Annotated in this window: 84 protein-coding genes, 5 tRNA genes and 2 pseudogenes; 35 read left to right on the top strand and 56 right to left on the bottom strand. The window is 66.5% G+C overall.

All coding sequences use genetic code 11. The features are described 5' to 3' along the window. Window positions 1-384: 384 nt before the first annotated feature. The 15 genes from H0X95_RS26905 to H0X95_RS26975 form a co-directional block, all read right to left on the bottom strand. Window positions 385-1,689 carry an MFS family transporter gene (locus H0X95_RS26905; RefSeq protein ID WP_006483959.1) on the bottom strand — a complete coding sequence of 435 codons (1,305 nt, stop codon included), beginning with the start codon at window positions 1,687-1,689 and terminating at the stop codon, window positions 385-387. Between the two features lie 232 nt (window positions 1,690-1,921). Next, the gene (locus H0X95_RS26910) at window positions 1,922-3,601 is read right to left on the bottom strand and encodes a SpoVR family protein (RefSeq protein ID WP_006483958.1); all 1,680 of its coding nucleotides are present in this window, start codon (window positions 3,599-3,601) and stop codon (window positions 1,922-1,924) included. Beyond that, the gene (locus H0X95_RS26915; RefSeq protein ID WP_006483957.1) at window positions 3,598-4,866 is read right to left on the bottom strand and encodes a YeaH/YhbH family protein; all 1,269 of its coding nucleotides are present in this window, start codon (window positions 4,864-4,866) and stop codon (window positions 3,598-3,600) included. The genes H0X95_RS26910 and H0X95_RS26915 overlap by 4 nt, the downstream gene beginning before the upstream one ends. A 125-nt stretch (window positions 4,867-4,991) precedes the next feature. Continuing rightward, on the bottom strand, window positions 4,992-6,914 hold the full coding sequence (locus tag H0X95_RS26920; RefSeq protein WP_006483964.1) for a PrkA family serine protein kinase: 1,923 nt from the start codon (window positions 6,912-6,914) through the stop codon (window positions 4,992-4,994). A gap of 551 nt (window positions 6,915-7,465) precedes the next feature. Next, complete coding sequence (locus H0X95_RS26925; RefSeq protein ID WP_060211580.1) at window positions 7,466-9,229, bottom strand: methyl-accepting chemotaxis protein; 1,764 nt, start codon at window positions 9,227-9,229, stop codon at window positions 7,466-7,468. A gap of 291 nt (window positions 9,230-9,520) precedes the next feature. Beyond that, window positions 9,521-10,450, bottom strand: a complete 930-nt coding sequence (gene rbsK / locus H0X95_RS26930) for a ribokinase (protein WP_034201811.1) — start codon at window positions 10,448-10,450, stop codon at window positions 9,521-9,523. Continuing rightward, window positions 10,447-11,478, bottom strand: coding sequence for a LacI family DNA-binding transcriptional regulator (locus H0X95_RS26935; RefSeq protein ID WP_006484167.1), 1,032 nt, complete (start codon window positions 11,476-11,478; stop codon window positions 10,447-10,449). The genes rbsK and H0X95_RS26935 overlap by 4 nt, the downstream gene beginning before the upstream one ends. 34 nt (window positions 11,479-11,512) lie before the next feature. Next, entirely contained in the window at window positions 11,513-12,532 is a 1,020-nt protein-coding gene (locus H0X95_RS26940) for an ABC transporter permease (RefSeq protein WP_059723590.1), read from the bottom strand. Next, window positions 12,529-14,142: a sugar ABC transporter ATP-binding protein gene (locus H0X95_RS26945; RefSeq protein WP_196446290.1), complete on the bottom strand. Its 1,614-nt coding sequence runs from the start codon at window positions 14,140-14,142 to the stop codon at window positions 12,529-12,531. The genes H0X95_RS26940 and H0X95_RS26945 overlap by 4 nt, the downstream gene beginning before the upstream one ends. A gap of 145 nt (window positions 14,143-14,287) precedes the next feature. Then, window positions 14,288-15,238: a sugar ABC transporter substrate-binding protein gene (locus H0X95_RS26950; RefSeq protein ID WP_006484190.1), complete on the bottom strand. Its 951-nt coding sequence runs from the start codon at window positions 15,236-15,238 to the stop codon at window positions 14,288-14,290. 737 nt (window positions 15,239-15,975) lie between these two features. Further along, window positions 15,976-16,902: a CysB family HTH-type transcriptional regulator gene (locus tag H0X95_RS26955; RefSeq protein ID WP_006484201.1), complete on the bottom strand. Its 927-nt coding sequence runs from the start codon at window positions 16,900-16,902 to the stop codon at window positions 15,976-15,978. A 75-nt stretch (window positions 16,903-16,977) separates the two neighbouring features. Further along, window positions 16,978-18,036, bottom strand: coding sequence for a sulfate/molybdate ABC transporter ATP-binding protein (locus tag H0X95_RS26960; RefSeq protein ID WP_006484184.1), 1,059 nt, complete (start codon window positions 18,034-18,036; stop codon window positions 16,978-16,980). Window positions 18,037-18,049: 13 nt separating this feature from the next. Then, the gene (cysW, locus tag H0X95_RS26965; RefSeq protein WP_006484215.1) at window positions 18,050-18,994 is read right to left on the bottom strand and encodes a sulfate ABC transporter permease subunit CysW; all 945 of its coding nucleotides are present in this window, start codon (window positions 18,992-18,994) and stop codon (window positions 18,050-18,052) included. Continuing rightward, the gene (cysT, locus tag H0X95_RS26970) at window positions 18,991-19,884 is read right to left on the bottom strand and encodes a sulfate ABC transporter permease subunit CysT (RefSeq protein WP_006495215.1); all 894 of its coding nucleotides are present in this window, start codon (window positions 19,882-19,884) and stop codon (window positions 18,991-18,993) included. Before cysT ends, cysW begins: the two co-directional genes overlap by 4 nt. Window positions 19,885-20,007: 123 nt before the next feature. Further along, window positions 20,008-21,045: a sulfate ABC transporter substrate-binding protein gene (locus tag H0X95_RS26975; RefSeq protein ID WP_048986575.1), complete on the bottom strand. Its 1,038-nt coding sequence runs from the start codon at window positions 21,043-21,045 to the stop codon at window positions 20,008-20,010. Window positions 21,046-21,309: 264 nt separating this feature from the next. Here H0X95_RS26975 and lexA point away from each other — a divergent pair, with 264 nt between their 5' ends. Genes lexA through H0X95_RS26990 form a run of 3 tightly spaced genes read left to right on the top strand, consistent with a single transcriptional unit; the run spans window position 21,310 to window position 23,086 of the window. After that, complete coding sequence (gene lexA / locus H0X95_RS26980) at window positions 21,310-21,957, top strand: transcriptional repressor LexA (RefSeq protein WP_006484226.1); 648 nt, start codon at window positions 21,310-21,312, stop codon at window positions 21,955-21,957. Between the two features lie 26 nt (window positions 21,958-21,983). Further along, complete coding sequence (locus H0X95_RS26985; protein ID WP_006484149.1) at window positions 21,984-22,319, top strand: hypothetical protein; 336 nt, start codon at window positions 21,984-21,986, stop codon at window positions 22,317-22,319. 29 nt (window positions 22,320-22,348) lie between these two features. Further along, window positions 22,349-23,086 carry a DUF2939 domain-containing protein gene (locus H0X95_RS26990; RefSeq protein WP_196446291.1) on the top strand — a complete coding sequence of 246 codons (738 nt, stop codon included), beginning with the start codon at window positions 22,349-22,351 and terminating at the stop codon, window positions 23,084-23,086. 87 nt (window positions 23,087-23,173) lie between these two features. Here H0X95_RS26990 and H0X95_RS26995 read toward each other — a convergent pair whose 3' ends face one another. Next, entirely contained in the window at window positions 23,174-23,671 is a 498-nt protein-coding gene (locus H0X95_RS26995; RefSeq protein ID WP_006484144.1) for a universal stress protein, read from the bottom strand. A 330-nt stretch (window positions 23,672-24,001) separates the two neighbouring features. Between H0X95_RS26995 and nodI the strand changes: the two genes are divergently transcribed. Next, window positions 24,002-24,916 carry a nodulation factor ABC transporter ATP-binding protein NodI gene (gene nodI / locus H0X95_RS27000; protein ID WP_048986578.1) on the top strand — a complete coding sequence of 305 codons (915 nt, stop codon included), beginning with the start codon at window positions 24,002-24,004 and terminating at the stop codon, window positions 24,914-24,916. Between the two features lie 6 nt (window positions 24,917-24,922). After that, entirely contained in the window at window positions 24,923-25,756 is an 834-nt protein-coding gene (locus tag H0X95_RS27005; RefSeq protein WP_196446292.1) for an ABC transporter permease, read from the top strand. 37 nt (window positions 25,757-25,793) lie between these two features. On the opposite strand, the gene H0X95_RS27010 is transcribed toward H0X95_RS27005, so the two are convergent. The 4 genes from H0X95_RS27010 to H0X95_RS27025 all read right to left on the bottom strand — a co-directional run bounded on the left by H0X95_RS27010 (window position 25,794) and on the right by H0X95_RS27025 (window position 29,521). After that, window positions 25,794-26,216: a hypothetical protein gene (locus H0X95_RS27010; RefSeq protein ID WP_196446293.1), complete on the bottom strand. Its 423-nt coding sequence runs from the start codon at window positions 26,214-26,216 to the stop codon at window positions 25,794-25,796. Window positions 26,217-26,317: 101 nt separating this feature from the next. After that, window positions 26,318-27,376: a permease gene (locus H0X95_RS27015; protein ID WP_006484180.1), complete on the bottom strand. Its 1,059-nt coding sequence runs from the start codon at window positions 27,374-27,376 to the stop codon at window positions 26,318-26,320. Further along, on the bottom strand, window positions 27,373-28,503 hold the full coding sequence (mnmH, locus tag H0X95_RS27020; RefSeq protein WP_034201819.1) for a tRNA 2-selenouridine(34) synthase MnmH: 1,131 nt from the start codon (window positions 28,501-28,503) through the stop codon (window positions 27,373-27,375). The genes H0X95_RS27015 and mnmH overlap by 4 nt, the downstream gene beginning before the upstream one ends. A gap of 64 nt (window positions 28,504-28,567) precedes the next feature. Then, on the bottom strand, window positions 28,568-29,521 hold the full coding sequence (locus tag H0X95_RS27025) for a LysR substrate-binding domain-containing protein (RefSeq protein ID WP_060211538.1): 954 nt from the start codon (window positions 29,519-29,521) through the stop codon (window positions 28,568-28,570). 162 nt (window positions 29,522-29,683) lie between these two features. On the opposite strand from H0X95_RS27025, the gene H0X95_RS27030 reads away from it, so the two are divergent. Together H0X95_RS27030 and H0X95_RS27035 are read left to right on the top strand one after the other, a co-directional pair. Next, window positions 29,684-31,105 (top strand): M20 family metallopeptidase, encoded by a 1,422-nt coding sequence (locus H0X95_RS27030; protein ID WP_048986580.1) that lies wholly within the window; start codon window positions 29,684-29,686, stop codon window positions 31,103-31,105. A gap of 35 nt (window positions 31,106-31,140) precedes the next feature. Then, on the top strand, window positions 31,141-32,427 hold the full coding sequence (locus H0X95_RS27035) for an MFS transporter (RefSeq protein WP_059723599.1): 1,287 nt from the start codon (window positions 31,141-31,143) through the stop codon (window positions 32,425-32,427). Between the two features lie 77 nt (window positions 32,428-32,504). On the opposite strand, the gene H0X95_RS27040 is transcribed toward H0X95_RS27035, so the two are convergent. Both H0X95_RS27040 and H0X95_RS27045 read right to left on the bottom strand, forming a co-directional pair. Next, window positions 32,505-33,557, bottom strand: a complete 1,053-nt coding sequence (locus H0X95_RS27040) for an NADP(H)-dependent aldo-keto reductase (protein ID WP_006495225.1) — start codon at window positions 33,555-33,557, stop codon at window positions 32,505-32,507. Window positions 33,558-33,705: 148 nt separating this feature from the next. Next, on the bottom strand, window positions 33,706-34,143 hold the full coding sequence (locus H0X95_RS27045; protein WP_006484216.1) for a PaaI family thioesterase: 438 nt from the start codon (window positions 34,141-34,143) through the stop codon (window positions 33,706-33,708). Window positions 34,144-34,330: 187 nt separating this feature from the next. Here H0X95_RS27045 and H0X95_RS27050 point away from each other — a divergent pair, with 187 nt between their 5' ends. Both H0X95_RS27050 and H0X95_RS27055 read left to right on the top strand, forming a co-directional pair. Then, window positions 34,331-34,819, top strand: a complete 489-nt coding sequence (locus H0X95_RS27050) for a winged helix-turn-helix transcriptional regulator (protein WP_058901421.1) — start codon at window positions 34,331-34,333, stop codon at window positions 34,817-34,819. A 343-nt stretch (window positions 34,820-35,162) separates the two neighbouring features. Next, window positions 35,163-35,786 carry a phospholipase D family nuclease gene (locus tag H0X95_RS27055; RefSeq protein WP_034201824.1) on the top strand — a complete coding sequence of 208 codons (624 nt, stop codon included), beginning with the start codon at window positions 35,163-35,165 and terminating at the stop codon, window positions 35,784-35,786. A gap of 160 nt (window positions 35,787-35,946) precedes the next feature. Here H0X95_RS27055 and H0X95_RS27060 read toward each other — a convergent pair whose 3' ends face one another. Beyond that, on the bottom strand, window positions 35,947-36,165 hold the full coding sequence (locus H0X95_RS27060; RefSeq protein ID WP_048986581.1) for a hypothetical protein: 219 nt from the start codon (window positions 36,163-36,165) through the stop codon (window positions 35,947-35,949). Between the two features lie 264 nt (window positions 36,166-36,429). Here H0X95_RS27060 and H0X95_RS27065 point away from each other — a divergent pair, with 264 nt between their 5' ends. After that, window positions 36,430-37,401: a GGDEF domain-containing protein gene (locus tag H0X95_RS27065; RefSeq protein WP_006484192.1), complete on the top strand. Its 972-nt coding sequence runs from the start codon at window positions 36,430-36,432 to the stop codon at window positions 37,399-37,401. Between the two features lie 77 nt (window positions 37,402-37,478). On the opposite strand, the gene H0X95_RS27070 is transcribed toward H0X95_RS27065, so the two are convergent. The 4 genes and pseudogenes from H0X95_RS27070 to H0X95_RS27080 form a co-directional block, all read right to left on the bottom strand. Further along, window positions 37,479-37,952 (bottom strand): VOC family protein, encoded by a 474-nt coding sequence (locus H0X95_RS27070; RefSeq protein WP_006484195.1) that lies wholly within the window; start codon window positions 37,950-37,952, stop codon window positions 37,479-37,481. A 160-nt stretch (window positions 37,953-38,112) separates the two neighbouring features. Then, window positions 38,113-38,338, bottom strand: a pseudogene (locus H0X95_RS27075) (hypothetical protein); the annotation flags it as partial. Window positions 38,339-38,350: 12 nt separating this feature from the next. After that, window positions 38,351-38,599 carry a hypothetical protein gene (locus tag H0X95_RS36325; protein WP_006484170.1) on the bottom strand — a complete coding sequence of 83 codons (249 nt, stop codon included), beginning with the start codon at window positions 38,597-38,599 and terminating at the stop codon, window positions 38,351-38,353. A 40-nt stretch (window positions 38,600-38,639) separates the two neighbouring features. Continuing rightward, entirely contained in the window at window positions 38,640-38,948 is a 309-nt protein-coding gene (locus H0X95_RS27080) for a hypothetical protein (protein WP_006484174.1), read from the bottom strand. A 183-nt stretch (window positions 38,949-39,131) separates the two neighbouring features. Here H0X95_RS27080 and H0X95_RS27085 point away from each other — a divergent pair, with 183 nt between their 5' ends. Continuing rightward, window positions 39,132-39,875, top strand: a complete 744-nt coding sequence (locus H0X95_RS27085) for a DUF695 domain-containing protein (RefSeq protein WP_043204865.1) — start codon at window positions 39,132-39,134, stop codon at window positions 39,873-39,875. A 404-nt stretch (window positions 39,876-40,279) separates the two neighbouring features. After that, entirely contained in the window at window positions 40,280-40,630 is a 351-nt protein-coding gene (locus tag H0X95_RS27090; protein WP_006484222.1) for a hypothetical protein, read from the top strand. Between the two features lie 28 nt (window positions 40,631-40,658). Here H0X95_RS27090 and H0X95_RS27095 read toward each other — a convergent pair whose 3' ends face one another. Then, window positions 40,659-41,054, bottom strand: coding sequence for a hypothetical protein (locus H0X95_RS27095; protein WP_006484118.1), 396 nt, complete (start codon window positions 41,052-41,054; stop codon window positions 40,659-40,661). Window positions 41,055-41,355: 301 nt separating this feature from the next. Between H0X95_RS27095 and H0X95_RS27100 the strand changes: the two genes are divergently transcribed. After that, a complete protein-coding gene (locus tag H0X95_RS27100; RefSeq protein ID WP_006484172.1) occupies window positions 41,356-41,820 on the top strand; it encodes a plasmid fertility inhibition factor family protein in 465 nt (154 codons plus the stop codon). 85 nt (window positions 41,821-41,905) lie between these two features. Here the strand turns inward: H0X95_RS27100 and H0X95_RS27105 are convergent, their stop codons facing one another. The 10 genes from H0X95_RS27105 to ssuD all read right to left on the bottom strand — a co-directional run bounded on the left by H0X95_RS27105 (window position 41,906) and on the right by ssuD (window position 48,519). Continuing rightward, window positions 41,906-42,421: a GNAT family N-acetyltransferase gene (locus tag H0X95_RS27105; RefSeq protein ID WP_196446294.1), complete on the bottom strand. Its 516-nt coding sequence runs from the start codon at window positions 42,419-42,421 to the stop codon at window positions 41,906-41,908. 522 nt (window positions 42,422-42,943) lie between these two features. After that, window positions 42,944-43,192, bottom strand: coding sequence for a DUF6566 family protein (locus tag H0X95_RS36330; protein ID WP_062910674.1), 249 nt, complete (start codon window positions 43,190-43,192; stop codon window positions 42,944-42,946). 219 nt (window positions 43,193-43,411) lie between these two features. Beyond that, window positions 43,412-43,487: transfer RNA gene (locus H0X95_RS27115), tRNA-His, on the bottom strand. A 54-nt stretch (window positions 43,488-43,541) separates the two neighbouring features. Then, on the bottom strand, window positions 43,542-44,528 hold the full coding sequence (gene dusA, locus H0X95_RS27120; protein WP_006491499.1) for a tRNA dihydrouridine(20/20a) synthase DusA: 987 nt from the start codon (window positions 44,526-44,528) through the stop codon (window positions 43,542-43,544). A 129-nt stretch (window positions 44,529-44,657) separates the two neighbouring features. Next, window positions 44,658-44,903: a hypothetical protein gene (locus H0X95_RS27125; RefSeq protein ID WP_006495306.1), complete on the bottom strand. Its 246-nt coding sequence runs from the start codon at window positions 44,901-44,903 to the stop codon at window positions 44,658-44,660. A 55-nt stretch (window positions 44,904-44,958) separates the two neighbouring features. Then, the gene (locus H0X95_RS27130) at window positions 44,959-45,156 is read right to left on the bottom strand and encodes a hypothetical protein (RefSeq protein ID WP_006484168.1); all 198 of its coding nucleotides are present in this window, start codon (window positions 45,154-45,156) and stop codon (window positions 44,959-44,961) included. A 144-nt stretch (window positions 45,157-45,300) separates the two neighbouring features. Then, window positions 45,301-45,516 carry a TOBE domain-containing protein gene (locus tag H0X95_RS27135; RefSeq protein WP_006476104.1) on the bottom strand — a complete coding sequence of 72 codons (216 nt, stop codon included), beginning with the start codon at window positions 45,514-45,516 and terminating at the stop codon, window positions 45,301-45,303. A 57-nt stretch (window positions 45,517-45,573) separates the two neighbouring features. After that, window positions 45,574-46,536, bottom strand: coding sequence for an ATP-binding cassette domain-containing protein (locus tag H0X95_RS27140; RefSeq protein WP_196446295.1), 963 nt, complete (start codon window positions 46,534-46,536; stop codon window positions 45,574-45,576). Beyond that, window positions 46,533-47,345 (bottom strand): aliphatic sulfonate ABC transporter permease SsuC, encoded by an 813-nt coding sequence (gene ssuC, locus H0X95_RS27145; protein WP_006484131.1) that lies wholly within the window; start codon window positions 47,343-47,345, stop codon window positions 46,533-46,535. The genes H0X95_RS27140 and ssuC overlap by 4 nt, the downstream gene beginning before the upstream one ends. A 16-nt stretch (window positions 47,346-47,361) precedes the next feature. After that, window positions 47,362-48,519, bottom strand: coding sequence for an FMNH2-dependent alkanesulfonate monooxygenase (gene ssuD, locus H0X95_RS27150; RefSeq protein WP_006495307.1), 1,158 nt, complete (start codon window positions 48,517-48,519; stop codon window positions 47,362-47,364). Between the two features lie 341 nt (window positions 48,520-48,860). Between ssuD and H0X95_RS27155 the strand changes: the two genes are divergently transcribed. Continuing rightward, window positions 48,861-49,289, top strand: coding sequence for a hypothetical protein (locus tag H0X95_RS27155; protein ID WP_006484223.1), 429 nt, complete (start codon window positions 48,861-48,863; stop codon window positions 49,287-49,289). Window positions 49,290-49,421: 132 nt separating this feature from the next. Here the strand turns inward: H0X95_RS27155 and H0X95_RS27160 are convergent, their stop codons facing one another. From H0X95_RS27160 to H0X95_RS27170, 3 genes are read right to left on the bottom strand one after another with little or no spacing between them, the layout of a single operon-like run. Beyond that, a complete protein-coding gene (locus H0X95_RS27160) occupies window positions 49,422-50,576 on the bottom strand; it encodes an enoyl-CoA hydratase/isomerase family protein (protein WP_048986584.1) in 1,155 nt (384 codons plus the stop codon). 31 nt (window positions 50,577-50,607) lie between these two features. After that, a complete protein-coding gene (locus tag H0X95_RS27165; RefSeq protein ID WP_369718844.1) occupies window positions 50,608-50,940 on the bottom strand; it encodes a DMT family transporter in 333 nt (110 codons plus the stop codon). 9 nt (window positions 50,941-50,949) lie between these two features. Continuing rightward, the gene (locus H0X95_RS27170) at window positions 50,950-51,447 is read right to left on the bottom strand and encodes a heme-degrading domain-containing protein (protein WP_006484123.1); all 498 of its coding nucleotides are present in this window, start codon (window positions 51,445-51,447) and stop codon (window positions 50,950-50,952) included. A gap of 197 nt (window positions 51,448-51,644) precedes the next feature. Here H0X95_RS27170 and H0X95_RS27175 point away from each other — a divergent pair. The 7 genes from H0X95_RS27175 (at window position 51,645) to H0X95_RS27205 (ending at window position 56,925) form a co-directional block, all read left to right on the top strand. After that, window positions 51,645-51,721: transfer RNA gene (locus H0X95_RS27175), tRNA-Met, on the top strand. Window positions 51,722-51,895: 174 nt separating this feature from the next. Beyond that, window positions 51,896-52,441: an NUDIX hydrolase gene (locus H0X95_RS27180; protein WP_006484214.1), complete on the top strand. Its 546-nt coding sequence runs from the start codon at window positions 51,896-51,898 to the stop codon at window positions 52,439-52,441. A gap of 11 nt (window positions 52,442-52,452) precedes the next feature. Further along, window positions 52,453-53,217, top strand: coding sequence for a leucyl/phenylalanyl-tRNA--protein transferase (gene aat, locus H0X95_RS27185; RefSeq protein WP_006495309.1), 765 nt, complete (start codon window positions 52,453-52,455; stop codon window positions 53,215-53,217). Window positions 53,218-53,250: 33 nt separating this feature from the next. After that, window positions 53,251-54,081, top strand: coding sequence for an arginyltransferase (locus H0X95_RS27190; RefSeq protein WP_006484143.1), 831 nt, complete (start codon window positions 53,251-53,253; stop codon window positions 54,079-54,081). 98 nt (window positions 54,082-54,179) lie between these two features. After that, window positions 54,180-55,217: a quinone-dependent dihydroorotate dehydrogenase gene (locus H0X95_RS27195; protein WP_012492588.1), complete on the top strand. Its 1,038-nt coding sequence runs from the start codon at window positions 54,180-54,182 to the stop codon at window positions 55,215-55,217. Window positions 55,218-55,315: 98 nt separating this feature from the next. Next, on the top strand, window positions 55,316-56,110 hold the full coding sequence (locus H0X95_RS27200; protein WP_006476115.1) for a cystine ABC transporter substrate-binding protein: 795 nt from the start codon (window positions 55,316-55,318) through the stop codon (window positions 56,108-56,110). A gap of 122 nt (window positions 56,111-56,232) precedes the next feature. Beyond that, a complete protein-coding gene (locus H0X95_RS27205) occupies window positions 56,233-56,925 on the top strand; it encodes an amino acid ABC transporter permease (protein WP_006484207.1) in 693 nt (230 codons plus the stop codon). Between the two features lie 51 nt (window positions 56,926-56,976). On the opposite strand, the gene H0X95_RS27210 is transcribed toward H0X95_RS27205, so the two are convergent. From H0X95_RS27210 to rnr, 6 genes are all read right to left on the bottom strand, one after another. Beyond that, complete coding sequence (locus tag H0X95_RS27210) at window positions 56,977-57,963, bottom strand: Gfo/Idh/MocA family protein (protein WP_125333190.1); 987 nt, start codon at window positions 57,961-57,963, stop codon at window positions 56,977-56,979. 104 nt (window positions 57,964-58,067) lie between these two features. Continuing rightward, window positions 58,068-58,784 (bottom strand): FadR/GntR family transcriptional regulator, encoded by a 717-nt coding sequence (locus H0X95_RS27215; RefSeq protein ID WP_006484155.1) that lies wholly within the window; start codon window positions 58,782-58,784, stop codon window positions 58,068-58,070. 282 nt (window positions 58,785-59,066) lie between these two features. After that, entirely contained in the window at window positions 59,067-59,762 is a 696-nt protein-coding gene (rpiA, locus tag H0X95_RS27220; protein WP_048986587.1) for a ribose-5-phosphate isomerase RpiA, read from the bottom strand. A 92-nt stretch (window positions 59,763-59,854) separates the two neighbouring features. Further along, entirely contained in the window at window positions 59,855-60,727 is an 873-nt protein-coding gene (locus H0X95_RS27225; protein ID WP_058901412.1) for an N-acetylmuramoyl-L-alanine amidase, read from the bottom strand. Between the two features lie 109 nt (window positions 60,728-60,836). Further along, window positions 60,837-61,580, bottom strand: a complete 744-nt coding sequence (rlmB, locus tag H0X95_RS27230) for a 23S rRNA (guanosine(2251)-2'-O)-methyltransferase RlmB (RefSeq protein ID WP_006484150.1) — start codon at window positions 61,578-61,580, stop codon at window positions 60,837-60,839. 148 nt (window positions 61,581-61,728) lie between these two features. After that, window positions 61,729-64,203, bottom strand: a complete 2,475-nt coding sequence (rnr, locus tag H0X95_RS27235; RefSeq protein ID WP_006484152.1) for a ribonuclease R — start codon at window positions 64,201-64,203, stop codon at window positions 61,729-61,731. Window positions 64,204-64,452: 249 nt separating this feature from the next. Between rnr and H0X95_RS27240 the strand changes: the two genes are divergently transcribed. The 9 genes from H0X95_RS27240 to H0X95_RS27280 all read left to right on the top strand — a co-directional run bounded on the left by H0X95_RS27240 (window position 64,453) and on the right by H0X95_RS27280 (window position 72,518). Further along, a tRNA-Leu gene (locus H0X95_RS27240) sits at window positions 64,453-64,539 on the top strand. A 187-nt stretch (window positions 64,540-64,726) separates the two neighbouring features. After that, window positions 64,727-65,716 carry an aliphatic sulfonate ABC transporter substrate-binding protein gene (locus H0X95_RS27245; protein ID WP_034201835.1) on the top strand — a complete coding sequence of 330 codons (990 nt, stop codon included), beginning with the start codon at window positions 64,727-64,729 and terminating at the stop codon, window positions 65,714-65,716. A gap of 110 nt (window positions 65,717-65,826) precedes the next feature. Continuing rightward, a tRNA-Leu gene (locus tag H0X95_RS27250) sits at window positions 65,827-65,913 on the top strand. A 244-nt stretch (window positions 65,914-66,157) separates the two neighbouring features. Further along, a tRNA-Leu gene (locus tag H0X95_RS27255) sits at window positions 66,158-66,244 on the top strand. Window positions 66,245-66,535: 291 nt separating this feature from the next. Continuing rightward, entirely contained in the window at window positions 66,536-67,783 is a 1,248-nt protein-coding gene (locus H0X95_RS27260) for an ROK family protein (RefSeq protein ID WP_006491498.1), read from the top strand. Continuing rightward, on the top strand, window positions 67,770-69,323 hold the full coding sequence (locus H0X95_RS27265; protein WP_060210822.1) for a sugar ABC transporter ATP-binding protein: 1,554 nt from the start codon (window positions 67,770-67,772) through the stop codon (window positions 69,321-69,323). The genes H0X95_RS27260 and H0X95_RS27265 overlap by 14 nt, the downstream gene beginning before the upstream one ends. Window positions 69,324-69,365: 42 nt before the next feature. Continuing rightward, entirely contained in the window at window positions 69,366-70,403 is a 1,038-nt protein-coding gene (locus H0X95_RS27270; protein ID WP_006485281.1) for an ABC transporter permease subunit, read from the top strand. A gap of 100 nt (window positions 70,404-70,503) precedes the next feature. Continuing rightward, window positions 70,504-71,448 (top strand): ABC transporter substrate-binding protein, encoded by a 945-nt coding sequence (locus H0X95_RS27275; protein ID WP_006485275.1) that lies wholly within the window; start codon window positions 70,504-70,506, stop codon window positions 71,446-71,448. A gap of 134 nt (window positions 71,449-71,582) precedes the next feature. Further along, window positions 71,583-72,518: a carbohydrate kinase family protein gene (locus H0X95_RS27280; protein WP_034200642.1), complete on the top strand. Its 936-nt coding sequence runs from the start codon at window positions 71,583-71,585 to the stop codon at window positions 72,516-72,518. A gap of 33 nt (window positions 72,519-72,551) precedes the next feature. Here the strand turns inward: H0X95_RS27280 and H0X95_RS27285 are convergent, their stop codons facing one another. The 3 genes from H0X95_RS27285 to H0X95_RS27295 form a co-directional block, all read right to left on the bottom strand. Further along, window positions 72,552-74,282 (bottom strand): SulP family inorganic anion transporter, encoded by a 1,731-nt coding sequence (locus tag H0X95_RS27285; protein ID WP_059723718.1) that lies wholly within the window; start codon window positions 74,280-74,282, stop codon window positions 72,552-72,554. A gap of 24 nt (window positions 74,283-74,306) precedes the next feature. Continuing rightward, entirely contained in the window at window positions 74,307-74,933 is a 627-nt protein-coding gene (locus H0X95_RS27290; protein WP_196446296.1) for a ParB-like protein, read from the bottom strand. Window positions 74,934-75,058: 125 nt separating this feature from the next. Continuing rightward, complete coding sequence (locus tag H0X95_RS27295; protein ID WP_006495318.1) at window positions 75,059-75,601, bottom strand: GNAT family N-acetyltransferase; 543 nt, start codon at window positions 75,599-75,601, stop codon at window positions 75,059-75,061. Window positions 75,602-75,882: 281 nt separating this feature from the next. Here H0X95_RS27295 and H0X95_RS27300 point away from each other — a divergent pair, with 281 nt between their 5' ends. From H0X95_RS27300 to H0X95_RS27315, 4 genes are all read left to right on the top strand, one after another. Next, window positions 75,883-77,103: an MFS transporter gene (locus H0X95_RS27300; RefSeq protein WP_006495319.1), complete on the top strand. Its 1,221-nt coding sequence runs from the start codon at window positions 75,883-75,885 to the stop codon at window positions 77,101-77,103. Between the two features lie 215 nt (window positions 77,104-77,318). Then, on the top strand, window positions 77,319-78,140 hold the full coding sequence (locus H0X95_RS27305; RefSeq protein ID WP_006485289.1) for a TetR/AcrR family transcriptional regulator: 822 nt from the start codon (window positions 77,319-77,321) through the stop codon (window positions 78,138-78,140). Between the two features lie 157 nt (window positions 78,141-78,297). Then, window positions 78,298-80,052, top strand: a complete 1,755-nt coding sequence (locus H0X95_RS27310) for an AMP-binding protein (RefSeq protein ID WP_006495321.1) — start codon at window positions 78,298-78,300, stop codon at window positions 80,050-80,052. Window positions 80,053-80,081: 29 nt separating this feature from the next. Further along, complete coding sequence (locus tag H0X95_RS27315) at window positions 80,082-80,999, top strand: DUF1571 domain-containing protein (RefSeq protein ID WP_196446297.1); 918 nt, start codon at window positions 80,082-80,084, stop codon at window positions 80,997-80,999. 27 nt (window positions 81,000-81,026) lie between these two features. Here the strand turns inward: H0X95_RS27315 and H0X95_RS27320 are convergent, their stop codons facing one another. Further along, window positions 81,027-81,311 (bottom strand): hypothetical protein, encoded by a 285-nt coding sequence (locus H0X95_RS27320; RefSeq protein WP_012492571.1) that lies wholly within the window; start codon window positions 81,309-81,311, stop codon window positions 81,027-81,029. A gap of 295 nt (window positions 81,312-81,606) precedes the next feature. On the opposite strand from H0X95_RS27320, the gene hfq reads away from it, so the two are divergent. Beyond that, window positions 81,607-82,176 carry an RNA chaperone Hfq gene (gene hfq, locus H0X95_RS27325; RefSeq protein WP_006495323.1) on the top strand — a complete coding sequence of 190 codons (570 nt, stop codon included), beginning with the start codon at window positions 81,607-81,609 and terminating at the stop codon, window positions 82,174-82,176. 80 nt (window positions 82,177-82,256) lie between these two features. On the opposite strand, the gene H0X95_RS27330 is transcribed toward hfq, so the two are convergent. From H0X95_RS27330 to H0X95_RS27350, 5 genes and pseudogenes are all read right to left on the bottom strand, one after another. Beyond that, window positions 82,257-82,964, bottom strand: a complete 708-nt coding sequence (locus H0X95_RS27330; RefSeq protein ID WP_060268012.1) for a DUF2968 domain-containing protein — start codon at window positions 82,962-82,964, stop codon at window positions 82,257-82,259. Between the two features lie 54 nt (window positions 82,965-83,018). Further along, window positions 83,019-84,410: a sigma 54-interacting transcriptional regulator gene (locus H0X95_RS27335; protein ID WP_059723723.1), complete on the bottom strand. Its 1,392-nt coding sequence runs from the start codon at window positions 84,408-84,410 to the stop codon at window positions 83,019-83,021. A gap of 108 nt (window positions 84,411-84,518) precedes the next feature. After that, complete coding sequence (locus H0X95_RS27340) at window positions 84,519-86,555, bottom strand: pilus assembly protein TadG-related protein (protein ID WP_306172214.1); 2,037 nt, start codon at window positions 86,553-86,555, stop codon at window positions 84,519-84,521. 5 nt (window positions 86,556-86,560) lie between these two features. Next, window positions 86,561-86,890: a DUF3613 domain-containing protein gene (locus H0X95_RS27345; protein ID WP_062884776.1), complete on the bottom strand. Its 330-nt coding sequence runs from the start codon at window positions 86,888-86,890 to the stop codon at window positions 86,561-86,563. Window positions 86,891-86,910: 20 nt separating this feature from the next. Further along, a pseudogene (locus tag H0X95_RS27350) lies at window positions 86,911-87,678 on the bottom strand (tetratricopeptide repeat protein); the annotation flags it as partial. Between the last annotated feature and the right edge of the window lie 126 nt (window positions 87,679-87,804).

The following is an 87,804-nucleotide window of genomic DNA, read 5'->3' on the forward strand; positions in this document are numbered from 1 at the left end:
GCTTTGCTACACGCTTCCTTCAGACCCCGCCTCGCGACGACGCCCTTGCGTTTCGCTAGTCCTTCGCCCCATCAGGCTGGACAGGGGACTTGCACCCCCAAGCTGTTGCGCATGCTCGGCGCACAAAAAAGACGCCCGCTGCACGCAGCGGGCGCGAATCCCAGTCAAGGAGGTGTCACACGAACTACGCAGTCAGATTAAGGAAATCGGCCGCCACGGACAACGAATCGATTTCCATATCGATATGACGCGGCGCGTTCATGCCGGCACCTGGCCTGTCGAACCGCGGGTGCCGTCACATGCGCGATTGCACGTCGCAAAAAAAACGTCCCGCCAATCGGCGGGACGTTCGTCATGATGCGAGTACGCGCGACGCGCGGCCGATCACGGCTCGTGACGCAGATACCCTTCCTTGCTCGGATCGCGCATCCGCCACGACACGATCAGCGAGATCGCGCACAGCGCGGTCACGTACCAGTAGAACGTTTCCTCGCTGCCGATCGACTTGAACCACAGCGCGACGTACTCGGCCGAGCCGCCGAAGATCGCGTTCGCCACCGCGTACGACAGGCCGACGCCCATCGCGCGCACCTCCGGCGGGAACATCTCGGCCTTGATCAGGCCGCTGATCGACGTGTAGAAGCTGACGATCGCCAGCGCCACCGTGATCAGCACGAACGCGGCCACCGGGCTCGTCACACCCTTCAGCGCATGCATCAGCGGCACCGTGCCGATCACCGCGAACGCACCGAACAGGATCATCGACGTGCGGCGGCCGATCTTGTCCGACAGCGCACCGAACACCGGCTGCATCAGCATGTAGACGAGCAGCGCGACGGTCATCACGTTGCTGGCCGTCTTCGCGTGCATGCCGGCCGTGTTCACGAGGTACTTCTGCATGTACGTCGTGAACGTGTAGAAGATCAGCGAGCCGCCGGCCGTGAAGCCGACCACCGTGAAGAACGCCCCCTTGTGCTGCCACACGCCGCGGATCGTGCCCGCGTCCTTCTTGTCGCGCGATGCGCTCGTCGACGTCTCGTCGAGCGACTTGCGCAGGTACAGCGAGATCAGCGCGGCCGCCGCGCCGACCACGAACGGAATGCGCCAGCCCCACGCTTTCAGCTCGCCGGCCGACAGCGTCTGCTGCAGGATCACGAGCACCAGCAGCGCGCACAGCTGGCCGCCGATCAGCGTCACGTACTGGAACGACGCGAAGAAGCCGCGACGGCCCTTCAGCGCCACTTCACTCATATAGGTCGCGCTCGTCCCGTACTCGCCGCCCACCGACAGGCCCTGGAACAGGCGCGCGACCAGCAGCAGCGCCGGCGCGAGCGCGCCGATCTGCGCATAGGTCGGCAGCACCGCGATCACGAGCGACCCGCCGCACATCATCAGCACCGAGATCATCATCGCCGCGCGACGGCCATGACGGTCGGCGATGCGGCCGAACAGCCAGCCGCCGATCGGACGCATCAGGAAGCCGGCCGCGAACACGCCGGCGGTGTTCAGCAGCTGCGTCGTCGTGTTGCCGCTCGGGAAGAACGCCGGCGCGAAGTACAGCGCGCAGAACGAGTAGATGTAGAAGTCGAACCATTCGACGAGGTTGCCCGATGAGGCGCCGACGATGGCGAACACGCGTCGCCGGGTGTCATGCGCGGACAGCGCAGCTTGGTCGGTCTGGACGTCCATGGGTTGGTCTGTTCCTTTTAGTGCTTTCTGGGCGAGACGGCCGGGGCCGCCGCGTGCGGTCGCACGTGGCACCGGTTCCGGCGCACGGCGCTACGGGATTTTAGCGAAATGTAAAGTAACAAGCGCTCCGGGTTCGTCCGGATGTAGAAAATTTTTCTCCTGCCACGCGTTCGTCATATGAAAACGCCAGCCCGCAGGCTGGCGTCCGATGCAAACATTGTCGACGCGACGATCACACGCGCACTTCCGGCGGCACGTAGCGGCACTCGTAGCGCTTGCGCACGGTGCCGGCCTCGTCGACGCTCTCCAGGTACACGTCGAACTGCCAGAGCCGCGCCATGTGCTTGAGCACTTCGTCGCTGTCGTTCGACAGATGGCGGTTGTCGGTCATGAAGTGGCGCAGCGTGAGGCTGCGGTCGCCGCGCGTGTTGACGGCCCACACCTGGATGTTCGGCTCGCGGTGATGGATGTCGTACTGCCGAGACAACGCCTGCCGCACGTACTGGTAGCCGGAATCGTCGTGGATCGCCGATACCTCGAGCGAATCGCGCATGTCGTCGTCGAGCACCGAGAAGAGCCGCATCTCGCGGATCAGGTTCGGCGACAGGTACTGCGCGATGAAGCTCTCGTCCTTGAAGTTGCGCATCGCGTAGTGCATCGCCGGCAGCCACGGCGTGCCCGCGATCTCCGGAAACCACTTGTAGTCTTCCTCCGTCGGCGCTTCGCAGATCCGGCGGATGTCGCTCATCATCGAGAAACCGAGCGCATACGGGTTGATCCCGCTGTAGTACGGCTTCGTGACGGGCGGCTGGTAGACCACGTTGCTGTGCGAGTGCAGGAACTCCATCATGAAGCCGTCTTCCAGCTTCCCCTGGTTGTACAGCGTATTGAGCAGCGTGTAGTGCCAGAACGTCGCCCAGCCTTCGTTCATCACCTGCGTCTGTCGTTGCGGATAGAAATACTGGCCGATCTTGCGCACGATGCGGATCACTTCCCGCTCCCACGGTTCGAGCAGCGGCGCATTCTTCTCCGCGAAATACAGCAGGTTCTCCTGCGGCTCGGGCGGATAGCGGTCCTCCTGCTCCTCCGTGAGCTCGGGCTTCTTGCCCGGCAGCGTGCGCCACAGTTCGTTCACCTGCGACTGCAGGTACGCCTCGCGCTCGCGCCGCAGCGCCGCTTCCTTCGACAGCGACGGTTTCTGCGGCCGCTTGTAGCGGTCGACGCCGTAATTCATCAGCGCATGGCACGAGTCGAGCAGTTCCTCGACGCGATCGAGGCCGTAGCGCTCCTCGCATTCCGCGACGTAGTTCTTCGCATACACGAGGTAGTCGATGATCGCGTGCGCGTCGGTCCACAGGCGGAACAGGTAATTGCCCTTGAAGAACGAGTTGTGCCCGTACGCCGCGTGCGCGATGACGAGCGCCTGCATCGTCATCGTGTTCTCTTCCATCAGATACGCGATGCACGGGTTCGAATTGATGACGATTTCGTAGGCGAGGCCCATCTGGCCCCGACGATAGCTCTTCTCGGTCGCGAGAAAGTGCTTGCCGAACGACCAGTGACGGTAGTTGACGGGCATCCCGACCGACGCATACGCATCCATCATCTGCTCGGCGCTGATCAGTTCGAGCTGGATCGGGTAGATGTCGAGCTCGTATTGTTCGGCGACCTGCGAGATGTGCGTGTCGTATTCCTCGAGCAATTCGAACGTCCAGTCGGACGGGCACGGCAGCGGCTTGCGTTCGGCAACGTTCATACGCGCTTCCTTTTGCCCGGAACCGGGCAAGTCGGCGGCCGGCGGCGATGGTTCGGCCTGCCCGTGTTGCTGCGGTGCGGCAGGACCGGCCGTGTCGTCGCCGGAAGGGCGCGGCTCGTAGCCGCGCGACTCGTTGTGCAGATGGCGGGTCGTCATGACATTTCCACCTGCTTTTCGAACAATTCGCGAAACACCGGGTAAATGTCCGCAGCCGATTCCACTTTTTTCATCGCGAGATGCGGTTGCGACAGGGCCAGTTGCGCGTATTCCAGCCACAGATTCTGCTCTTCCGGCGCGACCTGGATATACGCGAAGTAACGCGTCTGAGTGAGGATATCCTCTTCCAGGATTTTGCGACACTTGGGCGAATCGTCAGTCCAGTTGTCGCCGTCGGACGCCTGCGCGCCGTAGATGTTCCACTCGGTCGGCGAGTAGCGCTCGCTCATCACCTTGCGCATCAGTTCGAGCGCGCTCGACACGACGGTGCCGCCGCTTTCGGTCGAATGGAAGAAGGTGTCCTCGTCGACTTCCTCGGCGCGCGTGTGGTGGCGAATGAACACCACCTCGATGCGCTCGTAGTTGCGCTTGAGGAACAGGTACAGCAGAATGAAGAAGCGCTTCGCGAGATCCTTGCGCTGCTCGTCCATCGAGCCGGATACGTCCATCAGGCAGAACATCACGGCCTGGCTCGACGGTTGCGGCTGCTTCACGCGATTGATGTAGCGCAGGTCGAACGGATCGATGAACGGAATCCGCCAGATGCGCCCTTTCAGATGATGGATCTCGGCCTCGAGCGTCGCGATTTCGGCGCGGCGGTCTTCGGGGTCGTTCTTCAGCGCTTCGAGCTGCGCCTCGAGCTCGCGCAGCTCGTTGACGAGCGGCGAGCCGAGCGCGATGCGCCGGCCGAGCGCGCTGCGCAGCGAACGCACGACGTCGATGTTGTTCGGCGTGCCTTCCGCCGACCAGCCCGCGCGCACGTTCTTCCAGCTCGGCACCGTCAGCAGGTGCGTCTTCACGAGGCGCGGCAGTTCGAGGTCGTCGAAGAAGTACTGCATGAACTCGTCGCGCGACAGCTCGAACACGAAGTCGTCCTGCCCTTCGCCCTCGTTGCTCGCCTGACTGCCTCCGCCGCCCGAGCCGCCCTGCGGACGCGGGATCTTGTCGCCGCGCACGTAGTCCTCGTTGCCGGGGTGCACGTACTCGCGACGCCCGCCCGGCGCGTGCCGGAAATTCGGCTCCGCGATGTCCTTGCGCGGGATCGTGATGCTCTGCGTGCTCTGGATATCCTTGATGCTACGGTCGCGCACCGCGTCGGACACGGCACGACGAATGTAGTTCTTGACGCGACGCAGAAAGCGTTCGCGATTGGCGATGCTCTTGTTCTTGCCGGCCAGCCTGCGGTCGATGATTTGATGAAGCACTCCCGGTCTCCCGCTCGAAAGTCGATACGCCGGGACGCTCGCCGCACATGCCGTCTGCCGTCATGCGGGCGGCGTCTCTGAAAGCGCCCGTACGGACTCGCCGTACGGGCACGGTACCGCGCGCGTCATGACGACTTGCGCACGCGCAGGTACCAGTCGCAAAGCAGCCTCACCTGCTTCGGCGTATAGCCCTTCGCGACCATCCGGTTCACAAAGTCCTCATGCTTGCGCTGCTCCTCCGCCGAACCCTTGGCGTTGAATGAAATCACCGGCAACAGTTCCTCGGTGTTCGAGAACATCTTCTTCTCGATCACGACGCGCAACTTTTCGTAGCTCGTCCACACGGGGTTCTTGCCGGCGTTCGCCGCCCGCGCGCGCAACACGAAGTTCACGATCTCGTTGCGGAAATCCTTCGGATTGCTGATCCCGGCCGGCTTCTCGATCTTCTCCAGCTCCGCGTTCAGCGCGGCGCGGTCGAAGCTCTCGCCGGTATCGTGATCGCGGAATTCCTGATCCTGGATCCAGAAGTCCGCATACGTGACGTAGCGATCGAAGATGTTCTGGCCGTATTCCGAATACGACTCGAGATACGCGGTCTGGATCTCCTTGCCGATGAACTCCGCGTAGCGCGACGCGAGCACGTCCTTCACGAACGACAGGTACTTCTGCTCCGTTTCCGGCGGGAACTGCTCGCGCTCGATCTGCTGTTCGAGCACGTACATCAGGTGCACCGGGTTCGCCGCGACCTCACTCGTATCGAAGTTGAACACGCGCGACAGGATCTTGAACGCGAAGCGGGTCGACACGCCGGTCATCCCTTCGTCCACGCCCGCGTAGTCGCGATACTCCTGGTACGACTTCGCCTTCGGATCGGTGTCCTTCAGGTTTTCGCCGTCGTACACCTGCATCTTCGAGAACAGGCTCGAATTCTCCGGCTCGTGCAGCCGCGACAGCACCGAGAACTGCGACATCATCTTCAGCGTGCCCGGTGCGCACACGGCCTCGGCCAGCGACGAGTTGCGGATCAGCTTCTCGTAGATCTTGATCTCTTCCGACACGCGCAGGCAGTACGGCACCTTCACGACGAAGATCCGGTCGAGCAGCGCCTCGTTGTTGCGGTTGTTGCGGAACGCCTTCCATTCCGACTCGTTCGAGTGCGCGAGAATCACGCCGTCGAACGGAATCGCGCCGAAACCTTCGGTACCCTTGAAGTTGCCTTCCTGCGTGGCGGTCAGCAGCGGGTGCAGCACCTTGATCGGCGCCTTGAACATTTCGACGAATTCGAGCAGGCCCTGGTTCGCGAGACACAGGCCGCCCGAGTAGCTGTAGGCGTCGGCATCGTCCTGCGCATACTGTTCGAGCTTGCGGATATCGACCTTGCCGACCAGCGACGAGATGTCCTGATTGTTCTCGTCGCCCGGCTCGGTCTTCGCGATGCCGACCTGCCGCAGGATCGACGGATAGCGGCGCACCACGCGGAACTGGCGGATGTCGCCGTTGTATTCGTGCAGGCGCTTGACGGCCCACGGACTCAGGATGCTTTTCAGGTAGCGGCGCGGAATGCCGTACTGTTCCTCGAGGATCGGACCATCCTCGTCGTAGTCGAACAGCCCGAGCGGCGATTCGTTGACGGGCGAGCCCTTCAGCGAATAGAACGGCACGCGCTCCATCAGTTGCTTCAGGCGCTCGGCGATCGACGACTTGCCGCCGCCCACCGGGCCCAGCAGATAGAGGATCTGCTTCTTCTCTTCAAGGCCTTGCGCAGCGTGGCGGAAATACGCGACCACCTGCTCGATCACCTCCTCCATTCCGTAGAACTCACGGAATGCCGGATACACCTTGATGACCTTGTTCGCGAAGATCCGCGACAAGCGCGGGTCGTTGCGGGTGTCGATCTGTTCAGGTTCCCCGATTGCTTCCAGCATGCGTTCACCAGCCGTCGCGTACGCGGATGGATCGTTCTTGCAGAGCGCGAGATACTCCTCCAGCGAGAGCTCTTCCTCTCGCGTTTTTTCGAAGCGGTTCGCGAAGCTGCTGTAAATATCCATGCTACCTCCCTCGCCTGAGTCTGAAGACGTGCCTGCCTTCGTATGACTGCGCAGAAGCAAGCGCGTTCGAATTCATCCTAAACCCTTTCTTATTTTTTTTCACGAACTCTTCGTATGAAGTTCGTCATTCTCGACAACACCGCTTGGACAACGCATTTCGCCGTTTTACAATTGATCTCCCGAGCCGCAGAAACTGCATCCGCCGCGTCTCGTCGAACATCGAAACGTCTCGTGCGTTGGACACCGCCGACGTCGCCACTTCTGCCCTTCATCCCTATACGTTCGAGCAGTCGCGTGCGATGACACGCCGCGCGCACCGTTACAAATTTTTTTCGCAGTCCCTTACGGACATACCCGTACGACGAGCGCGGGAACATGACGTGCACGCAGCGCGTTCCTGCGTCTCCGTCGACCGGCGACGCGCACTGCACGCGACGACGCACGATCGATCGTCCGCGCTGTCACATTTCGTCCGTTGCGGAAACGACGACGCCCGCTGATCGCGGGCGTCGTTCGTCACCAAATGGGGATAGATACACGGCGCGCGCCGATCAGAACGTCTCCCAGTCGTCGCCGCCGGCGGTCGCGGCAGCCTGTGCGGGCGCGGGCGCGGCCGATGCGGCGACAGGCTGGCGCGCCGGCATCGCGGCAGGCGCGCGTTTCGGCGCGGCGTCGCGTTCGACGCGCGCGGCAGCCGGTGCAGGCGCCGCGACCGGCGCGCGCGGCGCATGACGCGCCGCAACCGCGACGGCGGTGCCCGCGCGCGCCGTTTCGTCGTCGAGCTGGAATACCGCCGCCGTTTCGCGCAGGCGCGCCGCCTGTTCGTCGAGCGATTGCGCGGCAGCCGCGGCTTCCTCGACGAGCGCAGCGTTCTGCTGCGTGACCTCGTCCATTTGCGCGACCGCACGCGCCACCTGGTCGATCCCGCCGCTCTGCTCCTCGGACGCCGCCGCGATCTCGCCCATGATATCCGTCACGCGCTGGACCGCGCCGATCACGTCGCTCATCGTGCGCCCGGCTTCGTCGACCAGCGTCGAGCCGGTCCGGATACGTTCCACCGACGCGTCGATCAGCGCCTTGATTTCCTTCGCCGCACTCGACGAACGCTGCGCGAGGCTGCGCACTTCGCCCGCGACGACCGCGAAGCCGCGGCCTTCCTCGCCCGCCCGCGCGGCTTCGACGGCCGCATTCAGCGCAAGAATGTTGGTCTGGAACGCGATTCCCTCGATGATCGCGATGATGTCCGCGATTTTCGCCGAGCTGTCGTTGATTTCGCCCATCGTGCCGACCACCTGGCCGACCACCGTATTGCCCTTGTTTGCAATCTCGGACGCGTTCGCGGCCAGCGAGCTTGCCTGGCGCGCATTGTCCGCATTCTGCTTCACGGTGCCGGTCAGCTGCTCCATGCTCGACGCGGTTTCCTGCAGCGCCGCCGCCTGCTCCTCGGTACGCGACGACAGGTCGATGTTGCCGGCCGCGATCTGGCGGGCCGCGGTCGCGATCGACTCGCTGCCGCCGCGCACGGTGCGCACCGTGTCGACGAGCCCGCGCTGCATCCGCGCGAGGCCTTCCAGCAACTGGCCCATCTCGTCGCGCCGGTCGACGACGATCGGCCGGCGCAGGTCGCCCGCGGAGATCGCGTCGAAATGCGCCAGCGCGTCGGCGATCGGGCGTCCGATCGCGCGGCTCAGCGTCAGCCACGACAGCACCGCGGCGCCGATGCCGGCCAGCAGCACGACGATCGACAGCACGCGCATCGTCTCGAATACCGATTCCGCCCGGTCGAAGCGCGCCTGCGCATCGGTGAACTGGAAGGTGCGCAGCGCTTCGCCGGCCACGGCCAGCTCGTTATAGCGCGCCTGGAGCTGCTTCGCGCCCTCGCCGATCCGGTCGTGATCGCCGGCCGCGACCGCACTCCCGAACGCGTCGCAGCTGTCCTGCAGCACCTTGCGCCGGGCGGCGACCTCCTGGGCGAGCCGGTCCTCGTCCGCGCCGCGCGGCAGCGCCAGGTATTTCTGCCACCACGCGTCGGACTGCACGCGCATCGCGCGGCTGCGCTCGACGGCCGCCGCCGAGTCGGGCGTGCCGGCCAGCAGCGCCGCCCGGTCGAGTGCGAGACGCTCGCGCGCGGCGAACATTTCCGAGACCGCCACGTTGACCGCGCTCGGCATCTGGTTCGTGAAAATTTCGCGCGTCGAATCGTTCGAACGCGTCATCCCGTACAGACCGAGCACGCCGGTGATACCCAGCAGTACCGCCAGAAACGCCATCGTCAAACCGATGCGCGCACGAATCGTCAGGTTCCTGAACACCATCATCCATCCTGTGTTGCGTCGTCATGAACGGGCCAGGCCCGTTGGCTCGAAGCATTGCTTCACTCGGTGCATTTACGACCGTGCGGCGCATAACTTGATGGTTTTCGCGTCATTATTTCGAATTATTCGTCTGTTTATTACAGACGACTGAATAATTGACGCAATTCGGGGCGGGATGGTGAAGCGGGCAGGAAAGGCGCGCCGGTACGCGAACGCGTTGCCGGCGGCGCGAGCGGCCGTCTCGTGCGGCGAACCGGCCGCGTGTCGGAATTTTGAACCGCGGATCCGACCCTAGTCGGCCAGTTCGGCGCGGGTCGGAATCGACGGCTGCGCGCCCGCGCGCGTGACCGACAGCGCCGCCGCGCGTTGCGCGAAGCGGATGGCCGCGTCGACGTCCGCGCCGGCCGCGAGCCGCGCGGAAAAGCCGCCGATGAAGGTGTCGCCGGCCGCCGTCGTGTCGACGGCCTGCACGACCGGCGCCGGATAATGCCGCGCGGCGCCGTCGGCCGTCAGCGCGAGCACGCCGCGCGCGCCGAGTGTGACCAGCACGTTGCGCGCGCCGCCGGCTTGCAGCGCCCGCGCGGCGGCCTCGGCCTCCGCCGGATCGCGCACCGGCAGCCCGGTCAGCGCGGCCGCCTCGACCTCGTTCGGGATCAGGTAGTCGACGAGCGGCAGCCAGCCCTCCGGCAGCGGTGCGACGGCCGGAGCCGGATTGAGCACCACCGTGCGGCCAAGCCGGCGCCCGGCCGACAGTGCCGCGAACACCGCGTCCGGCGGCGTCTCGAGCTGGCAGATCAGCACGTCGGCCGCCGCCAGCGCGGCTTCGTGCCGCGCGATCGTGTCGGTCGTGACCTCGCCGTTGCCGCCCGCGACGATCACGATCGCGTTCTGGCTCGCATCGTCGACGACGATCAGCGCGACGCCGGTCGACGCCGACGCGCTGGTCGCGAGCCCCGTGCAGTCGATTCCCTCGGCCTCCAGGCCCGCGCGCAGTGCCGCGCCGTGCGCATCCGCGCCGACGCAGCCGATCATCGTGACCTGCGCGCCCAGCCGGGCCGCGGCGACGGCCTGGTTGCCGCCCTTGCCGCCCGCCGCCTGCGCGAACGCATGCCCGGCGAGCGTTTCGCCCGGCAGCGGCAGCCGCGGCGCCCGCACGACGAGATCCATGTTGAGGCTGCCGACCACCGTCACGCGGCCGGCGCCCGGTGCGTTCGCCGTCATGCGCGACCGCCCGGTGCGGCCGGCTCGCGGTAGACCGCCGTCGATTCGCGCAGCACGAGGCGCGGCGACACGACGCGACGGCGGCTCGGCACGGCGGTCGAACCGCCGCCGATCCGTTCGATCAGCGTCTGCGCGGCCATTTCGCCGAGCGCGCGCACCGACTGGCCGACCGTCGACAGCGCCGGATACGTGTAGCGGGAAAATTCGATGTCGTCGAACCCGATGATCGAACAGTCGTCGGGCACGCGCATCCCGCGCTCGGCCGCCGCGCGCAGCGCGCCGACGCCCATCAGGTCGTTGCCCGCGAAGATCGCGCTCGGCCGCACCGATTCGAACAGCCGCGATGCCGCGTGATAGCCGCCCAGGCACGAGAAATCGCTTTCGGCGATCGCGCCCGGCACGATGTCGACCCCGCGCTCGGCCATCGCGCGGATGAAGCCGTGCACGCGCATCGCGCTGACGGCGGTGTCGGTCGGCCCGGTGATGCAGCCGATCTTCGCGTGCCCGAGTTCGAGCAGGTGGCGCGTGGCCAGGTACGCGCCGCGTTCGTGGTCGATCTGCACGAGATCGGCCGCGAGCCCCTCGATGTTGCGGTCGACGACGACGAGCGGCGCGTGCGTGTCGGCGAGCGTCTGCGCGAGCACCGCGTCCTCGCCCGCCGACGCGACGATCAGCCCGTCGATGCGCTTTTCCTGCAGCACGCGCAGGTAGTTGCGCTGCTTCACGGGATCGTCGTCCGAATTGCAGAAGAACACGCAATAGCCGTTGGCCGCGCACTGATCCTCGATACCGCGCGCAAGCTCGGCGAAGTACGGATTCGTGCTGTTCGGCACGACGAGGCCGATCGTCGCCGTCGCCCGCGCCTTCAGCGAGCGCGCCACGGCCGACGGCACGTAATTCAGCTCGCGGATCGCGCCCTCGACCTTCGCACGCACATCCGCGGACACCGGCCGCGAATTGTTCACCACGTGCGAGACGGTCGTAAACGACACGCCCGCCATGGCCGCCACATCCTTGATCGTCGCCATTTCCCGTTTCTCTCTGGTCTGTTCTGTCTGTCTTCTACCGCACGCGTGCGCGCCGGCTGCGATACGTATCGAGCACGACCGCCACCACGATCACCGCGCCCGTGATGATCCGTTTGGTCGGCTCGTTCGCACCGATCTGCGCCAGCCCAGCGGCCAGCACGGAGATGATCAACACGCCGAAGAACGTGCTGATCACCGAGCCGCGCCCGCCCATCAGGCTCGTGCCGCCGATCACGACGGCGGCGATCACCTGCAGCTCGAGGCCCGCGCCCGCGTTCGGATCGGCCGCCTCGAGCCGCGAAATCTGGAACAGCGACGCGAGCCCCGCGAGCGCGCCCATCAGTGCGAATACGAGAATTTTATACGGCCGCGGGTTAACCCCCGCAAGTCGCACCGCTTCCTCGTTCGTGCCGATCCCGACCAGATAGCGTCCGAACACGGTGCGCGTGAGCACGAACTGGGCCGCGATCATCACCGCGACCGCGATCAGGAATGCCGGCGAAATGCCCAGCGCGATCGGGTTCGACAGGAAATCGAACGCATCGCCGATATACGCGGTGCGCGAATTCGTCAGCTGGTACGCGAGGCCGCGCGCGGCCTCCAGCACGCCGAGCGACACGATGAACGACGGAATCCGCCAGCCGACCGTGACCGCGCCGGTCAGCGCGCCCGTCGCGGTCGCGACCGCGATCCCGATCAACGCGGCCGGCAGCGGCCCCCACTGCCATTTCAGCGCGGCGACGCTGACCATCGACGCGGCCAGCGCGAGCACCGAGCCGACCGACAGGTCGATCCCGGCGATGATCAGCACGAAGGTCATTCCGACCGACATCACGACGAGATCGGGAATCTGGTTCGCGATCGTGCTGAACGTGTCGTAGGTCAGGAAATGCGAGCTCAGCACCGAGAACAGCGCGATCATCGCAGCCAGCGCGCCGGCCAGCCCGAGATAGTTCGACAGGCCGAACCGCGTGCCGGACAGCGTGCGCGCGCGGCGCCCCGTCACGTCCTGCTGCGCGCCTGCGTCGGTCGGGGATACGGGAGGCTGGGTCATTGCTGTGGTCCTGTCGTCGAAGTGCCCGGAGCGGCGCCGTGCGCCTGCCCCGCGTCCGGATGCTGCATGGCCGCCGCCGGCGTCTCGCGGCCGAAGCCGGCGAACGCCGCGGCCAGCAGCGCATCCTGGGTCCAGTTGCCGCGCTCGAACACGGCGGTCATGCGGCCGGCCGACATCACGCCGATCCGGTCGCAGATCAGCATCAGCTCGCGCAGGTCGCTCGATACGACCACGAGCGCGCGGCCTTCGCGCGCGAGCGCGCCCATCAAAGTGTAGATCTCGAATTTGGCGCCGACGTCGATCCCGCGGGTCGGCTCGTCGAACAGCAGCACGCCCATGTCGCGCGCGAGCCAGCGGCCGATCACGACCTTCTGCTGGTTGCCGCCCGACAGCTCGCCGACCGGCTGCGCCGCCCCGTGCGTGCGGATTCGCAGCGCGTCGATCTGCTGCTCGGCCAGCGCCGTTTCGCGCCCCGAATCGACGATGCCGCCACGCGCGAGCCGGTCGAGCTGGCCGAGCGACACGTTCGCGGTGATCGACTGCGACAGCAGCAGCCCTTCGCCCTTGCGATCCTCGGTGATCAGCGCGATGCCGTGCTTCACCGCGTCGACGGGCGACGCGATCCGCGCCGGCTTCAGCGGCTGGCCGACGGCGATCGTGCCGGCATCCGGCGTATCGGCGCCGTAGATCAGTCGCAGCAGCTCGGTGCGCCCCGCGCCGATCAGCCCCGAGATGCCGAAGATCTCGCCCGCGCGCACCTCGAGCGACACGTCGCGCACGGCCGTCCCGCGCGTGAGGCCCGATACGGCGAGCCGCGGCGCGCCGAAACGACGTTCGCCGAGATCGATGTGTTCGCCGATCTCGCGCCCGACCATCAGCGTGACGAGCCCGTCGGACGTCGTCGCCGCCATGTCGCCCGCATGCACGAGCCGGCCGTCGCGCAACACCGCGACGCGCTCGGCCACGCGCGCGAGCTCTTCGAGCCGGTGCGAGATGTAGACGATCGCGACGCCGCGCGCCTTCAGCCGGTCGATCTGCTCGAACAGCAGCTCGACTTCGCGCGCGGTCAGCATCGCGGTCGGCTCGTCGAGGATCAGCACGCGACAGTCGCCGATCAGGTTGCGCGCAATCTCGACCATCTGCTGGTGGCCGATGCCGAGCGCGCCGACCGGCGTATCGGGATCGACCGCGTCGAGCCCGACCTGCGCCATCGCGGCGCGGGCGTCGTCGCGCAGCCGCGCGCGGTCGATGATCCCGAAGCGCCGCGGCAGGCGGTTCAGGAACAGGTTTTCGGCGACGGTCAGCGTCGGCAGCAGGTTCAGCTCCTGCATCACCATGCGCACGCCGAGCGCCTCGGCCTGCGTGCGGCTCGCCGGCGCATAGGCCTCGCCGCCGAGTTGCATCGTGCCGGTGGTCGGGTCGACGAGCCCGCCGATGATCTTCGACAGCGTGCTCTTGCCGGCGCCGTTCTCGCCCGTCAGCGCGAGCGCCTGGCCCGCGTCGAGCGTCAGCGTGACGTCGGCGAGCACGGGTTCGGCATAGGTTTTGCCGATGCCGGATACGGACAGCACGGGATGGGCTGAACGGGGGGGGTGGAAGGTCGGTTCCATCGCGATCCTGGTTGCGGCCGCGCGCACGGGGCGCGCGGGTATGACGCTCACAAGTGCATGTGCATGCAGTGGCCGTGATCGCGCTCACACCGGATAACGGCCGCCGCGCCGGATTCTTGAGGGCAGCGGCCGCACCGGGGCGGCGTTACTTCGTCACGAGATCCACCGGCGTCTCGACCACGCCGGACATGTCGGCCTGCTTGCGATGCTCGGCGATCGCCTTGAGCGCCGTGTCGATGCCGAACACGGCCTGCTTCGCCGCGTACTGGTCGGCGGTCGCGAGCACGCGGCCGTCCTTCAGCATCGGCTTGATCGCGTTGATGTTGTCGTAGCCGACCACGAGCACCTTGCCCTGCTTGCCGGCCGCGCGCACGGCCGACACGGCGCCGATCGCCATGTTGTCGTTACCGCACAGCAGCGCCTTCAGGTTCGGGTATTCGTTGAGCATCGCGGCGGCCACCGCATTGCCCTTGTCGATCTCCCATTCGCCCGACTGCACCGACACGACCTTCATCCCGCCCGCCTTCATCGCGTCCTGGAAGCCGGCCGTGCGCTGCTGCGCGTTGGTCGTCGTCGACACGCCTTCGACGATGCCGACCTGGTCGCCCGCCTTCAGCCGCTTCGCGAGGTAGTCGCCGATCTTGCGCGCGCCCTTGCGGTTGTCCGGGCCGACGAACGGCACGTTCAGGTTCTTCGACTTCAGCACGTCGGGGTCGAGCCGGTTGTCGATGTTCACGACGATGATGCCCGCGTCGACGGCCTTCTTCACGACCGGCACGAGCGCCTTCGAATCGGCGGGTGCGATCACGATCGCGTCGACCTTCGAGACGATCATCTGCTCGACGATGCGGATCTGGTTCGCGGTGTCGGTTTCGTCCTTGATGCCGTTGGTGATCAGGTCGAACTGGTTCGCGTTGTGTTTCTGGTATTCCTTCGCGCCCGTTTCCATGGTCAGGAAGAACTCGTTGGCGAGCGACTTCATCACGAGCGCGACCTTCGGCTTGCCCGCCGATTGCGCGTGGACGGCCGGTGCGGCGGCCACCGCGACGGCGGCGAGCGCGGCGGTCAGGAAGCGACGGCGAAAGCGGACATTCATACACATCTCCTGGCGACTGGCCCGAAGGGCCGGATTGTTGTTTGACTGTTGTTTTAATGTGAGCAAACGTTTGCGCCACACTACCCGGGCAATGGCCATCGATGCTGCTGTCGGTACCACGGAATGGAAGCGAGGCAGACGGCCGACTGCCTGGCGCGTGCTGTCGTTGACGCGCCACCGCCGGCGGGAGGCCGGCGGAGTGAAGGCTATGCTGTACCGATTCGCTTCGGCGCGCAACCTGTCTGATCAATATTTAAGGGTTTATTCGGAGCGCGCGAGCGCGCTTCACGACGCGCAAATACGACACTCGCGATGCCGACGGCGGCTCGCCGGAGCGCTTCGCAGGCGGCTGGCCAGCGAGGAAGTGGATCGTTCCGGACAACGCGCTCGCGTCGACCGTCGGCACGAAGCTCGGCCGCATTCGCTGTCGCGACATGTCGTCGACCGTGACGGAACCGCGCGGCGATTCGCACGCGCGGCCTTGTGAATGAGGACGACTGCCGATCGTGCGTTCCGCGCCAAGGCCCGGCGTTGCAGGTCGTTCTTGTTTTTCTGTTGGTCGGCAACATGGGGCGATCGTCGCCTGGCGCGACGCACGGCGCGGTATCGCTCGGCGGGTGCTTGAGCCGTGATGGCGGCCATCGCCTGTCGCGCCCGGCGCCGTATGCGGCACCGCACGCGGGGTGCAAGTCGCGCCATCCGCGGCAACGGCCCGGACGGCGCGCGACGTGCACCGGTCAAACGGCTTCGCGCAACAGCCCGGCGATTTCCGCTTCGTTCAGGTGCGGGGCGAACATTTCGATCAGCCGGTACGCGTACGCACGCAGGAACGCGCCCTTGCGCAGCCCGACCCGCGTCGTGCTCGCCTCGAACAGGTGCTGCGTATCGAGCGCGACGAGCCCCGTGTCGCGCTGCGGATCGTAGGCCATCGCCGCGACCACGCCGATCCCCATCCCGAGTTCGACGTAGGTCTTGATCACGTCCGCATCGATCGCGGTCAGCACCACGTCGGGCACGGCGCCCGCCTGCGTGAACGCCTGGTCGATGTGCGAGCGGCCCGTGAAGTCCTGGTCGTACGTGATGATCGGGTATTCGGCGATCTCCTCGAGCGTCAGGTTCTCGCGGCCGACGAGCGGGTGGCCCTTCGGCACGACGACCGTGTGGTGCCACGAATAGCACGGGAACGTGACGATGTCCGGATAGCGGTCGAGCGCCTCGGTCGAGATGCCGAGATCGGCCTCGCCGTTCAGGATCATCTGCGCGATCTGCTGCGGGCTGCCCTGGCGCAGCGCGAGATGCACCTTCGGGAACACGTCGGTGAACTGCCGGATCACCTTCGGCAGTGCGTAACGCGCCTGCGTGTGCGTCGTCGCGACGACGAGGTGGCCGCTGTCCTGATCGGCAAACTGGCGCGCGACGCGGCGCAGGTTCTCGGCGTCGAGCAGCATCCGCTCGATCAGCTGGTGCACGGCCTTGCCGGGCTCCGTCAGCCCCGTCAGCCGCTTGCCGCGCCGGATGAAGATGTCGACGCCCAGCTCGTCCTCGAGATCCTTGATCTGCTTCGACACGCCCGACTGCGACGTGTACAGCACGTTCGCGACTTCCGTCAGGTTCATGTTCTGGCGCACCGCTTCGCGCACGAACCGCAATTGCTGAAAATTCATGGGTATGCCTCTTAGGCTGTCGTTGTTTGATTGTCGAATCGGAGCGATGCCCGCCCTCTGCCCTGCATTGTCTCGTCAACGCGCGGGAAATACCCGCACGGCGCGCGGCACGGCCGTCGCACCGTCGCCGACCTGCAGCGACAGCGCCCGCCATGCGTCGCGGTCGAGTTCCGCCTCGAGCGCGCCGCCCGCGCGCGCCTCGAGCTCCACGCGCACCGAACCGCCGAGCGGAATCACGCGCCGCACGTCCACCGCGATGCCGTCGCGGTGCCCTTCGCCCGCCGGCCACAGCTGCAGATCGTGCGGCCGCACGTACGCGTGCGCGGGGCCCGCGAAATCGGCGTCGACCTCGATCGGCGCGGCCGCGCCTTCCGCGACGAAGCCGCGCCCGGCAACCGTGCCCGGCAGCCGGTTCGCCGCGCCGAGGAACTCGTACACGAACGCGCTTTGCGGATGATCGTAGACGTCCTGCGGGCTGCCGACCTGCTCGACGTGGCCGCGATTCAGCACGACGATGCGATCGGCCACTTCGAGCGCCTCTTCCTGGTCGTGCGTGACGAAGATCGTCGAGATGTGCAGGTCGTCGTGCAGGCGACGCAGCCAGCCGCGCAGCTCCTTGCGGACCTTCGCGTCGAGCGCGCCGAACGGTTCGTCGAGCAGCAGCACCTTCGGCTCGACCGCGAGCGCGCGGGCGAGCGCGATACGCTGGCGCTGCCCGCCCGACAGCTCGGACGGATAGCGCTGCGCGAGCCAGTCGAGCTGCACGAGCTTGAGCAGCTCGTGCACCTTCTCGCGAATCGCGGCTTCCGACGGCCGCTCGCGGCGCGGCTTCACGCGCAGCCCGAACGCGACGTTCTCGAACACCGTCATGTGGCGGAACAGCGCGTAATGCTGGAACACGAAGCCGACCTGGCGGTCGCGCGCGCCGACCGACGCGACGTCGAGCCCCTGCAGCACGACCTGGCCGGCGTCCGCGTGCTCGAGGCCCGCGATCACGCGCAGCAGCGTGGTCTTGCCGCAGCCGGACGGGCCGAGCAGCGCGACCAGTTCGCCGGGCGGAAAGTCGAGCGACACGTTGTCGAGCGCCGTGAAATCGCCGAAGCGCTTCTGAAGGTTACGGACGGTGATACCCATTCTGGTTGCCTCTTTACGATTTCGACGAAACGGCGGCGACAGGGCCGGCATGTGCGGGAACGGCGTCGTGCGTGTCGGCCAGTTCGGCGGCGAGGTGACGCTCGGCGAGCAGCTTCAGCGCGAGCGTGACGAGCGCGAGCAGCGCCAGCACCGACGCCACCGCGAACGCCGCCGCGAAGTTGTATTCGTTGTACAGGATTTCGACGTGCAGCGGCATCGTGTCCGTCACGCCGCGGATGTGGCCCGACACGACCGACACCGCGCCGAACTCGCCCATCGCGCGCGCATTGCACAGGATCACGCCGTACAGCAGGCCCCACTTCACGTTCGGCAGCGTCACGCGGCGAAAGATCTGCCAGCCCGACGCGCCGAGCACGCGCGCGGCCTCTTCCTCGTCGGTGCCTTGCGCCTGCATCAGCGGAATCAGCTCGCGCGCGACGAACGGGAACGTGACGAAGATCGTCGCGAGCACGATGCCCGGCACCGCGAAGATGATCTGCACGTCGTGCCCCTGCAGCCACGGCCCGAGCCAGCCCTGCGCGCCGAACAGCAGCACGTACACGAGGCCCGAGATCACCGGCGACACCGAGAACGGCAGGTCGATCAGCGTCGTCAGCAGCGCCTTGCCGCGGAATTCGAACTTCGCGATCGCCCACGATGCGCACACGCCGAACACGAGGTTCAGCGGCACCGCGATCACGGCGACGGTCAGCGTCAGTTTGATCGCCGACCATGCATCGGGATCGGCCAGCGATTCGAAATAGAAGCCGACGCCCTTGCGCAGCGCCTCGACGAACACCGCGGCGAGCGGCACGACGAGGAAGAACGCGAGGAACGCCAGCGCGATGCCCGTGAGCAGCCAGCGCACGACGCGCGACTCGCTGACGGGATCGAGCCGCTTCGCGGCACGCGCGGCGGGCGACGGGGTTTTCAGCACGACGGTGGCCTCCTGGCTCATTGCTGGCCTCCTGCTGCGACGGCGGCGACAGCGGCGGGCGCCGGGCCGCTCGCGCCCTTGCTCGTCCGGCGCTGCAGATACCACTGCAGCGTGTTGATCAGCAGCAGCATCAGGAACGACACGACCAGCATCACGACCGCCAGCGCGGTCGCGCCCGCGTAGTCGTACTGCTCGAGCTTCGTGATGATCAGCAGCGACGTGATCTCGGATTTCATCGGCACGTTGCCGGCGATGAAGATCACCGAGCCGTATTCGCCCAGCGCACGCGCGAACGCGAGCGCGAAACCGGTGAGCAGCGCCGGCAGCACGGCCGGCAGCACGACGCGGCGGAACGTCAGCCAGCGCGACGCACCGAGGCACGCGGCGGCCTCTTCCTGCTCGCGCTCGAAATCCTCGAGCACCGGCTGCACGGTGCGCACGACGAACGGCAGCCCGATGAAGGTCAGCGCGACCAGCACGCCGGCCGGCGTGAACGCGATCTTGATGCCGAGCGGCGCCAGATACTGGCCGACCCAGCCGTTGGTCGCGTAGACGGCCGCGAGCGAGATGCCGGCCACCGAGGTCGGCAGCGCGAACGGCAGGTCGACGATCGCGTCGACGAGGCGCTTGAACGGGAACGTGTAGCGCACCAGCACCCACGCGACGAGGAAGCCGAACACGGCGTTGATCAGCGCGCCGCCGAGCGCGGCCGAGAACGTCAGCCGGTACGACGCGAGCACGCGCGGCGACGTGACGGCGGTGACGAACTGGTCCCACGACAGCGTCGCGGTCTTCAGGAACGTGGCGGCGAGCGGAATCAGCACCACGAGGCTCAAATAGGCCACCGTGATGCCGAGTGTCACGCCGAAACCGGGCAGCGCGCTCGGCTTGCGAAAGGTGTACGTCGTCATCGGATGCTCTTGCTGGGTCGATGCTGCTCACGGGTCCGACGCAAACGCCGGCGCAGTGAATCGCGCCGGCGGGCCGTCGGGGATGCGGCGCGCTGTCGTGGCGCGCCGCTTGTCGTTATGGCGTTACTGCGGCTTGTAGATCGAGTCGAACACGCCGCCGTCCGCGAAATGCGTCTTCTGCGCATTCGTCCAGCCGCCGAACGTGTCGTCGACCGTGTACAGCTTCAGCTTCGGAAACTGCTTGGTCAGCTCCGCCGACACGTTCTTCGAACGCGGCCGGTAGTAGTTGCGCGCGGCGATTTCCTGGCCCTGCGGGCTGTACAGGAAATTCAGGTAGGCCTCGGCCAGCTTGCGCGTGCCTTTCTTGTCGACCACCTTGTCGACCACCGCGACGGGCGGCTCGGCCAGGATGCTCACCGACGGCACGACGATCTCGAACTTGTCGGTGCCGAATTCCTTGACCGACAGGAACGCCTCGTTTTCCCATGCGATCAGCACGTCGCCGATCCCGCGCTGCACGAAGCTCGTCGTCGCGCCCCGCGCGCCCGAATCGAGCACGCCTGCGTTCTTGTAGAGCTTCGTGACGAATTCCTTCGCCGTCTGCTCGTTGCCGCCCGGCTTGTGCAGCGCGTATGCCCACGCGGCCAGGTAGTTCCAGCGCGCGCCGCCCGACGTCTTCGGGTTCGGCGTGACGATCGAGATGCCCGGCTTGGTCAGGTCGTCCCAGTCCTTGATCCCCTTCGGATTACCCTTGCGCACCAGGAACACGATCGTCGACGTGTACGGCGACGCGTTGTCGGGCAGGCGCTTCTGCCAATCTTTGGCCACGAGCCCCTTGTTCGCGAGCGCGTCGATGTCGTAGGCGAGCGCCAGCGTGACGACGTCGGCCTGCAGGCCATCGAGCACCGAGCGCGCCTGCGCGCCCGACCCGCCGTGCGACTGCTTGAAATTGACCGTTTCGCCCGTCTTCGCCTTCCACTCCTTGCCGAACGCCTGGTTGAAATCTTGATACAGCTCGCGCGTCGGGTCGTACGACACGTTCAGGAAAGTCGTATCGGCCTGGGCATGCGTCACGACGCCCAGCGCCGCCGCCGCGCCCAGCGCGAGTGTTGCGATCAGGCGGCCCACTCCGCCCACCAGCCCCGTGTTGCGCTTCGCCATCCTTGGTTCTCCAGTGTTGTCGGTATTGCGATGTCGGGCCAGTCTATCGAACGGGTTACATGATTAAAAATAATCGTTCCTCATTTTTTAATACTCAAAAGTGCTAACGCAGACGGGATGGACGGTTGCGGCGGATAAACCGGCGTCCGGGCGTCGCGAAATCGCGCCGGAACCGGCGCGATCGCGTCGAACCTCAAGTAACACTTGAAATTCACCAAGTACTGTATAAAAATACAGCTCACTGTCTATCCATACAGTTAAGCCATGACCAAACTCACCGCCCGTCAGCAGCAAGTGTTCGACTTGATCCGTCGCGCGATCGAGCGCTCCGGATTCCCGCCCACCCGCGCCGAGATCGCGGCCGAACTGGGCTTCAGCTCGCCGAACGCGGCCGAGGAGCACCTGCGCGCGCTGGCGCGCAAGGGCGTGATCGAGCTGGCCGCCGGTGCGTCGCGCGGCATCCGGCTGCTCGGCGTCGACGACGCCCCGCACCAGTTCACGCTGCCGCACGCCGCGCTGATGCAACTGTCGCTGCCGCTCGTCGGCCGCGTCGCGGCCGGTAGCCCGATCCTCGCGCAGGAGCACATCTCGCAGCACTACGCGTGCGATCCCGCGCTGTTCACCAGCAAGCCCGACTACCTGCTGAAGGTGCGCGGCCTGTCGATGCGCGACGCCGGCATTCTCGACGGCGACCTCCTCGCCGTGCAGAAGCGCACGGAAGCGAAGGACGGCCAGATCATCGTCGCGCGTCTGGGCGACGACGTCACGGTCAAGCGCCTGATGCGCCGGCCCGGCGGCCTCGAGCTGATCGCGGAGAACCCGGATTACGAAAACATCTTCGTCAAGGCCGGCAGCGCGGATTTCGCGCTGGAAGGCATCGCCGTCGGGCTGATTCGCTCGGGCGAACTCTGACATTCCGTCTCGCTCAGGAGAACATCATGGAACGCCTTGCCCGCCTGCTGCCTTTCCGTCAATTCGGTCGCCTGCGTCATCTGCGCGGCCGCACGCCCTGCGCACCGCTGTCCGCGGCGGCGCCTGTGCATGAAGAAGTCGCAGTCGAACGGCAGGCGTCCCTGCTGCCGTCAGCGCTGCCCGCGTTCGCGCGGGTATCGCTGAACGCCGGTCTGAATCACGCGGAACCCGCACGCCGCGCGCCGGTGCGCGTCTATCACGGCCGGTCGCGCTTGATCATGGTCGGCACGATCGATGCCGTCTGCCGAATGATCGATCGCTGCATCGCAGAGGAACGATCGGCCACGCCGGGCGGTCTCTGATTGCGGAACCTTCCCGCACCGGAGGCAACGTGACCGAATCGCCGCGCCGTACAGGGCGACTCAAGCCCCTGCTGATCGTCGCGCTGATCGTCGCCGTCATTGCGGCGCTCGGCTATGCGTACGCGTCGCCGTATGTCGCGCTCGGTCGCCTGAAATCGGCGATCGATGCGCGCGATGCGCAGGCGATCAGCGAGTATGTCGACTTTCCATCGCTGCGCATCAGCCTGAAGCAGCAGGTCACGGAAGAGTTGATGCGCCGGATCGACGCAGTGAAGAAGAACAACCCGTTCGCGGTGATCGGCGCGCTGATCGGGTCCGCGTTGATCGGTCCGCTGGTCGATGCGTACGCGACGCCGGAAGGCGTCGCCGCGCTGATGAGCGGATTGCCGCCGCGCGGCAATCCGGGCGAACGTCCGCCTGAGTGGTCGAATCAGCCGCCGGCAGGCAATGCACCCGGCACCACGCCTGCCGCACCGCCCGCCAATCCGGCGCCGGCAAGTGCGGGGGTATCGGGCAGCAACGCGGTCGCTTCGGCGGCATCGTCGCCGGCGCCCGCACCTGCCGCACCGGCCGCACCGGCCGCACCGGCCAGCCCGAGCGAAGCCACGCAAGCGCCGCACCAGCAGCAAACCAGCGCGGGCTACCGAAATATCGATGAATTCGTCGTGACGTATCAGCGCAGTGTCGACGGCACACGCTATGCGGCGATCTTTCACCGCTTCGGGCTGTTCTCGTGGAAATTGTCCGGGATCGACCTGCATGCGTAGCAGGCCGCTCTGGACGCCTGCCGTGCTGATGCAGCGCGGTGCGTGACCGGCACGTATCGCCGGTCACGCAGTCGTCCAGTCTTTAGATCATTTGCCGTTCGCCGTGGCCGCCTCACGCTCGCGCGCGATTTCGGCCTTCTGCTCTTCCGCCGACGAACACGCCACCAGGATGCTGCAGTTCACGCGATCGAGCAGTTGCGTATTGCCCGACCCCATCCACCATCTCGACAATCCGCTGCGGCACCGGTGGCCGACGACGACGAGGTCGACTTTCAGCTCCGACGCGAGATTCGCGATTTCGTCGATCGGATACCCGAACGCGAAATGGCCTTCGGCCTGTACGCCGCGCTCACGCAGCCAGTTCACGCCTTCCTGCAGGATTTCGCGCGCGGTTTCCTCGAAGCGGCCGCATGCGACATCGGTCAGCAAACCTGCACTTTGCGCAATGCTCGAACGCATGTCGACGACCGACAGCAAATGCGTTTCGGCCTTCAGGTCCATTGCGAGATTGGCCCCGCAGCGCAGTGCCTTGCGCCCTTCGAGCGTGCCGTCGTAACACAGCAAAATCTTGTTGTAGCTAGCCATGAGACCTCCCTATCGCGACAACGAGCCTACGCATTCATCATGGTGCGCCGCAATTCAGGACGCAAGGGATGGAAAACGCTGATTCGCCCCGCGCGGCGCGTGCGCGATGATGCGGTGCACGATCGGTGCGCGCTTGCATCGCACCGGGCAGGCATGCCCTGAAGCGATGCAGCCGATGCACTAGAATGGCCCGTTCATACTCCAGCGGGCCACCGTACGCTGGCGTCGTGCGCTTCGGTCATGCCCATGTGACACGCATCCGTCCGATCCGTTCGCAAACCGGCCACGCTCGGGCAACGGAACGCGCCCGCTTACAACGACAACCTGCCCATGTCCGTCGCACCGATCGATTTCCGCAACGTCGAAAAGCGCTATGGCGACAAGCTGGTCGTCAACGGTCTGTCCTTCAACGTGAAGGCCGGCGAATGCTATGGCCTGCTCGGGCCGAACGGCGCCGGCAAGACGACCACGCTGAAGATGCTGCTCGGCCTCGCGCACCCCGATGCCGGCACCATTTCGCTGTGCGGCGAACCGGTTCCATCGCGGGCGCGACATGCACGCCAGCGGGTCGGCGTCGTCCCGCAGTTCGACAATCTCGACCCCGACTTCACCGTACGCGAGAACCTGCTCGTCTTCAGCCGCTATTTCGGGATGTCGGCGCACGCCGCACGCGCGCTCGTGCCGCCGCTGCTCGAATTCGCGAAGCTGGAAAACAAGGCCGACGCGAAGGTCGGCGAGCTGTCGGGCGGCATGAAGCGCCGCCTCACGCTCGCCCGTGCGCTCGTCAACGATCCCGACGTGCTGGTGCTCGACGAGCCGACGACGGGCCTCGATCCGCAGGCGCGGCACCTGATGTGGGAGCGGCTGCGTTCGCTGCTTGCGCGCGGCAAGACGATCCTGATCACCACGCACTTCATGGAAGAAGCCGAGCGGCTGTGCGATCGGCTGTGCGTGATCGAGGAAGGCCGCAAGATCGCCGAAGGCGCGCCGCATGCGCTGATCGAATCGGAGATCGGCTGCGACGTGATCGAGATCTACGGGCCCGATCCGGCCGCGCTGCGCGACGAGTTGTCGGCGTTCGCGAAGCACACGGAGATCAGCGGCGAGACGCTGTTCTGCTATGTGAGCGACCCCGAACCGCTCAGCGCGCGCCTGAAGGGCCGCGCGGGGTTGCGCTATCTGCATCGGCCGGCCAATCTGGAAGATGTGTTCCTGCGGCTCACGGGCCGCGAAATGCAGGACTGATCGACCATGGACGTCCGCAACTATTCCGCCACCACGCCATCGGCCCCGCCGCGCGAGTCGCGCTTCGCGATCGCGATGCCCGCGAACGCGAGCAACTGGATCGCCGTCTGGCGGCGCAACTATCTCGTGTGGCACAAGCTCGCGCTCGCGTCGATGTTCGGCAATCTCGCCGATCCGATGATCTACCTGTTCGGGCTGGGTTTCGGACTCGGCCTGATGCTCGGCCATGTCGACGGCGTGTCGTATATCGCGTTCCTCGCGGCCGGCACGGTCGGGTCGAGCGTGATGATGTCCGCGAGCTTCGAGTCGATGTATTCGGGTTTCTCGCGGATGCACGTGCAGCGCACGTGGGAAGCGATCATGCACACGCCGCTCGCGCTCGGCGACATCGTGCTCGGCGAGATCGTGTGGGCGGCCAGCAAGGCGATGCTGTCAGGGGGCGCGATCATGCTGGTCGCGGGCGGGCTCGGCTACGCGCAGTTTCCGTCGATGCTCGCGGTGCTGCCCGTGATCGCGCTGGCCGGCCTCGCGTTCGCCAGCATCGCGATGATCGTCACGGCGCTCGCGCCGTCCTACGATTTCTTCATGTTCTATCAGACGCTCGCGCTGACGCCGATGCTGCTGCTGTCCGGCGTGTTTTTCCCGATCACGCAGTTGCCGCCGATCGCGCAGCACGCGGCGCGGGCGCTACCGCTCGCGAATGCGGTCGAGCTGATCCGGCCCGCGATGCTCGGCCGGCGGGCGACCGACATCGCGCTGCACGTCGCGGTGCTCGCCGGCTACGCGGTCGGCGGATTCCTGCTGTCCGCATGGCTGTTCCGGCGGCGGATGATGCGCTGACGGCCGGCGCACCGGGCGCCGGCTTCATGCGACGACGTTACTCGTCGTCGTCGCTCCACGGAATTTCGACGTCGGTCAGGAACGCGACGGTCGCGAGCGGGCCGCCTTCCTGGCGGCCGAGCTTGCCGTCCGCGCGATGCCATTCGACGCGGAACTGCGTACCCGGATCGTCGGCCACCAGATACACGGTGCGCAGTTCTTCCTTGTCGGCTTCGTCCACCGGACCGTCGAACGACACCAGCATCTTCTGCGGCCACAGGCCGTTGACCGGATCGTAGATGCGATCGCCTTGCGGAATGTCGATGCTGGCCTCGACACCGATCGTTGCGGAGGCCTCGATGACCATCGTGCCGAGCGCTTGCAGCACGGCAGTCGCCCGCGCGGAATTGGCCTGGCGGATCGCGAGATCGCCGCGCGTCAGCGCCTTTTCGAGTCGAGGATGAATCTTCGGTTGGGTCATGCGTTTTCCTGTTTGCTTCTTGTAAAGGGCGCCGCACGCGTGAAGCCGCGGCGCCGGATGAATACGACGACGGCGCGCGACTGGCGCGCCGTTTGCGTGCGTCAGAACCCGAACGCGATCGCGAGCAAGCCGCTCGCGATCCCGAACACGACGACGAGCGTCGCGACGATCGCCAGCATGGTCGGCTTGAACGAACGCGCGAGCATCGCGAGCGACGGCACGCTGATCGGCGGCAGCGTCATCAGCAGCGCGGCGGCCGGACCGACGCCCATGCCGAGCGACAGCATCGCCTGGATGATCGGCACCTCGCCGGCCGTCGGGATCACGAACAGCATGCCCGCGACCGCGAATGCGACGATCCAGCCGAGATGATTGCCGATGTCCGGGCCGATATGCGGAAACAGCCACGCGCGCGCGGCGCCGAGCAGCAGCACGAGCACGATGTATTCGGGCACGAGCCGCACGGCCATGCGCGCGAGCAGTTTCATCCAGCGGACGAACGGATTGCCGGCCGCGGCCTGTTCGGCCGCCAGCGCGGCGAGCTGGGCATCGTCGATATTGCGGTCTTCAGGACGCGCGATGCGGTTCAGCAGGTAGCCGATCCCGAATACCATCGCGATGCCGAGCACGAGGCGCAGCGCGCTCCAGTGCCAGCCGAGCACGAAGCCCATGAACACCAGCGCGGCCGGGTTCAGCACCGTGTTGCCGAGCCAGAACGCGACCGCGCCGCCCGGCGATGCATGACGCGCCCGCAGCCCCGCGACGACCGGCGCCGCGCAGCACGTGCACATCATCCCCGGCAGCGACAGCAGCCCACCCGCGGCGACGCTGCCGAACCCGGTGCGGCCGAGCACGCGCGCCACCCAGTGCGCGGGCAGCAGCGCCTGCACGGCCGAGCCGAGCAGCAGGCCGAGCACCATCGCCTGCCAGATCGCCTTGCCGTATGCCCACGCGTAGTCGAGCGCCGCCTTCAGCGACGGCTCGGGGGCGGCCGCCGACGTACCCATCAGGATCGACTGGCCGATCGAATGATGCTCGGCGGCAACGAACGCCTTGTTGTAGTACGGGAACCATTTCACATAGAAGAGCCCCGCGACCGCGATCAGCAGGAAGGTCATCCAGCCGAGGGCGGGACTGGGTTGGGTGCGTGTGGTCGTCATCGTGTGGTGAACGTCGATTGGTTTTTGTCGGTTTCGGATGTCGCGCCGCCAGCAAGCGCGGCCGATGCCGGCAACCCGGCGCGCGCGAGTTCGGCCAGCAGCATGCGCGCCTGATCGCGCACGTCGGCCGCGTTGGGCCGGAACGTGAACGTCAGCGCCCGGTTCGGCTTGTCGTACGTCGCACGGTAAGTGCGCGCGTAGGCGGGATCGTAATGCTTGTCGATCAGCTCGGTGAACAAATCGGCCCGCGCGCCGGCATCGATCAGCCCCTTCCAGCGCGTCACCTCTTCGCGGCTGTGCAGCCCGATCAGCCGATGAAGCTGCGCCTTGAACGCGTCCGGTTCGTCGAACAGGTGCGCGTAATCGTCCAGCAGGAACGCGATCCGCTCGTCGTGGGCCGCTTCGACCTGCACCCACGGGCCCGCATGAAACGCTTCGATCAGCGCGATCGGCAACTGCACGAGCCCGATCCGGCGGCTTTCCGACTCGACGAACACCGGCCATTGAGGGTCGAAACGCCCGAGCGTCTCGACGAGCCCCGAATCGAACCCTTTCTGCGCCGGCTGCGGCTTGCCCGGTAGCGCGCCGAGCAGCGAACCGCGATGGCACGCGAGCGCTTCCAGGTCGAGCGTCTGCGCGCCGACGTCGCGCAGCGCGTTCAGCAGGCGCGTCTTGCCGCACCCCGTGTGGCCGACCAGCGCGATGTAGCGAAAGCGCGTCGGCAGCGACGCGAGGGTCGCGCACACCGACTGGCGGTACGCCTTGTAGCCGCCGTCGAGCTGGCGCGCCTTCCAGCCGATCAGGTTGAACCAGGTCGTCATCGAACCCGAGCGCTTGCCGCCGCGCCAGCAGTAGATCAGCGGCCGCCAGTTGCGCGGCCGGTCGGCGAAGGTCGTGTCGAGATGGCGCGCGATGTTGCGCGCGACGATCGCCGCGCCGACGCGCGTCGCCTCGTACGGCGACACCTGGCGGTACATCGTGCCGACGAGCACGCGCTCTTCGTTGCTGAGCACGGGCGCGTTCAGCGCGCCGGGAATATGGTCCTCGGCGAACTCGAGCGGCGTGCGCACGTCGATGATCTCGTCGAACTCGCCGGCGCGATCGAGGGTGACAATCAGGTTCTTCAATTTGGCGTCGAACAGGGGCGATGCGGCTCGTGGAGCCGCATGGGCACGGAGGGCGGATTGACGATTATCTCACGGGCCGGCGTCCCGGGCCGCGCGCGGTAGTCCGCGGCGGCGAGGCGGCCTGCATCGCGTCGATCAGGTGGTCGCGAAATGCACGCACCGACGCGGGCAGATCGCGCCCCGCCATCGTCTGTACCTGGATGCTGCGTTCGCGCAGTTGCGGGTTCGTCACGGGCACGACGACGAAGCCGTCCGCATCGGAGCGATCGCGCACCGACAGCAGCCCCGTGAACATCACCGCGCCGGTGCGCCGTGCGTAGCCGTACATCGCCGCGGTATTGTTGCTCGTCAGTTCGGGCTCGAGCAGCAGCCCGTCGAGCGCGCACGCGATGTCGATCAGCTGGCGCACCGTCGTGCCGGCCTCGGGCAGCACGTGCGCGTGGCGCGCGACATCGGCGAGCGACACCGCGTCGCGCGCCGCGAGCGGATGATCGTGCCGGACCAGCGCAAAGACGGGCGCGCGCTCCGTGTGGTCGACACGCACGCCCTTCTCCGGCGCGAGGCTGAAGGTCAACGCGATGTCCGCGTCGCCGTCGCGCACGCGCCGCGTCGCATCCGCCGGCGACACGACCCACACGGTGAAATCGACGCCCGGGTGGCGCGCCTTGAAGCTCGCGAGCACGCCGGGCAGGAAGTCGATCGCGAACCCTTCCGAGCATGCGATCTTCAGCAGGCTGCCGTGCAGCGCGTCGAGCCCGCCGATGTCCTTCATCACGTGCTCGGCCTCCAGCAGGCTGCGCTGCGCGAACGCCAGCAGCCGCTCGCCGGCTTCCGACAGCGCCATCCCGCGCGGCCGCCGCTCGAACAGCGGCGCGCCGAGCTCGCTCTCCAGCTTCGCGATCTGGCGGCTGATCGCCGACACGGCCACGTGCAGCCGCACGGACGCGTCGCTGATCGAGCCGGTACGCGCCACCTCGACGAAATACCGCAACGCCAGCCCATGCAGGAAAGCCGCCATCGTTCTGTCTCCGCGCCGCATCCGGCCGCGCTGCTTTGCCTTTTCGGCAAAGAAAGGTTCGAAATTCGATCATTGTGACAAAAAAACGGGCTTTCTAGAATCGATCGCACTTCACGTTGCGTGCACGGCCCGCGCGCAGCGGAACCACACGGGAGACACGCTTTGAGCCGTACCGCCGCCATCCAGCACGCGCTGAACCAGTTCGAATCCGGTGCGTTCTTCGCAACCCTGAGCCGCCGCGTCGGCCTGCGCACCGAAAGCCAGGAAAGCGGCAGCGACGCCGCGCTGCGCGCCTATCTGACCGACGAGATCGCGCCCGAGGCCGCCCGCCTCGGTTTCACGTCGCGGATCGTCGACAACCCCGTCGACGGCGGCGGCCCGTTCCTGCTCGCGTCGCGCCACGAAGACGACGCGCTGCCGACCGTGCTGATCTACGGCCACGGCGATGTCGTGCGCGGCTACGACGCGCAGTGGCGCGCGCCGCTGTCGCCGTGGACGCTCACGGCCGACGGCGACCGCTGGTACGGCCGCGGCAGCGCCGACAACAAGGGCCAGCACACGATCAACCTGGCCGCGCTGGCGAGCGTGCTCGACGCGCGCGGCGGCCGGCTCGGCTTCAACGCGAAGCTGCTGATCGAGATGGGCGAGGAAACCGGGTCGCCGGGCCTCGACGCGCTGTGCCGCCAGGAGCGCGACGCGCTCGCGGCCGACGTGCTGATCGCCTCCGACGGCCCGCGCATCGCCGCCGCGCGCCCGACGGTATTCCTCGGCTCGCGCGGCTCGGTCAATTTCACGCTGAGCCTGCGCGCCCGCGACGGTGCGCATCACTCCGGCAACTGGGGCGGACTGCTGCGCAACCCGGCGATCGTGCTCGCGCATGCGCTCGCGAGCCTCGTCGACGCGCGCGGCGCGATTCGCGTCGCCGGGCTGCGCCCGCCGCCGATCCCGGCCCCGGTACGCGACGCGCTCGCCGATCTTGCGGTCGGCGGCGGCCCCGGCGACCCGGCGCTCGACGCCGATTGGGGCGAGCCCGGCCTGTCCGCGGCCGAACGCGTGTTCGGCTGGAACACCTTCGAGATCCTCGCGTTCAAGGCCGGCAATCCGGAGCATCCCGTCAACGCGATCCCGCCCGCCGCGTATGCGCACTGCCAGTTGCGCTTCGTCGTCGGCACCGACTGGAAGGCGCTGCATGCGCACTTGCGTGCGCACCTCGATGCGCACGGCTTCGCCGACGTCGAGATCGACGTCGAACGCGGCGCACCGGCGACACGCGTGCCGCCGGACGATCCGTGGGTGCGCTGGGCCGTCGCGTCGCTCGCGCGCACGACCGGCAAGAAGCCCGCGATCCTGCCGAATCTGGGCGGCACGCTGCCGAACGACGTGTTTGCGGACACGCTCGGGCTGCCGACGCTGTGGGTGCCGCACTCGTACCCGGCGTGCTCGCAGCACGCGCCCGACGAGCATCTGCTCGCGAGCGTCGTCAGCGAGGGGCTGCAGATGATGGCCGGCCTCTTCTGGGATCTCGGCGACGACGCGCCGCCCGTTCGCCGCGCGGCATCCGCCGCGGCCGGCGCCGCCCTGTAACGCGCTTCGCCCCTTTCACGGGACCTGCACACACGATGAATACGACCACCCTGACCTCGCAGGACGCCGCGCGCCCCAGCGCCGCGAAGATCCGGCGCATCATCTTCGCGGCGTCGATCGGCAACGCACTCGAATGGTTCGACCTGATCGTCTACGGCTTCTTCGCGGTGACGATCGCCAAGCTGTTCTTCCCCGCCACGAGCGAAGCGACGTCGCTGATGCTGACGCTCGGCACGTTCGGGCTGTCCTATCTGATCCGGCCGATCGGCGGCTTCGTGCTCGGCGCGTACGCGGACCGCGCGGGCCGCAAGGCGTCGCTGCTGCTGTCGATCGCGATGATGATGGCCGGCACGCTGCTGATCGCGCTGATGCCGACCTATGCATCGATCGGCATTCTCGCGCCGCTCGGGATCATGCTGTCGCGGCTGATGCAGGGCTTTTCCGCCGGCGGCGAATTCGCGAGTTCGACCGCGTTTCTCGTCGAGCACGCGCCGCAGCGGCGCGGCTTCATGTCGAGCTGGCAGTTCGCGAGCCAGGGCCTCGCGACGCTGCTCGCGTCGGGCTTCGGCGCGCTGCTGACGGCCACGCTGACCTCCGCGCAACTCGAAAGCTGGGGCTGGCGCGTGCCGTTCCTGTTCGGCCTCGCGATCGGCCCGGTCGGGCTGTACATCCGCCGCTACGTCGACGAAGGCGTCGAGTTCAAGACGCAGGCGCGCTCCGAAGCGCCGGTGCGCGAACTGTTCGTGGACCAGAAGCTGCGGCTGCTGCTGTCGGTCGGCGCGCTGGTGATCTCGACCGCGATCAACTACATGATCCTGTACATGCCGACCTACGCGATCAAGCAGCTCGGACTGCCTGCGTCGACCGGCTTCGCGGCGACGCTCGCGACCGGCTTCGTGCTCACGCTCGTCACGCCGGTCGTCGGCCATCTGTCCGACCGCACCGGGCGGATCCGCATGATGGCGGTCGCGGCCGTGCTGATGCTCGTCACCGTATGGCCGACGTTCGCGTGGCTCACGCGCCACGCGTCGTTCGCGACGATGCTCGCCGCACTCGTCTGGATCGGCGCGCTGAAGGCGATGTACTGCGGCGCGCTGCCGGCGCTGATGGCCGAACTGTTCCCGGCGCAGACGCGTGCCACCGGCCTCGCGGTCAGCTACAACACCGGCGTCACGCTGTTCGGCGGCTTCGCGCCGTTCGTCATCACCTGGCTGATCAGCACGACCGGCAACCGGCTGTCGCCGGCGCTCTATCTGATGGGGTGCGCGCTGCTGAGCCTCGCCGCGCTGTTCGTCGCGCGCACCCGGCTGAAGATGCGCTGACGCGGAAAACGACGGCGCAGCGGTGCGCCGCCGACGCGGCCCGCCGCGGCATCGCTGCCGCGCGGGCCGCGCGCCGTTTACGGCGCCGGGTTCGGCTGCCGTTCGTGCAATGCGTCGATCTCGGCGAGGATCTCGTCGGACAGCGTCACGTCGATGCTGCCGATGTTTTCCTTCAACTGCTCGAGCGACGTCGCGCCGACCAGGTTGCTGCGCACGAACGGACGGCTGTTGACGAACGCGAGCGCCAGTTGCGCGGGCGACAACCCGTGACGCTGCGCGAGCGCGACGTAACGCGACGTCGCCTCGACGGCCTGCGGCTTGCTGTAGCGCTGGAAACGCTCGAACAGCGTGATGCGCGCGCCGGCCGGACGCGCGCCGTTCTCGTACTTGCCGGACAGCCAGCCGAACGCGAGCGGCGAATACGCGAGCAGGCCGACGCCGTCGCGATGCGTGAATTCCGACAGCCCGTTCTCGAACGTGCGGTTCAGCAGGCTGTACGGATTCTGGATGCTCGCGATGCGCGGCAGCCCGAGCCGCTCGGCCGCGCGCAGGAACTGCGCGACACCCCACGGCGTTTCGTTCGACACGCCGATCGCGCGCACCTTGCCGGCCTTCACGAATTCCGCGAGCACGCCGAGCGTTTCCTCGATCGGCACCGTGTACGCGTCGTCGACCCACGGATACGCGGGACGGCCGAACGTGGTCGTGCTGCGATCGGGCCAATGCAGCTGGTAGAGATCGACGTAGTCGGTCTGCAGGCGCTTGAGGCTGCCGTCGAGCGCTTCGGTCAGGTTCTTGCGGTCGAACTGGTTGCCCTCGCCGCGAATATGGCGCGGATTGTGCGGCTGCCGCGCCGGCCCGGCGATCTTCGTCGCGAGCACGATACGGTCGCGCTGCGCGCGATGCTGCGCGATCCAGGTGCCGATGTATTGCTCGGTGCGGCCCTGCGTGTCGGGCTTCGGCGGCACCGGATACATCTCCGCGGCGTCGATCAGCGTCACGCCCTGCCCGAGCGCGTAGTCGATCTGCTCGTGCGCGTCGCGCTCCGAATTCTGCTCGCCCCACGTCATCGTGCCGAGACCGATCAGGCTGACCTCGAGGCCCGAATCGCCGAGTGTGCGGTATTCCATGCTGTTCCTGTCGCGTCGGTGGAAAGCAGGAACGCTATCACATTGAAGCGCGTGCTTCAGATGGGCCCCGCACACGCTTACAAGCGGCCTTCGGTGCTGCCCCATGCGCCTCGCGCGCCCGCCTGGACGGCCGCGTCGCCGCCTTCCGTCACTGCGGCCGCTGGATGAAGCAGGTCGCCGATGCATGCGCGACGATCTTGTCGTCCGGCGTCTTCAGCGTGCCCTCCGCGACGCCCAGCGAACGCGACAGGTGAATCACGCGCCCTTCCGCGATCAGGTCGACGTCGCGCGGCACGGGCCGCAGCATCTTCACATGCAGATCGACGGTGCCGTAACCGACGCCCGCATCGAGCATCGAATGCACCGCGCACCCGGTGACCGAATCGAGCACCGTCGCGGCGAACCCGCCGTGCACGCCGCCCAGCGGGTTCAGGTGCCGGCCGTCCGCCCGCGCCGAAAACTTCACGTAACCGAGCTCGACGTCGAGCGGACGCATCGGAATCGTCTCCGAAATCGACGCAAGGGGCGCGTCGCCCGACACGGCGGCACGCAGCAGATCGAGGCCAGACAGGGAAAGCGGATTCATCGGGTTGTCTCCGGGTTGAAAGCGCGTCGCCGCGCGAGTAAGTTCCAAATTGGAACTCATTATTGTCAACGATGCCGGCGGTTGTCAACGCGACTGCGCCCGTTGCCACCGAACGCGGGTTCTATAATCGAACCCGCTATTTCGCTGAACCGCCGCAAGACCGCCGCATGAGGCAAGAGACTCGACGATGAAATGGGATGACATCGGCACGCTGAACTGTTCGGTCGCGCGCACGCTCGCCGTGCTCGGCGACCGCTGGACCATGCTGATCCTCCGCAACGCATTCCTCGGCTGCCGCCGCTTCGACGCGTTTCAGGCGCAACTCGGCCTGACGCGCCACGTGCTGGCCGAACGGCTCGCGCGGCTCGTCGACGAAGGCGTGCTCGTCAAGCGCGCGTATCAGGAACGCCCGCCGCGCTTCGAATACCGGCTGACGGACAAGGGCCTCGACCTCTACCCGGCCCTGCTCGCGCTGATGGCGTGGGGCGATCGCTGGAAGGACGACGGCCAGGGGCCGCCGGTGCAACTGCGTCACCGGACCTGCGGCCAGCTGATGCACGCGGTGACCGTATGCTCGGCCTGCGGCGAACCGCTCGACGCGCGTGACGTGCAACCCGAGCCCGGGCCCGGATGGATCGCGTCCGACGGGGCTGAGGCGCCTGCAGCCGAGGATTGACGATCCGCTGCGTGCGCGGATGCCTGTCTAATTGATGCGTCCGCCGGACATACACTTGGGCCACAGGCCGCAAGGCGTCCGGGCCCGACCGAGCGGGCGCGCGTTGCTCGCACGCGAGTGAGCGGCAACGGCAAGCGCAATCGCACGCCATCGCCAGCCCTGTTCCGTATCCGTTAATTGATCGCCCCGCGCGCACGCACGGACTGCACAACGCAACTTCGCATCACCCTCTCCACCCCTGCCGATCATCGCGCGGACCGTCGCTTCGCATCCGCACGTGACCGGGCCGCCACGCGTGCGTTACACTCTCGGCCCGCTGTCTCGAAATTATTCGCTGTCCAAGATGTTGTCGCGCAATCGCCTCGCTGCCGCCTGTCTCGCCGCTTCCCTGCTCGCCACACCCTTCGCCGCCTTCGGCAAGACGCAAAGCGAATCGCTGCTCCAGCAAGCGATCGATCTCGTGTCGCGATGGCTGCCGGCCCCCACTCACGAAGCCCCCGCGACCCAGGTCGTCGAATCGGCCTTCTCGCCCGACGGCGGCGCCGAGGCGCTCGTGCTGAAAGCGATCGGGGCGGCGCGCAGCTCGATCCGGGTCGCCGCCTACTCGTTCACGTCGCCGCCCGTCACGCGCGCGCTGCTTGCCGCCAAGCGCCGCGGCGTCAACGTCGCGGTGGTGGTCGACGACAAGGGCAATCGCGCGAAGAGCAGCAAGCAGGCACTGAACCTGCTCGTCAACGCGGGCATCCCGACGCGCACGATCGACGCCTATGCGATCCATCACGACAAGTACCTCGTGATCGACGCCGAGCACGTCGAAACGGGGTCGTTCAACTACAGCGCGTCGGCGGCCAGCCGCAATTCCGAGAACGTCGTCGTGGTCTGGAACAATCCGCAACTCGCATCGCGCTACCTCACGCACTGGCAAAGCCGCTTCGACCAGGGCACGCCGTACCGCTCCAGCTACTGACGCACGACACGCACGTTCGCCCGACGCTCGACCGCTCGCATGCACGCTACCGTATTGCGGATGATCGCCGAGCGCGGCGCGATGTTCAATTCGGCCCAATGGCCAGCCTGCCGCCTCGCGAAACGCCCGTCCCGCGCGACACCGCCGCGTTCGAAGGATGTCAGGCACCCCGCCTGGTCGCGATGCCGACGTGCGCGCCCGGCACACAGCGATTCGCGTGCCCGTCCGCACTGCTTGCCGAATTCGCCGCGAGACCATGGTCGCCCATCGGCAGCGCACTGCGCACGCAATCGGTACTGAACGTCAGCGTGTTCTGCACCAACGGGTAAAGGAGATACAGTGCAAACGCGAGATAGCCCGCGTACAGGATTCGAACCATGGTGTGCGATGGGAGATGACGAACGATTGGACTCGTCCTGTTTACGGCAGCGCGACGCGCAAGCTTGAGGTATCGCCGGTCCGATCGCGCATCGCGACGCAACACGGGCCGATGACACCCGCTTCTTGCCGCATCTTCCCTGCGCCTCACGAACCCGATCGCCACCGCCACGGTTTGCAGCGTGGCGATGCATCGCGGAATGCGCGATACTGTTCGACGGACGACCCATGACCGGCCCGACGGCCGGGACAAGAGACAAGGCCCATGCAAATCGCACCGAAACCGGCCGACGAGGCGACCCGGCTCGATACGCTTCATTCGCTCTCGATCCTCGATACCCCGCCCGAAGAGCGCTTCGATCGTCTGACGCGCCTCGCGCGACGACTGTTCGATGTCCCGATCGCCCTCGTCAGTCTCGTCGACGAGAATCGCCAGTGGTTCAAGAGTCGTGCGGGCCTCGACGCCACGCAGACGCCGCGCGACGTGTCGTTCTGCGCGCACGCGCTGCTCGCGGGCGATACGATGGTGATCCAGGATGCACTGAACGACGATCGCTTCCACGACAACCCGCTCGTCACCGGCGCGCCCGGCATCCGCTTCTACGCCGGCCGGCCGCTCACCGCACCGAACGGCGCGCCCATCGGCACGCTGTGCCTGATCGATACGCGGCCCCGCTCGCTCGAACCCGACGAACTCGCCCTCCTCGGCGATCTCGCCCACATGACCGAGCGCGAGATCGCCGCGCTGCATTTCGCGACGACCGACGAGCTCACGCAGCTCACGAACCGGCGCGGCTTCGAGATTCTCGCCCGCCACGTGCTGCGCCTGTGCGATCGCGTCGGCCGTCACGCCGTGCTGCTGTTCTTCGACCTGAATGGTTTCAAGGCGATCAACGACCGCTTCGGCCACGCCGAAGGCGATCGCGCGCTCAAGGCGTTCGCCGACACGTTGACGGGCGCGCTGCGCGACAGCGACGTCATCGCCCGGCTCGGCGGCGACGAGTTCGTCGTGCTGTTGAGCGCCACCGATCCGGCTGATGTCACCGAGCCCGTCGAACGCGTGACGCAGGCGCTCGCGCAGCGCAACGCAGCCGACGCACGCGGCTACGCGATCCGCTTCAGCGTCGGGCACGTTGCGTACGATCCCGCACGCCATCTCACCGTCGCGGACCTGCTCGCATCAGCCGATCGCCGGATGTACGAGCACAAGCAGCGCGACAAGGCGGCCGGCGCGTAACCGCGGACGAGTCGGCAGGCGCGACGGGATCAAACCGCCGCGCGGCCGCTTCTCCGCGGTCGTGCCAAGACGTCGGTTCAACTGCCGCAGGGCGGCGCGCTGGCCATCGCGTCCGCGATCTGCTCGGGTGTCAGATCGCGCTGATGCGTCGCCAGCGACCAGCGATGCCCGAACGGATCCTCGACCTGCCCGTAACGATCGCCCCAGAACATGTCGGCGGCCGGCATCGTCACCGTCGCGCCGGCCGCGACCGCCTTCGCGATCGCCGCATCGGTGTCCGGCACGTACAGATGCAGGCAGACCGGCGTGCCTTTCAGCGCCTTCGGCCCCAGCGCACCGTGCTCGGGCATTTCATCCACCAGCATCAGCGTCGAATCGCCAATCGCGAGGCACGCATGCGCGAGCCGGCCGTCTGGCATCGCGAGGCGAAACTGTTCGGTCGCATTGAATGCGCGCTTGTAGAAATCGATCGCTGCGGTGGCGCCCGCACAGATCAGATGCGGGGTCAGCGTGCGCATCCCTTCCGGGATCGGCTTGACGGACGTGGGCATGGTGTCGCTCCTTCAGTCGGTTGTCGTATCGAAAATCGGGACGGACGCGCGATGCGCACGCCTCCGATGCTACGACGGACGACGCCGACGGAAATCGACACGGCGCCCAGGATTTTTTTGCTTGCTTGACGGACGGGAGCACAGGACGCCGCGTCAGGCGTCATCGGCCCGTTCGATCGGCCGGCTCGCCCGGCTGGCCGAATCGACGGCGGCACACCTCCAGCAACTCGGCCACCGCATCGAGCGGAAGATCGGCAAACCCGGCGATCGGCAGCATCACGCCCGCCCGGCACCTTCACGCGCGACGAATGCGCGGAGAATTGGTAGCCGATGTAATGATTACCGGCGACGCTGACGACCCGGAATGCCGTGACGTCGCGCCACGGCACCGACGCCGGTCAGTTGCATACCTTGACGGTACCGTTGGTCGTGCATTGGCCCATCGCCCAATGGCTCTGCCCCGCCAGATGAGGCGCGACGCCGATGCCGCGAATCGGCGCGGCCGGCGGAGACGATGCAGGAACGGTCGCCGACGCGGTCTCGGGTGACGGTTGCACGGGCGCAGGCCCGGATGCGGTCTGGCAGGCGGCAAGCGCCAGACACAGCGCGACGGCCAGCGGGACGATGGCGGATCTGGACAGGGTCATGAGCGCGCTCGCATGATGCGTTCTGGATACCGGCCCGCAGTCAGATCTGCGGCAGATCGCGCAACGTGCGCGACTCGCTCGTGGCATCGATGTCGAGTTCGATGCCTTCCGATGCATCGCGATACAGCACGCGTTTCAGCCTGGGCCCGGTTGCGGTGGCATCCGTTGCCGAGAAGATCGCGCGGACATCGTTACCGGACGCGAGCGCGCGCGCCACGTCGGCCACCGGAGCCTCGCTGGGCGTCGACGCCCACGAGCGATCGGCCGGGTTCACGGCCGCCCAGCGCACGTGCGTCACGCGCGCGCTGAGCGGATCGATTCGGACACCATTCACCGCAAACGTCGACATCGGCCTCTCCTTTGAATTTTTGCGGCTCGTCGCATGCATCCGGCCGACTGTGAACGGCCCGGATCCCGCCTGCGCAGCCAGCACGGCCTGCGATCATGTGCGCTGCGCCGGCCGACGCGATTTTCGATGATACATTGGGACGCTTTGCAACCGTCAACAGACAATCGTGTACGGGAGAAACACATGAGCGACGCCTGGGGAACCTTCCCTGCCAGAATGGGCGACCATCAGGCTTTCATCAGCTTCAACCACGGCTTCGCGGAAATCGCCGAAGGCGATCCGCGCACGTCGCTGCTCAGCGTGCGCGTCCCCTTTGCGCATCCGTCGCCCGAAGGTTTGCCGACCGGCGACGAATTCGCCGATCTCGCGAAGATCGAGGATCTGCTCGACGCCGCGATCACCGCGAAAGGCGGCGTGCAGGTCGGCCGCATCACCGTCGACGGCAACCGGGATTTTCTGTTCTACGTACCGTTCGACGAAGAGGCCGCCGCGGAGATCGTCGACTCGCTGGCCGACCAGACGGCCTATGCGCTTCAGTACGCGCATCAGGACGATCCCGACAAGACGACCTACTGGCAGACGCTCTACCCGACCGACGACGACTGGCAGATCATGCGCGACATGCGCACGCTGGATGCGCTGCGGCAGCAAGGCGACGTGCCCGACGTGAGCCGGCGCGTGATGCACTGGGCGTATTTCCCCGACCCGAGCGACGCGCATCAGTTCGCGGACTGGGCCGAAGCGAAAGGCTATCCGGTCGAATCGGTCGCGCCGACCGAAGACGGCAAGTCGGCGGTACGGTTTTCGCACGAAGGCACGATGACGCTCGCCGACATCACGCGCCACACGATCGCGCTCAATCGCGAGGTGCGCGCACTCGGCGGGGACTACGACGGATGGGAAACCAGCGTCGAACAGGCGGGCTGAGCGGAGCGCCATGCCCGCGGCGCGTGATGTGACGTAATGTGACGTCACACGCCATCTGACGCAAAAAACATCCCGGCAGCGTGGTTGCGCGCCGCCGGGATCAAGGCATCGCCGGCAAAAACCGGCGATGGGCCTGAGGGTTCGCTCAGGCACGAGGAAAGCGATGCGTACGGATCAGGCGAACGGATGTCGGGGTGCGAACGAGTGCCGTTGCGCCGCCCGCCGGACGCCTGTCCGGTTCCGCCGACGCAACCTTCCGGCGTCGGGGGGCAAAAAGCCCCCGCTCCTGCGCGAGCGAGCGGGGAAATGGTTGACCGGGCCGGGGAAGAACGGTCAACCGGTCAAATTGTGATCGCGGGCCGTGCGACGGTCTGTGCGGCAACTCACCCTTTAGTAACAATGTGATGGCGACCGGCATGCGCGCGTACCGGCGAATATCGTCACGATTCAAGCGCCGCGCGCGGCTTGCCGGCTTCGCCGACGAGGAACCAGCCGACAGCTTCTTCGCAGCTGCCGCTGTCGTACCGCATCGGAGTACAACCTGTCAGGCCGGCAACAGTCGTCATTGCGCCGGCGTCGACAGCGTTCGTTTTTTCATTTCGGTGTTTTATTTTGTTTTAATTCAAGTGGAATTTTCAGCCCGGGGCGCAGTTTCCGGTAAGTCTCGGGTATTGTCAAAGCAGGATTATTCTATTTTTTTATGCGCGATGATTTTCGCCTCACTTTTTTCGTGCGGAATTTCGCGCCTACAATGATCTGCGTCACGAAAACGCGATTTCTTCGCTACAGCGAACCAGTGGAAAACCAGTCGGCAACCATATCGATCCAGTCGAGATTGCTGACGATTTCAATGGCGGCGTCGCCGACCATTGCGGCTGTCGACACATCTGCGGTCACCACGCCGGTTGCCACCGCGCTCGCCTTCGCAATTCCGGTCGATGCGACGGGCCCGGGATCGGCAAGCCGCTCCAGCCACTCGACGATATTGGCGCGCGCGTCTTCCTCATCCGTGAAATCATTTCGCGCCAGGAACCGATCGAACACGATCCACCCGAGCGTCTTGTTTCGCTCCTCGGATTCGAGTTGCCGGTCGACGACGGCGACACGGCCGGACTCCGTGATGTCGAGCGTTGCGGTGAAACGGTAATCGAGATATTCGATCTCGAGTTTCGACGACATGGCTTCTCCGCTCAATCTGCCCTCTCGATTTCGATGATGCCCGGCGCGTCACGTGCTTTGCGACACAATGTGAAGCTTGCGTGAATTTCGCGCAGCGCATCATTTTCGCTGGCAGTATCGCGATATTCTCGCGACCTGTCGATATGGACCATCCACGTATGGCCGCCCAGATGCTTTTTTGCCGTGCCGGTTGAGTCGTCAAGCGCTCCGTTTTCCTGTTTCCGGTATCGACCTGCTCCGCAGCCGCAATCGCGCTGCTAAACTCGGATCACAAAGACCGCTTGCGCCACCAGAGGAAATAATGACGCTCGCTCACGCACGACAAAGCGGCGTAGATGTCTGGATCGTCCAGCTTCCCGGGCACGCGCCCTATGCCTATACGCACCTCAAGCGGGTATTCGCGTCCGACGACTCGCGGCATCGGGTCGTGACGATCGACCTGAAGAAGCTGCTGGCCTGCGCCGACCGCGACACCACGGACTATGTGCTGCCATCGGTTCAGTACTGGGCGCCCGGAAAAGCCGCGGGCATTCGCGAATTTCTCGATCCGGACCGGGACCGGATTCCGGACATGCCATTCATCACGTTTCGCGAGACGAGAACACGAACGTTGCTCGGCCTTCCCGGCCTGTCGAAAGTCGGCGTCGCATCGTTCCGTAACGGCCAGCATCGTGCGCGCTATCTCGCGTATGCCGGTGCGACCACCTTGCCCGTCGAAATCCACGAGACCGAAGCCGATTTGCTTGTGCGGTATTGCGGCGAATGACGCCAGGCTGTCGCCCGATGTGAATGCATCGTGGCCAAGCGCGCTTGCACTCGCGCGCGGCCGCTCGCGTCGACGCCGACAAGCCTCACGCCTGGATCGCGTAAATCCGGTCGGTGACTTCCGTCTGGCCGATGCGACTCGTTTCGACATCGATCCATTGCCAGCCGTTGTGCTCGTAGAATCCGATCGCACGCACGTTGCCGTCCAGCACCTGCAGATGGACCTTGTCCACGCCGATCGACCGGGCCCACGCGCGAACGGCTTCGATCATGCGCTTGCCCGTGCCGCCGCCGTGATGCGCAGGATGGACGTGCAGGCAATCGAGCAACACGCCACGCGCCGGATCGACGGGGCGCTCGGCACTGACGAAGCCGACGGGCTCGCCGTTCGCCTCGGCAATCAGCACGAGGCCCCACTCGTTCTCGTTGCGGTCGAGATACTTGCGCCATCGGACCGCGTGCTCCGTCGGTACCTCGTCGGACAGATAGCTGGCCGGAAGGATGTGGCTATAGGCGATTTGCCAGCTCAGCGTATGCAGGCGAGCGATGTGATTCGCGTCGTGCGGCGTCGCGGCGCGCAGTGTGGTCCGTGTGTCCGGCATCGGTAGCAACTCCTTCTGCTGTTCGCTTGATCGGCATGCGTCGTCGCAAAATATACCGTGCTTTGTGAAATGCCTTTCGCCGGGTTCGTTGTCGGGGCACCGGCACTGCGGGCAAAAAAAATCCCGACACCGTCATCGGTCATCGGGATCGAACGGCCCTGCAAAGCATGAGGGCACGAGGAAGGTCACACATTACACGCATGTAAGACTGTTGCGCTTTGTCGGTTTGCGCCGAGCCCCTGTCCTATTCCGCCAATCAGCTGGTTATGAGTGGCCGTAAACGAAAAAAGCCTGCTCGCGTGTGGCGCGAGCAGGCAAGAAAACGGATCAGCATTCGAGGCACGAGGGCTGTCCAGGAAAGATAACGGCACGGCGCGCGGGAACCTTAGAGGGGAAAGCTAGCGTCGCAGGCAAAGTGGCGTGAACGTTGTTGGCGCAACGACACGGGAACACGATACGAAGCAGGCCCGGGGCGTCGCCCTCGCCGTCATCCACGTCGGCGATGCCGGACAAGCGGTGCCGTCAGTCGATACCCCGTTGCGCGTTGCGCAACGATTGCACGATCGCGCGCCCGATTTCGATACCTGCCCGCGTCGCCTCGTCCGAGGTCTCATATTCGGTATCGAAGTCATATCGCCGGGGCGATTCGATTCCGTCTTTGCGGACCCGCACGTTCGCCATCCACGTGCTGCCGGGTGCCGGCTGCACGGACTCGACGATGATTTCGTAACCGTCGAATACATCGCGATGGCATTCGATTCTTTTGTGCATACGGTGCCCCTCACATGCGCCTGATGTTGCTGCCGCGCAAGCGCGCTTTACGCAATCGTTCTTTTGGAGAACGAGGCCGAAATGGCATCGTGGTCGATTCGTTGAATACGGGATGCTACTTCGTTAAAGACGCCGTGACCAAGACACACATTGGCTGTATCCGAACGCCAGAAAGCAAAAAGCCCGGCTCAACGAACCGGGCTTTTTGCTTGAATTTGTTGGGGTGGCTGATGGGACTCGAACCCACGACGACAGGAATCACAATCCTGGACTCTACCAACTGAGCTACAGCCACCACTGATACTGCTTGCTTCGTTTCGCTGTTTTGTTTCAGCAGCGAAGAACAAGATTATACGAACACTTTTGAATCTTGCAAAGCCTTTTTTTCAAAAATTTCTTCGGCTTCGTTCAGATGCGCGCGCGCCTCGTCGAACACGGCCAGATCGCCGCGCGCCAGCTTCTTGTTGTCGGACAGCACGCGACGCCAGCCACGCGCGCCCGGCATGCCGCGATACAGCCCGAGCGCGTGTCGCACGATCGCACCGAGGTAGGTGCCACGCTTCAGCTCGGCCGCGCAATACGCGATCAGTTGCGCTTCAGCCTCTTCGCGCGTCGGTACCGCTGCGGTGGATCCGTAGAAGCGCGCATCGACTTCCGCCAGCACGTACGGGTTGTGATACGCCTCGCGGCCGAGCATCACGCCGTCGACGTGCTCGAGATGCTGCGCGACTTCATCGAGCGTCGTGATACCACCGTTGATCACGATCTCCAGCGACGGAAAATCGCGCTTCAACCGATACGCATAGTCGTACTTGAGCGGCGGGATCTCGCGATTCTCCTTCGGCGACAGTCCCTTCAGGATCGCGTTGCGCGCATGCACGACGAACGTTTCGCAACCGGCCTCGGCCACCGTGCCGACGAAGTCGCGCACGAACGCGTAGTCCTCGACCGCATCGACCCCGATCCGGTGCTTGACCGTCACCGGCACCGCCACCGCATCGCGCATCGCCTTCACGCAGTCGGCCACGAGTTGCGGCTCGTTCATCAGGCATGCACCGAACGCACCGCGCTGCACGCGCTCGGACGGGCACCCGCAGTTCAGGTTGATTTCGTCGTAGCCCCACTGCTCGCCGAGCTTTGCGGCGCGCGCGAGATCGTCCCGCTCGCTGCCGCCCAGTTGCAGCGCGATCGGCGATTCGCTCGGCGTGAACGCAAGATGCCGCTGGGCATCGCCGAACAGCAGCGCGCCCGTCGTGATCATCTCCGTATACAGCCACGTATTGCGCGTCAGCGTGCGGTGAAACGACCGGCAATGGCGGTCGGTCCAGTCGAGCATCGGCGCGACGGATACACGGCGGGGAGGAAGCGAGGACGGAACGGACATGGAATTCGGGTACAGGCCAGACGGCACGGAAACAACCCGATATTTTACCGCAATACCGGCGATGCCCGCCCGACACGCGCGCTACCCGCCGCCGAGCTCCGCATCGACCGCCCGGCGCGCCTCGTCGAACACGCGCTCGATCACGCGCCGTTCGGTGAGCAGCATCCCGTCGACCTTGACCCGCCGCCAGTCGATCCGCACGGCATCGCCCTGCAGCACGCGATAGTGCGCGTGCTCGCCGTCCCAGACCTGCTCGGTTTTCACCTCGATCTCGAAGCCGCGGTACGGCTCGCTGAAATCGCCGAGGTCGCTGCCTCTCGGTTCCATCGCACGCTCCGTGGCGACGCCGCGCCAAGCCGCCCGCGCGGCCGGCGCCGCGCGCTCAATCGTATTCGTCGGACAAAAACGACCGGCCATCGGCCGTCAGGTCGACCCGGTCAGCCGTCGCCTGATAGATCAGCCCGTCATTCAGCAACGCATAGACGACGTCATCGAACGCGGCAGGAACCGGCCGGCTGTCGCCGAACTGGTCGATCCATTTCAGCGCCTCGATGGCTTCGGGGGAAAGGATGGGGGTCATGCGTTGGCCTCCGGCATCGGTGTCGTTCCATCCTAGCACTTCGTCAGGAAGTCGAATACCGAGGCAAACGCGCGGCGCGAACGCCAATGCGGCGCCGGCAGGCACGCTGCCCGCCGACGCCGCACGGGTGCGCGGCACATGCGCTCAGAGGCGTGCGATCGAGACTTCCGTCGACTTCACGAGCGCGACGACTTCGGCGCCGACCTTCAGTTCGAGTTCGTCCACCGAACGGGTGGTGATCACCGACGTGACGATGCCGAACGGCGTCTCGACGTCGACTTCGGAGACCACGGACCCGCGAATGATCTCCTTGACCTTGCCCTTGAACTGGTTACGTACGTTGATTGCAGTGATGCTCATCGGGATGATCGCTCCGAAGAAAAAAGTCTCAGAACGGGCGGCCGGGGCCGCCCGGAATTAAACGGCCCAGCGGATCTGCCCGACCGGTCGAACCTTGTCTGCTTGATGCTCGGCGTCGTGATCGGCCGCGCCGGGGCCGCCGGCGAGCACGCGTTTCAGCACGCGGTCCTCCAGCGCCGCGAATGCGGCCGACGCGCGGGCACGCGGCCGGTCGAGCGGCACCGACTGGTCGAGCGCCACCCGCCCCTGCTCGATCAACAGGATGCGGTCGCCGAGCGCAACGGCCTCCTGCACGTCGTGCGTGACGAGCAGCGCGGTGAACCGATGCTCGCGCCACAGGCGCTCGATCAGCGCATGCATTTCGATGCGGGTAAGCGCGTCCAGCGCGCCGAGCGGCTCGTCGAGCAGCAGCAGTTGCGGCCGGTGCACGAGCGCGCGAGCGAGGGCGACGCGCTGCCGCTGCCCGCCCGACAGTTGCGCGGGCCAGTCGTTCGCGCGCTCCAGCAGCCCGACTTCGTCGAGCACCGCGCGGGCCTGGTCGCGCGCGCCGCGGCCGAGGCCCAGCATCACGTTCTGCAGCACGGTCTTCCACGGCAGCAGGCGCGCATCCTGGTACATGATCCGCGTATCGAGCGCGCCGCCGCCCTCGCCGCGCGTCACCAGCGTGCCGCTGCTCGGTTGCTCGAGTCCCGCGACGAGACGCAGCAGCGTCGATTTCCCGCAGCCGCTGCGGCCGACGATCGCGACGAAGCTGCCGCGCGCGATGCCGAGTTCGACGTCGTCGAGCACCGTGCGGGCGCCGAAGCGCTTGCTGACGCCCGACAGCGTGACCGCGTCGTCGGGTGCAGGGCTGCCGCCCGCGCGCCGCCGCGCAAGCGGCACGACCGATGCGCTGCCGTCACGTTCGAGGATCGCCACGTCGCGCGCGTCGCCGTCCGCGACGCGGGCCTGCGCCAGTTCGGCCTCGAGGTCTGCGCCGGCGAGCGGGCCGTAGGCGGCCGCCGAAGTCGTCGCATTCATGCTTTTGCTCCTGATTGATAGGCGGGGTGCCAGCGCAGCGTCACGCGCTCGAGCCATTTCGCCAGCACGTCGGCCAGCTTGCCGAGCACCGCGTACAGCAGGATGCCGACCACCACCACGTCGGTTTGCAGGAATTCACGCGCGTTCATCGTCATGTAGCCGATGCCCGACTGCGCGGAGATCGTTTCCGCGACGATCAGCATCACCCACATCAGCCCGAGCGCGAAGCGCACGCCGACGAGGATCGACGGCAACGCGCCAGGCAGAATCACGTCGCGGTACAGCGCGAAGCCGCGCACGCCGTAGCTCTTCGCCATCTCGATCAGGTTCGCGTCGACCGAGCGGATCCCGTGATACGTATTGATGTAGACGGGGAAGAACACGCCGAGCGCGACGAGGAACAGCTTCGCCTTCTCGTCGATGCCGAACCACAGGATCACGAGCGGGATCATTGCGAGCGCCGGGATGTTGCGGATCATCTGGATCGTCGAGTCGAGCGCGACCTCGGCAGCCTTCGACAGCCCGGTCGCGAGCCCCAGCGCCAGGCCGACGCCACCGCCGATCGCGAAGCCGAACAGCGCACGCCACGTGCTCACTTTCACGTTTGCCCACATTTCGCCCGACGTCACGAGCGACCAGGCCGCGCGCACGACCGCCACCGGCTCGGGCAACACGCGGGTCGACAGCCAGCCGGTGCGCGCACCGACCTCCCACACCACCAGCAACACGAGCGGCACGAGCCACGGCGCGACGCCGCGCCATGCGCGGGCGGCCACGGCGACGCCGGTCGTCGACGGTTTCGTTGTCATCGCAGGCCTCCGTCGCTCAGCTCTGGCTCGTCTTCGGCAGATAGTTGTTGCCGACGATCTCGCCGAACGGCCCCGACAGCGGACCGGCCGCCTTCTCGACGCCCTTGCCCTTGATCAGCGGGAACACGAGTTCCGCGAAGCGATACGACTCCTCGAGGTGCGGATAGCCGGACAGGATGAACGTTTCGATGCCGAGATCCGCGTATTCGCGCATGCGTTCCGCGACCTGCTCGGGATTGCCGACGAGCGCCGTGCCGGCGCCGCCGCGCACGAGCCCCACGCCGGCCCACAGGTTCGGATAGACCTCGAGCGCCTCGCGGCCGCCGCGCTTGCCGCCGTGCAGCGCGGCCATCCGGCGCTGGCCTTCCGAATCCATGTTCGCGAACGCCTTCTGCGCACGCGCGATCGTGTCGTCGTCGAGCCGGCTGATCAGCCGCTCGGCGTCACGCCATGCCTCGTCCTCGGTCTCACGCACGATCACGTGCAGGCGGATGCCGAACTTGATCTTGCGGCCGCGCGCGTCGGCACGAGCGCGAATGTCGGCGATCTTCTTCGCGACGGCCTCGGGCGGCTCGCCCCAGGTCAGGTAGGTATCGATGTGATCGGCGGCGATCGCGTGGGCGGCCGGCGACGAACCGCCGAACCACAGCGGCGGATGCGGATGCTGCACGGGCGGATAAAGCGCCTTGCCGCCCTTCGACTGCAGGTGCTTGCCGATGTAGTCGAACCCGTCGTTGTCGTGCGATGCGGCGAGCAGCCCGCGCCAGATGTTCAGGAAATCGTCGGTGATCTCGTAGCGCGTGTCGTGATCGGCAAAGAGGCCGTCGCCTTCGAGCTCGGCTGCATCGCCGCCCGTGACGACGTTGATCAGCAGGCGGCCGCCCGACAGGCGGTCGAACGTCGCGGCCATCCGCGCGGCCAGCCCCGGCGAAGCGATGCCGGGGCGCACCGCGACCAGGAACTTCAGGCGCTGCGTCGCCGGAATCAGGCTCGATGCGACGACCCACGCATCCTCGCAGGAACGGCCGGTCGGCAGCAGCACGCCGTCGTAGCCTAGCGTGTCCGCCGCCACGGCGACCTGCTTGAAATAATCGTAGTCCGCGGCGCGCGCGCCTTCGGCCGTGCCGAGATAGCGGCTGTCGCCATGCGTGGGAATAAACCAGAACACATTCATCTGCTGCTCCTGCTTGACTGTCACTGCCGAAATTTGAAAAAAACGTCGCCCTGCTCGCGTCGCGGAGGAGCGACGCATGCATGGTGTGCATTCGAATCGGGATGGCTCGCCGGTCAGGCCGTGCAGCGGGCGAGGACGCGATCGCACGGCTGTTTCTGAGGAATCAGTCTAGGGATCGGTACAGGGCTTTGGAACGATTTTTTTGAGCTTAGGTTTTCCGCTTTCGTGATTAGCACGACGCTGGAGCGAATATCGCCGCGGCCGGGCCCTATAATGGCGCACCTATCCGAATAACTCCGCGCATACGGCTTCGGCCGTGCGCGCCTGCGGTGCACTCATCGATGCAGAAAGTCATCCTGCCCTTCCTGTCCGGCTTCCTGGCCGCACTGTTCTTCCGCGAGGCCACGCTCGCCCTCCTCCACACGGCCGACCTGATCGCCGCAACCGGCTTCTCGACACAGCCGTTCGCGCCGCTCGGCATTCCTGAATTTGTCGCGAATGCGCTGATCAGCGCGTGCTGCGCGATTCCGATGGCGTGGTTGTTGCGCGTGTCGCCGGAACGCGAAGCATCGTGGATCGGCGCGCTCGTGTTCGGCGGTATCGTGCTGACGGCCGCCCGCGTGTTCGCGATCGATCCGCTGCGCGGCATCTGGCCGTCGGGCAACATGATGCCGGTACTCGCGGCCGGCTTCGCGGCGAATGCGGTGTGGGGCTTCGGCGCGCTCGTGTTCATGCGCGCGTTCATGTCGGACGACGCGGGCGACGAGTAACGCCGACGCGGGCGACACACCCTTCGGGGTCGGCCCGGCCGACATCCCTGCAAAAAGGCCGCGTGCATGTGCACGCGGCCTTTTCGTTTCTGCGTCGCGCGTCGATCGGCCGCGCGGTCGGGCTGAGCGGCGTCAGTCCTGCAGCTTGCGCAGCGGATGCGTGTCGGGCGTCCACGGGCTGTCGAACATCGCAAGCACGTCGGCGCGATCGACGTCGGCGGCCGACTTGAAACGCCACACCGGCTGGTGATCCTTGTCGACGATCAGCGCGCGCACGCCTTCGATCACGTCGCCGCGCGCAAACGTCGAGCGCGTGAGATCGAGATCGCGCCGCAGGCAATCGGCCATCGTCGCGCCACGCGCGCGTTCGACGACTTCGAGCGACACGGCCATCGACAGCGGCGACAGTTGCTCGCGCATCGCGTGGGTCGCCTTCTCGACCCACCCGTCGACCGCCGCGCAATCCTGCTCGGCGTCGAGCGATGCGAGGATCGCGTTGATGTCCGGCTGCGCGAAATGCCGATCGATTCCGGCGCGCGCATCGGCGAGCGCCGACGTGTCGGGCGTCGGCACGACCTTGTGCGCGGCGGCCGCCTCGGCCACGCACGCGACGGCCTGCGCACCGCTGTCGATGCGCGCGCCGCGCAGCGTATCGAGCAGTGCCGGCAGCGCGGCATCGGGCAGATAGACGTCGGCAAGTTGTGCGTACAGCGCGCCGGCCGCGTCGAGCGTCGCGCCGGTCACCGCGAGATAGCGGCCGATCGCGCCGGGCGTGCGCGCGAGAAACCAGCTCATCCCGACGTCCGGGAACAGGCCGATGCGTGTTTCGGGCATCGCCATCTTCGTCGAGTCGGTCACGACGCGCAGGCCGCCGGTATGCCGCGCCGCCTGCGAAATCCCCATGCCGCCGCCCATCACGACACCGTGCATCAGCGCGATGTACGGCTTCGGATACGTGAAGATCGCATGGTTCAGCGTGTATTCCTCGATGAAGAACGTATCGACCGCATCGCGGTCGCCGCGCTGCCACGCGTCGTGGAAGAAGCGCACGTCGCCGCCCGCGCAGAACGCGCGCGGATGCGGGCTGTGCACGACGACGGCGACGACGTCGGGGTCGTCGCGCCACGCGTCGAGCGCCTGCTGCATCAGCCGGATCATGCCGACCGACAGCGCGTTCAGCGCCTTCGGCCGGTTCAGTTCGAGAAAGCCGATGCGGTTCGCGACATACGCGCGCACGTCGGGCTGGGCGGATTCGGCGGAAACGGCGGCGGAAGTGGAATCGGTCATGAAAGTCGTCCGGCAAACGGCAGTCGCACGCTCAGTGCGCCTGCATCTTCGAGAACAGGTTCAGCACCACGACGCCGGCGATGATCAGCCCGAGGCCGATCACCGCCGGCACGTCCGGCACCTGGCGATAGAGCAGCATCGCGACGAGTGTGATCAGCACGATGCCGGCGCCCGACCAGACTGCATAGATGATGCCGACCGGCATCGTGCGCAACGTGAGCGACAAGCAGTAGAACGCAACGCCGTAACCCGCGACGACGAGCACCGACGGCCAGAAGCGCGTGAAGCCGTCCGCCGCGCGCAGCGCGGACGTGCCGATCACTTCCGCGACGATCGCGATCGCGAGCCATGCGTAACCGGGCAGTTGCATCGCTCAGCTCCTTGCGAGGGCCAGTACCGCGTAGTCGTGACCGAGCTCCGCGCACAGCGCCTCGACGACGAACTCGTGGTCCGCGCGCTGCGGCAGCCCGGACGCGGTGATCGAGCCGATCACGCCGGCGCCGGCGACGGTCAGCGGAAACGAACCGCCGTGCGACGCATACTCGGCGACCGGCAGCCCGTGCTTGTCCGCGAGCGTCGCGCCGGCCTGCTGCATGCGCAGGCCGATCGCGTACGAACTGCGACGGAAATGCGCGACGACGTTGCGCTTGCGGCGCACCCAGTCGGCGTTGTCGGGGGTCGCACCGGCGAGCGCCGCATAGAACAGCGGCTGGCCGAACGTGGCGATGTCGATCGCGATCGCATGGCCGCGCGACGTCGCGAGCGCATGCATCCGGTTGCCGAGCGCCCACGCGCGGGCCGGGTCGAAATGGGGAAACACGAGCGCCTGTTCCTGCGCGCCGATCGATTGCAGATCGTGAGCGATGTCCATGAATCCGTCGATGCAGTAATGAGAGTCGCAACGGCGCCGATGCGATCGCGCAGGGCCGCTGCCGGAATGACGACACAAACCGCTCGATTCTAGCGCACGTGCCCCCACGTACCGGCCCCACAAGCGCCCGCCACGGGATTGTCAGAAAACACTTGCGCACCTCCGGGCAACCCCATATAATTCATTTCTTCGACGGACGCGGGGTGGAGCAGTCTGGCAGCTCGTCGGGCTCATAACCCGAAGGTCGTAGGTTCAAATCCTACCCCCGCAACCAACCGTCCAGAATTTCGCAAAAAGCCCGGCCTCGCGCCGGGCTTTTTGTTTTCGTGCGTCCGGGCGCGCCGCTCGCGCACTCGCCATTTCGCACGACGTGCCGCTCCACGCGCAGGCGTTCGAGAATGCCGCGGCCCGGTGATACACTCGCATCACCTCGTCCCTTCCACTCGACATGAAATTCTGCTCCGTCTGCGGTCACGAAGTCCTCGCGCGCATTCCTCCGGGCGACAACCGCGAGCGCTTCGTCTGCGATCACTGCGGCACGATCCATTATCAGAATCCGCGCAACGTCGTCGGCACGGTGCCGGTCTGGGGCGACCAGATCCTGCTGTGCCGCCGCGCGATCGAACCGCGCTACGGATTCTGGACGCTGCCGGCGGGCTTCATGGAAATGGGCGAAACGACGGCGGAAGCCGCCGCGCGCGAAACGCTCGAGGAAGCCGGCGCGCGCGTCGAGGTGCAGAACCTGTTCACGCTGCTCAACGTGCCGCACGTGCACCAGGTCCACCTGTTCTACCTCGCACGGCTCACCGACCCGGCCTTCGAAGCCGGCGAGGAAAGCCTCGAAGTGAAACTGTTCGACGAAGCCGACATCCCGTGGGACGAGATCGCGTTCCCGACCGTCAGCCAGACGCTGCGCTTCTTCTTCGCCGATCGCGCCGCCGGCGACTACGGCGTGCACACCGGCGATATCTTCCGCTCGCTGCGCAACGGCTGAGCCCCGCTCCCATGGTTCCCTGGCTCGGCCCGGACGATCCGTTTCCGTCCATCGAACGCGCGCTCGGTCCCGCGACCGGCGCGCCCGGGCTGCTCGCCGCGAGCGCCGACCTGCTGCCGTCGCGGCTCATCGACGCCTACCTGCGCGGCATCTTCCCGTGGTACTCGGACGGCCAGCCGGTGCTGTGGTGGAGCCCCGACCCGCGCATGATCCTCGTGCCGGCCGAATTCAAGGTATCGCCGTCGCTGCGCAAGACGCTGAAGCGCGTGCTGCGCGAGCCGGGCTGGGAAGTGCGCGTCGATCACGACTTTCCCGGCGTGATGCGCGCCTGCGCGCAAGCGCCGCGCCGCGGGCAGCGCGGCACCTGGATCACCGCCGAGATCATCGACGCCTATACGTCGCTCTACCGCTCCGGCAACGCGCACAGCATCGAGACGTGGCACGACGGGCGCCGCGTCGGCGGCCTGTACGGCGTGTCGTTCGGCCGGATGTTCTTCGGCGAGTCGATGTATGCGGACGTGACCGATGCGTCGAAAATCGCGCTGGCCACGCTCGTCGCGCACCTTCGCGAGCAGGGGCTGGAGATGATAGACTGCCAGCAGAATACGTCGCATCTAGCGTCGCTCGGCGGCCGCGAGATCGCACGCAAGGCCTTTGTCGCTCACGTGCGCAGCGCGGTAGCCGAACCGCCGATTCCGTGGCAGTTCGACAAGCGCGTGCTCGCCGCGCTGACGAGCCCCGCCGAAACGGCGGCGCCCTCCGGGACCGAGCGCTAGCGCGGCACTCCTTCCCTGCATCGAGAGCTGCCCATGACTCACCCGACTGAGCTGCCGCTTTCACCGCTTTCGGCGCTGCAATTCTATGCAACGGCGCCCTATCCGTGCAGCTATCTGGACGGCCGCATCGCGCGCTCGCAAGTCGCGACGCCGAGCCACCTGATCAATTCCGACATCTACACCGAGCTCGTGAAGGCCGGCTTCCGCCGTTCGGGCGTCTTCACGTACCGCCCGTACTGCGACGGCTGCCGCGCATGCGTGCCGGTGCGCGTGCCGGTCGGCGAGTTCGCGCCGACGCGCACGCAGCGCAGGATGTGGAAGCGGCACCGCGCGCTGGTGGCGACGGTCTCGCCGCTGCACTACGACGAAGAGCACTACGCGCTCTACATGCGCTACCAGTCCGCGCGCCACGCGGGCGGCGGCATGGACCGCGACAGCCGCGACCAGTACGAACAGTTCCTGCTGCAAAGCCGGATCAACTCGCGCCTCGTCGAATTCCGCGACCTCGACGCACCGGGCGGCGAACCCGGCAAGCTCCGGATGGTCAGCATGATCGACATCCTCGGCGACGGGCTGTCGTCGGTCTATACGTTCTTCGAGCCCGACGACCGGCACACGAGCTACGGCACCTACAACATCCTGTGGCAGATCGAACAGGCGAAGAGCCTCGGGCTGCCCTACGTGTACCTCGGCTACTGGATCCGCGAGAGCCCGAAGATGGCCTACAAGGCGAACTTCCATCCGCTCGAAGGGCTGATCGACGGCCGCTGGAAGACGCTCGATCCGGAGCGTGTCGACCTGCCGCCCGTCGACGCGGCGCTGGCGCGCGCGCCGTTGCCGGGTGGGCATTCCGGCTCGGGCTGATGCACGCCGCGGCGGCTACGAAGCGAAGCGCGCCCGTGCCGCGCAACTCCCGGTAAAATAGCGGGTTGTCATTCATTCCGGCCGTCCGCCCAATTCCCGTGTTCAGTTCCCTCTACCCGCTGGCCCGCGCATCCCTGTTCAAAATGGATGCGGAAGACGCTCACCACCTTACGCTGCGCGCGCTCGGCGCGGCCGGCCGCACGGGCCTCGCCTGCGCGCTGTCGGCCCGCGTGCCCGACGCGCCGCGCACCGTGATGGGGCTCACGTTCCGCAATCCGGTCGGCCTCGCGGCCGGCCTCGACAAGGATGGCGCAGCCATCGACGGCCTCGCGGCGCTCGGCTTCGGCTTCATCGAGGTCGGCACCGTCACGCCGCGCCCGCAGCCCGGCAATCCGCGCCCGCGGATGTTCCGGCTGCCGCAGGCCGAGGCGCTGATCAACCGGATGGGCTTCAACAACCACGGCGTCGACCAGTTCGTGAAGAACGTCCAGGCCGCCCGCTATCGCGGCATCCTCGGCCTGAACATCGGCAAGAACGCCGACACGCCGATCGAGCGCGCCGCCGAGGATTACCTGTACTGCCTCGAGCGCGTGTACCCGTTCGCGAGCTACGTGACGATCAACATCTCGTCGCCGAACACGAAGAACCTGCGCCAGCTGCAGGGCGCGGGCGAGCTCGACGCGCTGCTCGCCGCGTTGAAGGACAAGCAGCAGCGCCTCGCCGATCTGCACGGCAAGCTCGTGCCGCTCGCGCTGAAGATCGCGCCCGATCTCGACGACGAGCAGGTCAAGGAAATCGGCGACACGCTGCTGCGCCACAAGATCGAAGCGGTCATCGCGACCAATACGACGCTGTCGCGCGCGGCCGTCCAGGGCCTGCCGCATGCGGACGAAGCCGGCGGCCTGTCGGGCCGCCCGGTGTTCGACGCGTCGAACGAAGTGATCCGCAAGCTGCACGCGGAAGTCGGCAACGACGTGCCGATCATCGGCGTCGGCGGCATTTTCTCCGGCGAGGACGCCCGCGCGAAGCTGGCGGCCGGCGCGGCGCTCGTCCAGCTCTATACCGGCTTCATCTATCGCGGTCCGGCACTCGTGTCGGAATGCGTGAAGGCGATCGCCCGCGAACGCACCGCGTAATATAGCCATAAGCAAACTATATTTAGTCATCGATAGCATTTTTGCTATCATCGACGCATGACCAAAACCATTGACCCCGACAGGGCAAGGAACACACGATGAAATTTTCGCTGCTGAAGAAGCTGCTGGTGGCCGGCGTGATCGGCACGTCGTTCGCTGCGGCGACCGCGCACGCGGCCGACCTCCTCGACCAGGTCAAACAACGCGGCACGCTGCGGGTCGGCCTCGAAGGCACGTTCCCGCCGTTCAACTCGAAGAGCCCGCAAGGCGAACTCGTCGGCTTCGACGTCGACATCGCGAAGGCCGTCGCGGCGAAGCTCGGCGTGAAGGCCGAATTCGTGACGACCGAATGGAGCGGCATCATCGCCGGCCTGCAGGCCGGCAAGTTCGACGTGATCGCCAACCAGGTCGGCATCACCGACAAGCGCAAGGAAACGCTCGACTTCTCGCCGGCGTACACGTACTCGTCCGCGCAGCTGATCCAGCGCAAGGACGACACGCGTCAGTTCAAGTCGCTGGAAGACCTGAAGGGCAAGAAGCTCGGCGTCGCGCTCGGCACGAACTACATGGACATGGCGAAATCCGTGCCGGGCATCGACGTGAAGACGTACCCGGGCGCGCCCGAGTACCTGCGCGATCTCGCGGCCGGCCGCCTCGACGCCGCGCTCAACGACCGCCTGATGCTCGCGTACCTGACGAAGAATTCCCAGCTGCCGCTGCGCCCGGGCGCGAACGTCGGCTCGGCGAACCCGTCGGGCATCCCGTTCAAGAAGGGCAACCCGAAGTTCCAGAAGGCGATCGACGACGCGATGGCGCAACTCGAGGCCGACGGCACGTTCACGAAGATCTCGGACAAGTGGTTCGGCATCGACGTGACGAAACCGATCAAGTAAGCACGCCTGCATTTCCCGCCTGACGGCGGGCCGGAAAGGGTGGCATCCGCAACGATGCCGCCCTTTGTTTTATTGGTCCGGTTTATGATTGCGCTTTCGCGCACGCATTCGATTCGTATTCCATGTCGACAACGTCCCTGCTCGTCCAATCGCTGCCGGTGCTCGCCCAGGGTGCCGTACTGACCGTCAAGTTCGCCGTGCTGTCGATGGTGTTCGGCCTGCTTGGCGCGGTCGTGCTCGCGATGATGGGCATCCGGCAAAGCGAGGCGCTCGACGGCTTCGAACGCATCTGGGTCAACGCGCTCGCGTGGCTCGCTCGCGCGTATGTGAGCCTGATGCGCGGCACGCCGCTGCTCGTGCAGATCTTCGTCATCTATTACGGGCTGCCGAGCCTCGGCATCTCGCTCGACCCGACGCCGGCCGGCGTCATCGCACTGTCCGCGAACGTCGCCGCGTACATGTCGGAAAGCATGCGCGGCGCGATCAACGGGATCGCGCGCGGCCAGTGGCTCGCCGCGTACAGCCTCGGGCTGTCGTGGGGGCAGACGCTGCGCTACGTGATCGGCCCGCAGGCGCTGCGCATCGCGGTGCCGAGCCTGTCCAACAGCCTGATCAGCCTGATCAAGGACACGTCGCTCGTGTCCGTGATCACCGTGACCGAACTGCTGCGCAGCGCGCAGGAAGTGATCGCGGCGACCTATCAGCCACTGCCGCTCTATCTCGCCGCCGCGGCCGTGTACTGGATCCTGTGCCAGATCCTCGAATGGGTGCAGCGCTGGTACGAAAAGCGCCTGTCGCTGCCGTCGCGGCACTGAACCACGCAGTCGCGCCGGGCCGCGCTCGCGGGCCCGGCCTCTCCGTCCCGCCTATTCGCCCGAATAGCGCACGCCGAGCATGGCGCGCGCCGCATCGGTCATCGCGATCATCTGCCGCGAATGATCGTGCGTCATGATCGGACTTTCGGTTTCGCCCGCGCGCAGCAGGTCGCAGAAATGCGCGGTTTCGTAGTTCAGCCCGCCGCCTTCGACCGGCGCATCGAGTTCGACGGTGCGCCCGTCCGCGTAGCGGATCGTCGCACGCGCGGGGTTCCACCACTTCTCGTGAATCGTCACGTGACCGCCCGCCGCCGCGAGCAGCGCGTCGCCGCGCCCCATCACGTCGAGCCCGCAAAAGAGCTGCGCGATCCCGCCGTTCGCATGCACGCTGTTCAGGCTCGCGAACAGGTCGACGCCGGTCGCGCCGACGCGGCCGAGCGTCTGCACGTCGCGCGCCGCGCCGAGCCAGTCGACGGCCAGGAACGCCTCGTAGATGCCGATATCGAGCAATGCGCCGCCCGCACGATCGAGGCGATAGACGGAATGATCCTCCGGCACCGACGACGATGCGCAGCCCGCCCGCACGAGCCGGATCTCGCCGATCGGATCGTCGCGCAGATGCGCACGTAGCTGACGGTACAGCGGGAAGAACGGCGGCTTCATCGCCTCCATGAAGAGCAGCCCGGCATCGCGCGCCGCGTGCAGCACCGTGTCGAGTTGCGCGGCGTTCAGCGCCGCGGGTTTCTCGCACAGCACGGCCTTGCCGGCGGCCAATGCGGCCAGCGTGTACTGCGCGTGACTGTCATGGAGCGTCGCGATGTAGACGGCGTCGAGATCGCTCGCGAGGAGCGCGTCGAGGCTCGCGGCAGGCGTGCCGCCGTATGTCTCGCAGAAGGCGGCCGTTGCGTCGGCGCGGCGGGCCCAGGCACCGGCGAGCATGGCGCCCGGCACGTGCGCGAGGCTTTGCGCGAAGCGGCGCGCAATGCTGCCTGCACCGACGATGCCGAAGCGCACCGGGCGATGGTCGTTGTCGTTCATCCTGATCTTCCGTGTCGGTCGTATGACGGTAGCCGGCACGCTGCCGGCCGGACGTCATGATAAACGGCCCGGCGGCACCAGGATGAGCAACGACACGCGCCGCGTCAGGCACGCACCGGCACGTCGACCGAGAAATCGCGCGAAATCTCGTCCGCGCTGAAGTCGATCAGCGCGAGCGAGGCCGCTTCGGCTTCGCGCGGGTCGCGCCGCTCGATCGCATCGACGACGCGCGCATGCGCCTTCACCGCGATGTCGTGCGCGCCTTCCTTCTGCACGACGCGCGGATTCACGAGACGCACGGCCCCGCGCACGATCGCCGCCATCTGCTGGAAGAACTGGTTGCCGCTCGCCTGGACGATCCGCGTGTGCAGCAACTCGTCCGCCGTGTCGTAGCCGGGGTCGCCGGGCTGCAGCACCTTGAACGCGTCGAACGCTTCGCGAATGCCGGCGATATCGGCCGCCGTCGCACGCACCGCCGCCTGCGCGGTCGCACGTGGTTCGATCAGCATCCGGAATTCGATGACGTCGCGCATGAACTGCGGATCGGGCTTTGCCCGAAAGCGCCAGCTCACGACGTCTTCGTCGATCATCCGCCAGTCGCGCATCGGCCGCACGCGCGTACCGACTTTCGGACGCACGTCGAGCATGTCGCGCGCAAGCAACATCGACAACGCTTCCCGCATCACCGTGCGGCTCACATCGAACTCTTTCGACAGCACGTCCTGCGGCGGCAAGATGCCGCCATACTTGTCTTCGACGATACCCGAGACAAGCCCATCCATCACTTTGGCGACCAGTGACCGGTCTTTGCCCTGCTCCATGACACCTCCCCGTGCGTCGATTTGCGAACACCTGCTCCGCAGTTCCGCCGGCCCTGGTTACTACTCTGTTCTTATGATCTATAAGTTGATGAGTTCGAGGATATTTCGCTATCTGGTAAACACCTGACAGGGTTATCCCTCTTTTGAACGGGGTAGATTTATACGGCTAAAAAAAAGGCCCGGGAAGCGCGCCGCGCCTGCCGGACCCCGGTTTACACAAGATTTAAACATTCAATCCATGACGGCGCTACCGCGCCATTACGGACTGCTTCTCATTCAGATTCAAGCAGCCGGATAAACGATCGTTTCAACGCCGTTTTCCGTGCCGAGCAAGCACAGATTCGCGCCGCGCTCGGCGAACAGGCCGACCGTCACGACGCCCGGCCATGCGTTCACCTGCGCTTCGAAACCGCGCGGATCGGCAATCTGCAAGCCCTTCACGTCGATGATCTCGTTGCCGTTGTCGGTAATGTACGGTGCGCCGTCCTTCGTCACGCGCAGCACGGGCACGCCGCCGAGCGCGGTCACGCGCCGGCCGATCGCCGTACGCGCCATCGGCACGACCTCGATCGGCAGCGGGAACGCGCCGAGCACCGGCACGCGCTTGCTGCCGTCCGCGATGCAGACGAACGTATCGGCCACCGACGCGACGATCTTCTCGCGCGTGAGCGCGCCGCCGCCGCCCTTAATCATCGCGCCGCCGGCGTCGATCTCGTCGGCGCCGTCGACGTACACCTGCAGCGCGTCGATCTCGTTCAGGTCGAACACCTTGATGCCGTGCGATTTCAGGCGTTCGGTCGTGGCGACCGAGCTCGACACGGCGCCGCGATAGCGCGACTTGACGGCGGCGAGTGCGTCGATGAAGCAGTTGGCGGTCGAGCCGGTGCCGACGCCGATCACGGCGCCTTCCGGCACGTTCTGGATCACGTAATCGGCGGCGGCCTGGCCGACGAGGCGTTTGAGTTCGTCTTGAGTCATGGCGTGGTAATGCTGCGGGATTGCGGAAAACCGCCAGTTTACCGGAGTCGGCGGACGCCCCCGCGTTTTTCGGCGTGCGGGGCGTCGCGTATTCAGCGCGTATTGGCCGCCGGCGCGTGGTCCGCCGCTTGCGTGCCGGGGAAGTACTTGTCGAGCAGCGCCTGCGCGATCGCGTCGCTTTCGGCATCCGGATTGCCCGCGTAATCGGACGGCCGGAAATGCATCTGGAACGCCGCGAACACGCGCCGCGTGCGCGCGTCGAGCACGCCGTCGGTCGGCACGTCGTAGCCGTAGCGCGCGAGCTTGAGCTGCAGGTCGCGCACGTCGACCGGCGCATGCGGGTCGCGGCCGCCGAGCCGCGCGGCGACGGTCGCGTCGTCCGGCCATGCGCCCACGCCGGCTTGCGCGAGCGCATGCCATGGGAACAGCGGGCCGGGATCGATCTTGCGTTGCGGCGCGATGTCGCTGTGCCCGACCACGCGCGTCGGCGCAATCCCGTAGCGCGCGACGATGTCCTTCGCCAGGCGGGTCAGCGCGTCGACCTGTTCGGGCGAATACGGCTGCCAGGTGCGATGCTGCGGATCGAGCGGGCCGCGGTTCACGTTCTCGATGCCGATCGACACCGCGTTCAGCTCGGTCGTGCCCTGCCACTCGCTGATGCCCGCGTGCCACGCACGCTGCGCCTCCGGAACGAGCTGGTAGACGACGGGCATGCCGCGCTCGGTGCGCGGCTGCGGCGGGACGACGTAATGCACGCTGACCGAATCGCCGGTCAGCGTGCGCAGCGATTTCGTCTCGTCGCTTTCGGTGTAATGCATCACGAGAAAGCGGATCCGCGAATCCGCGCCGCGCGCATGCAGGCTCGTATCGGCGTAGTAGGTGCCGCGTTCGACGAGCGACGGCGACGTGCAGGCCGCCAGCAGGCCGAGCACGGTGCAGGAGACGCCAACGCGGAACAGGGTCATCGGTCGCGGGTTCCGGAGAACCGCGTGCCGCCTTGCTTCGCGGCACGCGTCGTTCGGGTCATTCGACGCCCGCGCATCGCGCGCGGGACGGGTCGGGTCGGCCCCGGGGTCAGCCCTTCACGCGCCGCTGGCGCACGGCTTCGTACAGGCACACGCCGCTCGCGACCGACACGTTCAGGCTTTCGACGCTGCCGGCCATCGGGATGCTCATCACTTCGTCGCAGGTGTCGCGCGTGAGCCGGCGCATCCCTTCGCCTTCCGCGCCCATCACGAGCGCGACCGGGCCGTCGAGCTTCGTTTCGTAGAGCGTCGCCGGCGCCTCGTCCGACGTGCCGATGATCCACACGCCGGCTTCCTTCAGCTCGCGCAGTGCGCGGGCGAGGTTCGTCACCGTGATGTACGGCACCGTATCGGCCGCACCGCTCGCCACCTTGGCGGCGGTCGCGTTCAGCCCGACCGCCCGGTCGCGCGGCGCGATCACCGCGTGCGCGCCGGCCGAATCGGCCACCCGCAGGCATGCGCCGAGGTTGTGCGGATCGGTGACGCCGTCGAGCACGAGCAGCAGCGCGGGCCCGTTGATGCCGTCGAGCAGCTCGGACAGGTTCTGCGCAAGCGGCATGTCCTCGACACGCGCGACGACGCCCTGGTGACGCTCGGTGTGCGCGAGGCCCCACAGGCGCGTTTCGTCGGCTGCGATCAGCCGCACGCCCGCTTCCTTCGCGGCGTGCAGGAACTCCTGCATGCGGCGGTCGCGGCGCGTCTGGTCGTACAGCACCTCCGCAACCGTCGATGCATCGTGCCGCAAACGTGCGGTCACCGCATGAAAACCGTAAAGAACCTTCAGACGTGACATGACTGGAACAACCTTCGATCAAACGTGCGGTCGCGCGACGTGCGCAGCCGCGATCCATGGAAAAGGAAAGCGCCGCGTGGCCGGCCGATGACCGGTGACGCGGCGTCTCTCGATACTGCAGGGCGTGCGCGTACGCCGCCCCGAACGCTCAATACTTCTTGCGGGCGCGGGTCTTCTTCGCGGTCGGCTTCGCCGGCGCGCCACCACCGCCCTTCTTCTTCGCGGCGCCACGCGCGGCGCGCGCCTCCTGCACCGCGACGCTCGGCGCGCTCGCGGCCTTCTTGCGACGCGGCACGGTTTCCTCGACCGGCGGCAGCGCGCGCACGCGCGGGCCATTGCCGTTGCCGTTGCGATCGACGCCGGCAGCCGGCGCGGGCGACGGACGCGGCGCCTTCACCGGCGTATCGCGCACGAGGCGGAAATCGATCTTGCGCGCATCGAGATCGACGCGGCTCACCTGCACGCGCACGCGATCCGACAGACGATAGCGGATGCCCGTGCGTTCGCCGCGCAGCTCGTTCTTGATCTCGTCGTACTGGAAATAGTCCGAGCCGAGTTCCGTCACGTGCACGAGGCCTTCGATGAACAGCGTGTCGAGCTGCACGAAGATGCCGAACGACGTCACGCCGTTCACCATCCCGCCGTACTCCTCGCCGAGCTTGTCGCGCATGAAGTAGCACTTGAGCCACGCCTCGACGTCGCGCGACGCTTCGTCCGCACGGCGCTCGTTCGCCGAGCAGTGCAGGCCGAGCTCTTCCCAGATCGCGGTGTTCGAGCGCGAGCGGCCGCGCGCTTCGTCGTCGGCCTGCTGCATCGCGCGGGCGCGCGGCGACAACGCGGTGTTCAACTCGAAGCCTTCCGGCGCCTTCGGCGTGTACTTCTTGCCCGACAGGATCGCGTAGATCGCGCGGTGCGTGAGCAGGTCCGGATAGCGACGGATCGGGCTCGTGAAGTGCGCGTATGCCTCGTACGCCAGGCCGAAGTGGCCGATGTTGTCCGGGCTGTAGACGGCCTGCTGCATCGAGCGCAGCAGCATCGGCTGCAGCATCTGCGCGTCCGGGCGGTCGCGGATCTGCGCCATCAGCGCCGCGTAGTCGCTCGCGTGCGGCTTGTCGCCGCCGCCGAGCGACAGGCCCATGCCGCGCAGGAACGCCCGCAGGTTCTCGAGCTTCTCCGGCGTCGGCCCCGCGTGCACGCGGTACAGGCCCGGATGCTTGTTGCGCTTCAGGAAATCGGCCGCGCAGACGTTCGCGGCCAGCATGCATTCCTCGATCAGCTTGTGCGCGTCGTTACGCTGGCGCGGCACGATCTGCTCGATCTTGCCCTGCGAGTTGCAAACGATGTAGGTCTCGGTCGTGTCGAAGTCGATCGCGCCGCGCTTCTGACGGGCGGCGAACAGCGACTTGTAGACGCCGTACAGGTCCTGCAGGTGCGGCAGCAGGTCCGCGCGACGCGCGGCCTCCGGCCCCTTCGTGTTCGACAGCACGGCCGCGACTTCGGTGTACGTGAGGCGCGCCGCCGAATGGATCACGGCCGGGTAGAACTGGTAGGCCTTGATCTCGCCGCGCGCGGTGATCACCATGTCGCATGCGAGCACGCAGCGATCGACCTGCGGATTCAGCGAACAGAGACCGTTCGACAGCTTCTCCGGCAGCATCGGGATCACGCGGCGCGGGAAGTAGACCGATGTGCTGCGCTCGAGCGCGTCGGCGTCGAGCCCGGTACCCGGCTGGACGTAGTGCGACACGTCGGCGATCGCGACGATCAGCCGGAAGCCGTCGCCGCGGCCGACCTTGACCGGCTCGCAGTAGACGGCGTCGTCGAAGTCGCGCGCGTCCTCGCCGTCGATCGTCACGAGCGGCACGTCGCGCAGGTCGACGCGGAAACGCAGGTCGGCCGGCCGCACCTTGTCGGGCAGCGCGGCGGCTTCGTCGAGCGCCGGCTGGCTGAATTCGTGCGGCACGCCGTACTTGCGCACCGCGATTTCGATTTCCATGCCCGGATCGTCGATATCGCCGAGCACTTCGACGACACGGCCGAGCGGCTGCGAATGGCGGCTCGGGAAATCGGTCAGCTCGACGACGACGACCTGCCCGACCTTCGCCTTCTTCACGTTCTGCGTGATCAGGATGTCGTGGCCGATGCGCTTGTCTTCCGGCGCGACGATCAGCGCGCCGTTCTCGTTCAGCAGACGGCCGATCACGCGCTTGTTCGCGCGGTCCGTGACTTCGACGACATGCCCTTCCGGCCGGCCGCGGCGATCGTAGCCGACGATCCGCGCGAGCACGCGGTCGTTGTGCATCACTTTCTGCATTTCGCCGTTCGGCAAGAACAGGTCGTCCTGGCCGTCGTCGCGGATCACGAACCCGTAGCCGTCGCGATGCCCCTGCACGCGCCCGGCGACGAAATTCGACGGATGGGTCAACTGGTAGTGGCCACGCTTGTCGAGGCGGATCTGGCCGTCGCGCTCCATCGCGGCGACACGCCGGAAGAACCCCTCGCGCTCCTGACGCTTGATCGACAGTGCTTCGGCGATGTCGTTGGCGGCCAGCGGCGCGTCGCTCGTACGCAACACGCCGAGAATCTCTTCACGGCTCGGAATGGGGTACGGATATTTGCTCAAGGGTTTGTCGATGATTGTTCTCGTTGCGTTGACTGATGGTGCACGGCATCAACATAGAGGTGTCCGTCAGACAGTTCTATATTGACGGCGGCGGGTCATTCTATCACCCGCCTGTGTCGCCAAATGACCGGAATGCCGCCGGCGCGGGCGTCGACGGCCGGTTTGCGATGCATCGCAAAAAAGTGTTGACAGGAATAATTGGGGCGCTATAATTTCGCTTCTTTGCAGCAAGCAGCTACTGCAAAACGTGCCCAGGTGGCGGAATTGGTAGACGCACTAGGTTCAGGTCCTAGCGGTGGCAACATCGTGGAGGTTCGAGTCCTCTCCTGGGCACCACTTGATTTATAAAAAAGGTCGGCTTTTGCCGGCCTTTTTTCATTTCGGCGCTTGCGTCGCGAGCGTCCGTCCCCTGCCCTTATGTCGGCCGCTCCGATCGATAGCAGAATTTATCGGTTATCAATCGTCGTCCCCGTTGTTACGTTAGCCGCCTCGCTTTCAACGCATCCAACGAGGAGCCCCCTTCATGACGTCGATGAACCGCCGCGCATTCGCGCGCGCGATGCTGGCCGCGGGCCTCACTGCCGCCGGCGTCCGCGCGCACGCCGAGAACGCGCCGGCCACCCTGCGCATCGGTTACCAGAAGTCGTCGACGCTGATCACGCTACTCAAGACGCGCGGCACGCTCGAGCAGGCGCTGACGCCGCTCGGCCTGCGCGTGTCATGGCACGAATTCGCGAGCGGATTGCCGCTGACCGAAGCGCTCAACGTCGGCGCCGTCGACTTCAGCGCCGACGTGGCCGATACGGTCCCGGTCTTCGCGCAGGCCGCGCATGCGCGCTTCGTGTACATCGCACAGGAGGCGCCCTCGCCGAAGGCGCAGGCGATCGTCGTCAAGCAGGACAGCCCGCTGCGCACGCTTGCCGATCTCAAGGGCCGACGCATCGCGGTCACGAAGGCAGCCGGCAGCCACTACTTGCTGCTTGCCGCGCTCGCCCGCGCGAAGCTCGCGCCTGCCGACGTGGCGATCCATTACCTGACGCCCGCTGACGGCCGCGCCGCATTCGAGCGCGGCAGCGTGGACGCATGGATCACGTGGGATCCCTATGTCGCGTCAGTCGACCGGAATCCCGACGTGCGGATTCTGGCCGACGGCAACGGACTCGCGTCGTACCAGCGCTATTACCTCGCATCGAGCAGCTTTGCCGCGGCGCGCCCCGACGTCGTCCAGATCCTGTTCGACCAGTTGTCGCTGGCCGGTACGTGGCTGCGCGACCATCCGCAGGAGGCCGCGACCACGCTCGCACCGATCTGGGGACTCGATGCCACGACGATCGCACGTGCGAATGCGCGACGCAGCTACCTCGTCCGCGCGGTGGCCCCGCAAAACTTCGGCGAACAACAGAAGATCGCGGACACGTTCCTGGCGGCCGGACTGCTACCCGCTCGCGTCGATACGGGCCAGGCGCAGCGCTGGAATTTTGCGACGAAGCGCGCGGAGCCGATCGGCGGGTGACGGTCGGCTGCCAAGGCGCGCAGTATTTTTAGCGTGCCGGATGAAATTGTGTTGACAGACTTCGTCAGCACGCTACAATAGCGGTCTTCGCACTGCAGTAAGCGAAACGTGCCCAGGTGGCGGAATTGGTAGACGCACTAGGTTCAGGTCCTAGCGGTGGCAACATCGTGGAGGTTCGAGTCCTCTCCTGGGCACCACTCGATTTATAAAAAAGGTCGGCTTTTGCCGGCCTTTTTTCATTTCCGGCGCTCAAATAAATATGTGCGCTCGCGTCGACGTATCCCCTCCCAACATCACACTCGGCGGTCGTCGCGGCTCGCACGCCCTCCTGCAGGACAATCACGCCGCCAGATTAATATTTTCGTCCGCCCCTCAAATTCTATTGACAGATTCTTCCGGCACGCTAGAATAGCGGTCTTCGCACTGCAGCAAGCGAAACGTGCCCAGGTGGCGGAATTGGTAGACGCACTAGGTTCAGGTCCTAGCGGTGGCAACATCGTGGAGGTTCGAGTCCTCTCCTGGGCACCACTCGATTTATAAAAAAGGTCGGCTTTGCCGACCTTTTTTCATTTCCGGCGCCCAGCACCGGGCGCGCTTACGGAATCTCCGTATCGCGTATCTTCCCTCTCCCCGCCTCACGTACCGTCGATCGGCACACGACTGCATTCGGCCCCTTCACGTCACTCCGCCCCACGCGAACCCTCCGTCGTAGAAAAACCGGGATTTCCCTAGGCTGACAGGCCGTCCCTCACGCGGTTAAATAAATCAACGTGATTTATTTAATGCGCCGCCGAGCGGTGCGACATGGAAGGAGACGCCATGAGAAGCCCGCACTTCGGCCAGGGAAGCAATTCGGCCAACGTGCGCCGTTACAACGAGCGCCTGCTGCTGAAGACGCTGCGCCGCGCCGGCAGCGCGTCGAAGGCCGACCTCGCGCGTCTCGCGAACATGACGGGCACGGCGGTCGGCAGCATCATCGGGGCGCTCGCCGACGCGAAGCTGATCGAATTCGCGGGTCGCACCGAAGGCCAGCGCGGCCAACCCGCTTCGCTGATCCGCCTCGATCCGCGCGGTGCATTCGGCATCGGCGTCCATCTCGACCGGATGCGCATCGAGACGGCGCTTGTCAATTTCGCGGGCGACGTGCTCGGCCGCCGCTCTCACGACACGCTCCTGCCGCCGCCCGCCGACGTGCTCGAGATCGTCCGTCACGACATCGACGCAATGCAGGCCCTGCTCCCCGACCATGAACGCGCACGCCTGACCGGCATCGGCGTCGCGCAGCCGTACAACCTCGGCGCGTGGATGCGCGAACTCGGCCTCGCACCCGACACGTTCCGCGCGTGGGAAGACGTCGACTTCGCGGCCGACCTCGGCCGCACGCTGTCGCTGCCCGTGTTCGGCGAAAACGACGGCAACGCGGCCGCGATCGCCGAACTGTTCTACGGATATGGCCGGCAGTGCGACGACTTCGTCTACCTGTTCATCGGGCCGGCGATCGGCGGCGGCATCGCGATCGACGGCGACTGCCTGCGCGGCGTGACCGGCAATGCGGGCGACATCGCGGTGATTCCGGTGCCGCCGAGCCGGCTGGCCTCCGCGCCGCCGCCGCGCGGCCCGTGGGACATCCTGCTCGCGCGCGCCTCGCTGCATGCGCTCGTGCGCCACCTGCGCCATCACGGCGAGACGGTCGAGAACCGCGCCGATCTCGAAGCCTGCATCGCGCGCGGCCTGCCGGCCGTCGACGAATGGATCGACGACTGCGTCGACGCGCTCGCACCGGCGTTGCGCGCGGTGCTGTGCGTGATCGACGCGCCGGTGGTCGTGCTCGACGCCGACACCGACGCGGGCCTGCTCGACGCGGTCACGAGCCGCCTGCGCGCGGCGCTCGTGGCGACTGCACCCGAAGCGCGCGGCACGCCCGTGCTCGTACGCGGCACGTTCGGCGCCGACGCCGGCGCGATCGGCGCCGCCACGCTGCCGATGTTTTTCAACTTCTCCCCGCGGGCCGGCATCCTCAAGGGCGCCCGCACCGACTCGCAGGAGGTCAACCATGTCGCGATCTGAGTCGCCCCGTCCGTTGCTCGAGATGCGCGGGATCAGCAAGACGTTCCCGGCCGTCCGCGCGCTCGACAACGTCAGCCTGACCGTCTATCCGGGCGAGATCCATTCGCTGATGGGCGAGAACGGCGCGGGCAAATCGACGCTGATGAAGATTCTGTCGGGCGCGTACCGCGCCGACGCCGGCGGCGAGATCCTGATCGACGGTCAACGCATCGACATCGACGGCCCGCTCGCCGCGCGCGATGCCGGCGTCGCGGTGATCTACCAGGAGCTGTGCCTGTCGCCGAACCTGACCGTCGCGGAAAACATCTACGTCGGCCGCGAACTGCGCCGCGGCAACCGGCGCTGGGGCACGATCGACCGCGCGGCGATGGCGCGCGGCTGCCAGGACGTGCTCGCGCGCCTGGGCGCGCCGTTCGGGCCCGACACGCTCGTCGACACGCTGTCGATCGCCGAACAGCAGCTCGTCGAAATCGCGCGCGCCGTACACACCCGCGCCCGCATCCTCGTGATGGACGAGCCGACCACGCCGCTGTCGTCGCGCGAAACCGAGCACCTGTTCCGCCTGATCCGCCAGTTGCGCGAGGAAGGTCTCGCGATCATCTACATCAGCCACCGGATGGCGGAGATCTACGAGTTGTCCGACCGCGTATCGGTGCTGCGCGACGGCACGTACGTCGGCACGCTCGAACGCGCGGCGCTGTCGGCCGAGCGGCTCGTCGCGATGATGGTCGGGCGCGACATCTCCGGTTTCTACAAGAAGGAACACGCGCCGTACGACCCCGGCCACCTGCTGCTGTCGGTCCGCGACGTCGCCGACGGCGCGCGCGTACGCGGCTGCAGCTTCGATCTGCATGCCGGCGAAGTGCTCGGCATCGCCGGCCTCGTCGGCGCGGGCCGCACCGAACTCGCGCGGCTGATCTTCGGGGCCGAGCCGCGCGTGCGCGGCGACGTGAAGCTGGGCGAACGCACGTTCGGCGCGCACTCGCCGCGCGACGCGATCGACGCGGGCCTCGTCTACCTGACCGAGGACCGCAAGCGCCAGGGCCTGTTCCTCGACATGAGCGTGCGCGACAACATCAACATCTCTGTGTGCAACCGCGATGCGCGGCTCGGCGCGCTCGACCTCGCGCGCGGCGCCGAACGGGCGCGCGACGCGATCGCGTCGCTGTCGATCCGCGTGCCGCACGCCAACGTCAACGTCGGCGCGCTGTCGGGCGGCAACCAGCAGAAAGTGCTGCTGTCGCGCCTGCTCGAGACGAAGCCGCGCGTGCTGATCCTCGATGAACCGACACGCGGCGTCGACATCGGCGCGAAATCCGAGATCTACCGGATCATCAACGAATTGGCCCGTGCCGGCGTGGGCGTGATCGTGATCTCGAGCGAACTGCCGGAAATCATCGGCGTCGCCGATCGCGTGCTCGTGATGCGCGAGGGCGAGATCGCGGGTGAACTCGGCGGACACACGCATACGCCGATCACGCAGGAAGCGATCATCGCGCTCGCCACCGGCTCGCAGGCCGAACTGGCCGACGCGCACTGAGCCCCGCCCTTTTCATTTCACTCTCACTTTCAGGTTACCGAAATGATCAACCCGACCAAGCAGCGGAACCTCGCTTCCGCGACCGCCCATCCGGTCGCCAACCGCACGCCCCTGATGCGCGGCGCCGATCACCGCGCCCGCATGCAATCGCTGATCCGCACGGCCGGCATGCTGCCGGTGCTGCTGGTCCTGTGCGTCGGCTTCGGCTTCCTGACCGATGGCTTCTTCACGTTGCAGAACCTGTCGATCGTCACGCAGCAGGCGTCGATCAACATCGTGCTCGCCGCCGGCATGACGTTCGTGATCCTGACGGGCGGCATCGACCTGTCGGTCGGCTCGGTGCTCGCCGCCGCGGCCGTCGCGGCGCTCATCGCGTCGACCCTTCCCGGCTGGGGCTGGCTCGGCGTGCCGTTCGCGCTCGCGGTCGGCCTCGTGTTCGGCGCGATCAACGGCGGACTGATCTCGTTCCTGCGCCTGCCGCCGTTCATCGTCACGCTCGGCGCGATGACCGCCGTGCGCGGCGTCGCGCGCCTGATCGGCAACGACACGACCGTGTTCAACCCGCAACTGCCGTTCGCGTTCATCGGCAACGGCTCGATCCTCGGCGTGCCGTGGCTCGTCGTGATCGCGTGCGCGGTAATCGCGATCTCGTGGTTCATCCTGCGCCGCACGGTGCTCGGGATGCGGATCTATTCGGTCGGCGGCAACCCGGAAGCCGCACGGCTGTCGGGCATCAACGTACGGGCGATCCAGATGTTCGTATATGCGGCGTCGGGCCTGCTCGCCGGCCTCGGCGCGGTGATGTCGGCCGCGCGCCTGTATGCGGCCAACGGCCTGCAGCTCGGCCAGTCGTACGAGCTCGACGCGATCGCCGCGGTGATCCTCGGCGGCACGAGCTTCGTCGGCGGCGTCGGGTCGATCGTCGGCACGCTGATCGGCGCGCTGATCATCGCGGTGCTGACCAACGGCCTCGTGCTGCTCGGCGTGTCCGACATCTGGCAGTACATCATCAAGGGGCTCGTGATCATCGGCGCGGTCGCCCTCGACCGCTATCGCCAGCGCGACTCGGCCCGTACCTGACACCGTTCCCTCACCGCGCATTCCTGACCATTCAACCATCGGCGCGCAGGCAGGTCCTCCTGCGCGCGTTCGTCAACAGACCTCACGGAGACACAACGACATGTTCAAGCACACCGCCGCCCTGACCGCCGTCGCCTGCGCACTCGCGTTCGGCGCCGCCGCCGCCCACGCAGCCGACAAGCCGCTGAAATCGATCGGCGTCACGGTCGGGTCGCTCGGCAACCCGTACTTCGTCACGATCGTGAAAGGCGCCGAAGCGCGCGCGAAGCAGCTCAACCCGAATGCGAAGGTCACGGCCGTCTCGGCCGACTACGACCTGAACAAGCAGTTCACGCAGATCGACAACTTCATCTCCGCGCACGTCGACATGATCCTGCTCAACGCGACCGACCCGAAGGCGATCGAGCCGGCGGTGAAGAAGGCGCAGGCGGCCGGCATCACGGTCGTCGCGGTGGACGTCGCGGCGGCCGGCGCGAACGCGACCGTGCAGACCAACAACGTGAAGGCCGGCGAGCTCGCGTGCGACTACCTCGCGAAGAAGCTGAACGGCAAGGGCAACGTGATCATCGAGAACGGCCCGCAGGTGTCGGCCGTGATCGATCGCGTGAACGGCTGCAAGGCCGTGCTTGCGAAAAACGCCGGCATCAAGCTGCTGTCGAGCGACCAGGACGGCAAGGGCTCGCGCGAAGGCGGGATGAACGCGATGCAGGGCTACCTGACGCGCTTTCCGAAGCTCGACGGCGTGTTCACGATCAACGACCCGCAGGCGATCGGCAGCGATCTCGCGGCGAAACAGCTGAACCGCCCGAACATCGTGATCACGTCGGTCGACGGCGCGCCCGACATCGAGGTCGCGCTCAAGTCGAACACGCTCGTGCAGGCGTCGTCGAGCCAGGATCCGTGGGCGATGGCGCAGCAGGCGGTCAACGTCGGCTACGGGATCATGAACGGCCAGAAGCCGGCCAATCCGATGATCCTGATCGAGCCGACGCTCGTCACGCGCGACAACGTGAAGACCTACAAGGGCTGGAGCTCCCCGCGCTGATCGCGCCGAGCGCGCCGCCCGTCTGCGAGCCGGGCGGCGCCGGGCCGCGTCGCCGCGCGCGACGGCCGGTACTGCCGCCTGTTCAGATCAACCGCTGTACGGCCGCGCGCGACGCCGCGGCACAAGGTTTCCACATGACGACGACGTTTCCCCGCCTGATCGTTTTCGGCGAAGCGCTGACCGATTTCATCCGCGACGACGCACAGCACTGGCACAGCGTCGCCGGCGGCTCGTGCTGGAACGTCGCGCGCGTCGGGGCGCGACTCGGCGTGCCGACGGCCTTCGCCGGCACGGTCAGCCGCGACACTTTCGGCGACGAGCTGATGCGCAAGAGCGCCGATGCGGGGCTCGACATGCGCTTCATCCGGCAGGTCGACCGCGCGCCGCTCCTCGCGATGGTCGTATCGAAGCAGCCGCCCCACTATTTCTTCATCGGCGAAAACAGCGCCGATCTCGCGTTCGATCCGGCCGACTTGCCGGCCGGCGCGTTCGACGCGGCCGAGATCGTGCACGTCGGCTCGCTCGGCGTCGTGCGCGAGCCGCTCGCAGCGCGCCTGATCGAACTCGCGCAAGCCGCGCGGGCGGCCGGCAAGCGGATCTCGTTCGACCCGAACTTCCGCGCACCGATGGCCGCGCCGTCGTATCGCGACACGCTGCGCCGCCTGACCGCGCTGGCCGACTGGATCAAGGTCTCCGACGAGGATCTGCGCGGGCTGTTTCCCGAACTCGACGAAGCGGCCGCGCTCGCGCAACTGCGCGCGTGGGCGCCCGCCGCGACGATGCTCGTCACGCGCGGCGCAACCGGCATGCAACTGCTGCATCGCGATACCGAGCTGTTCCAGCCCGCGTTCCCGACCGCGGTCGCCGACACGGTCGGCTGCGGCGATGCGAGCATCGGCGGCTGGCTCGCGAGCCAGCTTGCTCGACCCGATGCGTCAGCCGCCGAGCATCTGCGTTACGCGGCCGCGTGCGCGGCCGTCGCCTGTGCGCATGCGGGCGCGTATGCGCCGACGGCCGCGGAAGTGGCCGACATGATCGGTCGCAGCGCCGGCGCCGCGCTGTCGCACTAGACGGCGCCGACGCGCCGCGCCGTCATGCAGCCCTCACGCGGCGGCCGTGCCGTCGCTGCCGTCCGGCGGACGGCCGGCCTGCAGCAGTTGCAGGCTCTCGTCGACGCTCAGTTCCGACATCGCATCGTCGTGCAGCGTATCGTCCGCCGCGCGGCGCAGTGCATGCAGCGCGTGCGTCTTGAGCCGGACGAGCGCGAGCCGCAGCCCGCGCGCCGCGCATTCGGCCGCGAACGTGCGCAACGATTCGATCGTCGTGCCGTCGACATCCGGCGTTTCCTCGAGGCTCAACATCACGGTATGCGTGTCCGGTGCAGCCTTCATCAGCGCCCGCACGCGATTGAGCATCCGGTCCGCATTCGCGAAGAACAGTTGCGCCTCGGGCCGCACGATCAGCACGCCCGGCACCGGCTTCGCATCGGCATGGCTCGCGACGTCGACGAAATCGTGGCTGTCGCGCAGCCGGCCGAGCACGCTGACGTTCGGCTCGGACAGCTTGCGCAGCGTCAGCAGCAGGCTCACGCCAATGGCCGCGAGCAGCCCGTGCAGCACGCCGAGCACGAGCACCGCGAGCAGTGCCGCGATCACGACGAGCCGGTCGCGATGCCAGGCCCAGTACGGCCGGAACACGGACGGATGCAGCGAGTGGCTGACCGCGAAGATCACGATGGCCGCGAGCACGGGCTCGGGCGTGCGCGCGAGCTGCGGCAGCAGCAGCCAGACGATCAGCGCGACCACGCCGGCCGCCCACATTCCCGCGAAGCGCGACTGCGCGCCGGCCGCCTCGTTCGCCGACGTCGCCGAATAGCCGGCGCCGACCGGCATCCCGTGCAGCAGGCCCGACACGAGATTCGCGCAGCCGAGCGCAACGAGGTCGCGGTTCGGCGACACGGTATCGCCGTGCTTCAGCGCGAAGTTGCGGATCGATCCGTACGACTCCGCATACAGGATCAGCATCAGCGCGAACGCGAGCTCGACCGTCTGCATCCATGCGTTGCGGCCGAGATGCGGCAACCCGAATTCGAGGTGCCGGAAATCGATATGGCCGACGATCGCGATTCCGTACCGCTGCCAGTCGATCGCGTAACCCGCCGCGATCGACAGCACGATCACGACGAGCGTCGCGGGCACGCGCGCGCCGCGGCCGAGCACGAACAGCAGCGCGAGCGCGGTCGCGCCGAGCACGACGCTCGCGAGATTCGCGTGCGGCGCGCCGGTGATCAAATCGAGCGCGACGTGGGGCGCATCGCCGTGCTGCACGGCAATCGCGAGAATCTTCGGTAGCTGCTTGATAACGATCGTCAGCGCGAGACCGAACGTGAAACCGCGCAGCACGGGCCGCGCGACGAAATCCGACATGCCGCCAAGCCGCGCGACGCCGGCCAGGATGAACAGCACGCCGGTCATCGCGACGAGCGCCGCCGCCAGCGCGAGCTGCGCGGCGAGCGCCATCCCCGATTCGGCGAGCACGGTCGCGGCGAGCACCGCGGCCGACGACGACGTCGACGACACGATCGCGAAGCGGCTGCTGCCCGTCAGCGCATAGACGACGAGCCCCGACAGCAGCGCGATCAGGCCGGCCTGCGGCGGCAGGTTCGCGAGCCCCGCATACGCAACCGCCTCGGGAATCAGCAGGCCGGCAATCGACAGGCCGGCCAGCGCATCGAGGCCGATCCGTTGCGTACGCGGTGCCGGCGGCGTGTCGAGCGCCGCGAAATGGTCCGGATGTTGCGGGCCGGCGTCGGGGCGGATCGGGGCGGTCGTCATGAGGCGGTCGGCGCCGTGGGCCGGTCAGGGTTTGACGGCGATCACGCCCGACCAGCCGGGCAGATAGCGCGCATCCTGGTCGTGCGCACGATGCAGCGCGACATCGAGCGCCTTCGCGAAATTCTTGCGGATCTGGTCGAGCGACACGTGCTGGCGCAGATAGTCGGCCCACAGGAATTCGCTGAACGGCGTCGCGTCCTTCGCGTACCCGCCCGCCGTGCGCAGTTCGCCGGCAAGGCTGCGGTACGGATCGTCCTCGAGCCCCGTCAGCGCCTTCGGCAAATGCGCATAGTCGCGCCGCGAGCCGTCCGGGCCGAACGGATGCACCCACTGGTTGTGTTCCATCATCCGCCAGAAGATCGTGTCGTCGAGCCACGACAGATCCTTCAGCAGCATCGCGTTCACGCGCGACTCGCCCTCCTCGATCAGCGCGAGGCCCAGATGATGGTGATCGGTGATGTAGTGCAGCCCGTCCGGGCCGAGGACGGCCGGGAACCAGTGCGATTCGATCGCGGCCTTGCGGGCGCGCTTGTTCAGCGCCTTCCAGTGCTTGCGCTTCGCCTTGACTTCGCGGTAGCCCACCGTCATCTGGGTCGGACGCAGCCCGTCGAGCCTGACGGGAATGAGATGAACGTCGGTGCCGAGTGCCATGGTCGTACCCCATGTTGCGAAATTCCGGCAACGATACTCCGGATCGCGCGCGCCGTTAATCCGTCATCACCGCGATGCGCGTCCGGTTGACCCTCTCTGACACTTGCCGCACGCACGACGCCGCACTACGCCCGCAAATCGTTGCGTTCGAGGCGGTGACGAATGTAAGGAATGCCGTCGTGCACGACGCTCACGCGCCGCATGCCGAGCTTGCGCGCCACGTTCAGCGAGCCGCTGTTGGCCTCCGCGATATCGGCGATCACGCGCGGCAGGCGCACGGTGTCGAACGCGTGCCGCACGACGGCCGCCGCGGCTTCACTCGCGATGCCGCGCCCCCACGTCGCACGCACCAGCCGCCAGCCGATCTCGACGTCGCGCGATCCGTCCTTGTAATCGGGAATCAGCAGGATCCAGCCGATGAACACCTCGGGCGCGGCCTTCTCGAAGATCGACCAGTAGCCGAGGCCCGGCGGATAGTCGCACGTGATCCGGTGCGTGACGAAGCGACGATGCTCGACGGGGTCGTGCCACGGGCCCGCGATGTGGCGCGTGACCTCGGGATCGCGATCCATCTCGATGCACGCATCGAGATCGGCCAGCACGCGCGGACGCAGCCACAGCCGCGCGGTTTCGAGCACGGGCAGCGGGTCGGCGGAACGGTCGTTCATCTGGACTCCTGATACGGGGGCGATGCGCATCGAGCGCATTACAGAATTGATACAAACAGCCTTCCGGAATGATACAGAGTCCCGACGCGTGCCTCGCGCGGCTCCGTTTCCGTTTCCGAAACAGTGCATTTCGTAGGGATTATTCCCGATTCGGCGCTATCGCGCCCCACATCGCGCGACGCGGAAGCCTACACTCGATCAGTGCCCCCGCGCCGCGCGCGAGCCGGGCCGGCATCCGCATGCACATCGTGAGCGCGCAAGCCAACGAGGAGACCCCGGACATGAGCTGGACCCGCGAGCAACGCAACGTCACGATCGCCGCCTACCTGGGCTGGACGCTCGATGCGTTCGATTTTTTCCTGATGGTTTTCGTGCTGAAGGACATCGCCGCGGAGTTCGCGTCGACGATTCCCGCCGTCGCGTTCGCGCTCACGCTGACGCTCGCGATGCGCCCGCTCGGCGCGCTGATCTTCGGCCGGCTCGCCGACCGCTTCGGCCGCCGCCCGACGCTGATGGTCAACATCGCGTGCTATTCGCTGCTCGAACTCGCGTCGGGTTTCGCGCCGAGCCTGACCGCGCTGCTCGTGCTGCGCGCGCTGTTCGGCATCGCGATGGGCGGCGAATGGGGCGTCGGCTCCGCGCTGACGATGGAAACCGTGCCGACGCATGCGCGCGGCTTCGTGTCCGGGCTGCTGCAGGCCGGCTATCCGAGCGGTTATCTGCTCGCGTCGGTCGTGTTCGGCCTGTTCTACCAATACATCGGCTGGCGCGGGATGTTCATGGTCGGCGTGCTGCCCGCGCTGCTCGTGCTGTACGTGCGCGCGCACGTGCCCGAATCGCCGGCATGGAAACAGATGGAGAAGCGCCCGCGCCCGAGCCTCGGCGCCACGTTGAAACAGAACTGGAAACTCACGATCTACGCGATCGTGCTGATGACCGCGTTCAACTTCTTCTCGCACGGTACGCAGGATCTCTATCCGACCTTCCTGCGCGAACAGCATCACTTCGATCCGCATACCGTGTCCTGGATCACGATCGTGCTGAACATCGGCGCGATCGTCGGCGGCCTGTCGTTCGGCACGATCTCCGAGCGGCTCGGCCGGCGCCGCGCGATCTTCATCGCCGCGCTGATCGCGCTGCCGGTGCTGCCGCTGTGGGCGTTCTCGAGCGGCCCGGTCGCGCTCGCCGCCGGCGCGTTCCTGATGCAGATCTCGGTACAGGGCGCGTGGGGCGTGATACCGGTTCACCTGAACGAGATCTCGCCCGACGAGATCCGGGCCACCTTCCCCGGCGTCGTCTACCAGCTCGGTAACCTGCTCGCGTCGGGCAACGCGACGATGCAGGCATCACTCGCCGTGTCGAACGGCAACAACTACGGCTTCGCGCTCGCGCTCGTGGCCGGCATCGTGGCCGTCGCGATCGCCGTGCTGATCCTGTTCAGCCGCGAACGGCGCGGCATCGACATGACGCAATCGGTCAATACGCGTAGCACCGTCGGGTGAACCCGCGCGTTGCGGCACCGCATCATCGCGCGCGCCCCGCCCCGCCGTGAGCGGGTGCCGCGCTTTCCGCACCTGCACATCGAACTAGAGGAATTGGTCCAGACGCCGCGCTTGCCCGCGCCGCCCGCGTTTTTTTATCTTAATGAAAACGACTGTTTGAATCAGATAATCAAATCACCTGTTCGCGGCCGGGAAACCGGCATGGGAGGCGGAACATGGCAGTAAGTCAGGAGGGGCGGCCATCGGCGGGACGGCCGTCCGGGGCGCGGTCATCCGGCACGCGGCAGACCGGCGGGACGAAGGCACGCATTCTCGATGCGGCCGAGGATCTGTTCATCGAACACGGCTTCGAGGCGATGTCGATGCGCCAGATCACCTCGCGCGCGGCGGTCAACCTCGCCGCGGTCAACTACCACTTCGGCAGCAAGGAAGCGCTGATCCACGCGATGCTGTCGCGCCGGCTCGATCAGCTGAACCAGGAGCGCCTCGGCATCCTCGACCGCTTCGACGCGCAGCTCGGCACCCACATCACCTGCGAGCACGTGCTCGGCGCGATGTTCATTCCGGCGCTGAAGGCCTCGCGCGATCCCGAACGCGGCGGGCCCGGGTTCCTCCGGCTGATCGGCCGCGCGTATACCGACCCTTCGCCGTTCGTCCGCAACTTCCTGACCGCGCACTACGCGAGCGTCGCGGGCCGCTTCTTCGATGCGTTCCAGCGCGCGCTGCCGCACCTGCCGCGCACCGAACTCGGCTGGCGGCTGCACTTCGCGATCGGCGCGCTGTCCGGCGCGCTCGCGGGTGCCGAAACCGAAAGCCTGATCGACGAATTCTCGCAAGGCCGCACGATGAACGACGTGCAGATGATCGCGCGGCTGTCGTCGCTGATCGTCGCCGCGCTGAAGGCGCCGATGCCCGACAGCGCGCAACTGTCGATCTTCGCGGCGGTGCTCGACGATGCCGGCGCCAGCGAAGCGTTCGGGCTGCCGCAGTCGGGCGCGACGGCCGCCGAGGCGGCAACGCTGCATTCCACGAGCTGAACGCGCGAGGCCACGCGCGGCTTCCTGTTCACGATTTGATTGATACGCGCGGTCAGGCGCGGCGTCGAGACGCCCGCGCCGGCCGGCCGCGAAGCACGGGGCATGGGCTGGCGCTGACGCGCCGACCCGCGCCGAGCGCCAAGACCGGAGACACGTCATGTCATCATCCGCAGCAACCACCTCGGCCCAGCTTCCGCCGAACACCGACGCCATCTGGTACGCGTCGTACCCGCCCGGCGTCCCGCACGAGATCGACGTCACGCAATACGCGTCGCTCGTGCAGTTCTTCGACGAATGCACGACCCGCTTCGCCGACCGCATCGCGTATGTCAGCGCCGGCGCGTCGATGACCTATCGCACGCTCGCGCAGAAGGTCGACGCATTCGCGTCGTATCTGCAAAGCCTCGGCGTGAAGCCCGGCGACCGCGTCGCGATCATGCTGCCGAACACGTTCCAGTATCCGGTCGCGCTGTTCGGCACGCTGAAGGCCGGCGCGATCGTCGTCAACGTGAATCCGCTCTACACCGCGCGCGAACTCGCGCACCAGTTGAAGGACAGCGGCGCGCAGACGATCGTCGTGTTCGAGAACTTCGCGCGCACGCTGCAGGACGCGCTGCCGGAAACGCAGGTGAAGCACATCGTCGTCACCGCGCTCGGCGACCTGCTCGCCGACGGTTTCAACGCGAAAGGACGCCTGATCAATTTCGTGCTGAAGCACGTGAAGAAGCTCGTGCCGGACTACCACCTGCCGCAGGCGATCCGGCTGCGCTCCGCCCTCGCGCTCGGCGCGCGCGGCGCGCCGCAACCGGTGCAGACCACGCGCGACGATCTCGCGTTCCTGCAATACACCGGCGGCACGACCGGCGTCGCGAAAGGCGCGATGCTCACGCACGGCAACCTGATCGCGAACCTGCTGCAGGCGAAGGCGTGGATCGCCGACCAGGTTTCGGGCGACGTCGAAACCGTGCTCACGCCGCTGCCGCTCTATCACATCTATTCGCTGACGGTGAACGCGTTCATCTTCATGGGGCTCGGCGGGCGCAACATCCTGATTGCGAACCCGCGCGACATGAAGATGGTGATGAAGATCATCCGCCACGAGACGTTCACGGGCATCACCGGCATCAACACGCTGTACAACGCATTCCTCGACAACGAGGAATTCCGCAAGCGCGACTTCTCGAAGCTCAAGCTCGCGATGGCGGGCGGGATGGCGATGCAGCGCGCGGTCGCCGAGCGCTTCCAGCAGGTGACGGGCCGGCCGGTGGTCGAAGGCTACGGCCTCACCGAGTGCTCGCCGATCGTCACGATGAACCCCGTGGACCTGAACGACATGGCCGCGTTCAGCGGTTCGATCGGCCTGCCCGCGCCATCGACCCTCGTGCGCTTTCGCCGCGAGGACGGCACCTGGGCCGCCGTCGGCGAGCCGGGCGAGCTGTGCGTGCGCGGCCCGCAGGTGATGCGCGGCTACTGGCAGCGCCCCGACGAGACCGCCAAGGTGATCGACGCCGACGGCTGGCTCGGCACCGGCGACATCGGCGTGATGGACGAGCGCGGCTTCATCCGCCTCATCGATCGCAAGAAGGACATGATCCTCGTGTCGGGCTTCAACGTGTATCCGAACGAGATCGAGGAAGTGCTGGTGATGCATCCGGGCATCAGCGAAGCCGCGGCGATCGGCATTCCCGACGAGGTGCAGGGCGAACGGATCAAGGTGTTCGTCGTGCGCCGCGACCCGTCGCTGACGGCCGAGGACGTGCTCGCGCACTGCCGCAAGAACCTGACCGGCTACAAGATGCCGAAATTCGTCGAGTTCCGCGACGCGCTGCCGCAGACGAACGTCGGCAAGATCCTGCGCCGCGCGCTGCGCGACGAGGAACTCGCCAAACTCAACGCCGCGAAGCAAGGCTGAACGATCCATCGCTCCGGGAGACGCTGTCGATGAACGAAGGAATGAAACGCCGCGCGCGGCATGCCGCCGCGGCGGCGCTCGCGTGCGTGCTGTCGCTCGCACAGGCGGGCCTGCATGCACAGGAAGCGGCGAGCGCCACGAGCGCGGCACCGGCCGTCGCGCTGCCCGCGGATCTCGCGAAGGTCACGCACGAGCCGCTCGCGCAACAGGCGCGCTGGCTGCGCACGGCGGCCCAGCGCGGCACGCTCGCGCAACTCGACGACGCGACGCTCACCGCGCTCTTCAAGGCACTCGATCCGCTCGCCGTGCCGCTCTATATCCGCAACGGCCCGAACGGCTATCCGGCCTACCAGTTCACGATGGTGCGCCAGGAGCGCATCAGCGGAAAATGGTCCGACACGCCCGACCGCATGCTCGTGAAGACGACCCGCGAGCCGCTGCGGGTGTATGCGAAATGGCTGCCGGGCGGCGCGCATGCCGGCCAGGAGACGATCTACGACACAACCCAGCGCAAGGACGAGATGTATGGCCATCTCGGCGGCCTGCTCGGCAAGATTCCGCTGTGGACGGCGATCGACGGCGCGCTGGCGCGTGCCCAGTCGAATCACCAGGTGAAGGATCTCGGCACCGAGTTCATCACGAACCTGTACCTGACCGAAGGGAAGAAATACCTGGAAGCCGGCGTGCAGCGGCCGACCGACGTGCAGGCCAAAACGATCGACGGCGTGCGCGTCGTCGCGCTCACCTACGAAACGCCGACCGGCCGGCCGCAGTTCTATGCGAAAAAGGAAGTGCTGGGGCTCGACCTGCACGCCCCCTATTTCCGGACCGTCGAGTCCTATGACAACGACGGCAAGATCTTCGAGCGGATCGTCATCGAGAAAATCGCGCCCGCGACCCTCGACGACACCGCATTCGACCCGAAAAACCCCGACTACGCGTTCTGACACGCGCTGACGGGGCCGATCACGGGCTCAATCGTCATCGTCGTCGCCGTGGTGCCGATGCCAGTGCTTGTAGTAGTGCTTGCGCCACTTGCGGTAGCGATCGTCGTCGTCATCGCCGTAATAGCCGTATCCGTAGCCCGGATAGGCGACGACGGCGGGCTGCGGCGCCACATAGACCGGCGCCGGTTCGACATAGACCGGTGCGACCGGTACGCCGATGCCGACCGACAGGTCGACATGCCCCGCCATTGCACTACCGGAAACGAGCAACGCCATGCCCCCGATTACCCCTGCCACTTGCCTCTTGTTCATGCTCCGGATCCCTGATAAGCCGGCCCGCCCGGCTCACGCAACCAATGTAAGCGCGCCGCCCGCGCCGAGGTGATACGGGGCTGCGAGAGTCGTAACGCGACGTAACGAAACGGCTTTGGCCATTCGGCCGGATCGCGAAAATGCGCCGGAACGTCTATAGTGGGTTACGGTTCGACACAATCACGACTGCGCGCTCCCCTATCGAACAGGGTAGAATTCCGCCAAACGGCTTGTGGACGAACACGCCACACACACGCACAACATATTCTCTGACGCAGGCTCCTGCCGCACCTCAATGGCCAATCCCGCAGAATCCCATCCGCAAAACGACTTCATCAATTCGGCGCGCAAGGAACGTAAGCGTGTTGAAATCTATCTCGTCAACGGCATTCGTCTGACGGGGTGTATCGAGTCGTTCGACCAGTATCTGGTGATGCTGCGCACCCCCGTGGGTCTGCAAGGCATCTACAAGCGTGCGATTTCCACGATCCAGCTCGACACGGGCGGTTCGCGCCCGGGCGGCGGCGGCCCCCGCGGCCCGCGCACCGGCGGTCGCCCCGGCGGCCGTGAAGGCGGCGGCCACAGCCCGTACGGCTCGCACGGCGGTCCGCGCGAATCGCGCGGCGACGGCGGCTACGGCTCCCGCGAGCCGCGTGAAGGCTACGGTTCGCGCGAACCGCGCGAGGGCTACGGCTCGCGTGAGCCGCGCGAAGGCTACGGCGCACCGCGTGAACCGCGCGAAAGCTACGGCGCGCCGCGCGACACCGGCGACGCATCCGGCAACGCCGCGCCGTCGGATTCCCGCGGCGGCAACGGGCCGGTCATCGTGACGCGCCGCCGGCGAATCGTGCCGGACGGCCAGTAAAACAAAAGGGCAAGCCAACCGGCTTGCCCTTTTCACTTGTACGGCCGGCGCGGCATGTCGCCGCACCGCCGTTACCGAATTCAGCGTGCCGTCGTCGGCAAGCCCGCGTCGGCCTCGCGCTGCAGCGAACGCACCTGCTGCTGCAACGCCCGCAATTGCGACTGGAGCTGCGCCTGTTGCGCCTGCAACGCCGCCGTTTCGCTCCGCACGCTCTTCTGGCGATCCGCCACCGCCGCCTGCTGCTGGCGGGCGATCGAGATGTCCGCCTGCAGACGCCGCGCGCGGTCCTGCGTGACTTCGATCTGCTTGTCCATTTGCGCCTTCTGCGATTCCAGCTTCGCCGCCCGCAGTTCGTTGACGGCCAGCCGCTCCGCCTGATGCGAGAAATCGCGATAGATCGCTTCCGCGCGCGTTTCGTCGTAAGTCTTGATCACGCGCCAGAACGCCTTTTGCTGGAACAACGCGACGAAATACGCACCGTCCTTGACGTTGAACAGCAGGCTGGCGCCGTAGCTGCCGTTGTAGCTCGTGCGCATTTCCGTCAGCGAGTGCGCCTGGATCTGGCGCTGCAAATCGTCGACCGTGCTCGGTCCCGTCGTCTCGCCGGCCTGCGGCTGCACCGACGTCTGCGCCTGCGAATCGATCACCGGAATCGCGGCCACCGGCGCCGATGCCTGCTGCACCGCCGACGGATCGCTGCCTGCCAGCCCCTGCGCGAACACGCCTTGCATGCCTCCCACCAGGGCGAGCATTACGCTCACCCGCCCCAACCCCGTCATATGGCTCATGAAGTTTTATTCCCGCCCGAGTCGTTGTAATTCACTGCGATTTTATCTCATTAATTACTCGCTTTCGCGGGTCTCGGGCTCTTCGTCGAAGATCTGATATTTGCGCATTTTTTCCCACAACACCTTGCGGCTGATGCCGAGCTGCTGGGCCGTGTCCTGACGCCGCCAACCGTTTGCGTCGAGCGCCGCGATCACGCGGTTGCGCTCGTTCATGTCCCACTTGCTGCGATCGACGAACACCTCGGCCGCACTCTCAGCCGGCACCGGCTGGGCCGCGCTGCGCGCGTGCGCGATCAGTCGCTGCAGTCGCGCGGCATCCCAGCCGCCCGTCTGTCGCACCGTCACGCCGACGCGCTCGGCGAGGTTGCGCAGCTCGCGCACGTTGCCGGGGAAATAGCTGTCCGCGACCGAATCCGTGAGCCAGTACGGCAGGTCGGACAACTCGGCGAGCCGCTCCTCGCCCACCACCTGGGCGACGAACGACTTGAACAGCGCGATCTTGTCGACCGCACCGCGCTCTTCCAGCGACGGAATGCTCAGCTCGATCACCGCGAGCCGGTAGTAGAGATCGGCGCGGAACAGTCCCTCCTTCACGAGCTGCGGCAGCTTCTTGTTGCTTGCCGCGACCAGACGGAAATCGACCTTGACCGGCGCCGTCGCGCCGACGCGCAGCACCGCGCCGTCCTCGAGCACGCGTAGCAGCTTGACTTGCTGGTACAGCGGCAGATCGCCGACTTCGTCGAGGAACAGCGTGCCGCCGGCCGCCTGCTCGAAATAGCCTTTATGCGCAACAACCGCGCCCGTGAACGACCCTTTCGCATGGCCGAAGAACAGCGATTCGAACAGGCCGTCCGGAATCGCGCCGCAGTTCACCGGCACGAATTCGCCGTGCCGGTAGCGTGAATGCTTTTCGTGCAGCAGTTGCGCGATGCGCTCCTTGCCGACGCCGGTTTCGCCGTGCAGCAGCACGTTGGTGTCGCAGTCGGCGAACGTATCGACTTCGTGCAGCAGCGCCTGCATCGATTCGGAGTGCGCGACGAGTTCCGACGGCTGCAACGTCTCGGCTGCGTGCGCACGCAGTTGCGTGACGAGCTTGCCGATCATGCCGCGCAGTTCGGCGCACGTGAAGTCGAGCGGCAGGATATGCGAATACTCGGGCGGATACTGCGACGCGTCGTGGTCGCGCGCCGCGCCGACCCAGACCACCGGCATGCCGATGTTGGCCTGCCAGTCGCGCAGGAATGCCGCGCCGCCTTCGATCATCGTCACGCTGATGATCGCCAGCGAGCGCCGCAACGCGGCGCGCTCGGGCGAGACCGCCGCGTTGTCGGCGCGGATCACTTCGACGTCGAAGCTCGCCATGCACCGGGCGACGCGGTCGACGATGTCCGCCTTGCCTTCCCAGACGTACAGGTCGAGCTCTTCGATTGCGGGCGTGGTTCTCATGTTTCAGGTGCGGCTTCAGTAATTGACGGGTTGCTTGGCGTTGCAGATCAGTGAGCGAATGCGAGCGACGGCGATACTGCCTGCTTCGATAACGGAACGTTCAGGCATTTATTGAACCAGCATGGGATCGCCACATTTGATCGAATCCGGCGTGTTCGTGACATAGGCATTGCCCAGGCTCAAACCGAGCAGGCCCGTGACGGAAGTCAGGAGCGAATCGATCGGTTGCAGGAGGAGCGGAACGAGCGTGGTTGCCAGCGCGTTCAGGATCGGCCCGGTCACGACGTTTAATATAGGATTCGCGATGACGCTCAGCCACTGGAGCAAGCCACTGTTGGCCTTCACTTCCAACGACAGGCCGCTGTTCAAGATACCTTGAATAGCGGGCGACAAGAACTGATCCGTTCCCGTGCCGAGCATATAGGGTGATGCCGGGGTCGGCGAAGCGGACGATCCAGGCCCGGGATACGTGAACACCAGCGGTGTCGGACTTTGATTGGCGACGGGAACCGTCAACTGCCCGGGCAACAAGTTAACGTTGATCGAAACGTCGGTCAGGTCGACGATCCCCAGCGTCAGGGTTTTGACCAACGTCGTCAGTCCGGAAACCAAGTCGCCAAGGTTCAACAAATTGAGCAGGCTCTGCAGTTTGACGGACACCAGCGTAATGGGCGTGGCGCTGCCGGTGGGCGCATAACCACTGGGCGCACTGAGGTTGATCGGCGTATTCGCCGTGCCGCCGATGTAGACGGCCACCACCCCGGTCTGCACGTTCACCTGCGCCCTTTTCGTGCCGTCCGAAGTACAGGTAACAGACGTCAAACCCGCCTTCGCCGGCGCCACATAGGCAGTGATCGGCAATTGCACCGCTGCAAGCGGCGTCGCGGCACCCGACGCACAACTGCCGCCCGGAAAGACTAGCGAGCCGTTTGAGCATGTCGACAGCAGCGAGATCGACGTATTGAGGAACACGTTGCCCTGAGCAGTCGACGTGTTGGTTATGCAATCGGATGTCCCGCAATTCGACGGCCCGGGCGGACCGCTCGCGGTGGATGGCGGATTTGCCCCCAACTTGACTGAACCCGACACGGTCACGTTCAGTAGCGGTGACAGTATCGTAGGCGTCTGAACCGTGACGCTGGGAATGTTGACCGAATTCGTGCCGTTCGCGATCTGCAATGCCGTCGACAGCAAGCCGAGTGCATTGACGCTGGCATTGACGGCAGAGCTTCCGGTTGCGGTCGCAGCGGAAACCAGTTGACCGAGAGCGATCTGCGGCCCGCCACAGACTCCCCCCGGACAAAGGGCGATGACCAGTGCGTTCAGCACCTTCAGGTTCGCAGCGGCCACGCTTTGCTGCGTCGCCGCCTGCACCGCGGCATTGGCCAGTTGACCGAGCGTCACGGTGCCATTCAGCACTCCGGTACTGGAGCCGACCGGGAGATTGGCGAGAATGCCGGCCAGCTTCAAGTTGACTTGTGCGAGTCCCTGATAGTCGACCAGTTGGAGATTCAACGCATTGTCGTTCGATCCGGTCAACGCCTTGAGTAACTGGTTGGCCAATCCACCATTCAACGCTGCAAGCGACGTGGTCAGCGTAAAAGTGTCGGTGGGTACGCTCTTGGCAATGGCAGAGCCGCTAATCGTAACTCCACCGCGAAAAATCCCGTCGACCGGCTCGGCCACCGTGACGCAAACGGCGTTGGTCGACTGGCCATTGACCGCTCCCACCGAGAGACCCGCGCACTGATTGCCGCTGATCGGGTCGCCCGACACCCAGGTGAACTGCGCGCTGCCGCTGCCTTGAGGTGCGGTCCAGATGCCGCACGACACGGAAATTTTCGAACCCGTCGGCAATGCATTCGTCGCCGGATTCGCGATTTGACCGGCTGCGGTCCTCGCTGCCTGGCAAGTCGAGTCGGTCGTAACCTGAGAGACCGCCGACAAAGCGGCCAGATCGGCCGCTGCTTGCATCCGGCGTCTTTCGGCATAGAAATGGCCGACGTCGATCGCGCCCAGGATGATGATCGCAACCAGCGCCCAGATCGTCGCCATGATCGCGACGCTACCGCGCTGGCGACTTCTCCCGGGACTGCCGGCGCTCCGTCGCCGCGTCGCGTGCGATTGATCTGCGCGCATGGTCATCCCGCTTATTGCGCGCCCTGCCCGCCGCCCGACATGCCGCCCACCGCACCGAGCTGTGAACTCATCGAATCCGGAATCTTGTTCTTGAACGAATCGAGGTAGCGCTGGTACGCAAGCGACGCGACGTCGCCGAACACGGGTTGCGTCGGCGCCGCCGCGCGGTTGTCCCGCTGCATCGCGAGCCAGTCTTTGGTCGAGCGGCCGACGTCTGACGCACCCAGTGTCACGGTGTCTTGACCGTATGCGGCGCCCGACCCCGTTAAGATGCAGACGACCGCGACCAGCGTCGCGATCCGGCCCGCACATGCGCTTCGATTGAGTGTGTTGTCGTTCATGTCGTTCCCCGGATATCTGTTCATTGTGCAAATCGTTGCAGCAACGGCACGGTCTGGTCGTAACCGAAGTTGTTCGCCATCGGCGTGATCGGCGTCGTCGCGCCGCGCCGCGACACAACCGGCGGCGTCGCGATTGCGCGCTGCTGCGCACGCACTGCCGCAGCAATCTTCGCGGCATCACCGTTAATGTCCTTGCGAATCTCCGTCGACAGATGCTGCTGGTTCATCAGCCGTTGCGCATCCTGCGCACGTCCTGCCGCAAACAGATACAGCGCGAGGTTGCTGACGATTTTCGGATTGCGCTGATCGAGTTCGGCAGCTTTCATCAGCGGCACTCGCGCACCGACGACGTCGCCGCTGCGCAACTTCGCATAAGCGAGATCGGACAGCAGCGACGGATCCGTCGGCGCGAGCTCCGACGCTTGCGTCAGCGCCTGCACGGCACGGTCGAAATCACCCGCGGCGCCCGCAAGCAGCCCCAATCCGCGATAGCCGCGCGCAGCAAGCGGTGTCTTCAGCAACTGTGCATACACAGCCGCGCTTGCGGCCGGCTGGTCAGTCATCCGTAGTGCGTCCGCGCGCAACAGGATCGATTCCGGCATGACACCGTATGTCTTGTCATATGCATCGATATGCGCGAGTGAAGCGTAATAGAGGCCCTGCGCTTGCATGCGCTGAATCAGCCCCAGATACATCCCAGGCGTATCCGGTACGGACTGCTTCTGATCTGCTGCTTGCATCAGTGCCGCACGCTCGGTCTGCGCGCCGACGCCATACCCGCTTTCCTGAACCTGTCCGCATTTTTGTGGGCGAGGCGGTTGAACAACAGGTTATCCACGCGCCTGCGTGAATCGCTCGCCGAACAGGATAGCAAACTGGTTCATCGCTGATTTCCAGTCGAAGGCGGCCCGCAC

This window comes from Burkholderia sp. 9779_493 (assembly GCF_015712215.1).
GTDB classification, from domain to species: Bacteria; Pseudomonadota; Gammaproteobacteria; order Burkholderiales; family Burkholderiaceae; genus Burkholderia; species Burkholderia cenocepacia.

Excerpts from the sequence above, each read along its gene's own strand:
- H0X95_RS26905 (WP_006483959.1), bottom strand. The coding sequence starts at position 1,689 with ATGGACGTCCAGACCGACCAAGCTGCGCTGTCCGCGCATGACACCCGG.
- H0X95_RS26910 (WP_006483958.1), bottom strand. The coding sequence starts at position 3,601 with ATGACGACCCGCCATCTGCACAACGAGTCGCGCGGCTACGAGCCGCGC.
- H0X95_RS26920 (WP_006483964.1), bottom strand. The coding sequence starts at position 6,914 with ATGGATATTTACAGCAGCTTCGCGAACCGCTTCGAAAAAACGCGAGAG.
- H0X95_RS26925 (WP_060211580.1), bottom strand. The coding sequence starts at position 9,229 with ATGGTGTTCAGGAACCTGACGATTCGTGCGCGCATCGGTTTGACGATG.
- rbsK (WP_034201811.1), bottom strand. The coding sequence starts at position 10,450 with ATGACGGCGAACGCACCGGGCGCCGGCCGCGTGACGGTGGTCGGCAGC.
- H0X95_RS26935 (WP_006484167.1), bottom strand. The coding sequence starts at position 11,478 with ATGGCGACGATCAAGGATGTGGCGGCCATGGCGGGCGTGTCGTTTACG.
- H0X95_RS26940 (WP_059723590.1), bottom strand. The coding sequence starts at position 12,532 with ATGACCCAGCCTCCCGTATCCCCGACCGACGCAGGCGCGCAGCAGGAC.
- H0X95_RS26945 (WP_196446290.1), bottom strand. The coding sequence starts at position 14,142 with ATGGAACCGACCTTCCACCCCCCCCGTTCAGCCCATCCCGTGCTGTCC.
- H0X95_RS26950 (WP_006484190.1), bottom strand. The coding sequence starts at position 15,238 with ATGAATGTCCGCTTTCGCCGTCGCTTCCTGACCGCCGCGCTCGCCGCC.
- H0X95_RS26955 (WP_006484201.1), bottom strand. The coding sequence starts at position 16,902 with ATGAATTTTCAGCAATTGCGGTTCGTGCGCGAAGCGGTGCGCCAGAAC.
- H0X95_RS26960 (WP_006484184.1), bottom strand. The coding sequence starts at position 18,036 with ATGGGTATCACCGTCCGTAACCTTCAGAAGCGCTTCGGCGATTTCACG.
- cysW (WP_006484215.1), bottom strand. The coding sequence starts at position 18,994 with ATGAGCCAGGAGGCCACCGTCGTGCTGAAAACCCCGTCGCCCGCCGCG.
- cysT (WP_006495215.1), bottom strand. The coding sequence starts at position 19,884 with ATGACGACGTACACCTTTCGCAAGCCGAGCGCGCTGCCCGGTTTCGGC.
- H0X95_RS26975 (WP_048986575.1), bottom strand. The coding sequence starts at position 21,045 with ATGGCGAAGCGCAACACGGGGCTGGTGGGCGGAGTGGGCCGCCTGATC.
- lexA (WP_006484226.1), top strand. The coding sequence starts at position 21,310 with ATGACCAAACTCACCGCCCGTCAGCAGCAAGTGTTCGACTTGATCCGT.
- H0X95_RS26985 (WP_006484149.1), top strand. The coding sequence starts at position 21,984 with ATGGAACGCCTTGCCCGCCTGCTGCCTTTCCGTCAATTCGGTCGCCTG.
- H0X95_RS26995 (WP_006484144.1), bottom strand. The coding sequence starts at position 23,671 with ATGGCTAGCTACAACAAGATTTTGCTGTGTTACGACGGCACGCTCGAA.
- nodI (WP_048986578.1), top strand. The coding sequence starts at position 24,002 with ATGTCCGTCGCACCGATCGATTTCCGCAACGTCGAAAAGCGCTATGGC.
- H0X95_RS27005 (WP_196446292.1), top strand. The coding sequence starts at position 24,923 with ATGGACGTCCGCAACTATTCCGCCACCACGCCATCGGCCCCGCCGCGC.
- H0X95_RS27010 (WP_196446293.1), bottom strand. The coding sequence starts at position 26,216 with ATGACCCAACCGAAGATTCATCCTCGACTCGAAAAGGCGCTGACGCGC.
- H0X95_RS27015 (WP_006484180.1), bottom strand. The coding sequence starts at position 27,376 with ATGACGACCACACGCACCCAACCCAGTCCCGCCCTCGGCTGGATGACC.
- H0X95_RS27025 (WP_060211538.1), bottom strand. The coding sequence starts at position 29,521 with ATGGCGGCTTTCCTGCATGGGCTGGCGTTGCGGTATTTCGTCGAGGTG.
- H0X95_RS27035 (WP_059723599.1), top strand. The coding sequence starts at position 31,141 with ATGAATACGACCACCCTGACCTCGCAGGACGCCGCGCGCCCCAGCGCC.
- H0X95_RS27040 (WP_006495225.1), bottom strand. The coding sequence starts at position 33,557 with ATGGAATACCGCACACTCGGCGATTCGGGCCTCGAGGTCAGCCTGATC.
- H0X95_RS27045 (WP_006484216.1), bottom strand. The coding sequence starts at position 34,143 with ATGAATCCGCTTTCCCTGTCTGGCCTCGATCTGCTGCGTGCCGCCGTG.
- H0X95_RS27050 (WP_058901421.1), top strand. The coding sequence starts at position 34,331 with ATGAAATGGGATGACATCGGCACGCTGAACTGTTCGGTCGCGCGCACG.
- H0X95_RS27055 (WP_034201824.1), top strand. The coding sequence starts at position 35,163 with ATGTTGTCGCGCAATCGCCTCGCTGCCGCCTGTCTCGCCGCTTCCCTG.
- H0X95_RS27060 (WP_048986581.1), bottom strand. The coding sequence starts at position 36,165 with ATGGTTCGAATCCTGTACGCGGGCTATCTCGCGTTTGCACTGTATCTC.
- H0X95_RS27065 (WP_006484192.1), top strand. The coding sequence starts at position 36,430 with ATGCAAATCGCACCGAAACCGGCCGACGAGGCGACCCGGCTCGATACG.
- H0X95_RS27070 (WP_006484195.1), bottom strand. The coding sequence starts at position 37,952 with ATGCCCACGTCCGTCAAGCCGATCCCGGAAGGGATGCGCACGCTGACC.
- H0X95_RS36325 (WP_006484170.1), bottom strand. The coding sequence starts at position 38,599 with ATGACCCTGTCCAGATCCGCCATCGTCCCGCTGGCCGTCGCGCTGTGT.
- H0X95_RS27080 (WP_006484174.1), bottom strand. The coding sequence starts at position 38,948 with ATGTCGACGTTTGCGGTGAATGGTGTCCGAATCGATCCGCTCAGCGCG.
- H0X95_RS27085 (WP_043204865.1), top strand. The coding sequence starts at position 39,132 with ATGAGCGACGCCTGGGGAACCTTCCCTGCCAGAATGGGCGACCATCAG.
- H0X95_RS27090 (WP_006484222.1), top strand. The coding sequence starts at position 40,280 with ATGGCGACCGGCATGCGCGCGTACCGGCGAATATCGTCACGATTCAAG.
- H0X95_RS27095 (WP_006484118.1), bottom strand. The coding sequence starts at position 41,054 with ATGTCGTCGAAACTCGAGATCGAATATCTCGATTACCGTTTCACCGCA.
- H0X95_RS27100 (WP_006484172.1), top strand. The coding sequence starts at position 41,356 with ATGACGCTCGCTCACGCACGACAAAGCGGCGTAGATGTCTGGATCGTC.
- H0X95_RS27105 (WP_196446294.1), bottom strand. The coding sequence starts at position 42,421 with ATGCCGGACACACGGACCACACTGCGCGCCGCGACGCCGCACGACGCG.
- H0X95_RS36330 (WP_062910674.1), bottom strand. The coding sequence starts at position 43,192 with ATGCACAAAAGAATCGAATGCCATCGCGATGTATTCGACGGTTACGAA.
- dusA (WP_006491499.1), bottom strand. The coding sequence starts at position 44,528 with ATGCTCGACTGGACCGACCGCCATTGCCGGTCGTTTCACCGCACGCTG.
- H0X95_RS27125 (WP_006495306.1), bottom strand. The coding sequence starts at position 44,903 with ATGGAACCGAGAGGCAGCGACCTCGGCGATTTCAGCGAGCCGTACCGC.
- H0X95_RS27130 (WP_006484168.1), bottom strand. The coding sequence starts at position 45,156 with ATGACCCCCATCCTTTCCCCCGAAGCCATCGAGGCGCTGAAATGGATC.
- H0X95_RS27135 (WP_006476104.1), bottom strand. The coding sequence starts at position 45,516 with ATGAGCATCACTGCAATCAACGTACGTAACCAGTTCAAGGGCAAGGTC.
- H0X95_RS27140 (WP_196446295.1), bottom strand. The coding sequence starts at position 46,536 with ATGAATGCGACGACTTCGGCGGCCGCCTACGGCCCGCTCGCCGGCGCA.
- ssuC (WP_006484131.1), bottom strand. The coding sequence starts at position 47,345 with ATGACAACGAAACCGTCGACGACCGGCGTCGCCGTGGCCGCCCGCGCA.
- ssuD (WP_006495307.1), bottom strand. The coding sequence starts at position 48,519 with ATGAATGTGTTCTGGTTTATTCCCACGCATGGCGACAGCCGCTATCTC.
- H0X95_RS27155 (WP_006484223.1), top strand. The coding sequence starts at position 48,861 with ATGCAGAAAGTCATCCTGCCCTTCCTGTCCGGCTTCCTGGCCGCACTG.
- H0X95_RS27160 (WP_048986584.1), bottom strand. The coding sequence starts at position 50,576 with ATGACCGATTCCACTTCCGCCGCCGTTTCCGCCGAATCCGCCCAGCCC.
- H0X95_RS27170 (WP_006484123.1), bottom strand. The coding sequence starts at position 51,447 with ATGGACATCGCTCACGATCTGCAATCGATCGGCGCGCAGGAACAGGCG.
- H0X95_RS27180 (WP_006484214.1), top strand. The coding sequence starts at position 51,896 with ATGAAATTCTGCTCCGTCTGCGGTCACGAAGTCCTCGCGCGCATTCCT.
- aat (WP_006495309.1), top strand. The coding sequence starts at position 52,453 with ATGGTTCCCTGGCTCGGCCCGGACGATCCGTTTCCGTCCATCGAACGC.
- H0X95_RS27190 (WP_006484143.1), top strand. The coding sequence starts at position 53,251 with ATGACTCACCCGACTGAGCTGCCGCTTTCACCGCTTTCGGCGCTGCAA.
- H0X95_RS27200 (WP_006476115.1), top strand. The coding sequence starts at position 55,316 with ATGAAATTTTCGCTGCTGAAGAAGCTGCTGGTGGCCGGCGTGATCGGC.
- H0X95_RS27205 (WP_006484207.1), top strand. The coding sequence starts at position 56,233 with ATGTCGACAACGTCCCTGCTCGTCCAATCGCTGCCGGTGCTCGCCCAG.
- H0X95_RS27210 (WP_125333190.1), bottom strand. The coding sequence starts at position 57,963 with ATGAACGACAACGACCATCGCCCGGTGCGCTTCGGCATCGTCGGTGCA.
- H0X95_RS27215 (WP_006484155.1), bottom strand. The coding sequence starts at position 58,784 with ATGGAGCAGGGCAAAGACCGGTCACTGGTCGCCAAAGTGATGGATGGG.
- rpiA (WP_048986587.1), bottom strand. The coding sequence starts at position 59,762 with ATGACTCAAGACGAACTCAAACGCCTCGTCGGCCAGGCCGCCGCCGAT.
- H0X95_RS27225 (WP_058901412.1), bottom strand. The coding sequence starts at position 60,727 with ATGACCCTGTTCCGCGTTGGCGTCTCCTGCACCGTGCTCGGCCTGCTG.
- rlmB (WP_006484150.1), bottom strand. The coding sequence starts at position 61,580 with ATGTCACGTCTGAAGGTTCTTTACGGTTTTCATGCGGTGACCGCACGT.
- H0X95_RS27245 (WP_034201835.1), top strand. The coding sequence starts at position 64,727 with ATGACGTCGATGAACCGCCGCGCATTCGCGCGCGCGATGCTGGCCGCG.
- H0X95_RS27260 (WP_006491498.1), top strand. The coding sequence starts at position 66,536 with ATGAGAAGCCCGCACTTCGGCCAGGGAAGCAATTCGGCCAACGTGCGC.
- H0X95_RS27265 (WP_060210822.1), top strand. The coding sequence starts at position 67,770 with ATGTCGCGATCTGAGTCGCCCCGTCCGTTGCTCGAGATGCGCGGGATC.
- H0X95_RS27270 (WP_006485281.1), top strand. The coding sequence starts at position 69,366 with ATGATCAACCCGACCAAGCAGCGGAACCTCGCTTCCGCGACCGCCCAT.
- H0X95_RS27275 (WP_006485275.1), top strand. The coding sequence starts at position 70,504 with ATGTTCAAGCACACCGCCGCCCTGACCGCCGTCGCCTGCGCACTCGCG.
- H0X95_RS27280 (WP_034200642.1), top strand. The coding sequence starts at position 71,583 with ATGACGACGACGTTTCCCCGCCTGATCGTTTTCGGCGAAGCGCTGACC.
- H0X95_RS27285 (WP_059723718.1), bottom strand. The coding sequence starts at position 74,282 with ATGACGACCGCCCCGATCCGCCCCGACGCCGGCCCGCAACATCCGGAC.
- H0X95_RS27290 (WP_196446296.1), bottom strand. The coding sequence starts at position 74,933 with ATGGCACTCGGCACCGACGTTCATCTCATTCCCGTCAGGCTCGACGGG.
- H0X95_RS27295 (WP_006495318.1), bottom strand. The coding sequence starts at position 75,601 with ATGAACGACCGTTCCGCCGACCCGCTGCCCGTGCTCGAAACCGCGCGG.
- H0X95_RS27300 (WP_006495319.1), top strand. The coding sequence starts at position 75,883 with ATGAGCTGGACCCGCGAGCAACGCAACGTCACGATCGCCGCCTACCTG.
- H0X95_RS27305 (WP_006485289.1), top strand. The coding sequence starts at position 77,319 with ATGGCAGTAAGTCAGGAGGGGCGGCCATCGGCGGGACGGCCGTCCGGG.
- H0X95_RS27310 (WP_006495321.1), top strand. The coding sequence starts at position 78,298 with ATGTCATCATCCGCAGCAACCACCTCGGCCCAGCTTCCGCCGAACACC.
- H0X95_RS27315 (WP_196446297.1), top strand. The coding sequence starts at position 80,082 with ATGAACGAAGGAATGAAACGCCGCGCGCGGCATGCCGCCGCGGCGGCG.
- H0X95_RS27320 (WP_012492571.1), bottom strand. The coding sequence starts at position 81,311 with ATGAACAAGAGGCAAGTGGCAGGGGTAATCGGGGGCATGGCGTTGCTC.
- hfq (WP_006495323.1), top strand. The coding sequence starts at position 81,607 with ATGGCCAATCCCGCAGAATCCCATCCGCAAAACGACTTCATCAATTCG.
- H0X95_RS27330 (WP_060268012.1), bottom strand. The coding sequence starts at position 82,964 with ATGAGCCATATGACGGGGTTGGGGCGGGTGAGCGTAATGCTCGCCCTG.
- H0X95_RS27335 (WP_059723723.1), bottom strand. The coding sequence starts at position 84,410 with ATGAGAACCACGCCCGCAATCGAAGAGCTCGACCTGTACGTCTGGGAA.
- H0X95_RS27340 (WP_306172214.1), bottom strand. The coding sequence starts at position 86,555 with ATGACCATGCGCGCAGATCAATCGCACGCGACGCGGCGACGGAGCGCC.
- H0X95_RS27345 (WP_062884776.1), bottom strand. The coding sequence starts at position 86,890 with ATGAACGACAACACACTCAATCGAAGCGCATGTGCGGGCCGGATCGCG.